The following is a 112,863-nucleotide window of genomic DNA, read 5'->3' as shown; positions in this document are numbered from 1 at the left end:
GCGTGGTCGAACTTCGAGCAGTCCCCCGTGGTCGGGACGATCACGCTGGCGTCGGTGATCCTGTTCAGCGTGCTGTTCCGCGGGTTCCTGGGTCGGATCTCGATCTTCCTCGGCGTCATCGTCGGCTACCTCGCCGCGCTGCTGTTCGGCGAGATCGACTTCACCGCCGTCGGCGAGGCCGCGTGGGTCGGCCTGCCCGAGTTCCAGCTCGCCGACTTCGCCTCGCCCGGCACATGGAGCGCGATCGCGATGTTCCTGCCGGTCGTCCTGGTGCTCATCGCGGAGAACGTCGGTCACGTCCGCGGCGTCGCCGCCATGACCGACTCGTCCGTGAACGCCTACACCGGCCGGGCGCTCATCGCCGACGGCGCCGCGACGACCCTCGCCGGCTTCTTCGGAGGCTCGGGAACCACCACGTACGGCGAGAACATCGGCGTCATGGCGGCGACTCGCGTGTACTCCACCGCGGCCTACTGGGTCGCGGGAACGGTCGCGATCCTGCTGGCGATGTCGCCGAAGATCGGCGCGATCTTCAACTCGATCCCCGCGGGCGTGCTCGGCGGGGTGACGACGGCGCTCTACGGGCTCATCGGGATCATCGGGATCAAGATCTGGGTCGACAACCGCGTGGACTTCTCGCGTCCGGTCAACCAGTACACCGGAGCCGTCGCCCTCGTGATCGCCATCGCCGGCTTCACCATGCAGTGGGGCGACTTCCAGCTGGGCGCGATCGTGCTGGGCGCGGCCGCGGCGCTCGTGATCTATCACCTCGGGAACGCCATCGCCCGCTGGCGGCAGACCGGCGCGGACGACGGCGGCCCGATCCCGGCGGTCGGTCCGCTCGGCGGCGACCCCGCCGACGCCAAGCCGGGCGACGCCCGCCGCGGCTGACCGGCACGCCCACCGCGGCTGACGGGGCCGGGCCGGCGCGGGCGCGTCAGACGGAGTCCCGCACCACCAGCTCGGTCTCGAGGATCGTGACGTGCTGCGGGTTCCGACCGGCGAGAAGGTCGACCAGCACGCCGGCCATCGTCTCGCCCTGCACGAGGGACGGCTGCTTCATCGTGGTGAGGGCCGGCGTGACGCTCGTCGCGACGGGTGAATCGTCGAAGCCGATGATCGCCATGTCGTCGGGCACCCGGATGCCGGCCCCGGCCAACACGGCGAGAACACCGCGCGCCATGAGATCACTCGCGACGAAGATCGCGTCGGGGCGCTCGCCTGCGGCGAGCAGTCGCCGCATCGCGGCCGCTCCCCCGTCGGCGGTGAAGTTGCCGTCCTCGACGCCGGCCGGGGTCAGCCCGTGCGCGGCGACCGCCTGACGGTAGCCATCGAGGCGGTCGACGGCGGCGGGCATGTCGGAGGGCCCGGTGATCGTCGCGATACGGGTGTGACCGCGGTCGATCAGGAACTCGGTGGCCTCGCGCCCCCCGCGGATGTTGTCCACGTCGACGTAGTAGTCGCGCTCGCGCTCGCGCACGGGCCGGCCGCCGTAGACGACCGGCACGACGGCGGCGATCCGGTCGATGAAGGTGTCGCTGGTGTGGTGCGACACGACGATCGCGCCGTCCACCGCGCCCGAGCGCAGGTAGCTCGTGGTCTTGTCGCCCGGGTCGTCGCTGGCGATGAAGAGGTTGAGCACGTAATCGGTGCGCCCCAGTCGCGCGTTGATGCCCGAGACGATCGCGGCGAAGAAGGGGTCGCCGAAGAAGCGAGTCGTGTCCTCGGGCACGACCAGGGCGATCGCGTGGGTCTGCTTGCTCGCCAGCGAACGCGCCGCCCGGTTGGGCACGTAGTTCAGCTCGGCGATCGCCTTGCGCACCGCGTCGAGCGCTTCGGGGCTGACCGCCGTCGACCCGTTGACCACGCGCGACACCGTCGACCTCGAGACCCCTGCGGCGGCGGCGACCTCTTCGATCGTCACCGACGCGCGGACGGAGTCAATGCTCATGGATCACGTGCCTTCCTCTGCCTGCGGGCGCTGCGGCCGCAGGCTCTCAGTCGAGCGCGCGGCGGCCGATGATGCGACGGTACTCCAGGCCCGAGTCCTTCACCGCACGCTCCTGGGTGGCGTAGTCCACCCGCACGATGCCGAAGCGCTTCTCGTAGCCCCAGGCCCACTCGAAGTTGTCGAGCAGAGACCAGTAGAAGTAGCCGCGGACGTCGACCCCGGCATCCTGCGCATCGAGGATCGCCCCCAGGTGCGAGCGGACGAAGTCGACCCGGTCCGCGTCGTGCACGCGGGTCTCGCCGTCCTCGACCACGGCGACGTCGTCGTAGGCGGCGCCGTTCTCGGTGACGTACAGCACGGTCCCGGCAGGCTGGGCGTACTCGTCCCACACGCGTCCGAGCAGGCGTGTGAGCCCCTCGGGCTGCACCTCCCACTGCATCGGCGTGCGCGGAAGGCCGCGGTCGTGCCAGAAGATGCCCTCGTGCGACGGGAACGGCGATCCGCCCACGCGCACGGTCGGCGCGTCGCCGGGGATCGGGGGCACCTCGGGGGCGTGACCACCGACGAACTCGCCGTGGTAGTAGTTCACCCCGAGCGAGTCGATGGGGGTCGAGATCGCCTCGAGGTCACCCGGGCGCACCGCCTGCTCGAAGGCGGCGACCGCCCCGGCATCCACCGATCGGACGTCCTCGACGATGTCGGCGGGGTACGCGCCGCGGAAGAGGGGGTCCAGGAACCAGCGGTTGAACTGGCCGTCGATGCGACGGGCGGCGTCGGCATCCGCCGGGTCGGCGGCGTCGACCGGGTCGGCGACGGTCAGGTTGAGGGTGATGCCGAGGTTGAGCGTGCTGTCGCGCGCCCGCAGCTCGCGGATCACCTGACCGTGCCCGAGCATGAGGTGGTGCGAGGCGAGGAGACCCTCTTGGATGCTGTAATGCCCGGGGGCGTGGATGCCGGCGGTGTAGCTGAGGAACGACGAGCACCACGGCTCGTTGAGCGTCGTCCACACGCCGACCCGGTCGCCGAGCGCGTCGTGCATCGACATCGCGTACTCGGTGAAGCGCTCCGCGGTGTCGCGGTTCGCCCAGCCCCCGGCATCCTGCAGCGCCTGCGGCAGGTCCCAGTGATACAGGGTGAGCCAGGGCAGGATGCCGGCCCCCAGCAGCTCGTCGACCAGACGGCTGTAGAAATCGATACCCGCCGGGTTCACGACGCCGCCGTCGGGGCGCACGCGCGCCCACGACGTCGAGAAGCGGTAGGTCTGGAGGCCCATCGACTTCATGAGCGCGACGTCGTCGCGGTAGCGGTGGTAGTGGTCGCACGCGACGTCGCCGTTGTCGCCGTTGATGACCGCGTCGGGCACCCGGCAGAACGCGTCCCAGATGGAGTCGCGGCGCCCGTCCTCGTGGGCGGCGCCCTCGATCTGGAAGGCGGCGGTGGCGGCGCCGAACAGGAAGTTCGACGGGAATCCGCGTTCGGGGGTCGAGGTCATGGGGACCACGTCCTCTCTCGGAGTCGTCAGCATGTCCATCCTGGCCTTCTTGCTCGCTGTTGTCGTACTCGATGACATCGGCGCGGTCATCCCTTCACCGCGCCGGCCATGATGCCGCTCACCAGCTGTTTGCCCGCGAAGACGAACAGGATCAGCAGCGGGATGGTCGCCAGCAGCACACCGGCCAGCACGACGGAGTAGTCGACGAAGTAGTTCGACTGCAGCAGCGACAGCGCCACGGGCAGGGTGGGGTCGCGGCGGTCGAGCACGATGAACGGCCAGAAGAAGTTGTTCCACGCGGTGACGAAGGTGAACAGCCCCAGCATCGCGGCGGCGGGTCGTGCCGCGACGAGACCGATCGTGGTGAAGGTGCGGAACGAGTTCGCGCCGTCGACCCGCGCCGCCTCGATGAGTTCGTCCGGAACGGCCTGGCGAAGATACTGCGTCATCCAGAACACCCCGAAGGCGCTCGTGAGCGACGGGATGATGATGGCGCCGATGTTGCCGGTCCAGCCGAGGTCGCTGAAGAGGATGTACAGCGGCACGACGCCCAGCTGCATCGGCACGGCCATGGTCGCCACGACGAACACCAGCAGGGGTCCCGAACCGCGGAAGCGCAGCTTCGCGAACGCCCAGCCGGCCAGCGTCGAGAACACCACGACCGAGATGGCGATGACGGCCGAGCTGAAGATCGAGTTCCACAGCGCCCGCCAGAAGTTCACGGCGGGGTCGTTCAGCACCGAGGCGGCGTTGGCGAGGAAGTTACCGCCGGGCAGCCACGACATGTCGGGGTCGTTGATGGTCGAGGCGTCGCCCGAGCCGATGAGGAACGACCAGTAGAAGGGGAACACCGAGGCGACGAGGATGACGACCAGCCCGACGTAGACCCAGAAGCCTGCGCGCTGGCCCTTGATGCGGGTGGTGCGACCGGCGCGGATCGGAGCCGGCCGACCGGCCGTGGTGCGTGTGGCGGTGGACGTGCTCATGAGCGGCGTGCCTTCCTGCCGAGGTTCGGGTTGCGGGTGCCCTCGTCGCGGACGAGGGAGCGGGTGACCAGCAGGTTGATGAGACCGATGATCAGGATGATCACGAAGAGGATCCAGGCGAGCGCTGCGGCGCGACCGAAGTTCGACTCGCCCCAGCCGATGTTGTAGAGGAACAGGGTGATCGTCAGCCACTGCTGCGCGGGTCCGCCCTGACCGGTGTTGTCGAACATGCGGGGCTCGTCGAAGATCTGCAGACCGCCGATCGTCGAGGTGATGATGACGAAGATGAGCGTGGCCTTCAGCGACGGGATCGTGATGCTGAAGAACTGGCGCAGAGGTCCGGCGCCGTCGACGGTCGCCGCCTCGTAGTAGTCGCGGGGGATGGCCTGCATCGCCGCGAGGAGGATGAGGGTGTTGTAGCCGGTCCAGCGGAAGTTGACCATCGTGGCGATGGCGACGTGGCTCCAGAACGGGTCCTTGTGCCACGGGATCGCGATGCCGAACCAGTCGCGGAGCAGGTTGTTCACCAGGCCGAAGTTGTCGCCGAACATGTTGCTGAAGATCAGGGCGACGGCGACGGGCGCCATGACGAACGGGATGAGGACGCTCATCCGCCAGAAGGTCTTGGCGCGGATGTTGCGGTCGAGCAGGGCCGCGATGAACACGGCGGCGATCAGCTGCGGCACCGTGGACAGAAGGAAGATGCTGAAGGTGTTGCGCAGCGCGGTCCAGAACTGCGGGTTGGCGAGGATCCAGCTGTACTGGTCGAAGCCGACGAACTCGCCGGAGTTGCGGACGAGGTCCCACTCCTGGAACGAGATGATCGCCGTGAACACGATCGGGAACAGTCCGACGATCGCGAAGAGGATGAAGAACGGCGAGATGTAGAGGTAGGGCGAGAACTTCAGGTCCCACTTGCTCAGGCGCTGGCTGAAGGAAAGGACCCGGACGGGGCGCTCCGTCTTCGACGGCGCCGATGTCGCCGGCGGGCGCGTTTCGGTGGCGGTCACGATGACTCCGGTCGATCTGTGGTGTGGCAGGGGGGCGGCCGGAGCTGCCCGGGAGGGCGGGTGCGGGCTGTGGGCCCGCACCCGCCTGGGGATCAGAAGGCCTCGACCTCGGCGACCCACGTGTTCCATGAGGTCTCGGGGTCTTCGAGACCGTCGAACACGCGGTTCACCGCGTTCTGCAGGGCGTCGTGGTACTTGAAGTAGTCGGCGTCCTTGTAGGGCGTGACCGTGACGGCCGCGGCGCGGTTGGAGAGGATCTCACCGGTGGGCGCCTCGTTGAAGTACTCGTTCGTCGCGCTCGTGAGCTCTTCGCTCTCGAGGGCCTCGAGCTGGCTCGGGAACGTGCCCGCAGCCTCGAACGCCTTCATCTGCTGCTCGGGAGCCGTCAGCCAGTCGGCCAGCGCGAGTGCGGCATCCACGTTCTCGCCGTCGGCGGGGACGGTCAGGTACGACCCGCCCCAGTTGCCGCCGCCGTTCGGGAAGACATCCGCGATGTCCCAGCCGGTGACGTCGGGCGCGGTGCCCGAGATCACGCCGAGCATCCAGCCCGGGCACAGCATGGTGGCGAACTCGCCGTTGGCCATCGAGGCGAACCAGTCGTCGGACCACTGGCCCGAGTAGGCCGAGTTCGGCACGGCGCGCTCGATGACGAGCTCGTAGGCATCGGCGATCTCGGGGTTCGAGGTGGCGATGGACGTGCCGTCGGCCTCGGAGTAGGTGTACTCGATCTGGTTCACGATGCCCTGGAGCACCGAGTTGGCGGAGTCGATCATCGGCTTGCCGGTGGCCTCGCGGTACTGGTCGGCGACGTCGAGGAAGTTCTCCCAGTCGCCGTCGAACAGCTCGGCGACACCCTCGCGGTCGCTGGGCAGGCCGGCGGCCTCGAACAGGTCGGCGCGGTAGCAGATGCTCTGCGGGCCGATGTCGGTGCCGAAGCCCACGAGGCGGCCGTCTGCGTCGGTCGCGGCGGCTTCCTTCCAGTCGAGCCAGCGGCCCTTGACGCTGTCGGGAGCCTCCGCGAGCAGGTCGGAGTACTGCATGGCCTCGGCGAACCAGTCGATCTCGACGGCCTCGATGTCGGCCAGACCGCCCTTGCCGAGCTTCTGGAAGTAGTTCGCACGCGCATCGCCGGACTCGGCGGCGCGATTGTGGACGATCGTGACGTCGGGGTTCTCGTCCATGTACTCCTGGAAGAGCTCGTCCGTGTAGCCGAAGTCGTTGAACGTCGCGACGGTGAGGGTGATCTCCTCACCCTCGCTCGAGCCCTCGCCGGCGGTGTCGCCGGTCGAGCAGCCCGCGAGGACGATTGCTGTGGCCGAGAACGCGGCGACGGCCGCTGCGCTCCTGCGGAAGGCGCGTGATTTCACTGTCACTCCTTTGTGGTGTGGGTGGTGTCGTGTGAGGTGACGGGATGCGGCCGATTCCCTATCGGCCGATCGAACGCGAGTGCGTTTGGGAGCGCTCTCACGATGTGCGGGTTACGTTACGGGAGCGCTCTCAAGTCTGTCAAGGGAGCGCTCCCACGAGGTGGTCACGGTTTGATCACGACACCGTTTCGTCGCGGCATCGCCTCGCGCCGTAGACTTGTCGGCGTTCCCTGCCCGCGACATCCGGCGTTCGGCTTCTGGCTGCGCTCGTCGCTCAACGACCGATAGCTGCGGCCTGCGGCCGCCAGGAGAATTCAGATGCCCACCATCGTCGTCGACGTCATGCCCAAGGCCGAGCTCCTGGACCCCCAGGGCAAGGCGGTCGCCGGGGCTCTGTCCCGGCTCGGAATCGAGGACTTCAGCTCGGTCCGCATCGGCAAGCGCTTCGAGCTCGCCGTCGAGGGCGAGGTCACCGAGGACGTGCTCGCGGCGGCCCGCAAGGTAGCCGACGAGATCCTCTCGAACGCGGTGATCGAGGACGTGGTCGGCGTCGAGGTGGTCGAGTGACCGTCCGCATCGGGGTCATCACCTTCCCCGGTTCGCTCGACGACCGCGATGCGCAGCGCGCCGTGCGACTCGCCGGCGCAGAGCCGGTCGCCCTGTGGCACGGTTCGCACGACCTCGAGGGCGTCGACGCGCTCGTGCTGCCCGGCGGCTTCAGCTACGGCGACTATCTGCGCGCCGGGGCGATCGCCGCGCTCGCGCCGATCATGTCGGAGGTCAAGGACGCCGCGGCCAAGGGCATGCCCATCCTCGGCATCTGCAACGGATTCCAGATGCTGGTCGAGGCGCACCTGCTGCCGGGCGGTCTGATCCGCAACGCGCATCAGCAGTTCATCCGCCGCGACCAGCGCCTGCGCGTGGAGAACTCCGACACCGCCTGGACGAACCACTTCTCGCGCGGCCAGGAGATCGTCATCCCGCTGAAGAACGCCGACGGCGGCTACATCTGCAGCGCCGAGACGCTGGAGCGGGTCGAAGGCGAAGGCCTCGTGGCCTTCCGCTATGTCGGTGTGAACCCGAACGGCTCGCTCGACGACATCGCAGGCCTCACGAACGAGCACGGCAACGTCGTCGGCCTCATGCCGCACCCCGAGCACGCGGTCGAGCCCGGCTTCGGTCCCGACACGGCCGCCGCGACCCGTTCCGGAGTCGACGGCCTGAGCTTCTTCACCGCCGCCGTGCGCGCGGTGGTGGGCGCCGCCGCCTAGGTTCTCGCGGGTCAGACGGTTCCGGCGGGCGGCCAGAGCCCGATGATGAGCGCCATCACCACGAACGTCACGACCTCGTGGCCGATGTTCATCACGGTCAGCGACGTCGGGCGCCCCTCGAAGGCGTCGTGGGTGATGAAGCGCGCGGCGGTGAAGCCCGCCCACAGGATCACGGCGGTGCCGAGCGCCGCCAGCAGGTATCCACCGCCGTAGAAGTGCCATGCGATCGAGGTGGAGCCGGCCAGCACCCAGGCGGAGATGAAGCTGACGATGACCGTGGTGATGATCGGCCACAGCGCGGAGGCTCCGGGGCGGTCCATGTCGACCTTCGCCAGCGCCGCCCAGCGCGTGCCGAACACCTTCGGCGAGTACCAGACGGTGCCGACGACGAGGGTGGAGAGCGTCGCGAGGATGACCGCCCAGTAGTTGATCTCGGGAACCTGCATGGCGCCTCCAGCCTCTCGGTTGCCGTCGCGCCGAGCGTAGCGCCGGGTAGCGTGGAACGGTGAGCACCGGCATCCGAAATCTCATCGTGTCCGTCCCGAGCGCCAAACTGGCCACCGACCTCGAACCGCTCCCCGAGGGCGTCGAGGTCATCCAGTGGCGAATGGATGCCGCGGCACCCCGTGAGCGGATCGACATCGTCGTGCCCCCGTACATGAGTGCGAGCGTCATGCTCCCCCACCTCGCGGGCGTCGAGACGCGCCTCGTGCAGAGCCAGTCGATCGGCTACGAGGGGATCGCCGATCACCTGCCTCCTGGGCACGTGTTCGCGAACGCCGCGTCGGTGCACGAGACCTCGACGGCCGAGCTCGCCGTCGCGCTCGCCCTGGCTGCGCAGCGCCGGATCCCCGCGTACGTCCGCGCCCAGACCGACGGGCGGTGGGCACCGGAGTTCGCCGAGAGCCTGGCCGACCGGCGCGTGCTGCTGCTCGGATACGGCGGCGTCGGCAAGGCGATCGCCGCGCGCCTCGCCGGTTTCGAGGTCGAGATCACCGCCGTCGCCTCGAACGCACGAACTGAGGACGGGATGCCGGTGCACGGCGTGGACGAGCTGCCCGACCTGCTGCCGCGCGCCGAGATCGTCATCGTGTCGCTGCCAGGCGGTGAGTCCACTCGGCACATCGTCGACGACGCCTTCCTCTCCGCCCTGCCCGACGGCGCGCTGCTGGTGAACGTGGGACGCGGGTCGCTCGTCGACACCGGCGCGCTGGTCGATCATCTGGGGCGCGGGCGGGTGCGGGCGGCGCTGGACGTCACGGATCCCGAACCCCTTCCCGAGGGCCATCCGCTGTGGTCGATGCCCGGGGCGCTCGTGGTGCCGCACGTCGGCGGCGCGTCGACGGCCATGCGCCCGCGCATCGCCCGGCTGGTGCGCCGGCAGATCGACCGGATGCTGGCCGGCGACGATCCGCTCAACGTCGTCATCGAAAGCTGACGCCGGGCCCGGTTGCCGCAAGGGCGACCGGTGCGTGCGGTCACGCGCGGGCGTCGACATCCTCGCCCGACCAGAGGTCGCCGCACTCGACCTCGATCACGTCGTGTGAGGCGAGGTAGGGTCGCGCTCCGCGGTCTCCGGACACCGCGGCGCCGAGCGCGGCCAGATGCGCTCGGCCAATGGCGACCGGGTGCCCGGGCCGGCCCCGGTAGACCGCCTGCGCCAGTCCCGCCGCGGGGTCGTCGCCGAGGACGGCGAGGACCCGGCTGACGGCGTCGGCGGGAGCGTCGGGGGTGTCCACGGGGGTCACGACGACGACGTCGGCCGATCGTTCGGATGCCGCGACCGAACCCGCTCGCAGGGTGGCCGAGACGCCGGCCCGCCATTCCGGCACGCGGACGACGCTCGCCTCGGACGGAACCAGGGCGGCCACCGCGTCGCCCGCGGCTCCCACCGCCACGAGCACCTCGTCGCAGCCGCCGGCGCGCAGCATCCGGACCGCTCGGGCCACCCACGGCTCGCCGTCGGCGTCGCGGGCCAGTCCCTTGGGCCCGCCGAAGCGGGTGCCCGCTCCGGCGGCGAGGACCAGCCCGCATACCCGCATGGCTTTCCTTCTTCCGCACGACGTCCGAGCCCCGACCCCGCCGCGAGAAGGGCCGATCCCGAGCGTAGTGCGCACGTAACACAGGGCGGGTTAGCGTTGCCACATGCTCGAACTGGCCCGTGACCTGCTGCCGCTGCTGCGTGCGGGGGTCTCCGTCGCGGCGGTGACGGTGACGAACGTGGCCCGCAGCGCCCCGAGAGGGGTGGGCGCCACCATGGCGGTCACCGCCGACGGCGCCGTGCTGGGCTCGATCTCGGGCGGCTGCGTCGAAAGCGACGCCATCCTGCTCGCCCACACGGCGCTGGCCACGGGCACGGCCCCTCGCGCCCGGTTCGGGTTCTCGGACGAGACCGCGCACGCCGCCGGGCTGGCATGCGGCGGGCAGGTCGACGTCATCGCCTACCGGATCGATCCGGCCGACACGGCCACCGTGGCCGCACTCGAGAGCGCAGCCGACGACCGCGGTACGTCGGTGGCCGTGGTGGCATCGGGCGCCGCCGCCGGCCGTGTGATCTCCATCCCCGGCGTCGCGCCGGCCGGAACCGCATTCGACGACGTCGCACTCGTCGGGGCCCCAATCACCCGAGCGGCCCCCGACGTGACCATCGGCGACGGCGACCCGTCGGCGACGCACCTCGCTGCACGGGCCATCGCGATGCGCGACAGCATCATGCTTCCTGCGGCATATCAGGGCGCCGACATCCTGCTGCTCTCCCACGCGCCACGCGCTCGGCTCATCGTCCTCGGGGCCGGCGAGCATGCGGCGGCGCTCTGCCGCGTCGGCGCCGCCGCCGGATTCGCCGTCACCGTCTGCGACCCGTGGCAGACACTCGTGACACCCGAGCGCTTCCCCGACGCCGAGGGGCTCATCACGGCACTCCCCCACGAGTACCTCGCTTCGCTGGGCGACGACGAGGTCGACGCCCGCACCGCCGTGTGCGTCCTCACCCACGACGAACGTCTCGACGTCCCCGCGCTGCACCAGGCGCTGACGATGCCGATCGGCTTCGTCGGCGCGATGGGTGCGCGGCGCACCGTCGATCACCGCGCCGCTCTGCTGCGCGAGGCCGGCGTGAGCGAGGTCGACCTGGCCCGGCTGCACTCGCCGCTCGGGCTCGACCTCGGCGGCGCTGAGCCCGTCGAGACGGCGTTGTCGGTCCTCGCCGAGATCGTCGCCTCCCGCCACGGTGGCTCGGGCGTGCCGCTGCGGGAGCGCACCGGTCCGCTGCACCGCCGGCCCGCTTCGACGGGCACGAAGGCCGCAGACCCGGATGCCGCCGTCGCAGCATCCGCCGCGTGCGCATCCCCCGACGACAGTCTTCCGACAGGAGCCCCGGCATGACCCGCACCATCATCGAGAACGGCTATGTCGCCACCGTCGACGCCTCGGGCGCGGAGTTCGACGGCGGGCATGTCGTGATCGACGACGGCGTGATCACGGCGGTCGGTGCGGGCCCGGCGGACCGGATGCTGCGCGACGGCGCCGAGGTGATCGACGCGACCGGGTGCCTGGTGACCCCGGGACTGATCAACACCCACCACCACCTGTACCAGTGGCTGACCCGCGGGTACGCGCAGGACGCGATCCTGTTCGACTGGCTGACCGAGCTGTACCCGCTGTGGTCGCGCATCGACGCCGGACTCACCGGCACCGGTGCGGCCGGGGCGATGGCCGTGCTCGCGCGATCGGGCTGCACCACGGTCGGCGACCACCATTACATCTTCCCGCAGGGTTCGGGCGACATCGTCGGAGCCCTGGTCGAGTCGGCGTCGCGGGTCGGCGTGCGCCTTCATGCCACGCGCGGCTCGATGGATCTCGGAGCGTCGCAGGGCGGTCTGCCGCCGGACTTCGCCGTCGAGGCGACCGACGCCGCCCTCGCCGCGTCGCAGGAGGCGGTCGAGCGCTACCACGACCGCGCGCGCGACGCGATGGTGCGGGTGGCCATCGCGCCGTGCTCACCGTTCTCGGTGACCGCCGACCTGCTGCGCGAGGCCGCGGTGCTGGCCCGGTCCCTCGATGTGCGGCTGCACACGCACGCCTCCGAGACCGTCGAAGAGGACGCCTACTGCCTCGAGCACTTCGGCAAGAGCCCCACCCAGTACCTCGAAGACCTCGGGTGGCTCGGCGACGACGTCTGGATGGCGCATGCCGTGCACCTCGACGATCGCGCGATCGCAAGATATGCCGCGACCGGCACGGGCGTCGCGCACTGCCCGTCGTCGAACGCGCGGCTGGCCGCCGGCATCGCTCCGGTGCGGGCGATGCTCGACGCAGGGGTGCCCGTGGGCCTCGGGGTGGACGGCGCGGCGTCGAACGAGTCGGGGCAGCTGGGCGTCGAGGTGCGCGAGGCGGTGCTGATGAATCGGCTCCGCACCGGGTCGGACTCGATGAGCGTGCGCGACGCGCTGCGCATGGGCACGATCGGCGGGGCCCGCGTGCTCGGTCGCCACGACGAGCTCGGCTCGCTCGAGGCGGGAAAGCTCGCCGACATCGCCGTCTGGCGCGTCGACGGCGTCGAGCACGCCGGCATCCTCGACCCGGTCGCCGCGCTCGGGCTGGGCGCGCTGCCGCCCCTCGAGCGTCTGCTCGTGGGGGGCCGCCCGGTCGTCGAGAAGACCCGGCTCGTCACCACCGACGAGGACACCCTCGCCCGCGAGGTCGCCCGCGCCTCGCGCGAACTGGCCGAGAGACTCTGAGGCGCAGCGCATGGACATCACCGGCGTCGCATCCTTCCGACGCGCCCGCTCGCGCGAGGATCTCACCCTCGCCCCCGGCGAGGTGGTGCTCGGCGGCGGCACGTGGCTGATGAGCGAGCCACAGCCCGGCACGACCGGGTTCGTGGACCTCACCACCCTGGGCTGGCCCCACCTCGAGATCACCGACGCGGGGCTCCGGATCGGAGCCACCTGCACGATCGCGACCCTGCGCGCGTGGGCGGAGGGCCGTGGCACGCAGCCCGTGCCGCCCTCGTGGCGCGCGATCCGCATGATCCCGGATGCCGCGGACGCGCTGCTTGCCTCGTACAAGATCTGGCACACCGCCACCGTCGGCGGGAACCTGTGCCGCGCCTTCCCCGCCGGGTCGATGATCTCGTTCGCCGTGGCGCTCGACGCCGTCGCCGAGATCTGGACGCCGTACGGCGGAACCGTGAATATGCCGGTCTCGGAATTCGTGACGGGCAACGCCACCAACGCGCTCGCGCCCGGCGAGGTGCTGCGGGCGATCGTGATCCCCGCCGGCGCGCTGCGTGCGCGCGCCGCCCTCCGCAAGATCGCCCTCGCCGAGCTCGGCCGCTCCGGCGCCGTCGTCACCGGGCGCACCGCTGACGACGGCGAGACGGTGATCGCGGTCACCGCCGCCGTGGAGCGGCCCGTGGTGCTGCGATTCGACCGGATGCCGGACGAGGCCACCCTGGCAGAGGCGGTGGGGGCGGCATCCGGCTGGTTCACCGACTCGCTCGGGGCCGCGGACTGGCGCCGCGGCGTGAGCATCGTGCTGGCCGAGCGCGTCCGCGCGGAGCTGGCAGAGGGGGCGCACCGATGAGGATCGAGGTCAATGGGACGCCGCTGGAGACCGAGCCGCGCGCGGGTCAGTGCCTGCGGACGCTCCTTCGCGAGCACGGCCACACCGAAGTCAAGAAAGGCTGCGACGCCGGGGACTGCGGCGCATGCGGCGTCATCCTCGACGGCGTTCCCGTGCACTCGTGCATCATCCCCGCCCAGCGGGCCGAAGGCGCGGTCATCACGACAGCCGCCGGTCTCGCCCCCGGCGACGCACTGCACCCGGTGCAGGAGGCGCTCGTCGAGCACTTCGGGTTCCAGTGCGGGTTCTGCACCCCCGGCATGAGCGTCACCGCGTCGACCTTCACCCCCGACGACCTCGACGACCTCGACCGACGCCTCAAGGGCAACCTGTGCCGCTGCACCGGGTACCGCCCCATCCGCGAGGCGATCCGGGAGTCCGTGCTGGGCCCCGTGCGCGACACCGGCCCGGCACGCGACGCCGCGCCTGAAAGCCGCCCCACACCCGGCTCCCTCGACGTCGGCGTCGGTCGCTCGGTGTCGCCCGAGCCGGCCCGACGCATCGTGCAGGGGCTCGAGCCGTTCACGTTCGACGGTCCCGAGGCCCCGGACGCCCTCGTGCTCCGCGTGCTCGGCTCGCCGCACGCCCACGCGCGCATCACGGCGATCGACGCTGCCGCCGCACGGGCGCTCCCGGGCGTCGTCGCCGTGCTGACCCACGTCGACGCGCCCGCCACGCGCTACTCGTCCGGCCGTCACGAGCACCGCACCGACGACCCCGACGACACGCGCGTGCTCGACGACGTCGTCCGCTTCGTCGGCCAGCGGGTGGCGGCGGTGGTCGCCGAGACCGCCGAGATCGCCGACGCCGCGCTCGCGCTCATCGACGTCGTGTACGACGTGCTCCCCGCGGTGTTCGACCCCGAGGACGCCCGCCGACCGGGTGCGCCGCTGCTGCACCCCGACCGCACGCCGGCCGAGCGGGTCGCCGAAGCCCACCGGAACGTCGTGGCGACCCTGCACGCCGGGCGCGGCGGCGACCCCGAGACCGTCCTCGCGGCGAGCGCGGTCCGCGTGAGCGGCACGTGGCGCACCGGACGCGTGTCGCACGCGCAGCTCGAGACCCACGGGGCCATCGGGTGGCTCGACGACGGCGGCCGTCTCGTCATCCGCTCCAGCACCCAGGTGCCGTTCCTCGCGCGCGACGAACTCGCACACATCTTCGGCCTGCCTCCCGAGCGCGTGCGCGTCTTCGCGCCGCGGGTGGGCGGCGGCTTCGGCGGCAAGCAGGAGATCTTCGCCGAAGACATCGTCGCCCTCGCCGTGCTCGCCACGGGACGCCCTGTCGCGTACGAGCTCTCGCGCACCGACGAGTTCCGACGCACGTCCGTGCGGCATCCCTTCCGGGTCTCGGTGTCGCTGGGCGCGGATGCCGACGGCACGCTGACCGCGATGACCCTCGACGTCCTCAGCGACACCGGCGCGTACGGCAACCACGCCATCGGCGTGCTCTTCCACAGCGTGTCGGAGTCGCTCAACGTCTACCGCACGCCTGTCATGCGCATCGACGCCGAGGCCGTCTACACGAACACGGTCCCCTCGGGGGCGTTCCGCGGATACGGGCTCGGCCAGGTGATCCTCGCGGTCGAGTCGGCGATGGACATGCTCGCCGACGAGCTCGACATAGACCCGTTCGACCTGCGCCGCATCAACGCCGTCCGCGAGGGAGACCCGCTGCTGACAGTGCACGAGCACCCCGAGCCCGACCTGGTGTGGGGTTCGTACGGCCTCGACCAGTGCCTCGACCTCGCCGAGTCCGCCCTCCGCCGCGGCAACGGCGTCGAGGCCCCTGCCGGGTGGGCGGTCGGCGAGGGCATGGCGATCTCGCTCATCGCGGGCGCCGCACCCGGCGGCCACTTCTCCGACACGACCGCGACGCTGCGCCCCGACGGCACGTTCGCCCTGGCGGTCGGGACCGCCGAGTTCGGCAACGGCACCAGCACCGTGCACCGGCAGATCGCGGCGTCGGTGCTCGCGGCATCCGCGGATCGGCTCGTGCTGCGGGCCAGCGACACCGATCTCGTGCGCCACGACACAGGAGCCTTCGCGTCGGCGGGCACGGTCATCGCCGGCCAGGCGCTGGCCTCTGCCTGCACGGCGCTGCGCGAGCGGATGCTGGCGCTGGCGGTCGGCATCGCCGGTGACGGCGCGGCCGAGCTGACCGCGGACGGCGTACGCGTCGGCGACCGCGTGGTGGGCTTCGCCGAGATCGTCGCCGCCGCGGATGCCGCGGAGTGCACCGACGAGGGACTGACCGCCCACGGATCCGAACCCGGGGCTCGGCGGAGCCTCGCGTTCAACGTGCACGCGGTGCGCGTGGCGGTCGAGCGCGAGACCGGTTCGGTGCGCGTGCTGCAGTCGGTGCAGTCCGCCGACGCCGGAGTCGCGCTCAACCCGGCCCAGCTGCGCGGGCAGATCGAGGGGGGCGCGGCGCAGGGACTCGGCAGCGCGCTCTACGAAGAGGTGCTGATCGACGAGAACGGCGCGGTGTCGAACCCCGTCTTCCGGCTGTACCGCGTGCCGCAGTCCGCCGACGTGCCCGACACCGAGGTGTACCTCGCCGACACCCACGACACCGTGGGCCCGTTCGGCGCGAAGTCGATGAGCGAGTCGCCGTACAACCCGGTGGCTCCCGCCGTCGGCAACGCCATCGCGCGCGCCCTCGGCGGGCGCCCGTTCGAGCTGCCGTTCACCCGCGAGCGCGTGTGGCGCGTCGCGCAGACCCCGGCATCCTGACCGGCTTCGCGTCACATCTCGGAAACACGGCGGGGCGGGGGCCGAAACGTGCCGGGACTAGCGTCATGCCGTTATCACCCACTTTTCAAGGGAGAGCCAGCCCGATGGCAGTTCACAGCAACCTGAAGCGGCGTGCCCGGCTGGGCACGGTCGCAGCGGCGGTCGCCGCATCCGCACTGATCCTCGGCGGCTGCGCCGGCAGCGAGACGTCGACCGGCGGAGCCGAGGGCACCGATGAGGCCTCGTACGGCGAGATCAGCGTGCAGTACTCGTGGATCAAGAACGAGGAGTTCGCGGGCGAGTTCTACGCCTACGAGAACGGCTACTACGACGAGGCGGGCTTCGACGAGGTCATCGGCATCTCGGGTCCCGACACCGGCGTGGCCAAGCTGCTCTCGGGATCGGTCCAGGTCGCCCTGAGCGACGCCGCCTCGATCGGCGCCGCGATCGCCGAGCAGGAAGCCCCGCTGAAGATCATCGGCGCGACCTTCCAGAAGAACCCGTTCACGATCCTGTCGCTCGCCGACGGCGGCGACATCCAGAGCCCTGAGGACCTCGTCGGCAAGACGATCGGTGTGCAGGACTCCAACGCCTCGGTCTTCGCCGCGCTCCTCAACGCCAACGGCATCGACGAGGGCGACGTCACCGTCGTGCCCGTGGACTTCGACCCGACCCCGCTGATGAACGGCGAGGTCGACGGCTTCATGGCCTACCTGACCAACGAGGCACTGACCGTCGAGCTGGCCGGCTACGACATCACCAACCTGTCGTACGCCGACAACGGCGTGCCCTACGTCGCTGAGACCTTCAGCGTCACCGACCAGTACCTGGCCGAGAACCCCGAGCTGCTGAAGGCGTTCCTGATCGCCGAGATCAAGGGCTGGACGGACGTCTTCCAGGAGTCGACCGAGGACACCGTGTCGCTGGTCGAGGAGTACTACAACGCCGCGGCCGCCGAGTCCGAGGAGGGCCTCGAGGCCATCTTCGGGGCGCTCGACCCCGAGAAGACGGCGCTCGGCCTCGAGGCCGAGAAGCTCCTCATCTCCACCGAGGAGACCGAGGCGAACGGCCTGTTCACCATCTCCGACGAGCTCAAGCAGCAGACCGTCGACTCCCTCGCCGCCGCCGGCTGGGAGGTGTCGGTCGAGGACCTCTTCGACACGACCATCATCGACGAGATCTACGCCGAGATGCCCGAGCTCAAGGACTACCTTCCCTAGGGACTCATGACCACGGACATCACATCGGATGCCGGTACCTCCAGCCCCTCGCGGGCCGGCGGTACCGGCATCCGGATCGACGGCCTCAGCAAGACCTTCCACACCGGGCGCGGGAAGACCGTCACCGCACTGCAGGACACCCACCTGCACACCGACAAGGGATCGTTCCTGGCGCTTCTCGGCCCCTCGGGCTGCGGCAAGTCGACGATCCTGCGCATCCTCGCCGACCTCGAGCACCCGAGCACGGGTGAGGTGTTCGTGGACGGCAAGACGCCGGCGCAGCTGCGCCGCGACAGCGAGCTGGGGATCGCCTTCCAGGACCACGCGCTGCTGCCGTGGCGGAGCGTGCTGACCAACATCCGTCTGGTCTTCGAGATCGCCGGCCGCAGACCCGACAAGGCGTACATCGACGAGCTCATCCAACTGGTCGGGCTCACCGGGTTCGAGAAGGCCAAGCCCGCCCAGCTGTCGGGCGGCATGCGCCAGCGCGTCTCGATCGCGCGCGCCCTGGCACTGAAGCCCTCGGTGCTGCTGCTCGACGAGCCCTTCGGCGCGCTCGACGACATGACCCGGCAGAACCTCAACCTCGAGCTGCTGCGGATCTGGACCGAGAAGCCCGCCACGACGCTGCTGGTCACCCACGGCATCTCCGAGGCGATCTTCCTGTCGGACCGCGTCGCCGTCATGAGCCCGCGCCCCGGCCGCATCAAGGAGATCATCGAGGTCGACCTGCCCCGCCCCCGCACCCCCGACATGATGCGCACGCCCGAGTTCCACGCGCTCGTGGACCGCGCGTCGGAGCTGCTCTTCGGCTCGGACGGCCGGGCCGCGGCGGAAGCCTGATGACCCGCCGTCGCATCCCGGGCTGGCTCGCGGGAGTCATCGGGGCCGTCGCCATCCTGCTGGGCTGGTGGGTCTTCTCGGCGACGATCTTCCAGCCCCCGCCGGGCACCACGTTCACTCCGGTGCCGTCGCCCTTCACGGTGTTCCAGACGATCTGGCAGGACGGTCTCGCGCCCTACTGGAGCGTCTTCCAGGTGACCATCACCGAAGCCCTCATCGGCTACGCGTGGGGGAACGCGATCGCGCTGCTGCTGGCGGCGACCGTGCTGCTGATCCCCCGCATCGAGCCGATCGTCACCCAGATCGCCGTCGTCAGCTACTGCCTGCCGGTGGTCGCGGTCGGTGGCATCGCGATCGTCGTGCTCGGCGGCGCCAAGCGCCCGGGCGACCCCAGCTCGACGGCGATCTTCCTCGCCGCGCTGGCGGTCTTCTTCACCACCGTCGTCGGCGCCCTCCTCGGCTTCAAGGCCGCCGACAAGGCGAGCCTGGACGTCGTGCACGTGTACGGCGGATCCCGCTTCACGGCGCTGCGCAAGGTGCGGCTCATCGCGGCCCTCCCGGCGATCCTCAACGCCCTGCAGATCGCGGTGCCGTCGGCGTTCCTCGGAGCCGTCCTCGGCGAATACATGGGGGGAATCGACCGCGGCGTCGGCATCACCCTCATCAAGCTGCAGGGCGACCTGGACTCCGCGCGCGTATGGGCGGTGTTCCTGCTCTCGGCCGTCGTCGCCCTCATCGGGTACGCCCTCGTCGGACTGCTGTCACGAGCCGTCACCCCGTGGGTGTCGGGGAGGGCCGTCGCATGATGAACGCCATGGGCCGCGCCGTCGGGCGTTCGCTGCTCAACGCGCTGCTGACCCTCGTGATCATCGTCGCGCTGTGGTGGGCGGTGGTGAACCTCACCGGCATCTCTCCGTTCGTCGCCAAGGGTCCCGCGCAGGTGTGGGAGTTCCTCTTCATCGACCCGGATGCCGCGGCGCACCGCGCCGACCTGCTGCCGCTCCTGTGGCAGACACTGCAGGACGCCGCCCTGGGCTTCGCCGTCGGCATGCTCGTCGCGACCGCCCTGGCCGTCGTCTTCTCGCTCTCGCGCGCCGTCGAGGCCGGTGTCATGCCGCTCGCCCTACTGCTGCGGTCGGTGCCGCTGGTCGCGATCGCGCCGGTCATCATCCTCATCACCGGCCGCGGCACACCGGCCTCGGTCGCCGTCATCGGGTCGATCGTGGTTCTCTTCCCCGCGCTCGCCTCGATCATGTTCGGCCTCAGTCGCGCCTCCAAGGAGAGCCTCGACCTCGTCCACGTGTACGGCGGCGGACGCGCCACGCAGCTGCGCAAGGTGAGCGTCCCCGGCGCCCTGCCGTCGCTGTTCGCCGCGGCGCGCGTGTCGGTGCCCGGAGCGGTCACCGGCGCACTGCTGGCCGAGTGGCTCTCGACCGGGACGGGCATCGGCGGCATGATCGTCAAATTCACGGCATCCGCCCGGTTCGACGATCTGTGGGCATCGGTCGCCCTCATCACGATCGTGACGCTGCTGCTCTACAACATCGTGCAGGTCGTCGAGAACATCGTGCTCGCGCGCATGGGGATGGCCGGCGCGCAGCGCTGACAGCGGGCGCCGACCGCCCCGAGGGGCGGGGCATCGAGTACCGTCGATGGGGACGGCGCGTCGAGGACGGCGACGCCGGAACGGAAGGTGCACGGGTGCGACGCCAGACCCGGACGATGCCGCGCGCCGCGGGCGCGGCGCTCATCGGCGCGCTCGCGCTGGCACCCGTGCTGGCGCTCGCGGGATGCGCGGGCGGCACGACGAGCACGCCGACCCCGTCGGGCACGCCCGAGTCGCTCGCGCAGCTGTGCGAGGACCCGCTCGTGGCCGACTGCGCCACGCAGGGTCGCGAGTCGGTCGCCGTGACGATCATCGGCTCGGCCACCGACGAGGAGACCCTCGCCCTGGCCGGCCGGGTGCGGGATGCCGCGGCGGCCGAGTCGCTGCCGGGTGAGGCGATCCTGCAGCGGGAACCCGTCGAGGTGCCGCAGCTGGACGCCGAGATCACCCCGCCTCCGGCGTGGACCCTGCAGGTCTACCCGGCGGACGCCGCCGAGATCGAGCAGACCCTGACCGACGTCCTCGAGGTGGCGGGCACTCCGGGGACGACCGGAATCAGCATCGCGGACGGCTGGCCGACGGTGACCATCATCGACATGGCCGAATTCGAGTGGACCTTCACGTCGATCAAGGACCTCGACCTGTTCGCCGACGGCGGCACGTACACCCTGCAGTCCGTCGATGAGCGCCTGCGCATCGTCCACGTGCCCGCCCGCACCGCCGACGCCGCCATCCACGAGGTGGTGCGCATCGCGCAGGAGTACCCTCACGCCGAAGTCGTGCTCGAGGCCGAGCCGCGCCCCGATGCCTCACCGACCCTCTACGTGTCGGGACTCGAACCCGACGAGGTCGAGCAGATCTCCGACCGGCTCACCGACCCGGCTCTGGCCGACGTGGCCCCGGAGGGCGCGCTGTCGTTCGTGCTCGGCACCACGGGCGAAGACGGGGTCACCTACACCGGCGGGACATTCGGCGGCGTTCCGATCGACTGACGCCCGGACTGAGGCGTCAGCCGCGTTCGGCGGCGAGCAGCAGCACGGCCTCGCTCAGGGCCTGGATGCCGCGCGCGACGTCGCCCGCCGACACCGACTCGTCGGGGTGATGACTGATGCCGTCCGGGTTGCGGAGGAACAGCATCCCGACATCGGCCACCGCGCCGATCGCCATGCCGTCGTGACCGGCGCGGCTGAAGATGACCGCCGGATCCGCCGGACCGTTCGGGGTGGCAGCGCGGATGCCGGCCCGCATGACGTCCTGCAGCAGGGGTGCGCAGTACACCGCGGGGGCGTTGTGGATCTCGCGGGAATGCCAGCGCAGGCCGCGCCGGCCCATGATGTCGTCGAACTCGCGCTCGATCCGCTGCCACACCCGGTCCCGCTCGCCGTCGAACTCGCCGCGCAGGTCGAGAGAGAGGTGGGCCTCGCCGGGCACGATGTTCACCGCGCCGGGGTAGGCCTCGAGCTGACCCACGGTGCCGACGATGTGATGCTCGGACCGGCATACCCGCTCGACGGCCAGCGCCGCCTCGGAGGCCCCGAGGAGCGCATCGCGGCGACGGTCGTACGGGGTCCCCCCGGCGTGCCGCGCCTCCCCTTCGACGACGAGCTGGAACCGGCGCGCACTCGCGATCGACGACACGACGGCGAGCGACTCGCCCCGCTCGTCGAGCTCCGGCCCCTGCTCGATGTGGGCCTCGAGGTAGCCGACGAGTTCGTCCGGGTGCCTCGCGGCCTCGCGGATGCGGCCGGGATCGAGGCCGAACTCCAGGAAGGCCTCGCGCAGGGTCGTTCCGTCGGCATCCGCGAGCGCCCACCAGGCGTCGTCCCAGGTTCCGGCGACCGCGGACGAACCGAGCAGCGCCTTCCCGAATCGCGTGCCCTCTTCGTCCGAGAACGCGATCACCTCGAGCGCGAACGGCAGCGGCGACCCGGCACCGTCCTCGTGGCCGCCGGACCCGCGCAGCAGGCGGACGACCTCGAGGGCCATGAGCACGCCGACGATCCCGTCGAACCGTCCCGCGTCGGGAACCGTGTCGAGGTGCGACCCGATCATGAGGGCGGGACGATCGGGGTCACCGAGACGCCCGAGCTGGTTGCCCGCGGCATCCTGCCTCGTCGTCATGCCGATCTCGCGCATCCATTCGGCGGCCAGGCGGTTCACACGGGCATGCTCGGGCGAGAGGTAGACCCGCTCGATGGCGCCGGCGGTCGCCGACACGCGCGCGAGCTCGTCGCAGCGGGCCATCACGCGCCGGGCGGCGGTGGCGATCCGGTCGCGGTCGACGTCGAGGAGGGGTGCCGGCACGTCACGCGCTCCGGTATATGTCGCTGGCGGCATCCACTCCCCCGCCGGGAGCCACGTGTGCGCCGAACCGCCGCAGCACCGCCTCCAGGGCGACGAGCGTCGTGAACACGGCATCCTTGCGGGCGTTATAGCCCATGGTGCCGATGCGCCACACCCGACCGTGCAGCGGGCCGAACGACGTGCCGATCTCGATGCCGAAGTCCTCGAGCATGGCCTGGCGCGCGACATCGCCGGGAACCCCGTCGGGGATCTCGACCGCGACGACGTTCGACATCTTGTGCGCGACATCGCCGAAGACGGTGAGCCCGAGACCCTCGACGCCGGCGAGCATGGCGGCCCCGGCGAGGCGGTGGCGCTCGACGACGGCGTCGCGCCCTTCGGCCAGCAGAACCCGGGCGCACTCGCGTGCGCCGTAGAGCATCGAGGTGGCTTCGGTGTGGTGGTTGAGGCGGCGAGGGCCCCAGTAGTCGAGGATCATGCCGAGGTCGAAGTAGTTCGAGCGCACGAAGTCGTCCGCATCGGGGTCGCCGTCCTCGCGGATGCCCGCCTCGACCCTCGCCCGCGACCGGACGACCGCGACCGCACGGTCCGAGAGGGTCAGCGGGGCCGATCCGGACGGACCGCCCAGGCATTTCTGCAGGCCGGCGGTTGCGGCATCCAGACCCCAGGCGTCGGCCTCGAAGTCGTTGCCGCCGAGCGACGCGGTCGCGTCGGTGTAGAACAGCGCGCCGTGGGCGGCGCAGACGGCGCCGATCTCGTCGAGGGGCTGCAGCATCGTGGTCGAGGTGTCGCCCTGCACGACGGCGACGAGGTGCGGTCGCACGCGGGCGACGGCCTCTTCGATCGCCGACACGGGGAAGACCTGCCCCCACGGCACCTCGATGGTGTGCACTTCGGCCAGCGCCCGCTCGGCGATCTCGGCGAGCAGGTGCCCGAATCGCCCGAACACCGGGACGAGCACGCGGTCTCCCGGGCGCACGAGCGAGATCATCGCGGCCTCGATCCCCGCCCGCGACGTGCCGTCGATGAGCACGGTCGCGTCGTTGGCGGTGCCCCACACCTCGCGGTAGAGCTGCTGGGTCTCGGTCATCGTGGCCGTCATGAAGGGGTCGTACTGGCCGACCAGCGGCGCCGACATCGCCTGCAGCACGCTCGGGTACGCCGAGATCGGCCCGGGCCCCATGAGCAGGCGCGCGGGCGGGTCGATGGGGCCGGGGATGTGGCTCACGGGGTCTCCTGGAACGAGCGGCGGGGCGTGGGGTGGTCGTCGGGCGCGAGGCGGGGCGGGCGTCGGGGCGCACGGCGCAGGTCGCGGGGTTCATCGCGCCGAGATCACGTGTTGTCACCGAGACCACCCGTCCGGTGCGCGCGCGACGTGTGCGTTCGGCGGAAACACGTGATCTGGGCACCGGAGGAGGGCGCGTTCGCCGCGAACACGTGATCTGGCCGCTCGTCGGGGGCGCGGTGGGGGACGGTCACGAGGCGATCCCGGATGCCGGGACGGCAGCCGCGGCGAGCCGCCGGCCGAGGCGGACCAGAGCGATGTCGGTGCCGGCACGCGCGATCGCGCACACCCCGACCGGGGCGGGACCGGTCTGCGCGGCGACGGTGAGCAACGGCATCGACAGGGCGGGAAGCCCGGCGACGGCCGCCGGGGTGGTGAGCCGGAGCGTGGCGGCGCGGACGGCATCCACCCGCTCCCCCGCGCTCGTGCGCATCGGCGCCGGGCCGGGAACCGTCGGCAGCAGCAGGACGGCGTCGTCGACGAGCCCGGCGAGACGCTCGGCCAGCGGTTCGAGCGCGCGGCGGGCGGCGGCTTCGTCTTCTGCGGTGATGGCGGCCGCGGCACGGAAGCGCTCGGCGACGGCGGAACCGACGGCGCCGGGGTGCTCGCGCAGCCAGTCGCCGTTGTTGCGCCAGGCCTCCGCGCCCTGCACGGTGCGGAACGGGGCGACGTATGCGTCGAGGTCGCCGATCGACACGGTGTCGACGGGCGGGGCGTCGGGACTCGCGGCGAGCGCCGTCAGGAAGGCCTCGAACGCCGCCCGGGTGGCCGGCTCGACCGTCTCGAGCATCTCGGTCGGCACCAGGAACCGCCACGGCAGGTCGGTCCCCGATTCGCCGTAGACGCTCTCGGTGCTCTCGGATCCGCCGTAGCTCAGGCACCAGTCGGCGACGCGCTGCAGCGTCTCGCCGTCCCGCGTGAGCCAGCCGACGGTGTCGAAGGACTGCGCGAGAGGCAGCAGACCCTGCCGCGGCACGAGCCCGTGCGTCGTCCGCAGTCCCCACAGGCCCTGATACGAGGCCGGCACCCGTATGGATCCGGCGGTGTCGGTGGCGAGCCCGATCTCGGCCTGCCCGGTCGCGACGGCGGACGCCGGCCCGCTCGACGAGCCGCCCGGCAGTGCGCCCGGCAGGGCCCCGTTGGGTGGCGTGCCGTAGTGGACGTTGTCGCCAGCGATGGAGTACGCGAACTCGTCGGTGCGCGCGATGCCCCGCAGCGACGCCCCGCCACGCAGCAGGTCGCTCACCGCCGCGGCCGTGGCGGTCTCGGGTGTGACGCTGTCGAGGAACGCGGGGTTGCCGGCGCCGATGCGGTAGCCCTTGATGGCGAAGAGGTCCTTCACCGCGACGGTGAGCCCGGCCAGGGGACCCTCCCACGCGCCCTGGAACAGCGGGTCGCCGACCGTCCGCCAGATCGCACGGTTCAGCGCCTGCGCGCGCGGCGTGACGTGCGCGGCGGTGATCCGCCACGCTCCGTCGGTCCGCTGCCACACCTGGGTCTGCAGTCCGGTCCCGCCCGACGCATAACGCGACACCGAGACGACGAGTGCGGCATCCTCACCCAGCTCGCGATGCTCGATGCGCTCGATGACCCGCGCCGGGACGCCGCCGCGGGTGCCGCGGAAGGCCGAGATCGCGTCGTGCCCCACGAGCAGCCCCGCCGCGTCGCCGCGCATCGTGCGCTCGCCGGGCGCGAAAGCCGCGTCGAGGTGTGCGAGATCGTCCGCGAGGATCGCCTCTTCGTAGCGCACGAAGGCTGCGAGAAGATCATCGGGCAGGGACTCCGCCCCCGGGATGCCGCTCCCCGGCGCCTCCGCCGAGCGGGCGTCCGCACCCTCACTCATCGCCCACCTCCGCGAAATCGGTCTCGCGGATGCGGGCGTGCACGCCGCACACGATGTCGACCACCTGCGAGATGTCGAAGTCGGTCGCCGCACTGAGGTAGGCGTAGGCCAGATGCTCGTCGAGTCCCCAGCGCGCCCGGATGAGGGCGATCGCCGCGCGGACGCACGCGCGCATCGCCTCGTCGAGGTCGGGGTGCATGCCGGTGGGGACGAGGTATCCGCCCGCGCGGACGAGCGGACCGAGAACCTCGCCGAACTCCGCCAGCGCCTCCTTGCGCGGCACCACGTCGAAGCGCAAGGTGGCGCGCAGGGACGCCTCGAGCGCGGTGAGCGCGACCTCCCCGTCGCCCTGCGCGAAATGGGGGTCGCCGACGTAGGCCAGCGCGCCCTCGACCTGCACCGGCAGGTAGAGGACGGCGCCCTCTGTCAGCAGGTTGATGTCGATGTTGCCGCCGTGACGGCCGGGCGGGACGGAGTGCGGCCGCTCGCCGCCGGCGACGGCCACCCCCATCGTGCCGAGGAAGGGCGCCAGCGGGAACGCCACCACCCGCGGGCCGCCCTCGACGACCGGCAGCGTCCCGACCAGGCGACCGTCGCGCTCGGCGACCGGGCAGAAGACGCTCACGCTCCCCGGGCCGCGCGGCAGCTCGCCCGCGAGGGCGCCCTTGCCGTGGCGGTTGGAGATGACGCCGTACGGCACGCGCGGCTGCAGCCGGTCGACGGTGATCCGCAGCAGGTCGCCGGGCATCGCCCCCTCGACTCGGATCGGTCCGGTGATCACGTGAGGACCGTCCTGGTCCGGGTTGCGGGAGAGGGTCGCGGCGATCTCGATCGCGTCGTCGAGGATCTGCTCCCGCGGCACGCCGTGGCCGGTGAAGTAGGCGACCGGGTCCTTGCCCTGGTCTTCGAGCACGCCCTCATGGCTGACGGTGTCGACGGTGACCGTGTCACCCGGGCCGATGGTGAGGGCCGCGGCATCCTGCGAGCAGGGAAGCCGTCCCCACATCACGGTGGCCGGCGTCGCCGGGAGATAGTGGTCGCCGGCGATCTCGCCGTGTCCGGGCTGGAGCACATCGGTGGGCATGGGCCCATCCAATCCCATCCCCGGGCTCGGCGCGTGAGCGGCGGTCGTGCGCGGCCGCGTCCCGGCGCTTACGTGCACGGTCATGTCGTCACCCCCGTGCGCGCCGACAGCAGCCGGCCGGCCGGTGCGGCGCGAAAGCGCGGCGCGTGCCCGGGCGCACCCTCGGTCGCGTCGTAGATCGTCCTCCCGTGCAGCCAGGTGCGCCGCACCCGCCCGGTGAGGAGGCGATGGTCGTACGCGGTGATCGGGTTCTTGTGCAGGAGCTCGCGGGCCTCGATGGGGAACGCGTCATCGGTGCCGAAGACCGCCAGGTGCGCCGGCGCTCCCGGCTCGATCACGCCGAGTCCGTCGAGTCCGGCGACCCGCGTCGGGCCGGTCGTGTACAGCGGGAGCACGCGTTCGAGCGGGATGCCGCGTGCTCGCGCCTCGGTCCACACCGCCGACAAGCCCACCTGGAGCCCGGCGATGCCGCCCCACGCGAGACCGAAGTCGCCGCCGCCGGAGCGCTTGAGGTCGACGGTCGACGGCGAATGATCGCTGACGATCGCGTCGATCGTGCCGTCGAGCACGCCCCGCCACAGCAGGTCGCGATTGGCCGACTCGCGGATCGGCGGGCAGCACTTGAACTCCGCCGCGCCGTCGGGGATCTCCTCGGCGGCGATCGTCAGGTAGTGCGGGCACGTCTCGACGGTCAGCCGCACGCCGTCGGCCTTGGCCGCCCGGATGGCCGGCAACGATCCCGCGTCGCTGAGATGCAGGATGTGGGCGCCGGCGCCGGTGCGCCGCGCCTCGGCGATGACGGACGCGATCGCCGACGCCTCGCTCGCCGGCGGCCGCGACGCCAGGAACGCGTCGTACCCCCGGCCGAGCGCGCCGTCACGGCCGAGCAGGTCGGGGTCTTCGGCGTGGACGATGAGGCGCGACCCGATCGCGGCGATCTCCTCCATGGCTGCGGCGAGCTGCGACCGGTCGAGGTGGCCGAACTCCTCGACGCCCGACGGCGCCAGGAAGCACTTGAAGCCGAAGACGCCGGCGTCGTGCAGCGGGGCGAGCCGACCGAGGTTCTCGGGGACCGCGCCGCCCCAGAATCCGATGTCGATGAAGGCGGATGCCGCGGCGGCGGCCTTCTTCACGTCGAGAGCCTCGGGGCTGATGGTCGGCGGGATGGAGTTGAGCGGCATGTCGACGATCGTGGTGACGCCGCCCGCGGCCGCGGCGAGCGTGGCGGACCGGAACCCCTCCCACTCGGTGCGGCCCGGCTCGTTGACGTGCACGTGCGAGTCGACCAGACCGGGGAGGAGGACGGCGTCGTCGGGGACGACGACGGCCGCGGCTCCGGGGATGCGGGCCCCGACGGCGGTCACGTCGACGATGACGCCGTCCTCGACGACGACCGCCGCGGGCTGGAACGCACCGTCGAGGAAGGTCCCGCTCGCCCGGATGACGCGGCGATCGCCCATCACGCTCCCGTCTCGACTGCGGTCTCGACCGCGGGTGCGGTGTCGCCGGCTTCGGCGCGCAGGTTCCACATCGCGGCAAGGTACAGCAGACCGCCGAGGACGGCGCCGATCACCCACGCGAAGCCGCTCAGCGCCTGCAGCGCCGGCATCCACACCGCGGCGATCGAGAACACCGCCGCGACGCCGACGACGACGATCGCCCGCAGGTTCCAGCCCTTCTGGTAGTGATAGCGGCCCGCCGGGTCCATCGAGTAAAGGTCGGCCACCTTCAGGCGCCGGCGCTGGATGATGTAGAAGTCGGCCACCAGCACACCGTAGAGCGGTGCGAGGATCGCGCCAAGGGTGTCGACGAAGGCGGGCAGCCCGATCCGACTGATCGTGGCGACCCACAGCGCGCCGACGACGAAGCCGAACGCGGCCGTGATGTACCCGCCGGCGCGGAAGCTGATCCGCTGCGGCGCGAGGTTCGACAGGTCGTAGGCCGGCGGGATGAAGTTCGCGACGAGGTTGATCCCGATCGTCGCGATCACGAAGGTCACTGCGGCGACGATCGTGAGGAACACGTTGCCGACGAGGCCGACGATCTCGGCGGGGTTCGTGAGGGGCTCGCCCTCGCCGCCCTGCAGCACGATGTAGGCGCCGGCGGTGATGAACAGCGACAGGAACGTGAAGAAGGCCAGGCTCACCGGCAGCCCGAGGAAGTTGCCGCGGCGCATGGCACCCTCGCTGCGCGAGAAGCGCGCGAAGTCGCCGAAGTTGATCACGACCGCCGAGAAGTAGGCGATCATCGTGCCGATGACGCCGACGAAGGCGAGGACCGCGTCCCATCCGACCCGATCGTCGCCTGCGAAGAGCGAGCCGACGGCGGGCAGCAGGCGGTCGCCCGCCTGGATCCAGATCACCACGAGGAGGATGACCATGACCGCGTAGACGGCGGGTCCGGCGACGTTGAGGAACCTCTCGATCCACGCGATGCCGCCCACGAACAGCGCGACCTGGAGCACCGCGACGAAGACGTACGCGACCCAGTCGATCGCGTCCATCCCCAGGAACACGGGCAGCTCGGGGTTGCCGAAGACGGCGTTGAGCGCCATGGCCACCGCGGTCGAGGCGAAGTAGGTCTGCGCGCCGTACCAGAACATCGCGACGATGCCGCGGATGAGTGCGGGGAACTGCGCCCCCTGCACGCCCATGCTCGACCGCGCCATCACCGCGTACGGGATGCCGTACTTCACGCTCGGCTTGCCGGTCAGGTTCACGAGCCAGTTCACGAAGAAGCCGGCGAGGATGATCGCCGCGAAGACCCACCAGCCGTTGATCCCGGCGGTGACGAACAGGCCCGCGGCCAGGGTGTAGCCCGCCAGGCTCTGCACGTCGTTGGTCCACACGTTGAAGATCTCGAACGCTCCCCACCGGCGCTTCTCGGAGGGGAGCGGCGCGAGGTCGTCGTTGTGCAGAGAAGGATGCCGGTCGTCACCGATGGCGGTGTCGAACTCGGAGGTGGGGATGGTCGAGGTCATGGCTGCTCCCGTCACGGACGTGGGGGTGGTGCTCGGCGGGCGGAGATGCCCGCGGGACCGCCGGTCGTGCCGGCGGCACGCGGGCGGCGCCCCGTGGCACGAAGCTATGCCGCCCGGGGCTCGGCCCGGTTTCCCTCGTGTAACGCTCGCGTTAAGTCGGGGCTTAAGCCCCGGCATCCGTTCGGGGGCTGCCCGCCCTCACCTGGCGTCCAGAACACGTGATCTCACCGAGACCACCCGGCACGAGCGCACGCAACGGGTGCGCTCGGCGACACCACGTGATCCGAACCCCGGATGCCGCACCCCACCCACCGCACGCGTCCAGCTCACGTGATCCGAACCCCGGATGCCGCGCCCCACCCGCCGCACGCGTCCAGCTCACGTGATCTGAACCCCGGATGCCGCACCCACCCACCGCACGCGTCCAGTTCACGTGATCCGAACGGCGGGCGTGGGCTGCGCTACGAGGACTCCGCGGTGGTGAGGGTCAGCCAGATCGCGACCGCGGTCTCGGCGGTGTCGTTGACGACGCGATGCGGACGCGACGCCGCGAACGACAGTGAGCCGCCGCGGCCGAGCCGCACGGCGCCGTCGGCGAACTCGAAGGTGAGCTCGCCCTGCACCACGTGCCCGCTCTCGTAGCCGGCGTGGACGAGCATCGCGCCGTCGATCGACGACGACGACCCGGGCGGATACGTCGACTCGAACCAGTCGACACCGGGCAGCGCGGCTGGGGAGAGTCGACGGTAGGTGACGCCCTGCCCGAGGTGCGCCGCCTCGACCGCGTCGGGCTGCGACACGAGCACGCCCTCGAGCGGCTCGGTGACGTCTGCGGCCCCGTCGCCCAGACGGGGGGCGAAGACCGCGAGGTCGTCGAAGATCGCCGACACGGGCACGCCCAGCACCGTCACGAACTCGATGAGCCGGTTGACGGACGGCTGCATCGCGCCGGTCTCGATCTGCGACAGCGCGCTGGAGGAGATCCCCATCTGCTGGGCGACCGAGGCCAGCGAGCGTCCCGACGATTGCCGGATGCTGCGCAGGCGCGCTCCGATCTGCATCGGCAGTGCCGTCTCGCTCATGGGGCCTCCGTGAACCGCTCTGCCGCCATCGTAGGGCGGAGCGAAATCCTCGCGCACCCGCGCCGCGCGCGGCTTAAGTCCCGACTTAACGCGCTCGTTACACGCGCTTCACACCGCGAGCGAACAGCGGGTCTTGAATGAGGCCAGCCCCACCACCCCCTTCCGCCTGCCGGTATGCCCCACGCCGGAAACCGCCCCTGGAGCGTCCACCCATGTCCTCACCCCGCACCCGCCTCCTCGCGGTCGCCGCGACCGCCGCGTCCGCCGCCCTGCTCCTCGCGGGCTGCAGCAGCAGCCCCGCCGCCGGCGGCTCGGACGACGAGACCGTGACCGTCACGATCGGCACCCTGCGCGGCCAGCCGCACTTCTACCAGCCGTTCCTCTACAACGACTACGCCGTGGACGGCGTGGAGTTCGAGGTCGTGACCCTCGACACCACCCCGGCCCTCTCGGACGCCCTCGCCTCCGGGTCGATCGACTTCGCCATCTCGGGCGTCACGCCCACCATCTCCTCCGTCTCGCAGGACCGCGACCTCACCATCGTCGCCAGCGCCGCCGACGGCGGCTCCGGCTTCATCGGCAACGGCGAGACGTCGCTCGACGACCTGGTCGGCGAGCGCATCGGCATCGTGCAGGGCTCGGCGCAGGAGGTGGCGCTGCGCCTCCTGATCGACGACGCCGGTCTCACGCCCGAGGACTTCGACCTCGCCGTGATCCCGGTCCCCGAGATGGCGTCGGCGTTCATGGCCGGCGACATCGCGGCGTTCATGGGCGTCGAGATCGGCGTCTCGATCGCGAAGGCCGCCGGCGGCACCGAGGTGCTCGACCCGTACTCGACCGACATCGGGCGGGTGAACATCGGCCTGGTCACCACCGGCGCGCTCGTCGAGGAGGACCCCGAGCTCGTGCAGCGGGTCGTCGACACCCATGCCGCCACGACCGCGTACATGGCCGACAACATCGACGAGTGGCTGCCCGGCATGGTCGAGGAGTTCGGCGGCGACGAAGAGGTCTTCACCTCGGCGCTCGAGAACTTCTGGCTGCGTTCCGACCTGTCGGACGAGTACGTCGCACAGCTCGAGGCTCTGGCAACGGCGATGACCGACATCGGCCTGATCGACGAGGCGCCCGCCGCCGAAGACATCGTCGACACCACGTTCGCGCCATGACCGCGACCCCGGTGACGGCAACGGCCGCGGCGGGCTCGACCGAGCCCCGCCGTCGGCCACCGGCCCGGCGCCCGAATCGGCGCGCGCTGCTGCGCCGCAGCCTGCTCGCCCTTCCGGTCCCCCTGCTGTTCCTCGTCGTCTGGCAGGTCGGTCGGGATCAGGCGTGGGAGATCCCCGTCATCGGCATCCGCATGGGGTTCCTGCCCGCGCCGGGCGATGTCGTGCTGTCGCTGTGGGACTACGCGTTCGGCGGCATCCACGACGACGCGTTCTCGGGCGACCTGTGGGTCAACCTCGCGGCGTCGTCGCTGCGGGTGCTGGTCGGGTTCGGCATCGCCGCGGCGATCGCGATCCCGCTCGGCATCCTGATGGGCCGCTATTACACGATGGACTCGCTGTTCGACCCGTTCATCAACCTGTTCCGGCCCATCCCCGCCACCGCGTGGGTGCCGCTCGTCGGCCTCCTGATCGGCTGGGGAGACCAGGCGACGATCTTCCTGATCGCCCTGTCGGCGTTCTTCCCGATCGTGCTGGGCGCCATCAGCGGTTCCAAAGAGGTGCCCCCGCGTCTGATCGAAGCGGGCCGGATGCTGGGCGCCCGACCGTGGGAGATCCTGGCGCAGGTGGTCGTTCCGGCATCCGCTGCGGCCGTCGTCAACGGACTGCGCGTCGGCCTCGGCATCGCGTGGGTGGTGCTCGTCCTCGGCGAGAGCGTGGGCGTGAGCGTCGGGCTCGGGTCCGCGATCATCCTCGCCCGCGACGTGGTGCGCACCGACATGGTCGTGGTCGGGATGATCGTCATCGGCCTGGCCGGGTTCCTGTCGGACCGCCTTCTGATCGGCGCCTTCCGCGTGTTCACGCGCGGCCGCCCCCTCATCAAATGACCCTCTCACCGAACGGAGCAGCCGTGAACGAGCACTCGTCCGCCGACGTCGTCATCGACCGGCTCGGCAAGCGCTACGGCCCGGAGTGGGCGGGCGTGCAAGCGGTCGCCGACGTCGACCTGACGATCGCGTCGGGCGAGTTCGTCGCGGTGGTCGGCGCGTCCGGGTGCGGCAAGAGCACGGTGCTGCGCATCCTCGCCGGTTTCGAGCCGGCCACGAGCGGCTCGATCAGCGTCGGCGGGCGTCCGGTCACCGGGCCCGCGCCCGAGCGCGGCGTGGTCTTCCAGGACTACGGCCTGTTCCCGTGGCTGACCGTCCGCGAGAACGTCGCGTACGGTCCGCGCCGGCGGCGGCTGCCGAAGGCGCGCGCGGCGGAACTCGCCGACCGCTTCATCGAGACCGTCGGCCTCTCGCGCTTCGCCGAGAAGTACCCCGGCCAGCTCTCGGGCGGTATGCAGCAGCGCGTCGCGATCGCCCGCGTGCTGGCCAACGAGCCTCAGGTGCTGCTGATGGACGAGCCGTTCGGGGCGCTCGACGCCCTCACCCGCTCGGATCTGCAGACCGAGCTCAAGCGCATCCACGTCGAGACGAAGACGACCGTGGTGTTCGTCACGCACTCCATCGAAGAGGCCGTGTTCCTCGCCGACCGCGTCGTGGTGATGACCGGCGGCGCCTCGCACGGCGTGCCCGGCCACATCAGCCGCATCGTGACGATCGACCTCCCCGGCGAGCGCGACATCACCGGTCCCGAGTTCAACGAGTACAAGCGCGAGATCTCCGACCTCGTGCACGCCGTCGCCGGGCACGTCTGACCGGGCCCGATAGCGTCGCACCCACATCGAGATCGGACCCCGCATGCACATCGACGAGTTCAACAGCCTGGATACCGCCCCCGCCCGCGAGGCCGTGGCGCTGTGGGCGGCGATCCCCGCCTGGGTCGACGCGGTCGTCGCTCGGCGGCCCTACGCCTCGGTGCGCGATCTCGCCGACGCGGCGGCGGGACTGTCCTCGTCGTGGGGTCGCGCCGAGCTGGACGCCGCGCTCGCGCACCATCCGCGTATCGGCGAGAGACCGGCCGGGACCGGGGCCGAGGCTGCGGCATCCCGTCGGGAGCAGGCGAGCATGTCGGATGCCGCAGCCGACGTCGCCGACCGGATCGCCGCGGGCAACCGCGACTACGAGGAGCGGTTCGGCCGGGTGTTCCTGATCCGGGCGGCCGGACGCTCGCCCCAGGAGATGCTCGCCGAGCTGGAGCGCCGGCTGGGCAACGATGACGACGCCGAGGTCGCCGAAGCGGTCGGGCAGCTCGCCGAGATCGCCCTCTTGCGCCTGCGCCGGAGCGTGACGGCAGGATGAGGGCATGACCGCGCATCTCACCACCCACGTCCTCGACGCCGCAACCGGCCTGCCGGCGCAGGAGGTCCGCATCGCCCTCGCCCGGCTCGATGACGCCGGCCGTGCGACCCCCGTCGCCGAGGGAGCCACCGATGCCGACGGACGCGCCGCGCTCGGTCCCGCGCGTCTCGACGACGGCGCGTACACGCTGACGTTCTCGACGGGGCCGTACTTCGCCGCGCGCGGTGTCGAGACCTTCTATCCCGCCGTGATCGTGACGTTCACGGTGTCGGGCGAGCCGCATCTGCACGTGCCGCTGCTGCTGAGCCCGTTCGCCTATTCGACCTATCGAGGGAGCTGATCCATGACCGACGTGTCCGTGAGCCTGGGCGCCAACAAGTACGGCAAGGCCGAGAACCGGATCGTGCGCATCTACCGCGATGCCGCCCGCCACGAGATCGTCGACCTCAACGTCTCGTCGCAGCTGCGCGGGGCGGCTCTCGCCCAGTCGTACCTCTCGGGCGACAACGCCCTGATCGTGGCCACCGACACGCAGAAGAACACCGCGTTCGCGTTCGCGAAAGAGCACGGGATCCGCTCGCCCGAGGACTACCTGGTCGCCCTCGGCCGGCACTTCGTGTCGAGCTTCGAGTGGATCGACGGCGGCCTGTGGCAGGCCGAGCAGTACGAGTGGGAGCGCATCGTCGTCGACGGCGCCGAGCACGACCACGCCTTCGTGCGGCCCGGGCGGGCGACGCGGCTCGCGGCGGTGCAGACCATCGACGGCGGCACGCACGTGCTCGGTGGCGTGAAGGACCTCACCGTTCTGAAGTCCACCGGATCGGAGTTCCACGGCTTCCCCCGCGACCGCTACACGACGCTCGGAGAGACGGACGACCGCATCATGGCGACCTCGGTGACCGGGCGGTGGCGCTTCCTGCCCGACGCCGTCGCCGCGGGCATCGACTACAACGCGCTGTACGCCGAGGTGCTCGACGTGCTGCTGTCGACGTTCGCCGCCGTGCACTCGCTGGCGCTGCAGCAGACCCTGTTCGAGATGGGGCGGGCCGCCATCGAGGCGCGACCCGAGATCGCCGAGATGCGCTTCGCGATGCCCAACAAGCACCACTTCGCCTACGACCTGTCGGCGTTCGGCCTCGATAACCCCAACGAGGTCTTCTACGCCGCCGACCGTCCGTACGGCCTCATCGAGGGCACGGTCACCCGCGACGGCGCGCCCGCCGCCCCCGAGGCCTGGACCGACCTGCCCGCCTTCGTCTGATCCCTGCGGGGGGCGTATGGCTCGAAGGCGTCAGCCGGCGGGGGCGACGTCGACGGCGACGCGCAGGGTGGAGCTCTTCGCCTTCGACCAGATGATGCCGCGCACGGGCGACACGTCGCCGTAGTCGCGACCCCACGCGACCGTGATGTAGCGCTCGTTCGCCCACTGATCGTTGGTGGGGTCGATCGCGAGCCATTCCCCGGATGCCGGAACCCACACCGCGAGCCACGCGTGGGACGCATCCGCTCCCACCACCCGCTCCTTGCCCGGCGGCGGCTGGGTGGCGAGGTACCCGCTGACGTAGCGGGCGGCGACGCCGTGACTGCGCAGACACGCGAGGGCGACGTGGGCGAAGTCCTGGCACACGCCCGCGCGCTTACGCATCGCGTCGGCCACGGTGCTCGTGACGGTGGTCGCCTTGGTGTCGTAGTCGAAGTCGCGGTGGATGCGCTGCATGAGATCGGTGACCGCCTCGCCCAGCGGGCGTCCGGGCGCGAGCGAGACGGCGCCGTACTCCGCGGCCTCGGGGATGTGGGCCACCCGCGGGGACTCCAGCGCGAACTCCGTCGCCGCCCACGCGTCGGGCGAGAGGCCGACGAGGGGACGGGCGGTCTCCCACGGCTGGGCGAGGGCGGCGTCGTCGTATCGCGGGCGCTCGACCGTGACCTCGCTGGACGAGTCGATGACGAGGTGCCGGTGCGGCTCGGTGACGTGGAAGTACGTCACCGAGTTGCCGTAGTAGTCCACATCGGGCGCGTGGTCGCCGGGCAGCGGATCGATCGTGACGCTGTGCGCGGCGACGTTCTGCCACGGCAGCTCGCGCGGACGCAGGTGGTGGACGCCCAGGCTGTTGCGGACGGGTTTGTCGTAGGAGTACTCGGTGCGATGCGACAGCTGGTACCTCATGCGCGGCCGATCTCCTCGATGAGGGCGAGGGACGACAGCTGGACCGCGGGCGGACCGCCGGCGAAGTGCACGTCGGCGATCGCGTCCGACAGCTGACGCAGCCCCGCGGCCGTCTCGTCGAGGAGGTCGGCCAGCGCCCTCCGGCGCCCGTCGGTCTCGACCGCCAGCACGGCGGGGTCGACGGCGGCGAGTCGGTCGGCGAGCTCGTGGCGCAGCCGCTCGGGCCGCGTGGAGCCGGTGGAATCGGGCAGCGCCGCGAGGTGCGCGCGCAGGTGCTCGAGCGAGAACGCCATCGACCGCGGGTTGTCCGGGTCAAGCAGGAGCAGCTCGACCACGCTGCGGATCCGCCCGTAGCCGCGGTACCGCCGACGGTGGGTGACGAGGCTCTCGGCCGCGAGCAGCACGCCGTCGAGGACTTCGCGGTCGATCGCCCCGGCGTGCGAACGCGTCGTGGCCGACAGCAGCGTGCACAGCTGCGCGGCGCGCTCGAGGTAGCGTCCGGCCTGGATCATGTGCCAGCCCGGGTCGCGGATCATGTTCGCGGTGACGCCGTGCAGCGACAGCACGCCGCTGAGCATGCGGCCGGCGGATTCGGCGATCTGCGGAACGTGCGTCGAGGTCGTGGCCGCCTTCTTGGCGCGGTCGGCGATGGCGAAGACCCGCCACGTGTCGCCCGAGAGCTGATCGCGCACGCCCTCCAGCGCGTCCCGCATCCCGGAGAGGGCGTGCGCGGCCGAGCCGGCGCGCGCGTCGTCGACCAGCAGCGACCGCAGCTCGTCGGCGGGATCGTCGAAGCGGTGACCGGCGAGTCGTCGGAGCACGCCGAAGAGCACCGGCGCGGCATCCGCTGTCCTGGTCCGTCCGCGCTCGAGGTGCGCCCGGGTGGCGAGCACCAGTCGCAGCAGATCCTCGGTGCGCTCGGCGTAGCGGCCGGCCCAGTACATGTCCTCGAGGGCTCGGGGGGCCAGGGCCGGGATGGAGGGGATCATCGTCAGACGCGGGGCGCCCGCGAGCCCCTGGTCGGGCTCGGCCGGGTCGGCCTTCAGCACCCACACGTCCTTCGTGAGCGGGGCCCCGTCGACGTCGCGCGCCGTAGCCATCCCGCCGGCGAGCGTGCGATAAGCGGGCCCGTACCGGACGGTGAAGGCCCGCAGCACGAGGGGGTGGGCGGCGGCGGCTCCGGCGGTGAAGACCGGGGCCTGCGACAGGGGCAGGCGGTCCACGCCGACGTAGCGGTAGGGATGCGCCAGGATGCGGGCCACGAGGGCGTCCGCGGATTCGGCCGTCCCGGCATCCCGCGCGCCTCCGACCGGCGCGCCGCCGGCCGGAGTGTCGCCCGCGACGGCGGTCGCGCCGAACCCGACGGCCGTGCCGTCGAGGTGTCGCAGCAGGATGCCGTCGGGGTCGGTGCGCAGACGTTCCAGGACGCGGTCGCGGCCTACGGGGTCGCCGCACCACCAGGCGGGCGCCGAGGGCAGTCGCAGCTGCTCGCCGAGGAGCCGCTCGCACGCGGCGGCCATGTAGGGCAGCAGCGCGGGGTTCTCCAGGACACCGGCGCCGAGGCCGTTCACGACGTGGACGCGGCCGCGCCGCACCGCCTCGACGAGCCCGGCGACGCCCAGCTGCGAGTCGCCGCGCAGCTCGAGCGGATCGCACCACGTCGAGTCGACGCGACGGAGGATCACGTCGACCCGGTCGATCGGCGCCGTATGCGGCCAGCGGGCCGGCTTGATCCACACGTAGCCGTCGCTGACGACGAGGTCGCTTCCCTGCACGAGCGGGAAGCCGAGCGTGTTGGCGATGAAGGCCTGGTCGTACGCGGTCTCGGAGTGCGTGCCGGGTGAGAGCACCACGACGCGCGGGTCGGGGTCGTCGGTGGGCGCGCACTGCAGCAGCGCGTCGCGCAGCACCGCGAAGTAGGGGTCCATGCGGTGGAGGTCGGCGTCGCCGTAGAGGTCGGGAAGGGTGCGCGAGAGCACCAGCCGGTTCTCCATCGCGTAGCCGAGCCCCGAGGGCGCCTGGACCCGGTCGGCGAGCACGCGCCATTCGCCGTCCTCGTCGCGGCCGAGGTCGGTGGCCGACATCAGCAGCGAGGGGTCCGTCGCGACGCTCGGCCGCGCGATGGCCCGCACGAATCCGGGGTGCGCCACCACCGCGGCCGCGGGGATGACGCCCTCGGCGAGCAGACGCTGGTCGCCGTACACGTCGGCCATGATCGCGTTGAGGAGTTCGGCCCGCTGGGCCAGGCCCAGTTCCAGGCGCGACCACGTCGCGGCATCCAGCACGAGCGGCAGCGGGTCCAGTCGCCACGGTCGCGGGCCGTGCACGGGGTGCCCGTAGGTGACGCCGTCATCGGCGAGCGTCCGGGCGATCTCGGCATCCACCCGGGCGATCTCGTCGCCGGTGAGGCCCACCGTGGCGGCCGCGAGGGTCTTCCACGCCGGGCGGAGTCCGCCGCCCGGGGCGATCACCTCGTCGTAGCGGACCGCCGACGAGTCCGCGTCCAGTGGGAGCGTCGCCCGGCTGAGACCGGCGGCGTACTCCTGCAGGAGACTCATCACTCGGTCCGCACGACGCTGTGGACCTCGCCGACCACGGCGCGTCCGCCCAGGGTCTCGAGCTCCATCAGCACCGTGGTGCCGACGACGACGCCGCCGAGCGCCTCGACCAGCTCTCGTGCCGCGACCAGCGTGCCGCCCGTGGCCAGCACGTCGTCCACGAGGAGCACGCGTGCGCCGGCGGGCAGGTCGTCGTGGGCCTCGATCGTGGCCGTGCCGTATTCGAGGGCGTACGAGACGGACGCCGCGGGCCGCGGCAGCTTGCCCGCCTTGCGGATCGGCACGAGACCGACATCGGCCGTCAGCGCGATGGCGCCCGCGAGGAGGAAGCCGCGCGCCTCGACGCCGGCGACGATGTCGAACTCTCCGGCGAACGGAGCGATGAGGGCCTCGGTGACGGCGCGCAGTGCGGCCGCGTCCGCGAGAAGCGGCGTGATGTCGCGGAACAGGATCCCGGGCTCGGGATAGTCGGGGATCGTCCGGATGAGCGACTCGGCACGGGCGAGGGCGTCTTCAGGCACGCGCCCACCCTAGTCCCGCCGGGCGCACAGGCTCCGATCACGTGACATGTAAGCGCTTGCAGTATCCTGTTCCGCATGCCTTCGACCGAGACCGCCCCCCGCACCGGCGCCCTCCCCTCCGCTCCCGGTTCCGAGTGGTGGCGCACCGCCGTCATCTACCAGATCTACCCGCGCTCCTTCGCGGACGCCTCGGGCGACGGCATCGGCGACCTGCCGGGCATCACGGCCAAGCTCGACGACCTGGCCGAGCTCGGCGTCGACGCCATCTGGCTGAGCCCGTTCCAGCGCTCCCCGCAGAAGGATGCCGGGTACGACGTGTCGGACTACTGCGACGTCGACCCGCTGTTCGGCACGCTCGAGGACTTCGACGCCATGCTCGACGGAGCTCACGGTCGCAGCATCCGGGTCATCGTCGACCTCGTCCCGAACCACTCCTCCGACCAGCACGAGTGGTTCCAGCAGGCCCTGGCCGCTGGCCCGGGCAGCCGCGAGCGCGCGCGCTACATGTTCCGCGACGGGCAGGGCGCGCACGGCGAGCTGCCCCCGAACAACTGGGAGTCCGTCTTCGGCGGGCCGGCGTGGACCCGCGTGGTCGAGGAGGACGGGGCGCCCGGCCAGTGGTACCTGCACCTGTTCGACTCGACGCAGCCGGACTTCGACTGGACCAACGACGAGGTGCGCGAAGAGTTCCGTCGCATCCTGCGCTTCTGGCTCGACCGCGGGGTCGACGGCTTCCGCGTGGACGTCGCCCACGGCATGATCAAGGCCGACGGACTGCCGGACTACACGCCCGACCCCGACGCGGGGTCGATGGGCGGCGAAGAGGCCGGCGTGCCCTACTGGGGCCAGGACGGCGTTCACGAGATCTACCGCGACTGGCACACGCTGCTGGCCGAGTACGACGGCGACCGCGCGCTGTGCGCCGAGGCCTGGCTTCCCACGCCCGAGCAGACGGCGCTGTGGGTACGCCCCGACGAGATGCACCAGGCGTTCAACTTCGCCTACCTCGAGACCGGCTGGGACGCCGCGGCGCTCCGCGACGTCGTCGACGAGTCGATCCGCGCCTATGCCGCCGTCGGCGCGCCGAGCACGTGGGTGCTGTCGAACCACGACGTCGTCCGCCACGCCTCGCGTCTCGCGCTCACCGCCGAGAACCCGCAGGGTCACGGCATCGGCCCGGACTCCCCCGGCAAGCCCATCCCCGAGGTCGGCCTGCGTCGCGCACGTGCCGCGACCGCCCTCATGCTCGCGCTCCCGGGCTCGGCCTACCTGTACCAGGGCGAGGAGCTCGGCCTTCCCGAGGTCATCGACATCCCCGGAGAAGCCCGTCAGGACCCGACGTGGTTCCGCACCGGCGGCGAGCGCTACGGACGCGACGGCTGCCGCGTGCCCCTGCCGTGGACCTCGACCGGCGACGCCTACGGGTTCAACGACACCGGCGCCTCGTGGCTGCCGCAGCCCGCGGAGTGGGCGACGCTCGCCCGCGACCAGCAGGTCGACGACCCCGCCTCGACCCTGTCCCTGTACCGGGCGCTCCTCGAGGCCCGCCGCGCCCACGGTCTGGGCAGCGGCGCACTCGAGTGGATCGACGGGCTCGGACCGGATGCGGTGGCCTTCCGCAACGGCGAGGTCACCGTCGTCGCGAACGCCGGGACGACGCCGATCGCGCTGCCCGAGGGCGTGGTCATCGTCGCCAGCGGTCCGATCGACGGCGACCGGCTCCCCGCCGACACGACCGTGTGGATGGCGCAGGGCTGACGGATCGGGCCGTCCGGCCCGGAGAGAACGAGGTGACGGCGTGGTCAGCATCGACGAGGTCGCCCGCAAGGCGGGCGTATCGACGGCGACCGTCTCGCGCGCCCTGAGCGGGCGCGGCCATGTGTCCACCGCGACCCGGGCACGCGTAGAGATCGCCGCGCAGGCGCTCGGCTACGTCGTCTCGGCGTCGGCGTCGAGCCTGGCGTCCGGGCGCACGCGCAACATCGGCGTGCTGGTGCCGTTCCTCGACCGCTGGTTCTTCAGCACCGTGCTCAGCGGCATCGCGAACGCGCTCATGCGGCAGGGGTACGACATCACGCTGTACAACCTCACCGCCGATCGCGCGCAGCGTCACAGCATCTTCGAGACGTTCCTGCGCCGTCAGCGCGTGGACGGTGTGATCGCCATCTCGCTCGAGCTCGGACACGACGAGATCGAGCGGCTGCGCGCGCTGGATCTGCCCGTCATCGCCATCGGCGGACCGAACCCGGGCCTTGCCACGCTCACCGTCGACGACCTGGCCGTGGCGCGCCTGGCCACCGAGCACCTGATCGCACTGGGCCACCGCGACATCGCCCACATCGGCGCGAGCCCCGAGTTCGATGTGGACTTCCACGTGCCCACCCAGCGTCGGCAGGGCTTCGAATCCGCACTGACGAACGCGGGGATCCCCGTGCATCCGGCGCTGTACGAGCCGGCGGACTTCACGATCGAGGGCGGATTCCGCGCCGCGAAGCAGCTGCTGGGCAGGCCCGGTGAACGCCCGACGGCCATCTTCGCGGCATCCGACGAAATGGCGATCGGCGCGCTCCTGGCGGCCCGTGAGCTCGGCTATCGCGTGCCCGAGGATCTGTCGGTCGTGGGCATCGACGGTCACGAGCTGGGCGACTTCTTCCGCCTCACCACCGTCGACCAGTTCCCCCTCGGACAGGGCGAGCGGGCCGCCGAGGCGATCCTCCAACTGCTGGCCGCCGGAGACAAGGCCGAGAGCCACGTGCCCGGGGCGCTGCCCTACGACCTCGTCGTGCGCGGGTCGACCGCGCGACGCGTGGAGTGACCGCCGGGCCTCAGGGCACCCGCAGGACCGCCTCCGCGTAGGCTCGGACCCATGACGATCGACCTCGACGCCCTCTACATCGATCTGCACCGCCACCCCGAGCTGTCGTTCCAAGAGACGCGCACGGCCGGCGTGATCGCGGCCAGACTCAGCGAACTCGGCATCGAGTTCGAGGAGGGCATCGGCAAGACCGGCATCGCCGCGATCATCCGCAACCCCAAGGCGGACGCGGGGGCGGCCGAAGAGGGACCGGTCGTGTGGCTCCGCGCCGACACCGACGGCCTGCCGGTCGAGGAGCGCACCGGCCTCGCCTACGCCAGCACGGCGCGCGGCGTCGATCCCGCCGGCGCCGACGTCCCCGTCATGCACGCGTGCGGCCACGACATGCACGTGAGCGCGATGATCGGTGCCCTCGAGCAGCTCGTCGCGACGACGTCCGAGTGGCACGGCACCGTCGTGGCGGTCTTCCAGCCCGCCGAGGAGTACGGCGCCGGCGCCCAGGCGATGATCGCCGACGGCGTGCTCGAGAGGTTCCCGAAGCCCGACGTCGTGCTCGGCCAGCACGTCACCCCGCTGCCCGCCGGCACCATCGGGGTGCGCAGCGGCACCCAGATGGCCGCCTCCGACGGCCTGCGCGTGGTGCTGCACGGCCGCGGTGGGCACGGCTCGCGTCCGCACTCCACGATCGACCCGGTCGTCATGGCCGCCGCCACCGTCATGCGCCTGCAGACGATCGTCTCGCGCGAGGTCGATCCCCGCGACGTCGCCGTCGTCACCGTCGGCTCCATCCACGCCGGCCTGAAGAACAACATCATCCCCGCCGAGGCGGTCCTCGAGCTGAGCCTGCGCTACCCCGACGACGCCGCCCGGGAGCGCGTCATGCAGAAGGTCGAGCGCATCGTGCGGGCCGAGGCCGCGGCATCCGGAGCAGAAGTCGAGCCGGTCATCAGCGTCGACCACTCGCTGCCGCCCACCATCAACGACGTCGATGCCACCGACCGCCTGCGCGCCGCGTTCGCACGGCACTTCGGCGAGGACGCCGTCGTCGACCCGGGCATGTTCACCGGCAGCGAGGACGTGTCGTGGTTCGCCCGCGAGTCCGGCGCCCCGCTGGTGTACTGGTTCTGGGGCGGGGTCGATCCGCACGCGTACGCCGAGGCGCACCGGCGCGGCACGATCGAGCGCGACATCCCCACCAACCACTCGCCGTTCTTCGCACCGGTGCTGCAGCCGACGCTCGACAACGGCGTGCAGAACATCGTCGTGGCCGCGCGCGAATTCCTGGGCTGAGCCGACCCCGAGACCGGATGCCGCGACGCGGCGTAGCCTGGAGGGGTGACCCCCGCTCCCCCTTCCACCTCCGCTGACGCGCCCGCGCTCGACGCCGCGGCCCTGCGCGCGGACTTCCCGCTGCTCGACGAGCGCGTGAACGACCAGCCCCTGGTCTACCTCGACTCGGCCGCGACGAGCCAGAAGCCCCGCGCCGTGATCGATGCCGAGGTCGACTTCCTCTCGCGCACGAACGCCGCCGTCCACCGCGGGGCCCACACGCTCGCCGCCGAGGCGACCGACGCCTTCGAGGACGCCCGCGAGACCGTCGCCGGCTTCGTCGGCGCCGCCCCCGAGCAGCTCGTGTGGACCAGCGGCGCCACCGCGGGCATCAACCTCGTCGCGTACGCGCTCGGCAACGCCGCGATCGGCCGCGGCGCCCCGGCGAGCGCGCCGTACGCGCTGCGCGCGGGCGACGAGATCGTCATCACCGAGAGCGAGCACCACGCCAACCTCATCCCGTGGCAGGAGCTCGCCGCCCGCATGGGCGCGGTCCTCCGCCACATCCCCGTGCACGAGGACGGCACGCTCGACATGGCGGCCGCCGCCGACCTCATCGGCGAGCGGACCCGCGTGGTGTCGTTCCCGCACGTGTCGAACGTGCTCGGCATCGTGAATCCCGTCGACGAGCTGATCGCGCGGGCGAAGGATGCCGGTGCCCTCACCGTCATGGACGCGTGCCAGTCCGCGCCGCACCTGCCGCTGGATCTGCCCGCCCTGGGCGTCGACCTGGCGGTGTTCTCGGGCCACAAGATGCTCGGCCCCTACGCCATCGGCGGCCTGTACGGGCGGGCCGAGGTGCTCGAGGCCCTGCCGCCGTTCCTCACCGGCGGATCGATGATCACCACAGTGACCCTCGACGAGGCCGACTACCTGCCACCGCCGCAGAAGTTCGAGGCGGGCACGCAGCCGGTGTCGCAGGCCGTGGCCCTCGCCGAGGCCGTCCGTTACCTGGAGGGCGTGGGCATGCCCGCGGTGCACGCGCATGAGACGCGGCTCGAGGCGCACATGCGCGAAGGGCTTCGGCAGATCCCCGGCATCCGCCTGCTCGGCGACGCCGAAGGGGTCGACCGGGTCGCGCTGTGCGCGTTCGACGTCGACGGCGTCCACGCGCACGACGCCGGTCAGTTCCTCGACGCACGCGGCATCGCCGTCCGCGTCGGGCACCACTGCGCCCAGCCGCTGCACCGCCGCTTCGGGATGACCGCGTCGGTGCGCGCCAGCGCAGCCCTGTACAACACCGCCGACGACGTCGACGTCTTCCTGGACGCCGTGTCCGGCATCCGCTCGTTCTTCGGAGTCGCCTCGTGAGCCTCGAATCCCTCTACCAGGAGCTCATCCTCGACCACTCCAAGCGGCCCAAGGGGTTCGGGCTGGCCGACGAAGAGGGTGCCACGGCGACCTCGCACCAGAAGAACCCGGTGTGCGGCGACGAGATCACCCTCCGGGTGCGGATGGACGGCGACCACGTGCGCGATGTGACGTGGGAGGGTGCCGGCTGCTCGATCTCGCAGGCGTCCGCGTCGATGCTCGTCGCCCTTCTCGAGGAGGACGGCGGCGACGACGGCCTCACGCGCGCCGAGGTGACGACGCTCATCGACGGCTTCCGCGAGGCGCTGCGCTCGCGCGGCAAGATCCCGCTCGATGAGGAGACGTTCTCGGACGCCGCCGCCCTGTCGGGGGTCTCGAAGTACTCGGCCCGCGTCAAGTGCGCGATGCTGGCGTGGGTCGCCCTCGAGGACGCCCTCGCCCGCGCCTGACGCCGCGACCGCCTCAGCCGGCCCGCCGGCTGGCCCCTGCCGGCGCGCCCCCGCCGGCGGCCTCGCCGCTCGGGGACGCCGCTCGGGGACGCCGCTCGGGGACGCGTGCGCACGACGCCCCGGCGTGCGGGGGAATCACGCACGCGAGTGACGCGTGCGCACGCGTCCCGCGGGTCGGTTGAGCCCGGCGGCCTCCGGCCTGGGGGCGCGTGCGCACGACGCCCCGGCGTGCGGGGGAATCACGCACGCGAGGGGCACGTGCGCACGCGTCCCCGCCCGCACCTCCGCCCGCCCGGCCGACCCCGGCCGTCGCCCGGCCAGCCGCCCGGCCGGCGGGGCGGGTCAGCCGAGGCCGGCGCGCTCGTCGGACGACGGGGCGTCGCCGGCGACCGGGCGCCGCGACAGGCCCACGGCTCCGGAGGTGCGGTCCTTGGACAGCGCCGCCGCGACGGCCACCGACTCGTCGACGTCCGGATACTGCGGGCGCAGCTTGACCGCGTGCGCACGCTTCTGCTCGCGCTTGGCCTTGCGCGCCGCGTAGGTGAGGTTCAGCGCCTCGACCAGGATCGCGAACGCCATCGGTCCGTAGATGAACGCCTTCTCGATGTGGAAGCCGAAGCCCTCGGCCACGAGGAACGCACCGATCAGCAGCAGGAACGCCAGCGCCAGCATCTTCACCGTCGGGTGGTTGTTGACGAAGGCGAAGATGAAGCGCGCGGCGAACAGCATGATGCCGAACGAGAGCACGACCACCGTGATGATCACGACGACGTTCTCGGTCATGCCCACGGCCGTGATCACCGAGTCGAGCGAGAACACGAGGTCGAGCACGAGGATCTGCGCGATCACCGACCCGAAGGTGATGGCCTTGCCGCCCCCGGCGCCGTGCTCCTCTTCGGCACCCTCGAGCTTGTGGTGGATCTCGGTCGTGGCCTTGTAGATGAGGAACAGTCCACCCGCGATGAGGATGAAGTCCTTCCACGAGAAGCCCATGCCGAACAGTTCGACGACGTCGTCCTTCAGCGTGATGATCCAGCCGGCGGCCAGCACCAGCAGCACGCGCATGACCATCGCCAGCGTGAGGCCGAGGTTCCGCGCCTTGGCCTGCTGCTCCTTGGGGAGCTTGGAGGCCAGGATCGAGATGAAGATCACGTTGTCGACGCCGAGGACCACCTCGAGCACGAACAGCGTGAGGAAGACCGCGATCAGGTCGGGCGTGAAGGCAAAGGAGAAGTCCACGCGCTCAGCGTAGGCGAGCGGATGCCGCGCCCCACACCGACACGGGATCAGGCCGACACGAGAGTGCGCTCCAATCGGGCGTAGCTGGTCTCCATGCCGTCGGTCATCCCGGTGGCCAGCACCATGTCGCGCGTAGCCTTGTCGGGATACTCGATCAGCACCGTGATGAGCGTCGCGCCGTCCTCTTCGTCGAGGGTGAGGTCGTTGAGGGTGGAGGGGAAGTCGGTGCCGGTCATGTGCTCGGTGGTGACCGACCGGCGCGGCGCGTCGATCAGCAGCGTCTCGCCGTCGAATCCGAACGCCTCGCCCTCGGTGTCGCCGACCGGCTCCCACTGGTAGCGGTAGCGTCCGCCGACCACGGGGTCCACCTCGCACACCGACATGCGCCATCCGTCGGGGCCCAGCAGCCACTGCGTGAGCAGCTCCGGGTCGTGGTGCGCACGCCAGACCAGGTCGCGGGGCCCTTCGATGAGGCGGGTGATGCGCACGTGCGTGTCGTCGAGCAGCTCGGTCTGCGTGCCCTTCCCGGCGGCGTAGGCGCGCAGGCCATCGAGCACCCGGTCGAGCTGGTTCATCGCCATCGTCGAACCCTCGACGGCGCCCATCGCCACGACCTGCTCGAGCGCGTCGGCGGAGTCGAAGTAGGTGGTGTTGCGCAGCCGCGCGCCCGTCTCGGTGGGCTCGAACACGAACACCATCCGCGACGTCGGCATGTCGGCCAGCACCTGGCCGTCGGCGTCGGCGAACGAGTCCAGCGCGGTGAACGACCGCGGCCCGTCGATCTCGAGGAACTCCCACAGACCGTGGAACTGCTCGCCGCGCGGGCTGGTCATGACGTACCGCGCCCGTCCGCCGACTTCGAGGTCGAACTGGGTGAAGGTGGCGGGGTATCCGGGCGGGCCCCAGAACCGCTCCAGCTGGCGCGGGTCGGTGAAGGCGTCCCACAGCCGGTCGACGGATGCCGCGACGTCCGCGGTCAGCGTCATGGTGAGTGCCTCGGGATCGGTGGTGACCTCGGTGACAGGCATGTCAATCTCCTTCGTGTGCGATCGGTTCCGGGGAGGGGTCTTCGGAGAGCAGGGCGTCGAGGCGGTCGATGCGGGCGCGCCACATCTCCTCGTAACGGGCGAGGAGCGCGCGGGCGCGGGCGATCATTGCCGGATCCGCGCGGACGAGCCGCTCGCGCCCTTCGGCGCGCTTGATGATGAGGCCCGCGGCCTCGAGGACGGCGACGTGCTTCTGCACGGCCGCGAACGACATGTCGTACGCGCGGGCCAGCGCCGACACGGAGTGCTCCGCCTCGATCGCGCGCCGCAGGATGTCGCGCCGTGTCGCCGCGGCGAGCGCGTGGAACACACGGTCGATCTCGTCATCGCTGAGCCTCGTTTGTACAACCATTTGGTTGCACGTTACGCCGACCCCCGGCATCCGTCAAGAGGTCCTCAGCGGCGCGCCCCTAGAATGGAGCGGTCCGGCGCCCGCGATTTCTGGAGCTCAGCCGCATGACCACTCCCACCGATTCCCCCGCCACGGCGCGCCCCGCCGCCGACACCGTCGAGATCGCCGCGGCGACGCCCGAGAAGGAGCAGCCGTACGGCGCCCTCGGGCTCAAGCCGGACGAGTACGACCGCATCCGCGAGATCCTGGGCCGCCGCCCCACGTCGGGCGAGCTGGCGATGTACTCGGTGATGTGGAGCGAGCACTGCTCGTACAAGTCCTCGAAGATCTACCTGCGCCAGTTCGGGCAGAAGGTCTCGGACGAGATGAAGACCCGCCTCATGGTGGGCATGGGGCAGAACGCCGGCGTCGTCGACATCGGCGAGGGCTGGGCGGTGACGTTCAAGGTCGAATCGCACAACCACCCCAGCTACATCGAGCCGTTCCAGGGCGCCGCTACGGGCGTCGGCGGCATCGTGCGCGACATCATCTCGATGGGCGCGCGCCCGGTCGCCGTCATGGACCAGCTGCGCTTCGGCGCGATCGACCACCCCGACACCGCACGCGTCGTGCACGGCGTCGTCAGCGGCATCTCGTTCTACGGCAACTGCCTCGGGCTGCCGAACATCGGCGGCGAGACCGTCTTCGACGCCGTCTACCAGGGCAACCCGCTCGTGAACGCCCTCGCGGTGGGCGTCCTGCGCCACGAGGACCTCAAGCTCGCGAACGCCTCGGGTGCCGGCAACAAGGTCGTGCTGTTCGGAGCCCGCACCGGCGGCGACGGCATCGGCGGCGCGTCGATCCTCGCCTCCGACACGTTCGCCGACGGCGGTCCCACCAAGCGCCCCGCCGTCCAGGTCGGCGACCCGTTCGCCGAGAAGGTGCTCATCGAGTGCTGCCTGGAGCTCTACCGCGGCGAGCTCGTCGAGGCGATCCAGGACCTCGGTGCCGCCGGCATCTCGTGCGCGACCAGCGAGCTGGCCGCCAACGGCGGTTCGGGCATGCGCGTCGACCTCGAGAACGTGCTGCTGCGCGACCCTTCGCTCACGCCCGAGGAGATCCTCATGAGCGAGAGCCAGGAGCGCATGATGGCGATCGTCGCGCCCGAGAAGCTCGAGGCGTTCCTGGCCGTGACCGGCAAGTGGGACGTCGAGACGAGCGTGCTCGGCGAGGTGACCGGCGACGGCCGCCTGCAGATCTTCTGGCACGGCGAGGAGATCGTCAACGTCGACCCGTCCACGGTCGCCGTCGACGGCCCCGTGTACGAGCGTCCGGTCGCCTACCCGACGTGGATCGACGCGCTCCGCGACGACACCGCCGCCGCACTCCCCCGCCCCGACTCCGGCGACGAGCTGCGGGCGCAGTTCACGCGCCTGGTGTCGAGCCCGAACCTCGCCGACACGTCGTGGGTGACCAACCAGTACGACTACTACGTCATGGGCAACACCGCGCTGTCGTTCCCCGATGACGCCGGCATGATCCGCGTCGACGAGGAGTCCGGGCTCGGCTTCGCGATCGCCACCGACTGCAACGGCCGCTACTGCCAGCTCGACCCGTACGCGGGTGCGCAGCTCGCGCTGGCTGAGGCGTACCGCAACGTCGCCGTCTCAGGCGCGGTGCCGACCGCGGTCACCGACTGCCTGAACTTCGGCAGCCCCGAGAACCCCGAGGTGATGTGGCAGTTCTCGCAGGCCGTCGAGGGCCTGTCGGACGCGTGCCTCGAGCTCGGAGTCCCCGTCACCGGCGGCAACGTGTCGTTCTACAACCAGACCGGCGACCAGCCGATCTTCCCGACCCCGGTGGTCGGCGTCATGGGCATCATCGACGACGTCGCCCGCCGCATCCCGTCGGGCTGGCAGGATGCCGGCGAGAACATCTACCTCCTCGGCACCACCGCCGCCGAGCTCGACGGGTCGCAGTGGGCCGGCACGATCCACGGGCACCTCGGCGGTCGTCCGCCGGCGGTCGACCTCGCCGGCGAGAAGCGTCTGGCCGAGCTCATCCACGCCGCCTCGCTGCAGTCGCTCGTCTCGAGCGCGCACGACCTGTCGTCGGGGGGCCTCGCCCAGGCGCTCGCCGAGGCGGTGCTGCGCTTCGGCGTCGGCGCTCGGGTGTGGCTCGACGAGCTGCTCGAGCGCGATGGGGTGGATGCCGCGACCGCTCTGTTCTCGGAGTCCACCGGTCGTGTCATCGTGAGCGTGCCCCGCGAGGACGACGTGAAGTTCCGCGGCCTCTGCGAGGGACGCGGCTATCCGGTGCTGCGCATCGGCGTCACCGACGTCGTCGAGGACGGCGAGCCCGCCGCGCTCGAGGTGCAGGGCCTGTTCACGGTGCCGCTGGCCGAGCTGCGCGGGCTGTCGACCGCCACTCTCCCGGCAGCGTTCGGCGCGACGGTGAGCGAGCCCGTCGCCTGATCGGACGACACGGTCACCCGCCTACACTGGAGCGCATGAGCGACGACGACTACGCCGAGTACGGTCAGGCACGCCAGCGACGGATGAAGGTCGTGGCGTGGGTCGTCATCATCTCGCTCATCCTCGTCGGCGGCGGCGCCACGGTCATCGCCCTGCTGTTCGGCTGAGCGTCCCCCGAGGACTCTCGGCGCGGCGCGCGGGCCGGGTTAGCATGGCCGGGTGGACCCCTGGTTCGAGCTTCTCGGCGCCTGGTGGTGGGTCGCGCCCACCGGCGTCGGCGCAGCCGCTGCCGGATACGGAGCGGTCACGTCCCGAGGACGACGTGCGCGCCGGCTGGAGCTCGACGCCGCACGGTACGACGAGGGCCTCGCGTACCAGGCACTGCAGGCGGCCCGGGTGGACGTGCGGACGGCTCGAGCCGAGGTGCTCACGGCCAGAGCGCGGTCCGGCGTGCCGTCGATCGGTGGGCGCGCGGCGATCGAGGCCCGACAGGTTCTGCTGTCCGCCAAACAGGCCGAGCGCGCCGCTTCGCTGAGACTTCGCGCGAGCCGGGGCCGGGTGAAGGCGTCGCGAGCGCGCTATCGTGCCGTGTTCACCGGCTCACCCCTCCCCCTCGAAGCCCTGATGAGTCGGCATGACGCCGTGACGTCGCGCTGGCTCGAGTACGAGACGGATGCGGCGAAGGCACTGTCCTTCCCGCAGATGCTCGATGCGCAGCATCCGTCGACTCTCGCCTTCCTGCGCGCTCAGCGCGAGGCGCACGGTCTGCGCCCGGCATCGGCGCGGGACCGGATCTCGCCCGCACAGTTCGCGGCCTACCGCGACGCCGTGTCCGCAGTTGAGCGGACATTCGCCGAGGCGGAGCGCAGTGCGCAGGGCACCGCCCGGGCGGATCTGCCGACGGCGGGGTGGCGCGACGCGGTGCTGCCCCTCGTCGAACGGCTGCCCGGCCTGCTGGCCGCGGCGATGCCCCCCACTGCGGCCGCCGAGACCCGTGCGCCGGCTCCCGGCAGGCGGAACCCCCGAAGGCCACCGCCGCGACCACCGACCCCCGCCCGCCCGTCTGGCCTGTCCCCGCGCGCCGTTCGAGCCCGACCCCGCGCACGGGAGACGACGAAGGGGCCCGGCCGTAGCCGAGCCCCTCACCGATCGGATGCTGCTCAGTCGGTGATGATGGTGTCGAAGGCGTCGGGGTTCGCCTCGAGCCAGGCCTCGACCGCCTCGGGCTCGTTGCCCTCGCCGTACTCGTTCACGACCATGTCCTCGAGCGACGCGTACTCGGCGTCGTCGAGCGCGATGCCGGCGATGAGCTCAGCGGCCTCGGGGAAGCGCTCCGAGAAGTCGCTCGTTCCCAGGAAGTGCAGGCCTTCGGGGTCGCCCATGGCGCCCATCGGGTCCTCGAGGTCACGCAGGTCGTACGCGTCGTTCGCCCAGAAGGGCCGCCACGACGTCACGACGATGTCCTCCTCGCTGGCGATCGCATTCTCGAGCTCGGTGAGCATCGCCGCGGTCGAAGAGGTGACGAGCTCGTACTCGTCGCCCAGCTCGTAGGCGGGGATCATCGAGTCCTGCGTCACGCCGGTGAGACCCGCGCCCGGCTCGATGCCGATGATCCGGCCACCGAACATGTCGGCATTGCCCTTGAGGTCTTCGATCGACTCGATGTCGACGTAATCGGGGACCGCGATCGTCAGCACCGCATTCTCGTAATAGGTGCCGATGTCCTCGATGTCGTCGCCGTACTCCTCCATGTACGAGGCGTGGGTCAGCTCGGGCCAGGCCGACGGATACATGTCGACATCGCCCTGCGCGAGTCCCGCGTACAGCGGTCCCGCTTCGGTGAGCTCCTGCATCTCGACGGTGTAGCCGAGCTTCTCGAGCTGGTTCTCGAGCAAGTAGGCGGTGCTCAGGCCGTCGGTCCACGAGGGGAGGTACCCGAGCGTGATCGTGCCCATCTCGTCCGAACCGCTGCCACCGTTCCCGGTGTCATCGGAACCTCCGGCGCAGCCCGCGAGCGTGAGCGTCGCGGCGGCGCCGAGGGCGAGGATTCCTGTCAGCTGTCGATTTCTCATGGTGCTTCCCTTCATCGTTCTGTGTGATTGCGTTCGTTCCGTACAGATATTCAGTTGTGGGTTCCAGCCCGAGCAGGCTCGGGTGCGCGACGGCTGCCGATGACGCGTCGCAGCGAGGTGGGGTAGTCGGCGGGGTCGCCGAGAGCGGCGGTCACGCGGTCCAGGAAGACGGCGAGGATCACCACGCCCAGGCCCGCTTCGACGCCCTGCGCGAGGTTGACCGTCGACACCGACTGCACCACGATCTTCCCGAGGCCGTCGGCACCGACGATGCCCGCCAGGACGGCCATCGACAGCGCGAGCATGATGACCTGGTTGACGCCGGCCATGATGGTCGGCATCGCCAGGGGCAGCTGGATGCCACGGAGGATCTGCCCCGGAGTCGCGCCGAACGCGTGCCCGGCTTCGACCGTCTCGGAATCGACGCCGCGGATGCCGAGCTCGGTCAGGCGCACCCCCGGAGGCAGCGCGAAGATGACCGTCGCGACGAGTCCGGGCACGACGCCGATGCTGAAGAAGGTGATCGCCGGAATCAGGTAGACGAAGGCGGGCATCGTCTGCATGAAGTCCAGGACCGGCTTGAGGATCGCGCGCACCGTGTCGTTGCGTGCCGACCAGATGCCGAGGGGGATCGCGATGACCAGCGCGACGAGGGTGGCGACCAGGACGAGCGAGAGCGTCTGCATCGCCGCGACCCACAGATCCATCGCCACGATCAGGATGAACGAGATCGCGGTGCCGAGCGCCATCTGCCATGACCGGAAGAACCAGCCCAGCAGCGCGAAGAGAGCGATCGCGACCGCCACCGGGATGGCCGTCAGGCCGTCGGTGAGTCCGTCGACGAGGAACCGCACGACGACCGCGATGACATCGAAGAGCCCCGCCAGGTTGTCGCGCACCCAGTCCACGCCGGTGTCGACCCACTCGCCGACCGGAATCCGGAACCCGTCCATCAGCGCACCCCCTCGTTGTCGGCCGCCGGGCCGTGGTCGGCGGATGCCGCCAGGAGCGCGTCGATCTCGGTCGTCGGCATCGGCTGCGGCAGCACGGTGATCTCGGACGTGTCGCTCGGCCCGGGTCCGAGCGCGGCCAACAGGGTCACGCGGGGGATCACACCCACGAGCCGGCCGTCGTCGTCGGTGACCGCCAGGGGCAGCTGCGACTCGACGGCGGGCACGAACAGGTCCATCAGGACCGAGTCCTGCGAGACGCTCTGCGGCACGGGACGCAGCACCGACGTGAGCGAGTTCTCACCGCGGCGCACCAGCTTGACGGCGTCCCGGTCGGTGACGATGCCGAGCAGTCGGCGGTCGCGTCCGGTCACGTACGCGGCCGACGAGTAGGCGTCGCGCATCTCCCGCAACGCGGTGCGCGGACCGCCGCTCTCGCTGACGACCGGGCGCGGAAGCTCCATGACGTTGGCGGCCGTGAGCACGCGCGCGCGGTCGACGTCCTGCACGAACTGCTCGACGTAGTCGTTGGCGGGGTCGGTGAGGATGTCTTCGGGGGTCCCGATCTGCACGATGCGCCCGTCGCGCATGACCGCGATCCGGTCGCCGAGGAACATCGCCTCGTTCAGATCGTGGGTGATGAAGACGATGGTCTTCTGCAGCTTCTGCTGCAGCGACAGCAGCTGCTCCTGCATCTCGCGGCGGATGAGCGGATCGAGCGCGCTGAACGCCTCGTCCATCAGGAGGATGTCGGTGTCGGCGGCGAGCGCGCGTGCGATGCCGACGCGCTGCTTCATGCCGCCCGAGAGCGCGGCGGGAAGCTTGTCGCCCCATCCGTCGAGGCCCACCAACGCCAGGATCTCGTCCGCCTTGGCGCGACGCTCGGCACGGCCGACACCTCGCAGCTCCAGCGGATAGGCGACGTTCTCGGCGACCGTGCGGTGCGGCAGGAGCGCGAAGTGCTGGAACACCATCGAGACGCGGTCGCGGCGCGTGGCACGCAGCGACGACCCGGAAACGCCCGTGATCGGCTCGCCGTGGATGACCACCTCGCCGGCGGTGGCGTCGTGGAGACCGTTCAGCATCCGGATGATCGTCGACTTGCCGGATCCCGACAGGCCCATGATGACGAAGATCTCGCCCCGCTCGACGGTGAAGCTCGCGTCGATGACGGCCGCCGTCCCGGTGTCGGCGATGTCGTCGCGGGAGTGACCGGCTTCGAGTCTGCGGACGGCGTCCTTCGGACTCCGGCCGAAGACCTTGTTCAGATTTCGCGCTTCCAGCGCAGGGACGACGGTCATGTGCTCACCTCGGCGGCGCGCGGGGGGCGCGCTCAGCATCGGTTACGCCCGGGTGGCGGTCATCGGCGCCGGACCCGCGTCGAACCGGGCGACGCAGCGGCACAGCCGACGGTTCGCATCGGGCGAACCGTCAAGACCACCGACCATACGCTCGCGACGCGGGATCCCCAGGATCACGCACCTCGTCGCAACCGCGGACTGGTCGTTCGGGCGCTATCGCCCTCGATCGACCGTATCGAGGATCGACGGGGAGGGCAAAACCGAGCCCCGCTCGACAACCGCGGATCAGCGCCCGTCGGCTGCGGCGGTGTGGTGACGGATGACTTCTGCGACGACGAAGTTGAACCACTTCTCGGCGAACGCCGGGTCGAGGTCGGCGTCCTCGGCGAGCTGACGCAGTCGCGCGATCTGCTGCTCCTCACGGGCGGGATCCGAGGGCGCGAGACCGTGCTCGGCCTTGAGCTCGCCGACCTGCTTGGTGCACTTGAAGCGCTCGGCGAGCAGATACATCAGGGCCGCGTCGACGTTGTCGATGCTGCTGCGCAGACGCCGCAGCGTCGCGAGGGTCTCGTCGGCGTCCTCCTCGGCGGGGGCGGGCGCGGAGCTCTCGGATCCGATGTCTGTCATGGCGTCCTCCTCGTCGACGACGATACCGCCGGATCCTCCGCCAGCCGGTGCCGCCCGCCCTAGAGTGAGCACATGACCGACGGATCGTCCTCGCCCGTTCCTTCCGCACCGTCACCCAGAGATCGCGCGGAGTCCCACCGCTTCGTCTGGGCGGGGCTCTCGCAGCCGTTCGCCGTGGGCTTCACGGTGACCCTGGGCGCGCTGGTCGCCCTGCTGCTGGGACTCGCACTCGGCAGCCTCTCGACCGTCCTGATCTACATCCTGTTCGCGCTCTTCGCCGCGCTCGGCCTCGACCCCGCGGTCCGCTGGCTGCAGAGCCGCAACGTCTCTCGCACGTGGTCGATCGTGATCGTCTTCACCGCCTTCGCACTGGTGCTCGTCGGCGTGCTGCTGCTGGTCATCCCGACGCTGGTGCGTCAGGTCGCGAGCTTCATCACCGACCTGCCGCAGTCCATCGCGAACTTCATGCGCACCGACTTCTTCATCTGGCTCGAGAGCACCTTCGGCGACAGTGTCGGCACCATCCTCGACGAGGTCCAGAACTTCCTGCTCAACCCCTCCAACATCGCCGCGATCGGCGGCGGCGTGCTGCAGGTGGGGGTCGGCATCGCGACGGGGATCTCGGGCGTCATCATCGTGATCGTGCTGACGCTGTACTTCATCGCGACGCTGCCGTCGATGAAGCAGTCGCTCTACCGCCTGTCGCCGGCGCGCAATCGCGCGAAGCTGGCCGACATCACCGAGCAGATCACCGACTCGGTCGGCGGCTACCTGATGGGCATGGTCGTGCTCGCGTTCTTCAACGCGATGTTCACCCTGGTGCTGCACCTGCTGATCGGGCTGCCCTTCCCGGCACTCATGGCGGTCGTAGCCTTCTGCATCACGATCATCCCGCTGGTGGGTCCGGTGCTCTTCTGGATCATCGGCACCTTCGTGGCGCTGTTCGACAGTCCCCTGTCCGCACTGATCTTCGCCGCGGCCTACCTCGTGTACATGCAGATCGAGGCATACGTTGTGACGCCCCGCGTGATGAACCGCACGGTATCGGTGCCCGGCTCGCTCGTCGTCATCGGCGCGCTCGTCGGCGGCACCCTGCTCGGCCTGCTCGGCGCGCTCATCGCCATCCCCGTCACCGCCTCGATCCTGCTCATCATCAAGCAGGTCGTCATCCCTCGTCAGGACGCCAAGGTCTGAGCCGCGGCGGTCAGGCCAGGGCGACGAGGCAGGTCGGCGTCGGCACCGTCGCGCGTGAGCGCACCCGCCCCGGGACACCCGTCCTCGGGTCGAGTGTCATCGACACCACGTCATCCGAGCGCTGACCGGCGACCAGCAGCGTGTCTCGCACCACGAGGTGGTGCCGCGGCCAGTCGACGCCCGCCTCGATGAGGGCCGTCGGCCGCAGATCGGATCCATCGCCGTGCACGCGCAGCACAGCCAGGGTGTTGCTGCCGCGAAGACCGGCGTACAGCGTCTCGCCGTCACGCGAGACCGCGAGCTCGGCCGCCGTGTCGCCGGGAAGCGCCCCGAGCATCGCCCCCGCGACGATCCGCCATCTGCCCGTGCGGTCCGCCGCCAGCGCGAACACCTCGCCGGACAGCTCGGTCACGACGTACAGGTGACCGCTGGGGTGCATGACGGTGTGGCGGGGACCGCTCCCCTGCGGCAGCACGACCTGCTGCTCCTCACGCAGCTCTCCAGCCGCAATGCGCCAGAACCGAACGAGATCGAGTCCCATATCGGTCGTGGCGATCAGCCCGCCGTCCAAGAATCGCGCCTGGTGCGCGCGAGACGGGCGCGGCTCGGCGAGGTCGCCGATGCCGTAGGGGTCCTCCGCCCCGGCGGCGATGACCGGGCGGGAGGGCCGGCCGTCGGCATCCACCGTCATCCGCACGACTCGCCCGTCGCTCCAGCACGACGCCACGAGCGAGCCCCCGTCGGGCGCGACGGCGACGTGGCAGACGGACTCGCCCGCCGGGACCGCTGCTCCGAGCGGGGCGTACGCGTCCTCGCCGGTGCGGCGATACGCCTGCACGGTCCCGTTCGCCTCGAGCGCCGCGTAGACGACGTCGAGCGAAGGATGCCGGGTCAGCCACGACGGGGAGTCGACGACCGCCCGCACCCCCGCGAAGGCCAGCGGCCCACCGGCTGAAGGCTCGTCCGGGGCGCCGGCCAGCAGCATCCCGAAGCCCTCGGCGCGCCCGTCCATGTCGGCGGTGTACCCGCCTGCGAGCAGGCGCATGTCAGTCGACGAGGTCGCGGCGCACGATGACGGCGTCGCGCGAGGCGCCCACGCCGATCACCGAGATGTGCGTGCCGCTGAGCTTCTCGAGCGCCAGGACGTAGTCCTGCGCGGCCGCCGGGAGGTCTTCGAAGCGGCGCGCGCCCGAGATGTCTTCGCTCCAGCCCGGGAAGTACTCGAGCACCGGGGTGGCGTGGTGGAAGTCGGTCTGGTTGACCGGCACCTCGTCGAAGCGCCGACCGTCCACATCGTAGGCGACGCACACCGGGATCTGCTCGAGACCGGTGAGGATGTCGAGCTTGGTGAGCACGAGGTCGGTGATGCCGTTGATGCGCGTCGCGTAGCGGGTGATCGGCGCGTCGTACCAGCCGACGCGGCGGGGCCGCCCGGTGGTGGTGCCGAACTCGAAACCGCGCGAGCGGAGCCAGTCGCCCTGCTCGTCGAACAGCTCGGTCGGGAACGGGCCCGACCCGACCCGCGTGGTGTACGCCTTCACGATTCCGACGATGCGGTCGAGGCGGTTCGGGCCGACGCCGGATCCGGTCGAGGCGCCGCCGGCGGTCGCCGACGACGACGTCACGAACGGGTAGGTGCCGTGATCGACGTCGAGCATGGTCGCCTGCCCGCCCTCGAAGACGACGACGTCGCCGCGGTCGAGCGCGTCGTTGAGCAGCAGGCCGGTGTCGGCCACCATCGGGCGCAGGCGTTCGGCGTACGACAGCAGATCTTCCACGATCTCGTCGCACGTGATCGACCGGCGGTTGAAGACCTTGACCAGCAGGTGGTTCTTCTGCTCGAGGGCGCCCTCGACCTTCTGGCGCAGGATGTTCTCGTCGAAGAGATCCTGGACGCGGATGCCGACGCGGTTGATCTTGTCGGCGTACGCCGGCCCGATCCCGCGCCCGGTGGTGCCGATCTGACGCTTGCCGAGGAAGCGCTCGGTGACCTTGTCGAGGGTGCGGTGGTACTGCGTGATGATGTGGGCGCTGGCGCTCACCCGCAGCCTCGAGGTGTCGACGCCCCGGGCGGTCAGCGCCTTCAGCTCGTTGAAGAGCACCTCGAGATCGATCACGACGCCGTTGCCGATCACGGCGTTCACCCCGGGCGAGAGGATGCCGGAAGGCAGCAGGTGAAGCGCGTACTTCTCGTCGCCGATCACGACCGTGTGTCCGGCGTTGTTGCCGCCGTTGAACTTGACGACCCAGTCGGTGCGGTCACCGAGAAGGTCGGTGGCCTTGCCCTTGCCCTCGTCTCCCCACTGGACTCCGACGATCACGATGCCTGGCATGGGCTACTCCCCCGTTATCGGACGGTTACACCCCATCCTATCGACCCGGGCTTCGGCGTCAGTCGTCGGAGGCGGTCCGCGCGTCGCCGCGGGCCTCGCCGTCACCAGGCGTCTCGTCGGGACCCGAGTGCTCGGCAGGCTCTTCCTCCGCTGCTCCGCCGGACCCGTCCTCGGCGTTCGCGTCCTCGGTGCTCGCGTCGATGGTCGCGTCCTCGATGGTCGCGTCCTCGGCGGTCGCGTCCATGGCGACGCCATCCTCCTGGGCCGCGTCCTCCTGGGCCGCATCCTCCTGGGCCGCATCCTCCTGGGCCGGCGTCGGGGATGCCGGGCTCTCCAGTCGCACGAGGTCGGGGACCTCCCAGCCGCCCTCGAAGAACTCCGGGCGCGGCCGGTAGAGCCGCACCAGATAGTTCCACCCTTCGGGCACGGGGATGTCGTTCGGACCCGTGGCCTCGCCAGGAGGCGTGAAGCGGACGGTGATGGCGCCGTCCTCGTCGGGGACACCGGTGATGCTGTTCACGGTGTAGCGTCCGTCGTCGTTCGGCTCGAAGTAGCCCTGCGCGTTGTAGACCGAGACGGACCAGAACGCATCGACGGGCACGTCGTGCATCGTCAGCTCGTAGTGACCCACGCCCACACCGGGCGAGACCCCCAGGTACGAGGCTTCGCTGAGCGGCAGACCGCCCCACCCCGCGGCCGTCCCGATCAGGTGGCGGACGGGGTCGACCTCATCGGGCCCGCCGAAGGTGCGGTCGAAGGCGCGCAGGCCGCGAGCCAGCCGGAGCAGGCCGTTGCGCGTCTCTTCGAGCGATTCGGCGTCGTACTCGGGGCTCTCGAACGGCTCGCCCGAGGCCACCTCGAGACGGAACTCGTCCTGCAGCGAAGCCACCGCGGCGATGTCGGCCGCGTCGCTCGGATCGACGAGGGTGCGCACCGCCACCAGCGCGTAGCGCGTGCCCGGTGCGACCGCGGCGAGGTCGTGGTGTCCGGGCTCGTGCAGCACCGCGCGGACGTAGTGGTCGTTGTCGACCACCATCACCGACACGTACCGATCGCCGTGCTCGGGGATCTCGATGCTCGCACCGTCGACGAGGTCGACGATCGCGAAGCTGTAGAGGGTGTCGCGATTGAGCCGGATGACGGTCTGCTCGTCGATCGCCGCGGGCTCGCGATTGTGACGGAAGACGTTCACGCCGCCGGCGTCCCGCTGGATGTCGGCGAACATGCGGTCGGTCTCGGCGCGGACGAAGTTGTCCACATTGACGTGGCGTGCCATCGTCACACTCTCGCTCATGGACCCGGTTCCCGCCAAGCCCGCGCGCGGGCCCGTGGACCGTCAGGCGTCATCGACGCCGTGGCTCGGCATCCGGATCGGTAGGCTGGAGGCCATGTCGAAGGTCCTCCAGTCCCTGCCCGTCGGCGAGCGCGTCGGCATCGCCTTCTCGGGAGGCCTTGACACCTCCGTCGCCGTGGCCTGGATGCGCGACAAGGGCGCCGTCCCCTGCACCTACACCGGTGACCTCGGTCAGCCCGACGAGGACGACATCGCCGCGATCCCGGGTCGCGCGCTCGAGTACGGCGCCGAGGTCTCGCGCCTCATCGACTGCAGGACCGCGCTGGTCGAAGAGGGCTTCGGCGCCCTCGCCTGCGGCGCGTTCCACATCCGCTCCGGCGGTCGCACGTACTTCAACACCACTCCGATCGGACGCGCGGTGACCGGCACCCTGCTGGTGCGCGCCATGAAGGAGGACGGCGTCGACATCTGGGGCGACGGGTCAACCTACAAGGGCAACGACATCGAGCGGTTCTACCGCTACGGACTGCTCGCCAACCCGTCGCTGCGCATCTACAAGCCGTGGCTGGACGCCGACTTCGTCTCGGAGCTCGGCGGTCGCCAGGAGATGAGCGAATGGCTCGTGGCCCACGGCTTCCCGTACCGCGACTCGGCCGAGAAGGCGTACTCCACCGATGCGAACATCTGGGGCGCGACCCACGAGGCCAAGACCCTGGAGCACCTGGACGTCTCGCTCGAGACGGTGGAGCCCATCATGGGCGTGCGCTTCTGGGATCCGGCCGTCGAAATCGCCCCCGAGGACGTCACGATCACGTTCGACGAGGGCCGCCCGGTCGCCCTCAACGGCGTCGAGTACTCCGACCCCGTCGAGCTGGTCTTCGAGGCCAACCGCATCGGCGGCCGTCACGGGCTCGGGATGAGCGACCAGATCGAGAACCGCATCATCGAGGCGAAGTCGCGCGGCATCTACGAGGCTCCCGGGATGGCGCTGCTGTTCATCGCGTACGAGCGTCTGGTCAACGGCATCCTCAACGAGGACACCCTGGCGACCTACCACGAGCAGGGTCGTCGGCTCGGGCGCCTCATGTACGAGGGCCGCTGGCTCGAGCCGCAGTCGCTCATGCTGCGCGAGTCGATCCAGAAGTGGGTGGGCTCGACCATCACCGGCTCGGTCACGCTGCGCCTGCGGCGCGGCGAGGACTACACGATCCTCGACACCACCGGGCCCGGCCTGTCGTACGCGGCCGAGAAGCTCTCGATGGAGCGCGTCGGCGACGCCGCGTTCGGCCCGATCGACCGCATCGGGCAGCTGACGATGCGCAACCTCGACATCGCGGACTCGCGCTCGCGCCTCGAGCACTACGCCGCGGCGGGCATCATCGGCGGGGCGACGGCCGAGCTGGTCGGATCGCTCGAGCGGGGTGGCGCGGAGGAGATCACCGAGCACGCCGCGGGCTATTCGGCAGAGCGCGAGCACCTCGCCGAGGCGACGGATGCCGTGAGCGAAGCCGCCGCATTCGACAGCGGCACCGACTGACGCCCGGCTCCGGCGGTTCAGCCGCCTGCGGCGGGCGGCGTCTCTTTCGACAGGCGGAGCTCGTCGACCACGAGGTCGGCCTCGTCGATCGTGCCGTTGCGGTACGCCTGACGGCCGATCATGTGAGCTGACAGCGGCGCCGTCGCCAGCTGGATGAGGATCACCGGCAGCAGGAAGGCGGCCACCGGCCACGACCGCAGCGACAGCGCCACGGCGACGCAGATGAGCATCATGCCGAGCACCTGCGGCTTGGTGGCCGCGTGCAGGCGCGTCGGCACATCGCGGAACCGCAGCAGGCCGATGGCGGCGGTGAGGCACAGCAGTGCGCCGATCAGGATCAGCACGAGGGCGATGATGTCGATGGGGTCGGTCATCCGTCGGCCCGGTCCCTTCTGGCCACGAAGCGCGCGATCGCGATCGAGCCGAACACGCCGACGGCGGCGATGATGAGCATGGCCGGCAGCGATCGGGTGTGCTGGTTGATGGCCATATCGGCGCCGAGGACGCACATGATCTCGGTCAGCAGCACGTCGCTGGCCACCGCGCGGTCGAGGATCGACGGACCCATGACGACGCGCCACAGCGTGATCAGCGCGGCGACGGCGAAGACGACGTAGATCACCACCAGGAGCGGGCTCATCGTGCCTCCTTCCCCTGCCGCGGCGTCTCGATCGTCGCGCGGCGGATGATCTCGAGCTGCTCGGGCGACCCCACGGCCCGGACGATGCGGGCCTCCCAGCCGAGGACCGAGCGGCGGTGCAGCTCGGCATCCTCGCGGCGGTCGACACCCAGCACGTGCAGGTAGACGATGCGCCGGTCGCGGTCGGTCTCGACGACGAAGGAGCCCGGGATCAGCGAGGCGGTGATGGCGGTGTGGGTCATGATGAGGTCGTCGTCGACGCGGAGCGGAATCGCGACGATCGCGGTGCCGGGGTAGCGGCGCGGATCGATCACCTGCCAGGCCACGATCAGCGATCCGCGCACGAGCGCCCCGACGAACGTCACGACGAAGACGAGGCCGTACCAGAGGTTGAGCCGGCCGGACAGCTCAACGGGGGGCAGCCGGAACACGCGGGTGACGATGACCGCCGCCGCGATGCCCGTGAGGAGCGCGAGCCAGGTCAGCTGTCCCCACAGCAGCATCCACAGCAGGATGAGCCACACGAAGAAGGGCAGCTGCCGCCAGACGTGACGAAGGCCCGCGCGGATGCCGCCACGGGCGGTGGTGTCATCGCTTGCGGTCACGGCGTCACCTCCTCGCGCTTCTCATCGCCGCCCGTGCTCTGCTGGTGCTCCTGCTCGAGCTGTTCGAGGGTCACCGGCTGGAGCAGCGCGTCGCCGATGCGGGTGCAGATGTCGTACAGGGGTCCGGCGAAGATGGTCAGCGCAACGGTGAAGCCCACCATGCCGACCGTGGCCGCCGTCATCACCTTGGGGATCACGCGTCGCTCGGTCTCGACCGCTGCGGCCGGCGAGGCGCCCAGGTACGAGATGCGCGCCTCGGTCTCGGCCGAGTCATCCTCTTCGCGCCAGAACGAGAGGTTCCAGGCGCGCATGAGCGCGTACAGGGTGAGGAGGCTGGTGAGGATGCCCGCGACGATCAGCACGATCATGAGCGGCGTGCCGACCTCGGCCGCCGCGTCGAAGAGGGCGAACTTGCCGATGAAGCCCGAGAACGGCGGCAGGCCGCCGAGGTTCACCGCCGGGATGAAGTAGAGCACGGCGATGACCGGCGCGGCGCGCATGAGCCCCTTCACACGCAGGATCGACGTGGAGCCGGCTCGCCGCTCCACGAGACCGACCGCGAGGAACAGAGTGGTCTGCACCACGATGTGGTGGACCATGTAGTAGATCGTCGCCCCGATCGCCGCCGGGGTCGCGATCGCCAGCCCGAAGATCATGTAGCCGATGTGGCTGACCAGGGTGAACGACAGGATGCGCTTGAGCTCCGCCTGGGCGAGGGCGCCCAGGACGCCCACGATCATCGTCGCGAGCGCGGCGATCATCAGCACGACGTTGACGTCGTTGTAGAGGAAGAGCTCCGTCTCGGTGCGGATGATGGCGTAGACGCCCACCTTGGTCAGCAGGCCCGCGAACACCGCCGTGACCGGTGCCGGCGCGGTCGGGTAGGAGTCGGGGAGCCAGAACGACAGCGGGAAGATGGCGGCCTTGATGGCGAACGCCAGAAGCAGCATGAGGTGCAGCACGAGCTGCGTCTCCTGCGGCAGGTCTCCCATCCGCTGGGAGATCTGCACGATGTTGACGGTGCCGAGCGCGCTGTAGATCATCGCGATCGCGGCGAGGAACAGGATGGACGACACGAGCGAGACCACGACGTAGACGACACCGGTGCGGATGCGGGACTCCGTCGACCCGAGGGTGATGAGCACGTACGAGGCCACCAGCAGGATCTCGAACCCGACGTAGAGGTTGAACAGGTCGCCGGCGATGAAGGCGTTGAAGATGCCGGCGGCGAGGATCAGATACGAGGGGTGGAAGATCGACACCGGGGTGTCGTCGTCGTTGTCGGCGGCACCCTGGCCGACCGAGAAGAGGAGGACCGCCAGGAGCACGACGCTCGAGACCATCACCAGCAGCGCCGCCAGTCGGTCGACGTACAGGATGATCCCGGTCGGAATGGGCCAGCCGCCCACCGACACGGCGATGGCCTGGTCGCCGATGTCGACGACCACCAGCAACACGGTGGCGATGATGCAGACGAGGGTGAGCGTCACCACAGAGACCGTGACCTGCGCGCGGCGATGCCGGCCGGCGATCAGCGCGATGGCGGCGCCGAGCAGCGGCAGCGTCACCAGCAGCGGCACGAGGGCGGGGGCGATCTCAGTCATCGCTGTCCTCCGTCCGGGCGTCTTCGCGGCGCTTCGCATCGCGTCGATCGGTGGGCGCGTCGTCGCGCAGCCCGGCGACATCGCGGCTGCCGAGCATCGTGATGGGTGCGGTCGAGACGTCGACGAAGTCGGAGGTTGCGTCGTCGTCCTCGTCCGAGATGATGTCGACGATGGAGTCCTCGACCTGCGCGCCGCGCTCACGCACGGCGATGTCGGCCTCGTCGTCGCTGACCGTATCGGCCTGGCCGAGCTGCCACGACCGGTAGATGAGCGCCAGCAGGAAGGCAGACACGGCGAAGGTGATGACGATCGCGGTGAGGGTCAAAGCCTGCGGCAGTGCGTCCGACATCTCGTCGGACTCCCCCGCTCCGTGGAACGGGGCGATGCCGGGGCGCCCCATCGCGATGAGCAGCAGCAGATTCGCGGCGTTGCCCAGCAGCAGGAAGCCGATGAGCACCCGCGTCAGGCTGCGTTCGAGCATCGCGTACACACCGCACGCGAAGAGCACCGCCATGATGACGATCAGCACGAGCGAGACGTCCATCAGGCGCTCACCCCCCGCATCCGGTTCTCCGCCGTCTGCCGATCGACTTCGGCGCCCAGGCTCCGCAGCACGTCGAGCACCAGCCCGATGACGACGAGGTACACCCCGATGTCGAACAGCGTGGAGGTGACGAACTCGATGTGGCCGAGGACCGGCACCTCGGCCTCGACGAACCAGCTCGTCAGCGGTGCCACGCCGAACAGCAGCGGCACGACGGCGCATCCGACGGCGATCGTCATGCCGACGCCGAGCAGTCGTCCGGCATCCGTCGGCGCAGCCACCCCGAGCTCGTAGCGACCGCCCGCGACGTAGCGCATGACCAGCGCCATGCCGGCGACGAGGCCGCCGGCGAAGCCGCCGCCGGGCAGATTGTGACCCGCGAACAGCAGGTACAGCGAGACGATGATGATCATGTGGAAGAGGATCCGCACGATCACCTCGAGGAGGATCGATCGGTTCTCCTCCCCCACGCGCTGCCCGCCGAGCAGCCATGCGGTACGCGTGTTGCCACTCCCCTCGCCGCGGGGCTTCACGCCGCCGGCGGTCTCGACCAGCGGTCGGCGGTCGCGGCGGTCGGCGAGCTCGATCGGGGTCGTGAGGCTCGAGAGGGTGTCGGCGCGGTGGGTGACGAAGACCAGTGAGGCGACCCCGGTGGCGGCGAGGACGAGCACCGAGAGCTCGCCCATGGTGTCCCAGCCTCGGATGTCGACGAGCGCGACGTTCACGACGTTCTTGCCGTGGCCGAGCTCGTACGCGAGGTCGGGGAAGTCGGTCGAGACCGGGGCGTGGACCCGCGCCGACGTCGCCACCAGCGCGACCCCCGCCATCGTGACCCCGACCGCGATGCCCAGCAGCGCGCGGCCGATCGGCCACACCGAGGCGTTGTGCTCACCGAGACGCGAGGGGATGCGCCGGAGCACGAGTGCGAAGGCGACGAGCGTCACCGTCTCGACGAGGATCTGGGTGAGGGCGAGGTCGGGCGCGCCGCTCGTGGCGAAGAGGACGACCATTCCGAGGCCCGTCACCGAGACCAGGACGACCCCCGTGTAGCGCTTCCGCGCCCGGACGGCGATGATGCCGGCGGCGATCATGATGGGCGCGGCGATGAGCTGCATGGGCGACCAGTAGGTCGCGATCGCGGACGTGAGCTGGCCGCCCATCACCAGGGCGGTGCCCTCGGCGGCCACCAGCACCACGAAGATCGTGCCGACGTAAACCGGCAGCGAGCCCCGCTGGGTGAACGTCGTGGTGGCCACCGAGAGCCTCGCCACCGTTCGCAGCGCCAGGTTGTAGACGTCGGGCGCCGCGAACGGCAGCACGCGACGGCTGAGGTCGACGCGGGCGGTGAGGGCGAACAGGCCCGCCCCGATGACGAGGGTCCCGAGCGAGAGGAAGAGGGCGGGCTCCAACCCGTGCCACAGGGCGAGGTAGCCGGGGTGATCGGGGGCCGGGATGCCGGGGCTCGACGCCGGAGCCAGATCGGCGTAGGGCGCCAGCGCCGTGTCGAGGAGCGGGGCGGCGAAGCCTCCGGCGAGCGTGAGTACGGCGAGGATCGCGGGGACCGACAGGAACCCGAGACGCGGCCGCGGCCACTCCGTCACCGGTCGCGCCGCGCCCGCTGCGTCCTTCTTGGTCCAGAACGCACCCCACACGAAGCGGATGCCGTACGCCACGGTGAGGGCGGAGCCCGCGGTCACGCCGACGAGGGCGATCCAGCCCCATGCCGAACCGGCCAGGGCCTCGTCGATGAGGCCCGCCAGCGCCCCCTCCTTGGCGACGAAGCCCAGGGTCGGCAGGATGCCCGCCATCGAGGCGATGGAGACGATCGCCGCCGTGGCCAGCAGGGGCGCTTGACGACCGACGCCGCTGAGCTCTCGCAGGTCACGGGTCGACAGCTGGTGGTCGATGACGCCGACGATGAGGAAGAGCGCGGATTTGAACAGCGCGTGGCCGAGCAGGAGCGCGAGGCCGGCGAGGGCGACGTCGCGGGTGCCGTAGCCCAGCACGACGGCGACAAAGCCCAGCTGACTCACCGTGCCGAACGCCAGCAGCCGTTTGAGGTCGGTCTCGCGCAGCGCCTGGAACCCGCCGAGCAGCATCGTGAACACGCCCAGCGAGATGACGATCGGCCGCCAGGCCGGAGCGAGGGCGAAGACGGGCGCGAGCCGTGCGATGAGGTAGACGCCCGCCTTCACCATGGCGGCGGCGTGCAGATAGGCACTGACCGGAGTCGGCGCCGTCATGGCGCCGGGCAGCCAGAAGTGGAACGGGAAGATCGCGGACTTGCTGAGCGCGCCCACCAGCAGCAGCACGAGCGCCGCGTCCACGACAGGGCCGGTGGGAGCGTCGGCCAGGATCGTCGAGAGGCTCGACGTGCCGGCATCCACCACGAGCAGCACGACGCCGATCAGCATCACCAGTCCGCCGAGGGTGGTGACCAGGAGCGCCTGCAGCGCCGCGCGGCGGCTGGCGGCGCGGCGGTTGTAGTAGCCGATCAGCAGATACGACAGGACGCTGGTGATCTCCCAGAACATCACCAGCACGACGAGGTCGTCGGTCAGCACGAGGCCGTACATGGCTCCGGCGAAGCCGAGGAGGACGGCAGCGAACTGGCCGAGGCCCGTCTCGCCGTCGGCGAAGTACGAGCGGCAGTAGAGCAGCACGAGCGCCCCGACGCCTGTGACGATGAGCGCCATGACCCAGCCCAGGACGTCCATGCGCATCGACAGCTCGATGCCGAGCGGCGGGATCCAGTCGAATGCCTCGAACGGAATGCGACCGTCGAGCACGGCGGGAGCCTGCCACGCGGTGTGGACGAACGCCGCAACCGGAAGAAGGGCGGCGAGCGCGAAAGCACGAGAGCCCAGGCGGCCGATCAGCCACGGCAGGATGAGGGGGGCGAGTGCGAACGCACCGAGGACGAGGAGCATGCGGCCTCCTCGGAGTCGTCGGCGCGTGCGGGCGCGCTCAGGCGATCAGGTCGTTTCGCCCCAGTCTACCCGGGCGCGCCCGTCCGCCGGACCGCGGGAGCGGTCGTATTGCCCTCGTGGAACATGCAGGTGAACGAGATGGATGCCGGTTCCCCGCCGTCGAGCATGGCGGCGACCACGCGGCCGGCCGCACGCCCCTTCTCGGTGGCCGGCTGCACCAGGGTCGTGAGGTCGTACGGGGTCAGGCCGTCCACGACGATCCCGTCGAACCCGGTGACGCTGACGTCCTCGGGCACCCGGAGCCCGAGTTCCTCCGCCGCGCGGATGACTCCGGCCGCCAGCAGGTCGCTCTGGGCGATGACCGCGGTCGGCCGGCGGGCCGGATCGGCGAGGACGACGCGCCCGGCCGCCAGCCCCTCGTCGATGAAGCTGCCGCCGGCACCGTAGACCGCGGCATCCGGGAACACGTCGCGCCCGCCGCGCAGCCGTTCGCGCGTCACGTCGACGGTGAGCGGGGTGTCGTCGGCGATCCAGCCCGGCTGCCATCCGGCGTGGGCGGGCAGGGCGACGATCGCGACGTCGGTGTGTCCGAGCGAGCGCAGGTGGCTGGCCGCCTGGCGCTGGGCTTCCCGGTTGTCGAGCACGATGCGCGGAACGTCGTCTCCGGCATCCCCCTCGATGACGACGACCGGGATCCCCCGAGCGCGAACGGCGTCGAGGGACTCGCGCAGCAGTCCACTGCAGCCCACGAGCACGGCCGCATCGATCGGTGCGGTGGTGAGGGTCGGCCCGGTGCCCACCGGGTCGTGGTCGCGCAGCAGCAGCAGCCCGGCGCCGACGGGTGAGACGGCATCGGCGAGGCCGTCCATCATCAGGGTCTTGACCGGATCGAGGAAGGCGGATCCCGGGTGCTCCTCGAAGACGACGCCGACGATCCCCGATCGGCCGGTGCGCAGCGAGGCGGCGCGCGGGTCGGGGCCGGTGTAGCCGAGCTCTTCCGCGGCCGCGCGGACCCGCTCCCGCGTCGCGTCCGAGACGGGCGTCTTGCCGCTGAACACCACCGACGCGGTCGAGGGCGAGACGCCCGCGAGGCGCGCGACGTCGGAGATGGTGGCGCGTCGGGTACCCATGTCGGCGATGGTAGCCGCGTCGCGCGACAGGATCGAATCGATTCGGAGTATCGAAACGATTCGATGTACGCTGTTCGCCATGGAACGGGAACTGACGCGTCCGCAGCTCGTACGCTGGCGCACCGCCGTCTTCGCGATCTTCCTCGCGAGCGGTCTGAGTATCGCGACGTGGGCGTCGCGGGTGCCGGCGATCAAGATCGCCCTCGATGTCGACAACATCCAGATCGGGCTCATGCTGCTCGGCGCCGGCATCGCCTCGATCGTCGGCCTGTCGCTCGCCAACGTGGTGCTGGCCCGCTTCGGCGCCCGCTCCGGGATGCTGGTGGCGATGCTCGTCTTCGCGGCCGGCGTCGGCATCATCGGGGTCGGCACCGACGTCCTGCAGAACTACCTCGTCGTGGTGGCGGGCCTGGTCCTCTTCGGGCTCGGCAACGGCGCGGTCGACGTGATGATGAACGTCGAGGGTGCGGCCATCGAGAAGCAGACGGGCAAGACGATCCTGCCGCTGTTCCACGCGTTCTTCAGCTTCGGCACGGTGATCGGCGCCGGTGTCGGCGCTGCGGCGGCCGGGTGGGGGATCAACGTCCTGATCCACACCGTCGTCATGATGGTCGTCATCGCGGTGATCGCCTTCGCCGCGCACGCGAACGTGCCTGCGCGGGAGTTCACCGGCGATACCGCGGCCGCCGCCGACCCGCCGCACTGGCGCGAGCGCCTCCACACGGCCCTGTCGGCCTGGCGCGAGCCGCGCACGTACGCGCTCGGCGTCATCATGCTCGGCATGGCGTTCGCCGAGGGCGGCGCGAACGACTGGCTGGCGCTCGGCATGGTCGAGGGCCACGGCGCCGACCAGGCGCTCGGAGCGCTCGGACTCACGGTGTTCTCGGTCAGCATGACCGTGGTGCGGGTCTTCGGGGGCCCGCTCGTCGACCGCTTCGGCCGGGTCGCGACCCTGCGCGTGCTGTCGGCGGCCTCAGCCGGGGGCCTGCTGCTGTTCATACTCGCGCCCAACCTCCCGCTGGTGTTCGTGGGCGCGGCGCTGTGGGGCGCGGGCACATCGCTCGGGTTTCCGCTGGGCATGTCCGCCGCGGCCGACGATCCGGCCAAGGCGGCGGCCCGAGTCAGCGCGGCGGCGACGATCGGGTACATCTCTTTCCTCTGCGGCCCGCCGATCCTCGGCTTCATCAGCGAGAACATCGGCCTGCTCAACACGCTGTACATCCTGGTGGTGCTCGCCATCGCATCCGGCCTCGCCTCGGGTGCCGCTCGTCCGCTGGCCGGGTCGAAGGTCGGTGCCGGCGCCGAGCGCTGACCCCGGCATCCACACCGACGCCGCACGGCTAGGCTCTTCGGGTGCGTCTTGTCATCGCCCGCTGCTCGGTCGACTACACCGGCCGTCTCACCGCGCACCTCCCCCTCGCAACCAGGCTGCTCGTCCACAAGGGCGACGGCAGCCTTCTCGTGCACTCCGACGGCGGCTCGTACAAGCCGCTCAACTGGATGAGTCCGCCCTGCCGGCTCGACGTCGAGGCTCCGGATGCCGCCTCCGCCGACGCGGGTGTGCTCGAGCACTGGCGGGTCACACACGCAAAGTCCGGCGACGCGCTGCTCGTGCGCATCTATGAGGTGCTGCACGACTCGTCTCACGAGCTCGGCATCGATCCGGGACTGCAGAAGGACGGCGTCGAATCCGACCTGCAGCGACTCCTGGCCGAGCAGGTCGACGTGATCGGGGAGGGCCTCACGCTGGTGCGCCGGGAGTTCCCCACCGCGATCGGCCCCGTGGATCTGCTGCTGCGCGACGAGGCCGGAGGCGGCACGATCGCCGTCGAGGTCAAGAGACGTGGCGACATCGATGGCGTCGAGCAGCTGACCCGCTACCTGGAGCTGCTCGGCCGCGATCCGCACCTCGCCCCGGTGACCGGGGTGTTCGCCGCGCAGGAGATCAAGCCGCAGGCCAAGGTGCTGGCGGCCGATCGGGGCATCCGCTGCGTGACGCTCGACTACGAAGGCATGAAGGGCATCGAATCCGGCGCTCCGCGCCTGTTCTGACCCCCGGTAGCGTAAGGGTCATGCCGATGCGCTCACCCTGGACCTGCATCCTGTGGGATGTCGACGGCACCCTCGTCGATGCCTCAGTTGGGATCCTCCGCCGACTCACGATCACCCTCGAGCACTTCGGCAAGCGCGCGCCGACCCGCGCCGAGCTCGTGCACTGGATCGGTCCGCCGATGTACGACTCCTTCCAGGTCAACGTCGGCATGACCCCCGACGAGTCCGCCGAGGCCGTGCGCTTCTACCGCACGCTCGGAAAGGCCGACGGCTACACCAAGGACGCCCGCCTGTTCGACGGCGTCGCCGAACTCATCGGCGACCTCGCCGCGGCCGGCATCCCCCAGGCCACCGCGAGTTCGAAGCCCGAGGTGCAGGTGGTCGCCCTCATGGACCACTTCGATCTCTCGTCCGCGCTCACCGCCACGGTGGGGGCGACCAGCGACGAGCGCACCCTCAGCGCCAAGGCCGACATCGTCGCCGAAGCGCTGCGCCGCCTCGCCGCAGCCGGCGTCGACACGTCCCGGCCGGTGCTCGTCGGCGACCGCCACCACGACGTCGAGGGCGGGGCCGAGCACGGCGTGCCGGTGATCTTCGTGCGGTGGGGCTTCAGCTGGCCCCACGAATCCGCCGGCGCCCAGGCCGCCGTCGACGACGTCGACCAGCTGCGCGCGCTGCTGATGTTCGAGGATGCCGGTGACTGACACCGACGGGGGGATCCTCGACTGGCTGATCCCCGCGGCCGTCGTCTTCGGCTCCGCCGCGCTCCTGGTGCTCGTGGCGGTGTGGGCGGTCAAGCGCGCGCGTCGGTCGCCAAGGGCCCGCGCGGCCGCAGAGCAGGTGCGCGCTCGAGCGGGAGTGCAGCTGGTGCGCCTGGACGACGCCGTCGACGAACTGAACCTCGAGGTGGCACTGTCCGGGGCGCTGTACGGCGGCACCGCGCCGGCGTCCCTGCGCCGCGCGCGCATGACCGCGCAGCACGTGCGCGACGAGTCCTTCGACGAGTACCGCGGGCTGAGCCGGCCGGGCCTGCACCCCGCCGAGCTGCGACGCGGGGCGGTGCGCATCGAGCGGCGCACCGACGAGGCGCTCGGGCGGATCGCCGCCGCCCGCGAGGAGCACGCGGCGTGGGTCGCCGCCAACATCTCGGCGGTCGATCAGGTCGCCGCCGCGAGAGGGCACCTGGAACGCCTCCGCGCCGAGATGGGCGACCCGGCCGCTCTGATCGCGGATCTGTCGGCGCGCTTCGACGAGGCGGAGTGGGCGGATGCCGCGCGTGCGGCCCGCGGCGCACGGGACGCCGCGGCATCCGCGGAGGACATCCTGTCCCAGGCGGCCGCGCATGCCGGCAACCCCACACGGTCGGTGCTGACCGAACTGGCCGAGGCCGAGCGGGCGCTGCGTCGCGCCGAGGCGGACGCACGGATCCTCGAAGAGACGCACCGCCTCGTCACACAGGCGGCTCAGGCGCTGCCGGGCGAATTCGATGCGGCGAGGGCGGCCCTCCGCCACGCGCAGACCGTCCGGTCGCATCTGCCACCAGCCGAGGCCGAGCGGCTCGGCGGCGAGCTGCGCGCGCTGTCGGCGGACCTCGACGGTCTCGAGCCTCGCGCCGCACGTCGGCCGACGAAGACGATCGACGAGATCGCCCGGGTGCGCGATCGGCTGGACATGGCCCTCGGGGACGCGCACACCGCTCAGCAGCGTCTGCGTGGCGCCCGCACGGCGCTCCCGGGAACGCTCGCGGCTGCGCGCGCGGCCGTCGCCCAGGCCGAAGGCGCCATCGCCCACTCCGGCGGGGGCGCGGATGCCCGCGCCCGACTCCTGTCCGCGCAGCGCGAGCTGGCGGACGCGCGTCAGGCGCAGGACCCGGTCGACGCTCTCGACGCGGCCCGCCGCGCCATGCGCGAGGCCGAGGACGCGAAGGCCCTCGCCGACTACAGCAGACTCGCGCGCTGACCGCGATCGCGATCAGCGCGCGCGACTGATGATCAGATCGGGCGGATGTTCTCCGCCTGGAGGCCCTTCGGGCCCTGCGCGATCTCGAACTCCACGCGCTGGTTCTCTTCGAGCGAGCGGTAGCCGCCCGCCTGGATGGCGGTGTAGTGGGCGAAGACGTCCGCGCCGCCTTCATCGGGTGCGATGAAGCCGAAGCCCTTCTCCGAGTTGAACCACTTGACCGTGCCCTGCGTACTCATCAATCGCCGTTCTTTCGCGCTGCCCGGCGCCGACGGCGCTGGATCGCCTTCCACGCTAACGAAGGCGGTCGGGCGAAATCGAGGCTCTTCGGCGATGTGACGAAAATGTTGCACACCCGCCGGGCACCATCGAACGCCCGGGCTGAGCGGTGCTCGAAGCCCGGACGTCGACGGATCCCCCCGGATCGGCCACGCCGAGCGTGACCACTCACACTGTACCGATATACCGGTGGTGGGGCGAGATCGATGACCGTTCCGTACACTTAGGGCGCCATGATCGACACGGAAGGCTTCACGCCACTCACGCCCCGCGAGGGCACGGCGCTCGGCGACGACGTCTACTCCGTCCTCGGAGAGGCGATCATCCGCGGCACTTTGCGGCCCGGCGACCGACTGCGCGACGTCGAGCTCGCCAGCCGTCTCGGAGTGTCGCGCACGCCCGTCCGCGAGGCGCTGCAGCGTCTGGAGCGCCTGGGCCTCGTCGAAGTCGCCGCCAACCGCTACACCCGGGTGAGCGAGCTGCACCCCCGCGCCAACGCCGACACCATCGAGTTCATGACGTACGTCGCGGGCGACGCGATGATCCTCGGCCTCGCGCGGTGCACCGATGAGCAGCTGGTCGATCTGATCGGCTCAGTGGACGCCCTCGTCGAGGCCTCGTCGCGCGACGATCACCTCGCGATCCTCGGCGCGACCGTCGGTCTGTACCAACTCGTCATCCGCGCCACCGGCAACCACGTCTTCGTGACGATCATGCGCGAGGCGGGCCTGGCACTCCAGCGCAATCTGCAGGCGTGGACCCCGCCGGTCGAAGACACCGACGCCCGCACCGAGCGCTACCGGGCCCTGCGGCAGGCGGTCGCAGACCGGGACGGCCGGCGGGCCGAGGCGCTGCTGTTCGAGATCAACCACATCGTCACACCGGCGTGAGAGGGTGAGTCGCGTGGGACACATCGAACTGCGCGCCGTGGACGAAGACGATCTGGATGCGATCTTCGAGATGATGCGCGACCCCGACGCGATCGCCCAGGCCGCCTTCACCGCCGAGGACCCCGATGACCGCGGGGCGTTCGACGCGTGGATCCGCCGCCAGCTGGAGTCGCCGGGCGTGCAGTCCTGGGTGGTGACCGAGGACGGCGGCTTCGCCGGCACCGCCGCCGCCTTCACCGTCGACGACGACCGCGAGGTCAGCTTCTGGATCGCCCGGCACGCCCGCGGTCGCGGCGTCGCCACCGAGGCGCTGCGGCAGCTCGTCGCGCGCGAGCCGATCCGCCCGCTCTTCGCCCGGGCCGCGACCCACAACGCGGGCTCCATCGCCGTGCTCGAGCGGAACGGCTTCACCGAGGTCTCGCGGAACGTCGCGTTCGCACCGGGTGTGGGGCGCGAGGTGGAGGAGATCGTCTTCACCCTGGTGCCGGCCCTCGACGGTGTCTGAGGACCGAGGCCGCAGCCGGAAACGATGAAGGGCCCCCTCTCGGGAGCCCTTCATCTCGCTGTGCGCGAGGGGGGAGTTGAACCCCCACGCCCTTTCGGGCACTGGCACCTGAAGCCAGCGCGTCTGCCTATTCCGCCACTCGCGCGAGTCGGTGCACCGGGGCGCTCCGAACTCGACTCCCGATCGTATCACGGGGTCGGAGGTGCCCCGATCCCGCGCGGAGCCGCACCGCGTCCACACCCCGTACAGACTGTGCAATTAGCATGTAGCGATCCGGCACCGCCCTCCGAGGAGCCCCGTGGGACTACTTGACAGCTTCGAGAAAGGTCTTGAGCGCGCCGTCAACAGCGCGTTCGCCAAGACCTTCCGCAGCGGCATCCAGCCCGTAGAAATCGCTTCCGCGCTGCGGAGCGAGCTCGACAAGAAGGCCGCCGTGGTCAGTCGCGAGCGCATCCTCGCTCCACACACGTTCGTGGTGCTGCTGTCGGCCGACGACCACGAGAAGATGTCCGCGCTCGGCAACGCGCTGCCCGAGGAGCTCGACTCCCTCGTCCACGCGCACGCCCGGGCGCAGGGGTACTCCTTCGCCGGTCCGGTGACGATCGAGCTGCGCCGCGACGAGCAGGTCGCCACCGGCACCCTGCGCGTGGAGAGCTCGGCCGCCCAGGGTCGGGTGGCGTGGCGCGGTGTGGTCGAGATCGCCGGCAAGCGGCATCCGCTTGTCAAATCCCGCACGGTCATCGGGCGCGGCAGCGACGCCGACATCACGATCCCGGACTCCGGAACGAGCCGCCGCCACGTCGAGATCCTGTGGGACGGCGAGCGCGCCATGGTGCGCGACATGAAGTCCACCAACGGCACGAAGCTCGACGGACGCCCGGTCACCGAAGCGCCCCTGTCACCGGATTCCACCGTCACCATAGGCCGCACCGATATCGTGTTCCGCGTGATAGCGCAGGCGACCCCACCGAAGCCCCCGTTGCCCGACGACGTCACCCGCGCCTACGACGTCCGAGAGCAGGGGCCGCTGACGTGAGCGAACTGACCTTCCTGCTGCTGCGCATCGGCTTCCTGCTGGTGCTGTGGTTCTTCGTGTTCGCCGTCATCTACTCGCTGCGCGCGGATCTGTTCGGCGTGAAGGTGCGCAAGATGCCGGATGCCGCACCCGCGGCCGCGGCGCCGGTCGGCCAGACCGCTGCGCGACCTTCGTCGCCCTCGACCCCGCCGCGCGCGATGCCCGCGGCCTCGAAGGGCGGCAAGGCCACCGTGGACGCGGTCGCCCGCATCGTCATCACGTCGGGCCCGAAAGCCGGACTGGAGCTGCCGCTGGGGTCCGAGCCCCTCACGATCGGGCGCTCGAGCGAATCGGGACTGGTCATCCGCGACGACTACACCTCGAGCCACCACGCGCGCCTGCTGCTGTGGGGCGATCAGTGGATGATCCAGGACCTCGACTCCACGAACGGCACGTGGCACGACGGCGCCCGGGTCTCGACGCCGGTGCCCGTCGTCGTGGGCGCCCCGATCAAGGTCGGCGCGACGACCTTCGAGCTGCGGAAGTAGACGGGCGGACCTCTCTTCATGGTCTTCCAGGGCTCGAGCGCCGCGATCTCGCACACCGGCAAGGTGCGCTCCAACAACCAGGACTCCGGTTACGCCGGATCGAACCTGTTCGTGGTCGCCGACGGCATGGGCGGTCACGCCGGAGGCGACGTCGCCTCGAGCCTCGCCGTCAACCGCCTGCAGCGCATCGACGTGCCGTACGACTCCACCTCGACCGCCGAGCGGGTCCTCCGCGAGGCGATCACCGACACCGCCGCCGACCTGATCGACACCGTCCACCAGCGCCCCGAGCTCGCCGGCATGGGCACCACCGTCAGCGCGCTGCTCATGGTCGACGAGTACGCCGTGATCGCCCACATCGGCGACTCGCGGATCTACCTCTTCCGCGACGAGGCGCTCACCCAGATCACGACCGACCACACGTTCGTGCAGCGTCTGGTCGACTCCGGTCGCATCACGCCCGAAGAGGCGCGCTTCCACCCGCGCCGCTCGGTCCTCATGCGGGTGCTCGGCGACATGGATCCCGACCCCGAGGTCGACACGTTCATTATGCCCACCCAGCCGGGGGATCGCTGGCTGCTGTGCTCGGACGGTCTTTCGGGCGTCGTCGACGACCCGCACACCGCCAAGGCGATGGCCGCGGGCCTCGCCCCGGGCCGGACCGCCGACAACCTGCTGCGTCAGGCGCTCGACGGCGGCGCCCCCGACAACGTCACGATCGTGATCATCGACGTCGGGGGAGCGCATCCGGTCTTCTCGGGCACACCCACGATCGTCGGATCGGCGTCGAACCCGATCGGGGTCGAGGTGCCCGCCGCCCGTCCCGGGCGCACGAGCTGGCTGCACCCGAACCGCCAGGCCGCCAACGAGCCGACCCACTTCGAGCCGGCCGCGGAGTTCCTCGAGGAGCTGATCGAGGAGGACCGCCGTCGTGCGCGTCGCCGTCGCTGGGGATGGATCGCCGGCCTCGTGCTCGTCCTCGCGCTCCTGGCCGCCGGCATGTTCGGCGTATACCAGTTCACGCAGACGCGGTATTACGTAGGGGCCGACACCGACTCGGTCGTCATCTTCCGCGGCATCCAGCAGGACATCGGGCCGATCTCGCTGTCGACCACATACGAGGAGACCGGCATCGAACTCGACGATCTCTCGCCGTTCACCAGGGCCACCGTCGAGCGCACCATCAGCGCGTCGTCGCTGGACGACGCCCGCGCGATCGTCGACCGGCTCCGTGCCGTCTCGGGAGGTGACTGATGTCCGCACCGGCCGCTGACCAGCTGTCGACCGACACGGCGGTGATCCGCGCGCTCAAGCGCATCCGCGTGCCGCAGACCCAGCGGAACCGCGAGCTCTTCCTGCTCGTATTCGCCTTCGCCATCAACGCCGGCGCCCTCGTGCTGGTGCAGCTGGGCGAACTGGGCGCCGTCGACTGGACGTTCGTCGTCTACTGCGGCGGCCCGACGGCGCTCATCGTGGCGCTGCACATCGTGCTGCGGTTGAAGGCGCGTGCGGCCGACCCCTTCGTCGTCCCCATCGCGACGCTCCTGACCGGCCTCGGCATCGCGATGATCTACCGCATCGATCTGGCGCGCGACCGCAACGGCTGGGAGGCCTTCTCGACCCGGCAGCTCGCGTGGGCGGGGATCGCCCTCGTGCTGGCCATCGTCGTGGTCATCCTCCTACGCAACTACCGCGTGCTGTTCCGCTACACCTACATCTTCGGATTCGCCGGCATCGGCCTGCTGATCCTCCCCGTGATCCCCGGCCTCAGCGGCGGCGGCAACGCCGACGTGTGGGTCGACGTCGGGTTCTTCACCTTCCAGCCCGGTGAGCTGGCGAAGCTGGCGCTGGCCGTCTTTTTCGCCGGCTATCTGGTCCGCACCCGCGAAAGCCTCACCTCGGTCGGCACCCGCTTCCTCGGCATGACCTGGCCGCGCGCGCGCGAACTCGGCCCGCTGCTGGTGATCTGGCTCGTCTCGCTCGGCATCATCGTCATGCAGCGCGACCTCGGAACCGGCCTGCTGATCTTCGGCATGTTCGTCGCCATGCTCTACGTCGCCACCGGCAAGACCAGCTGGGTGCTCCTCGGCGTGATCCTCGCCGCCGCGGGCGCGCTGCTCGCCTCGCGCGTGCTGCCGTACGTGCAGGGCCGCTTCACCAACTGGCTCGACGCGTTCAACCCGGCGCTCATGGACAACAGCAGCTTCCAGCTCGTGCAGGGCATCTTCGGCCTCGCGCAGGGGGGCCTGATCGGCACCGGCCTGGGACTCGGGCGTCCCTACCTGACGCCCGTCGCCGAGAGCGACTACATCTTCCCCAGCCTCGGCGAGGAGCTCGGCCTCGTGGGCCTGTTCGCGATCCTGTGCCTGTACATGGTGTTCACCAGTCGCGGCATCCGCATCGGCCTGGCCGGCCAGGACGACTTCGGGAAGCTGCTGGCCACGGGGCTGTCGTTCACCATCGCGCTGCAGGTGTTCATCATGGTCGGCGGCGTGACCCGGGTCATCCCCCTGACCGGACTGACCACCCCCTTCCTGGCGGCGGGCGGTTCCTCGCTCATCGCGAACTGGATCATCGTCGCCCTGCTGCTGCGGATCTCGGATGCCGTGCGTTCACGCCCGCGGGTGGTGATCGGATGACCAAGGAACTGCGCCGGCTCAGCGTCATCATGATGCTGATGTTCTTCGCGCTCTTCGCCTCGACGAGCGTGATCCAGGTCGTCCAGGCCGACACCCTGGCCGACCACCCCGCCAACACGCGGGCGCTGTACGACTCGTACGAGGTGCAGCGCGGCTCGATCATCGCGGGCGGTGCCGCGATCGCGTCCTCGGTGCCCTCCGACGACATCTACAGCTGGCAGCGGCAATACGCCGACGCCCCCATGTGGGCTCCCGTCACCGGCTACCTGCCCCCGCTCGGCGAAGCGACGGGCATCGAGCTGGCGTTGAACCAGATGCTCAGCGGCACCGACGACTCGCAGTTCCTGACGCGAATGGAGCGGATCTTCACCGGCCAGCCGCCGCGCGGCTCGAACGTCGAGGTCTCGGTCGACCCCGACGTGCAGCGCGCGGCGTTCGAAGCGCTCGGCGACCTCGAGGGCGCCGTCGTGGCGATCGAGCCCGACACCGGCCGCATCCTGGCGATGGTGACCAGCCCGAGCTTCGACACGAACCTGCTGGCATCGCACGACACCGCCGAGGTCAATCGCGTCTTCGACGAACTGGTCGCCGACCCGGCGGACCCGCTGTCGAACCGGGCCATCGCCGGCGATCTGAATCCCCCGGGCTCGACGTTCAAGCTGGTCGTCGCCTCGGCCGCCCTGGCCTCGGGGGAGTACACGCCCGAGTCCGAGCTGCCGAACCCCGCCTCGTACACCCTCCCGCAGTCGAGCGCGGTGGTCTACAACGCCAGTGGCGGCCGATGCGGCTCGGGTGACGAGGTCACGATCGCCGACGCCCTGCGGCTGAGCTGCAACATCCCGTTCGCAGAACTCGCAGTCGAACTCGGCGATGAGGCCATCCGCGCCGAGGCCGAGAAGTACGGATTCAACCTCTCGTTCGAGGTGCCGCAGTCGTCCACCGCCTCGAGCTACCCCACCGGCCTCGACGACGCCCAGACCGCGCTCTCGGGGTTCGGGCAGGGTCAGGTGACCGCGACGCCGCTGCAGATCGCGATGGTCTCGGCCGGGATCGCCAACGGAGGTGTCGTGATGAGCCCGCGCCTCGTCGATCAGGTGATCGCCCCCGACCTCTCGGTGCAGCAGACGTTCGACGACGTGGAGTTCGGCCGGGCGCTGGAAGAGGACCTCGCCGAGGAGATGGTGCAGATGATGGTCGCCAATGTCAGTGACGGCGCGGCGTCGGGTGCAAGAATAGACGGGGTCGAAGTAGCCGGTAAGACCGGCACCGCCGAGAACGGATCCGACGCACCGTACACCTTGTGGTTCACCGGATTCGCCCCGGCGGAAGACCCCCAGGTGGCCGTTGCGGTGGTCGTCGAGAACGGCGGAGGCCAAGGACAATCGGGCAGCGGCAACACGATCGCCGCGCCTATCGCGAAGACGGTCATGGAGGCGGTGCTGGGCAGATGAGACCGACGCAGGGAGTGACCTTCGGCGGCCGCTACGAGCTGGAATCGCGGATCGCCATCGGCGGCATGGGCGAAGTCTGGGAGGCGACCGATCACGTGATCGGCCGCACCGTCGCCATCAAGATCCTCAAAGACGAGTACATGGGGGATCCGGGCTTCCTCGAGCGCTTCCGCGCCGAGGCCCGTCACGCCGCGCTCGTCAACCACGAAGGCATCGCCAGCGTGTTCGACTACGGCGAGGAGGCCGGCAGTGCGTTCCTGGTCATGGAGCTCGTGCCCGGCGAGGCCCTGTCGACCATCCTCGAACGCGACGGCACGCTGTCGACCGACAAGACCCTCGATGTCGTCGCGCAGACGTCGGCGGCGCTGCAGGCCGCACATGCGGCCGGCCTGGTCCACCGGGACATCAAGCCCGGCAACCTCCTCATCACCCCGGACGGCCGGGTCAAGATCACCGACTTCGGCATCGCCCGTATCGCCGACCAGGTGCCGCTGACGGCGACCGGCCAGGTCATGGGCACGGTGCAGTACCTGTCGCCCGAGCAGGCCTCCGGACACCCGGCATCCCCGGCCACCGACATCTATTCGCTCGGCATCGTCGCCTACGAGTCGCTCGCCGGCAAGCGCCCCTTCACGGGCGAGTCGCAGGTGGCGATCGCCATGGCGCAGATCAACGAGCAGCCGCCGCCCCTGCCGCCGACGGTGGCCGAGCCGGTGCAGAACCTCGTCATGGCGATGATCGCCAAGAAGCCCGACGAGCGTCCCGCCTCGACCGCGGCCGTCGCGCGGGCCGCCACCGCTCTGCGCCGCGGCGACCTCGCCGCCGCCGCGGCCGCTGTGCCCGCCGTCGCCGGGGGCGCCGTGCTCGCCGATGAGGCCACGCAGCTGCTCACCGCCGCCGGCGGAACGGCTGCGACCACGCAGCTGCTGCCCGGTGCGGTCCCGATGGGTGCCACGACGGTCACCGAGACGGCCGAGGACGCCGAGCCCGAGAAGAAGAAGCGCAGCCCGTGGACGTGGCCGCTCATCGCGCTCATCCTGCTGCTGCTGCTGATCCTCGGTGGCACGATCTGGGCGCTGCTCGCGAACCAGGGCGACGAGCCGACGTCGAGTCCCACCGCATCGTCGACGACACCGCGGTCGACGCCGAGCCAGACCCCGACGCCGACCGAGCCCGCCGAGGAGCTCGTGGACGTGCGCTCGCTCGCACTCACCGACATCTCGTGCGACGACGCCCGCGTCGTCGTGGAAGACGCCGGTCTGGTCGCCAACTGCGTCGAAGGCAACTCCGCGCCGACCGAGGCCCAGCAGGGACTCGTGTACGAGGTGAACCCGACCGGCCGCGTGCCCGAGGGCACGACCATCGACCTGACGTTCTACGGCGCGCAGGTGCCGCTCGAGGCGCCGGGCGCAGCGACCCTCACCCCGTCGACCACCCCGGCGGGCGGCGTCATCACGGTGAACTGGTCGCAGTACTCCTGCCCGTCGGGCGAGGGATCGCCGAGCGCCTACAACTTCACGGCCACCAACGGCACCTTCCCGAACGGCGGCACGGAGTCCTCGTTCGGCGCGGGCGACCGCACGACCCAGCTCACCGTCCCCGCCGACGCCACCGGCCAGGTGACGGTGTCGTACACCGTCACCTGCACCGGAGGCCCGTCCGGCGAGCGCACCTCTCCGGCGTCGCCGGAGGCGGCCGCGACGATCGAGGCGGTGCCGACGACGGATCCCGGTGACGGAAACGGCAACGGAAACGGCGAGGGCGAAGGCTCGGGCGAGGGCGGGACGACCCCCTGAGAGTGGGGGCGGTGCGATGACCGACGTGGCATGGACCGAGGGTCGCTGGACGACGGAGCCCGAACAGACGCGCGTCGCCGAGAACGGCCTCTTCGTGACCGCGAAGGAAGGCAGCGATGCGTGGCGGACGACGTCGTACGGGTTCATCCACGACACCGAGCACGCGCTTCTGACACCCCTGAACGAAGGCCGGGCCGTCGAGGTGACCTTCCGCGCTGACTTCTCCTCGCAGTTCGACCAAGCCGGGGTGTTCCTCAAGATCGACGACGAGAACTGGATCAAGGCCGGAATCGAGCACAGCGACGGCCAGGACAGCCTCGGAGCCGTGGTCACCCGCGGCGAGTCCGACTGGTCGCTCTCGCCCGTGCCCGAGTGGGCCGGAAGGATCGTCACGACGCGAGCGAGCTGGTCCGCGGGGGCGGTGACGATCCGGGCCCGGGCGGATGACGAGCCGTGGCGGCTCGTGCGCGTCGCACCCTTGCGCTCGGGCGCAGCCGTTCACGCCGGACCGTTCTGCTGCGCACCGACTCGCGCCGGGCTGACGGTGCACTTCCTCGGATGGCGCACCACGGCAGCCGACGAGTCGCTCCACCCCGGGTGATCCGGCTCGAACCGTCACCGCCGGCAGGCGGCCCCCGGGGAGTCCGGCATCCAGGACCTGGACCCTCGGATAGTCTGGCTGATGTTCCATCAGGGGGGTTTTCGTGACTGCTGAGCCGCGCGTACTCGGCGGGCGTTACCGCGTCGACGAGCCCATCGGCCGAGGTGGCATGGCCCGGGTGTTCCGCGGCTACGACCTCACGCTGGGCCGCGAGGTGGCCATCAAGGTCCTCGACCGCGAGCTCGCCGGCGACAACGCCTTCCGCACCCGGTTCCGTCTCGAAGCGCAGGCCGCGTCCCGCATGTCGCATCCCACGATCGTGCGGGTCTACGACGCCGGAGAGGACTCCGAAACCCTCCCCGACGGTACCGTGCGCGCCGTTCCGTACATCGTCATGGAGCTCGTTCGCGGCAGGCTGCTGAAGGAGATCATCGCCGAGGGACCGGTGCCGGTCACGGATGCCGCGCGCTACGTCGACGGCATCCTGGAGGCCCTCGAGTATTCGCACCGGGCCGGCGTCGTGCACCGCGACATCAAGCCCGGCAACGTCATGGTCACCCCCGCGGGCCAGGTCAAGGTCATGGACTTCGGCATCGCCCGCGCGGTGTCGGACAGCTCGTCCACCGTCGCCGAGACGACGACCATCCTCGGCACCGCCGCCTACTTCTCACCCGAGCAGGCCAAGGGCGAGCCCGTCGACGGGCGCGCCGACCTGTATTCCACCGGCGTCGTACTCTACGAGTTGCTCGCCGGCCGCACCCCCTTCCGCGGTGAGTCGCCGGTCGCGGTGGCGTACCAGCACGTCAGCGAAGCGCCCCTGCCGCCCTCCGAGATCAACGAGTCGGTGCCCCGCGCCATGGACGCCGTGGCGCTTCGCGCGCTGGCGAAGGATCCGTTCCAGCGCTATCAGGACGCTGCGGGGTTCCGCGAGTCGCTCGACGCGGCCATCGACGGCAAGGCTCCGTCGAAGCGGCAGCTCGGCGCGCTGACCAGTGAGCTGTACGGTCCGAACCCGCGACAGGCGGCCGAGACGGCTCGGTCGCTGCGGCAGCTGACCACCGACACGACCATGAAGCGGACGCAGCCCGGACCCCCGGTCGCGTGGATCTGGACCGGCGTCGCACTGCTGGCGGTCCTCCTGGTGTCGATGCTCTTCTGGGTGCTCTCCATCCAGCCGCGCGCCGAGGTGCCGAGCATCGCCCGCATCGTCCCCGACGTCACGGGCATGACGTACGAGCGCGCCAGCAGCGAGCTGGGTGGCGAGGATCTGGTGTCGTTCCGGATCGACGAGGCCAACACCGAGGTCGCCGCCGGCAATGTCATCCGCACCGACCCCGCAGCGGGGGAGTCGGTGAATCCCGGCCAGCAGGTCCGCGTCTTCGTGTCGGAGGGGCAGGAGATGGCCACGGTTCCCGCGCTCGAGGGCCTGGGTCAGGAGGCCGCCGAACAGGCGATCGCCGACGCGGGGCTGTCGCTGGGCTCGGTGCGCCGGCAGAACGACGCCGATCTCACCGAGGGCACCGTCATCTCGGCCGACCAGAGCCCGGGCATCTCGGTCCCGGCAGGCACGACCGTCAACCTCATCGTCGCGTCCGGCCGCATCGCGATCAACGACGTCCGCGGCTACACCGTCGACGCCGCGCAGCGCGAGCTCGAGGCGCTGGGGCTCGAGGTCCTGACCGAAGAAGACACCGCGTGCCCGGCGTCGGCGCCGCCGACCGTGTCGGGCCAGTCGCTGGCTCCCGGAGACGTGCCGGTGCGCTCGACGATCACGCTGACCTTCTGCTCGGGAGAGTAGGCCTCACCGTCGCGGATGAAGCCGGGCGCCGCGCGCGGCGGCATCCGGATAGCCCGCCTGGCTCAGCCAGTTGCCGAGCAGCAGATGTCCGCCCTCGGTGAGCACGCTCTCGGGGTGGAACTGCACGCCCACGATGGGCAGGGTGCGGTGCGCGAGGCCCATGATGACACCGCTGCCGGTGCGGCCGGTGACGATCAGATCGTGGGGCACGGTCTCGGGCACGACCGCCAGCGAGTGGTACCGCGTCGCCGTGAACGGATCGGGGAGTCCTGCATAGAGCGCAGACCCGTCGTGGTGCACGGCCGAGGTGATGCCGTGCATGAGTTCCGGGGCGTGGTCGACGCGGGCGCCGAAGGCCTCGGCGATGGCCTGGTGCCCGAGACAGACACCGAGCAGGGGGATGCCGCGCCGCGCGGCCGCGCGGACGACGGCGATCGACGCACCGGCCGCCGCGGGGGTTCCGGGCCCGGGAGAGATGAGGATGCCGCGGCGACCGTCGAGAGCGGCATCCGGATCGAGGATGCTGTCGGCCTCGACCATCTCGGTGTCGGCACCGAGCTCGTGCAGGTAGCCGACGAGCGTGTGGACGAAGCTGTCGTGGTTGTCGACGACCAGCACCGGCGGGACAATCACTCGACGGTGACCTCTTGCGGGTTGACGAACTCGCTCACCCAGGGGAAGGCGTAGAAGAACAGTCCGTACAGCACGGCCGCGATGAGCACGAGCAGGATGAGGACCCGCACCCACCAGGGTCCGGGGAGCACCCGCCACAGCGCCGCGTACATCAGGCGCCCGCCGCGTCGATGAGCGAGGAGGGTGGTCCGTCCGAGCGGGGTGTGAAGGACTCGAACACGCTGTACGCGACGATCCGCTCGGCGAGGGAGTAGAGAGGACTGCAGCTGGTCATGGTCAGGTACCTGGTGCCCGCGGGGGCGTCCATCTCTTGCGGGACGGGGAGGAGGACCTCCACCTCGTCGGGTGTGACGTACTCGAGCGTGCGGAAGCGGTAGGTGTACCAGCCGGCCTCGGTCTCGACGACGATCGCGTCACCGACGCGAAGCTCCGCGATGCGGTTGAACGGTGCGCCGTACGTGGTGCGGTGGGCGGCGACGGCGAAGTTGCCGACCTCGCCGGGCATCTTCGAGCCCGGGTAGTGGCCGATCCGCGCGCGGTCGAGGGTGCCCGCGCGGGTGACACCGCCGGCCATCGTCACGGCGTAGTCGTCGCCGAAGCGGGGGACGCGCATGACCGCGAAGTCCTCGGTGCCCTGCGGCTCGGGCAGCACGACAGGCTCGACCGCCGCGGGCTCGGCCTCGGCCTCGGCCTCGGCGGTGTCGTCGGGCGTCGCGCTCGGCGCCGGCTCGGTCGGCTCGTACTGCTCGGCCCACGTCTCGCTGAGCTCAGCACCTTCGGCGTTGGCCTGCGCGCCGTAGATGACATCGCCCAGCCACAGCTGCCATCCGACGTAGAGGAACACCAGCACGCCCGCGGTGATGAGCAGCTCGCCGAAGACGCCCACGACCGAGACCCGGCGACGCGGCGGCGACCCGTCGGCGCGTCGAGCGGACCGGCGGCGGGCCGTGTGGTCACTCGTGGCGTGGGACACAGGGGGATTCTAGTCAGCACATGTTTCGCGCTTGCTGGCAGTTAGACTGTTCGGCATGGCACGACCAGGCAATGACGACGAGCTCGTGGAGCGCGCAGAGGGCGAAGCCGCCCCCAACCCGGTGTGGTTCAAGCCGATCATGATCGGGCTCATGCTCGTCGGGCTGGTGTGGGTGCTGGTCTTCTACCTGAGCGGCATGCAGTATCCGATCCCCGGCATCGACGCCTGGAACCTCGTGATCGGCTTCGGCATCGCCTTCATCGGCTTCCTCATGACCACGCGCTGGCGGTAGTCCAGCGGTACGAGCGACGAGAGCGCAGGGCTTTCGGGTCCTGCGCTCTCGTCATTGGTGCGCGCTGCGGAGTTATCCACAGGTTCATCCACACCTGGGGATGAATCACACGCGTGTAATTCCTGTCAGAAGAACAGCAGCGGGGGCACGAGAAGCAACCCCACGAGCGCTGCACCCAGCGCGGCGAGCAGCGCGATCTGCAGGCGGCGACGGCGCACCGAGCGGGTGCGGGCGAAGATGAGGCCCACGAGCGCGCCGGTGACGAGTCCGCCGATGTGCGCCTGCCACGACACGTTGAAGCCCGGGATGAATCCGATCACCAGGTTGATGCCGAGGATGATGGCGATGCCGGTGATGTTCGCGCCGAGGTGCCGGCCGATCACCAGCATCGCGCCGAAGAGGGCGAAGATCGCACCGGAGGCCCCCACGACCTGCGTGGTGAACGACAGCAGCGCGACGGCGACCGAACCGCCCAGCGCACCCATCAGGTAGAGGGTGAGGAAACGCCATCTGCCCAGCAGCGGTTCGAGGCTGCGTCCGAGCAGCCACAGCGCCAGCATGTTGAGGCCGACGTGCCAGAACCCGGAGTGCACGAGCGCGACGGTGAGAAGCCGCCACGGCTGGAAGGCTCCGGTGAGATCCGGGTAGAGCGCCGGCGCCCAGAAGAGAAGGGCGCCCTGCACGACCGGCCCGGCGCCGGGGACCAGGCCGATGAGGAACGCCAGCGCCGTGATCGCGATGATCGCGTAACTGACGACCGGCCGTCCATCCGACGTCGCGGCCAGTACGCGGGGGCGTGACCACCGACGCTCCGCCTTACGCTGCGCGGGAGACTGGTTCTTCTGCTGCGCCTGCAGGCACTCGGGGCAGATCACGCCGACGGCCGCCGGGGTCTGGCACTCGGGGCAGATCGTACGGAGGCACCGCTGGCAGAGCACGAAGCTCTGACGGTCGGGATGCCGGTAGCAGAAGTTCTCTCGGTTGCGACGGAAATCGTCGGTGGTCACGCGCCCCGGTCCTGTCAGACCGTGGCGATGTCGATGGACTCGATGACCACCGGCTCGAGGGGGCGGTCGCCGGCGGCGGTGGGAACCTCGGCGATCGCGTCGACGACGGCCTTCGAGGCGTCGTCGGCGACCTCGCCGAAGATCGTGTGCTTGCCCTGCAGCCACTCGGGTCCGCGGCCGCCCTGGCCGGGAACGGTGATGAAGAACTGCGAGCCGTTGGTGCCCTCGGCCTTGCCGGTGATCGAATTGCGGCGGAGCCCCGCGTTGGCCATGGCCAGCTTGTAAGGCTCGGTGAAGGTCAGCTCGGGGCTGATCTCGTCGTTGAAGTTGTAGCCCGGTCCGCCGGTGCCCTGGCCGAGCGGGTCGCCGCCCTGGATCATGAAGCCGCTGATGATGCGGTGGAAGATGACGTCCTTGTAGAGCGGACCCTCGCCGGGCTTGCCCGTCGCGGGGTGCGTCCACGAGCCCGAACCGTCGGCGAGGCCGATGAAGTTCTGGACGGTTCGGGGGGCGTGGTCTCCGAAGAGGTTGACGACGATGTCGCCGTGATTGGTGTGGAACGTGGCGACAGCAGTGTGAATCGGCATGCGTACATTGTCTCAGAGTTCGTCGCAACCCCTCCCGCGACAGAGATGGTCTGGCAAGATGGGGAATCCGACATCCCCACACCCTGGGAGGGCATTGTGAGCCTGAGCCGCAAGCGCAAGAAGCAACTCCGTAAGCTGCAGAAGCAGGCCAACAATCTTTGGGAGTCGCAGCAGATCCTGGTCGGCGAGGCCGGAGCCGTCGCCCGCGAGGCGGGACGCCAGCTGGGCACCTACGGTCGCGAGGACCTGGGTCCGACCGTCAAGCACGGCTACGACAAGTACGCCGCACCCTACGTCGACCGCAGCGTCGCCTTCTCCAAGCACGTCCTCGCCGACAAGGTCGTCCCCACCGCGGGCACCGTCGTCGGCAGCGCGATGTCGGTCTGGGATGCCGCGAACGACACCCGCGCCCGCCTGGCCAAGGGCAAGGGCTTCGAACTCGACCGCGGCAAGTACGCCAAGAAGGCCGACAAGTACTCCAAGCAGGCGACGAAGAACCTGTCGCGCAAGCTGCACACCGACTCGGGACGTGACGGGATCGGCGCCGGTGGCGTGATCGCGATCATCCTCGGCGTCGCCGCCGCAGCCGGGGTCCTCTACGCCGCGTGGCAGACACTGCGCGCCGACGACGAGCTGTGGGTGGCGGACGACCCGCTGCGCGCACCGGATGCCTGATCCGCTTCATCGGGTCAACGAAGCCGCCGCCGCCCGGGGACTGGCGATCGAGGTGCGAGAGCGCCCGGTCGCGGACAGTCTTCCCGAGGCGGCGGCGCTTCTCGGCGTCCACCCCTCGGGCATCGTGAAGACGCTCGTGGTCAAGCGCAGCGACGACACCTACCTCTTCGCCCTCGTCCCCGGAGATCGCGCCATCTCGTGGCCGAAGTTGCGGGCGGTCGTCGGCGTCAACAAGCTGCGACTGCCCGAACCCGAGCGGGCCCTCGAGGCCACCGGCTACGAGCGCGGAACGATCGTGCCGATCGGCAGCACCCACGACTGGCCGGTCTACGCCGACGAGCGGATCGTCGGCGAGCGGATCGCGATGGGAGCCGGAGCCCACGGCTTCAGTCTCTTCGTCGACGCGGACGCGCTCATCGCGGCGTACGGCGCGACCGTGGCCGACATCTCGCAAGAGGCCTCCTGAGCGGAGGCGGGGAGTGGAGCCTAGGAGATTCGAACTCCTGACATCCTGCTTGCAAAGCAGGCGCTCTACCAACTGAGCTAAGGCCCCGGGGCTTACGTGTGGGGCTACCAGGACTTGAACCTGGGACCTCTTCATTATCAGTGAAGCGCTCTAACCGCCTGAGCTATAGCCCCGTCTGCTGCGACGCGGGGGCGTCGGCAACCTCCAAGACTTTACCCGAATCGGCGCGGATTCTCGAATCGTGGCGCCGGGCCGGAGCCGCGGTGGTTGACTGAGCGCATGAGGGAGCCCACCCACGCCGGAGAGACGCATCTCGGCGGCATCGGTCAGCGTCTGAACTGGCTGCGCGCGGGCGTCCTCGGCGCCAACGACGGCATCGTCTCGGTGGCCGCGTTGGTGGTCGGTGTCGCGGGGGCCACGACCGAGATCTCCGCGATCCTGGCCGCCGGTGTCGCCGGCGTCGTCGGTGGGGCGATCTCGATGGCCCTCGGCGAGTACGTCTCGGTGAGCAGCCAGCGCGACACCGAGCGGGCGCTCATCGCGAAGGAGGAGCGCGAGCTGCGCGAGCAGCCGGACGAAGAGCTCGCCGAACTCGCCGAGTTCTACCGCCAGCGGGGTCTGAGCGAGGCGACGGCGCGGGTCGTGGCAGAGGAGCTCACCGCGCACGATGCCCTCGCCGCACACCTCGAGGTGGAGCTGCACATCGATCGCGACGACCTGGTCAGCCCATGGCAGGCGGCCCTGTCTTCGGCGGTCGCCTTCACGCTGGGAGCGCTTCTTCCCCTGCTGGCGATCCTGCTCCCGCCGCCCGGGCTGCGGGTGCCGATCACGTTCGTCGCGGTGGTGGTGGCGCTGGCCGTGACGGGCACCGTCTCGGCACGTCTGGGCGACGCTCCGGTCGGCCGCGCGGTGATGCGGCTGGTGGTCGGCGGGGCGCTCGCCCTCGCCGTGACCTGGGCGATCGGAACCCTGCTGGGAACGACCGTGGTGTGAGCGGATGCCGGAAACCCCGGCATCCGTTCAGTTGGAGGTGAAGCCGACCAGCAGTCCGCCGGTCACCTTGACCGCGAGGTTGTAGATGCCCGCGATCACGGCGCCGAGCACCGTGATCACGATCAGGTTCAGGATCGCCACGATCGCCGAGAACGCGAGGACCTGCGGCAGGCTCACGAACTGCGAGACCAGCAGGCTGCCGTCCGAGAAGCTGCCGAGGAAGTCATCGGCCTGGGCGATGAGTCCCGTCGTCTGCACCACGAGGTAGATCATGACCAGCGACACCACGGTGACGATCGCGATCGCGATCGCCGCGAGGAACGAGAGCTTGACCGCGGACCAGAAGTCCACATACACCAGACGCAGGCGGACCTGCTTGGCGCTGGTGCGCCCACTGGACTTCTTCGCGAGCTTGTCGGCTACCGTGCTCATGCGTCAGTACCTTCTTCGGGGATCGGGGATGCGGCGTCAGGGGTGCCAGAGGTGGAATCCTCAGACTCCGCCGTCTCGGCCAGGCGCCGCTCGCCGTTGCGCGCGATCGCGATGATGCGATCCTCGTCGCCGGCACGGGCGAACACGACACCCATGGTGTCGCGACCCTTGGCAGGCACCTCGGCCACGGCAGAGCGTACCACCTTGCCGCTGGCAAGAACCACCAAGACCTCGTCGTCGGTTCCGACGATCAGACCGCCTGCGAGATTTCCTCGATCGTCGCTCAGACGCGCCACCTTGATGCCGAGTCCGCCTCGGCTCTGGGTGCGGTACTGGTCGACCGCGGTGCGCTTGGCGTACCCGCCCTCGGTGACGACGAACACGAATCCGTCGTCCCGGGCGACCGATGCCGAGAGCAGACTGTCGCGCTCGCGGAACGACATGCCCTTGACGCCTTCGGTGGAGCGGCCCATCGGACGCAGGGCCTCGTCGGTGGCGGTGAAGCGCAGCGACATGCCCTGCCGGCTGATGAGGAGGATCTCGTCGCCCTCGTCGACGAGCATCGCGCTGACGACCTCGTCGCCCTCGCGCAGACGGATCGCGATCACGCCGCCCTGGCGGTTGGTGTCGTACTCGGTCAGACGGGTCTTCTTGACCAGTCCGCTGCGGGTCGCGAGCACCAGGTAGGTGCTCACGGAGTAGTCGCGGATGTCGAGGATCTGCGCGATCTCTTCATCGGGCTGCAGGGCGAGGAGATTCGCCACATGCTGGCCCTTGGCGTCGCGGCCGGCCTCGGGGACCTCGTACGCCTTCGTCCGGTAGACGCGCCCCTTCGTGGTGAAGTACAGCAGCCAGTGGTGGGTCGTCGTGACGAAGAAGTGCTCGACGACGTCGTCGGCGCGCAGCTGGGCACCCTTGACACCCTTACCGCCGCGGTGCTGCTGCCGATAGTTGTCGCTGCGCGTGCGCTTGATGTAGCCGTCGCGCGTGACGGTGACCACCATCTCTTCCTCGGGGATGAGGTCTTCCATCGACATGTCGCCGTCGAACCCGTGGAGGATGTGGGTGCGGCGGTCGTCGCCGAAGCGCTCGACGATGCCGGTCAGCTCGTCGCGGATGATGATCCGCTGCCGGGCCGGGTCACCGAGGATGTCGTTGTAGTCGGCGATCCGGGCCTCGAGCTCGGTCGCCTCGTCGACGATCTTCTGCCGTTCAAGCGCGGCCAGGCGGCGCAGCTGCATGTCGAGGATCGCCTGCGCCTGGATGTCGTCGATGTCGAGGAGCTTCTGCAGGCCCTCGTTGGCATCCTGCACGGTCGGCGACCGGCGGATGAGCGCGATGACCTCGTCCAGCGCATCCAGCGCCTTGAGGTAGCCGCGCAGGATGTGCATGCGCTCCTCCGCCTTGCGCAGGCGGTATCGCGTGCGGCGGACGATGACCTCGACCTGGTGGTCGATCCACAGCGAGATGAACCCGTCCAGCGGGAGGGTCCGCGGCACGCCGTCGACGATCGCCAGCATGTTGGCGCCGAAGTTCTCCTGCAGCTGCGTGTGCTTGTACAGGTTGTTGAGCACGACCTTCGCGACGGCATCCCGCTTGAGCACGATGACCAGGCGCTGTCCGGTGCGACCCGACGTCTCGTCGCGGATGTCGGCGATACCGGTGATCTTCCCCTCACGGGCGAGGTCGCTGATCTTCACCGCGACGTTGTCGGGGTTGACCTGGTACGGCAGCTCGGTGATGACCAGGCAGGTGCGGCCCTGGATCTCTTCGACGTTGACGACGGCGCGCATCGTGATCGACCCGCGCCCGGTGCGGTAGGCCTCTCGGATGCCGCGGGTGCCGAGGATCTGCGCCGCCGTGGGGAAGTCGGGGCCGGGGATGCGCTCCATCAGCGCCTCGAGCAGTTCCTCGCGCGTGGCCTCGGGGTGTTCGAGGGCCCACAGCGCACCGGACGAGACCTCGCGGAGGTTGTGCGGGGGGATGTTGGTGGCCATGCCGACGGCGATGCCGACCGAGCCGTTGACGAGCAGGTTGGGGAAGCGGGCCGGCAGGACCGTCGGCTCCTGCGTCTGGCCGTCGTAGTTGTCCTGGAAGTCGACCGTCTCCTCTTCGATGTCGCGCACCATCTCGAGGGCGAGCTGCGACATCTTGGTCTCGGTGTACCGGGGGGCGGCCGCACCCTGGTTTCCGGGCGATCCGAAGTTGCCCTGCCCCTGCGCGAGGGGGTAGCGCAGCGACCACGGCTGGACCAGGCGCACCAGGGCGTCGTAGATCGCGGTGTCGCCGTGCGGGTGGTACTGACCCATCACCTCGCCGACGACGCGGGAGCACTTCGAGAACGACTTGTCGGGACGGAACCCGCCGTCGTACATGCCGTACAGCACACGGCGGTGCACGGGCTTGAGGCCGTCGCGCACGTCGGGCAGCGCGCGCCCGATGATGACGCTCATCGCGTAGTCGAGGTAGCTGCGCTGCATCTCGAGCTGCAGATCGACCTGATCGATCTTGCCGTGATCGTGCGGGGTTACGGGGCGTTCTTCGTCAGCCATGTCTTCGGACTTTCTGTCGGCCCTTCGTCTCGATTCTCCCGCTCAGGGACCGGTTGCTGAGCGAGGCGGCATCGCCGCCGAGACGAAGCATCAGATGTCGAGGAAGCGAACGTCCTTGGCGTTGCGCTGAATGAAGCCGCGGCGGGACTCGACGTCCTCACCCATGAGGATGGTGAAGATCTCGTCGGCGGCGGCCGCATCGTCGATCGTCACCTGACGCAGAGTCCGCGACTGCGGATTCATGGTCGTCTCCCACAGCTCGTGGTCGTTCATCTCACCGAGACCCTTGTAGCGCTGGATCGCGTTGTCCTTGGGGATTCGGCGGCCCTGGGCCTGACCCTCGACGATCAGCGCGTCGCGCTCACGGTCGCTGTAGGCGTACTCGTGCGCGGCGTTGGACCACTTGATGCGATACAGCGGCGGCTGGGCGAGGTACACGAATCCGGCTTCGATGAGGCCGCGCATGTAGCGGAAGAGCAGCGTCAGGAGCAGGGTCGTGATGTGCTGGCCGTCGACGTCGGCATCGGCCATCAGCACGATCTTGTGATACCGCGCCTTGTCGATGTCGAAGTCCTCGCCGATGCCCGTGCCGAAGGCCTGGATCATCGCCTGGACCTCTTTGTTGGCGAGGGCCTTGTCGAGCCTGGCGCGCTCGACGTTGAGGATCTTTCCGCGCAGGGCCAGGATCGCCTGCGTGTGCGGATCGCGGCCCTGGACGGCCGAGCCACCGGCCGAGTCTCCCTCGACGAGGAAGATCTCGCTGATCGACGGGTCCTTGCTCGTGCAGTCCTTGAGCTTGTCGGGCATCGCCGCCGACTCGAAGACGCTCTTGCGGCGGGCCGTCTCGCGGGCCTTGCGCGCGGCCAGGCGCGCGGTCGCGGCATCGATCGCCTTGCGGATCACGTTCTTCGCCTGGGCGGGGTTGCGGTCGAACCAGTCGCCCAGCTGATCGCCCACGACCTTCTGCACGAACGCCTTGGCCTCGGTGTTGCCGAGCTTGGTCTTGGTCTGCCCCTCGAACTGCGGCTCGGACAGCTTCACCGAGATGACCGCGGTGAGACCCTCGCGGATGTCTTCGCCGGTGAGGTTCTCTTCCTTCTCCTTGAGGATGTTGTTCGCCCGCGCGTACCGGTTCACCAGCGCGGTGAGTGCCGCACGGAAACCCTCTTCGTGCGTGCCGCCCTCGTGGGTGTTGATGGTGTTGGCGAAGGTGAAGACGTTCTCGGTGTAGTTGGTCGTCCACTGCATGGCCATCTCCATGGCGATGCGACGGTCCGTGTCCTCGGACTCCACTTCGATGATCTCGTCGTTCACGACGTCGGCGTGGCGCACGCGGTTGAGGTACTCGACATAGTCGACGAGGCCCCGCTCGTACAGGAAGCTGTCGTGCCGCGCCTGCGGCTCGGCGTCGACGGCATCCACATCGTCGACGACCTCTTCGGCCCGTTCGTCGCGCAGGTCGATGCGCAGACCCTTGTTCAGGAACGCCATCTGCTGGAAGCGCGTGCGCAGCGTGTCGTAGTCGAAGTCGACCGTGTCGAAGATGGACTCATCCGGCCAGAACGTGATCGTCGTGCCGGTCTCGCTGCTCTCTTCGCCCTGGGCCAGCGGTGCCTGGGGCACTCCGCCGTCGCGGTACGACTGCCGCCACACGTGACCCTGTCGGCGGACCTCGACGTCGAGCCGGCTCGACAGCGCGTTCACGACGGAGGATCCGACGCCGTGGAGACCGCCCGAGACCGCGTATCCGCCGCCGCCGAACTTGCCGCCGGCATGGAGGACGGTGAGGACGACCTCGACGGTCGACTTGCCCTCGGTGCGGTGCATGTCGACGGGGATGCCGCGGCCGTTGTCGACCACGCGGACTGCGCCGTCGGCGAGGATCGTCACCTGGATCGCGTCGCAGTAGCCCGCGAGGGCCTCGTCGACGGAATTGTCGACGATCTCGTACACGAGGTGGTGCAGCCCGCGCTCACCGGTCGAACCGATGTACATGCCCGGGCGCTTGCGGACGGCCTCGAGACCCTCGAGCACCTGGATCTCGTCTGCCCCGTATGCGTTGGGAGCCTTCTCGGTGGGAGGCGTTTCGGGTTCCTCGGGAACGCTGTCGGGGTTAACGGACGTCATACGATCAGGCGCTCCACATCTTCGAGAGGGATTCCCCCACAGTCTAACAAGCGGGACCCGCTAATCCACGCTCTGAGGCCCTCTGGAGCGAGGAAATCCGCCGGAACGATCCCGGACGTACGTCACCCGTAGGTATCGCGCGGGCCCCTGCCTGGAATCGTTCTGGGACCCCATTTCCAAGAGGGGACGTCCGGGCCCAGGAATCTGATCGAGTCCACCCCGGCCTCGGGGTACCGGCGGACGATCTCGGAGAGGATCTGCGCGCGCATGAGCTGGAGCTGCTTGGCCCATGCCGTCGAGTCCGCCTGAACCGTGAGCACACCGTCGGCGAAAGCGACCGGGCGGGTGCGCTTGGCGGTGTCGGCACCGGCAACCTCGTCCCACGCCCGGACGACGTCCTCCCTCGCGAGCTGCGGTTCCCAGCCGGACTCGCGCGTGAGGGCCGAGAGCACGTCGCCGATCCCGTGCGGGTCGCGGCCCGGCGTGAACGGCTGGTTCTCGTCGTCTTCCCCCCTGCGGCGCCGGCGCTTGCGGTACGCGCGCGGTGAGGGATCGAGTCCGCGCAGGCGGAGGTACGTCGCGACCGTCTCGGGAATGCGATCGGGGACGGATGCCGGAAGCACCGGAGGCTCGACGCCGTCACTCATCGCCGACTCCACCACCCTGGATCGTGCCGGCCTCGACACGCACCATCCGGGCACGCAGCGGGTCGGGCACGTCCGCCTCGACGGCCGCGGTCACGATGACCTGTTCGAATCCGGCGACCAGCTGCGACAGCCGCAGGCGACGATCGGCATCCAGTTCGGCGAACACGTCGTCGAGGATGAGCACGGGGTCACCGAGCCGCGACTCGGCGCGCAGCAGCTCCGCCGAGGCCAGGCGGAGGGAGAGCGCGACCGACCACGACTCGCCGTGCGAGGCGTATCCCTTGACGGGCAGTCCGCGCACCGAGAGCCGCAGGTCGTCGCGATGGGGGCCGACCAGGGTGATGCCGCGATCGAACTCCGCGGCCCGGCGGTCGGCGAGCGCGCGCCGGAAGAGCTCCTCGATGCGCGCAGGGTCCAGGGGCGAGGATGCCGGACCGGACGTTTCGTCGGCTGCGTCGAGCGGGTCGCCGGGGTCTCCGGCACCGGCGACTGACAGTGACCAGTCCAGCTCGGGCCGGTGATCGGCCCCGGCGATCGCGGTGTACGCGTGCGAGACCGGGTCGGCGAGCTCGGCGGTCAGCGACAGGCGGGCGCGGATCACCTCGGTGCCGAGGGCGATGAGCTTGTCGTCCCACACGTCGAGCGTGGGCAGCGCGTCGCCGCGGAGCCCACGCGCCCGCGCGGACTTCAGCAGCGCGGTGCGCTGTTTGAGCACCCGGTCGTAGTCGGCGAGGACGCCGGCCAGGCGCGGTGCGCGCTGGATCAGCAGCTGGTCGATGAACCGGCGACGGGCGGACGGGTCCCCGCGGACGATCTGCAGGTCCTCCGGTGCGAAGAGCACCACCTGCGCATAGCGCGGAAGCTCCGCGGGCTTCACCGGCGCGCCGTTGACCCGCGCCTTGTTCGCACCCTGCCGGTTGAGCTGCATCTCGAGGAGCACCCGTCGCTCGCCGTGTGCGAGTCGGGCACGGATGATCGCGGCATCCGCACCGTCTCGCACCATCGGGGCGTCATTGGTGACCCGGTGCGAACCCAGAGTCGCGAAGTAGGCGATCGCCTCGGCCAGATTGGTCTTTCCCTGGCCGTTGCTTCCGACGAAGATGTTGGGCCCGGGGTGGAGCGCGACATCGGCCACCGCGTAGTTGCGGAAGTCGACGAGGCTGAGCTGCTCCACGATCACCGGAACACCTTACGTGGCGGCTGCGACCTTGTGCCGCCCGGGCTCGGGCGGGGGCCGCAGCGCCCGGTCACCGCAGCAGCAGGTTGGGCTGCAACAGGTACTTGAACGACTGCTCGCCGGAGGTGTCCACCGACGTCTGCGGCGTGATGAGCACCGGGCTCAGCTTGTTCGCGTTGTCGCTCGAGGTGAAGGTGATGCGGGCGAACTCGCTCTTGACCGCACCCAGCGACTCGAGCAGGTACTGCGGGTTCAGACCGAGGGTGACGTCGTCGCCGACCAGGTGAGCGTCGACGGACTCGGTCGCCCGCGCCTGCTCGGTGCCCGAGGCGTCCATCGAGACGCTGTCGGTCGTGAACGTGAAGCGCAGAGGTGCCGAACGGTCGAGAACCAGCGACACACGACGCACCGCCTCGGCGAGCTCTGCCGTGTTGACCACCGCGTGGTGCTCGTTCTGCTCGGGGAAGAGCCGCCGCACCGGCGGGAAGTTGCCCTTGATGAGCAGCGACGTCACGGTCTTGTTGCCGGCGGTGAAGGCGATGATCTCGCGGTCACCCGAACCCGAGAAGGCGATCGAGATGTCACCGGAGTGGGCGAAGGTCTTGCCCACCTCGGTCAGCGTCCGCGCCGGCACGAGAGCGGTCGTCGGCTCATCCTGCGCATCCGCGCCGCCGTCCCACGGGATCTCGCGGAGCGCGACGCGGTAACGGTCGGTCGCGACCAGGCTGAGCTGGGTTCCGGATGCTTCGAGCTGCACGCCGGTCAGGACCGGGGTCACGTCGTCCCGCGAAGCTGCGAAGGCGACCTGCGCGATGGCCGTGGCGAAATCCTCTGCGGGAACAACGCCCGAACCGCCGCTGACCTCGGGGATCGCGGGATACTCCTGCACCGGCATCGACGCGAGTGTGAAGCGTGCGGAACCGCAGGAGAGCAGGATGCCGCCGTCGGCATCCACCTCGATCTGGATCGGCGCGTTGGGAAGCCGGCTCGCGATGTCGGAGAGCAGTCGCCCATGGACGAGGATCGTGCCGGGCTCGTCGACCGTCGCCTCGATGGTCGTACGCGCCGATGCTTCGTAGTCGAAGGCGGCCAGCGACAGACCGACCTGCGAAGCCTCGATCAGGACGCCGGCCAGGATCGGCTGCGGATTGCGCTGAGGCAGCAGCTTGACGACGAACGACACGGCTTCGCTGAACACATCGCGATTGACGTGGAACTTCACAGATGCTCCCTCGGCAGCGGGTTGGGCCCTCTCATGCTAGTGGTACGAACCCGCGACGCCAGAGCCGCGGCATCCGAAGTCCTCCACCGCAGTCAAGGTGATCGGATCTCTCTCTTCATGTTTCTCTCTGTCATCTTGTTAACAGGTGTGGAAACTGTGGATAAGTCGGTGGATCCCAGCGCGGACACGGGAACTACAAAGTTGTGAGTTGTGGAACGGCTGCGGATTCACCCGGGGAGGACGTCGACGCGATCGGCGTCCGTCCCCGGCTCGTCCACAGGTTGTCCGCCGGCCGCTCACATCTTGTCCGCATGCGCGGCAAGTTATCCACAGGTTTTCCACACTGTGTAGAACCGCGCATGATGGCCTCGGCGACGAGGACTGTCAAGTGCCGGTTCCGGAATGCCGGCGCGTCGTCAGCGCCCGTTGCGGCCGAGCTGCGTGGTGATCTCGGAGACCTGGTTGTAGATCGAGCGGCGCTCTTTCATGAGGTCGCTGATCTTCTTGTAGGCGTACATCACCGTGGTGTGGTCGCGGTTGCCGAAGAGCTGCCCGATCTTGGGCAGCGAAAGGCTCGTGCGTTCGCGGCACAGGTACATGGCGATCTGCCGCGCGGTGGCGACGGATTGCGAACGGCTCGAGCCGTAGAGGTCGTCGACGGTGAGTTTGAAGTACTGCGCGGTCGCGCTGATGATGTCGGTCGGTGAGATCACGTTGGCGTCGTCCTGGTCGACGATGTCGCGCAGGACGGTCTGAGCCAGCGACATGTCCAGCGTGGAGCGGTTGAGGCTCGCGAAGGCCGACACGCGGATGAGCGCGCCCTCGAGCTCGCGGATGTTCGACGAGACCACGGTGGCGATGTATTCGAGCACCTCGTCGGGGATGTGGAGGCGCTCGCTCTGCGCCTTCTTGCGCAGGATCGCGATGCGCGTCTCGAGGTCCGGCGCCTGCACATCGGTGATGAGGCCCCATTCGAACCGGCTGCGCATGCGGTCTTCGAAGCCGGTGAGGTGCTTCGGGGGGACATCGCTGGTGATCACGACCTGCTTGTCATGATCGTGGAGCGTGTTGAAGGTGTGGAAGAACGCCTCCTGCGTCTCGGCGCGCCCCTGCAGGAACTGGATGTCGTCGATCAGGAGGATGTCCACGTCGCGATACCGGGCCTGGAACGCCGAGCCGCGGTTGTTGGCGATCGAGTTGATGAAGTCGTTCGTGAACTCCTCGCTCGAGACGTACCTCACGCGGATGCCGGAGTAGAGACTCATCGCGTAATCGCCGATGGCGTGCAGGAGGTGTGTCTTGCCGAGGCCGGAGTCGCCGTAGATGAACAGCGGGTTATACGCCTTGGCCGGCGCTTCGGCGACGGCCACCGCAGCGGCGTGGGCGAAGCGGTTGGACTGGCCGATGACGAAGTTGTCGAAGGTGTACTTGGGATTCAGGCGCGTATCGCTGCGTGAACCGGAGGGAGCGGCATCCGGGGCGTCGTCGAGGCCGACGCGGCCGATCGTCTGGCCGATCGAGGGAACCGAGGCCGCCGCGGGCGAGGCGTCGACTGTGGATGAAGCTGTGGATGACGTTGTGGATGCCGGATGCAGCTGCGCGTCGACGAGCTCGGGATTCACGACCACGCGGAACGTGCTCGCGGGTTCTGCGACCTGGTCCTCGACCTGCGACAGGGCCTCCATGATGGAGTTCCGCATGCGCTTGGTGAACTGCGCGGCCGTGAGGTCGTTGGGCACGTCGAGGTAGAGGGTTCCGCCCATGACCCCTTGCGGGACGGCGAGATTGAGGAATCCCTGCAACTGCGGGCTGATGCGGTCATCGCCGTCGAGCTCGCGCAGCACGGCCGTCCAGACGGGTACATCTGGAATCTCGTGCGATGACATGGGCCCCCCGGTGAATGTGTGCGTCACAGGCGAGGCGGAGTGTTCACGCGACCTGTGGATAACTGCCGGAGCAACGCTAGTCAGCGGGCCTGTCCGGAGCAAACTCCACTGTAGAACCGCCCCGCGTGTCATTGCCAGGGCCAATGCTCGGGATGCGGATAATGCCGCGGGCCGTTCTCGGTTTGAGTTATCGGCCGACTCGACGTAGCCTTAATCGGTTGACTTATGCCCTCGTGGCAGTCCCCTGTGTACGTCGTCCCCGGTCTGAGCGTCCCGGTGACACCTGATCCGGAAGTGATCCCTAATGAGCAAGCGCACTTTCCAGCCCAACAACCGCCGTCGCGCCAAGAAGCACGGCTTCCGTGCCCGCATGCGCACCCGCGCCGGCCGTTCGATCCTGGCGGCCCGCCGTTCCAAGGGTCGCACCGAGCTCTCGGCCTGAGCCGAGCGGTGCTCGCGAGGCCGAACCGAATCACCCGCGGATCGGATTACAAGGCCGTCGTCCGCCGGGGTCGTCGTTGCGCGGGCGCACACACGGTGACCTACGTCGTCTCCTCGGATGAGGGGACGACGTCGCGTTTCGGATTCATCGTGAGCCGTCAGGTCGGATCCGCCGTCGTACGCAACACCGTGCGCCGGCGGCTCAAAGCCGTCTGTGCACAGTCGCTTCCGGGAGTTCGGCCCGGCAGCGACGTCGTCATCCGCGCACTGCCGAGCGCGGCATCCGCTTCTTTCGGTGATCTGCGCGACGAGGTCGTTCGCTGTCTTGCCCGGAGGGCCGCATGAGCGTGCTCCCCGCGTACGCCTTCGGTGAGGGACACCTCGAGCCGGCGGATGTCGTCCGCGCGCTGCCGCTCATGCCGAGGAACGCCGGGCTCGCGCTCCTGCACGGTTACCGCGCCACCATCTCGCACACCTACGGCGACGTCTGCAAGTACTATCCGTCGTGCTCCGCCTACGCCGTCGGCGCGGTGCAGCAGCACGGTCTCGCGAAGGGCGTGGTGCTGACCGCGGCCCGGCTTGCTCGCTGCCACCCCTGGGCGAAGGGCGGCGTCGACGATGTTCCGCTCCACCCTCGCTTCCGCCATGAACTCACCCGTCACGGGTTCGTCGTGCCGGGTACCACCGGAAAGGACTGATCCACCCCATGGATCTCATCGGCATCATCCTCTGGCCGCTCAAATGGGCGGTCGAGGCCGTGCTCGTCGCGTGGCACTGGTTCTTCACGGCCGTCGGCCTTCCGCCGGCTGACGGGTTCACCTGGGTCTTCGCCATCGTCGGTCTGGTGATCGTGGTGCGCGCGGCGCTGATCCCGCTGTTCGTGCGGCAGATCAAGAGCCAGCGAAAGATGATGGAAATCGCCCCTGAACTGCGAAAAGTTCAGGAGAAGTACAAGGGCAAGCGCGACCAGCTGTCGCGCGAGGCGATGAGTCGCGAGACCATGGCGCTGTACAAGAAGCACGGCACCACGCCGGTCTCGAGCTGCCTACCGCTGCTCGTGCAGATGCCTATCTTCTTCGCGCTCTTCAGCGTGCTGAACGACGTACAGAAGATCGGCGCCGATCCGAACTTCAGTGGTGTGGGGCTTCTCAACAATGAACTCACCCAGCAGTTCTACGACGCCAAACTGTTCGGTGTCGCCTCGCTCCACGAGACCCTGATCAATGCGATCGAGAGCAACAACACCGTTGCGATCGTCATCCTGCTCATCCTCGTCGTGCTCATGATCGCGTCGCAGTTCTTTACGCAGCTGCAGATCATCTCCAAGAACCTGTCCCCCGAGGCCAAGACCGGCCAGGCGTACCAGATGCAGAAGATCATGCTGTACATCCTGCCTTTCGCGTTCGTCTTCTCGGGTGTCTTCTTCCCGCTCGGTGTCGTCATCTACTGGTTCGTGTCGAACCTGTGGACCATGGGCCAGCAGTTCCTCGTCATCCGCGAGATGCCCACTCCCGGGTCGGATGCGGCGAAGGCGCGCGAGGAGCGCCTCGCTCGCAAGGGCAAGGCGATCGACGCGCAGGGCAAGGTCGTCCCCATGGACAAGTACGTGGCCGAGCAGCAGCGACTGTTCGAAGAGGCCGAGAAGGCACGCCTCGCCGCTCCGAAGCGCCAGCAGCCGGTGAGCAAGCAGCGCGCCAAGAAGCAGGCGCAGAAGAAGCCCGGGTCCACGCCGCGGCCGGCCGACGCCGCCGAGGGCTCGCCCGGCTCGGCATCCTGATTTCCGTCACTTGACCCGGTTTGGAACCTCAATGACCGCTACCCCTGAGTACGCCTCCGACGACTCGGCCCGCCACGACCGCACTCCGGCGACGGTGGAGCAGCTCGAAGAAGAAGGCGACATCGCCGCGGACTTCATCGAGGGACTGCTCGACATCGCAGACATCGACGGTGACCTGGCGCTCGACGTACGCGCCGGTCGCGCGTACGTGTCCGTCGAAGCCGACGACGCGGCCGCGGTCGCTCACATCGCAGATCCCGACACCGTGCAGGCTCTGCAGGAGATCACGCGCATCGCGGTGCAGAACAAGACAGGCCGCTTCTCGCGGTTGATCCTCGACATCGGTGGTTCGCGGGATGCCCGGCAGCAGGAGCTTGCCGACCTGGTGGACCGTGCGATCGTGAAGCTGGACGAGGGTGCTTCGCAGGCCTCGCTGCCGGCTATGTCGAGCTATGAGCGCAAGCTGGTGCACGACATCGTGAGCGAGCGGGGCTTCATTTCCGAGTCGTACGGTGAAGGTGCGGCACGTCACACCGTCGTGCGCCGCGGCTGAACCGTTTCACGTGAAACATCGATGACCGAACTCGAGCAGGAACCGGCCGTAGCGGCATCCATCTTCGGCGACAGGATCGACCTCGCGCGTCGATTCACCGCGACATTGGGGGCGCAGGGTGAGGAGCGCGGTCTCATCGGCCCGCTCGAGCCGCCGCGCCTGTGGAGCCGGCACATCCTGAACAGCGCGATCGCCGCGCCCCTCTTCTCCGGCGTGGTGGGGGACGTCGGGTCAGGTGCGGGGCTGCCGGGGCTCGTGCTCGCGATTGCTCGGCCTGACGTTCAGTGGGTCCTGATCGAGCCCATGGAGCGTCGGGTCACCTGGCTGAACGAGCAGGTCGCTGAGCTCGGTCTCGACAACGTGGAGGTACTGCGCGCACGCGCGGAGGACTGGCGGCGAGGTCCGGTACTGGATGCTGTGACCGCACGCGCGGTGAGCGCCTTGCGCACCCTGGTGCCGATCACCGCTCCCCTGGTGCGTGACGGCGGTGAGCTCATTCTGCTCAAGGGGGCTTCGGTGTCGAACGAGATCGAAGCGGCTGAGAAGCAACTCCGCAAGTTCAAGATCAGCAACGCACGTGTCGAGGTACTCGGTGAGGGTGTCCTCGACGAGCCGACCAGGATCCTCCGGGCGACCGTGCGCTGATTGGCGCGGTGATCGAGTACCGCTGGCGCGCGAAGGTTACGTCGCTGCACCGGTGGGCTTCCGATGGAGCTCGCCGCTGTGTTTCACGTGAAACGAAGCGCTTCAGTGCGTTTCCTGGACAGATGGGCCTCTGGTGAGCGCCGCCGCCAGCGTCCCGTGTGTGCGATCAAGCTGACGGCGACGCACGAGGGCGGATGCGGTGAGCGTCTGTTAGGACGTTTCACGTGAAACAACGCTCCACGCCTATTGTGATGACCGGCAGGACCGCGTGCACCGTACAGTACGCGTGGAGTCTCTGCGCGTAAGTCCTGTCATGGTTGTCGCTGATGACATAGCCATGCCCGCGCGACGGACTCGGGTGCTCACGGGGTTTACGCGTGGGGGTGATGGCCATATCGCGTCGGCCTCCGGGATCCTTCGGGCTGCGCGTGGCAGCCAGACAGGTTTGGTCATCGCTCGAGTAGCCCCGCCTCGAGCGTCGGGTCTGTCGCCACGATGAGTTCTCTGCCTCGAGTTCCCGCCAGCGTGAGAGTGTCAAACGTCCGTCTCGGAACTGCCGTGGCTCAGTGGTGCGGAAGCGTTGGCACCGCTGACGGATGGTGTCGGCCCACGCTCGGAATCTTGCAGCGCCGCGGACGCTATCGCTGGGGTGGATCACGCGATAACGGCGCGCGGCAGGCAGGTCAGTTGATCCCTTAAAATGGCGTTTCACGTGAAACACCGCGCATTGTGTACGACAGGTGCATCTGCGGACCCGACATTGGGGTCGGTACGGGAGGACCACCATGTTCGTCCTCCCAGGGGTGGCCACCAGGGCGCGTGTTCCCAGCTCTAAAACGTGAGCGCTGTTCGCGCCCTAGTCGTCAGGCGGGCAAAAGACGCATTTCGGTGGCTACTCGTACGCCACCTGCGACGTTTAGCGGGCTGGGATGCTTGATATCCGATCCCCTGTGTACCTGGTGTTTCACGTGAAACAGAGCGCTGGTTGCTCCTTAGAGCCGAGTGGGTGCAGGCCTCTCTTGGCGCACCGCGCCGACCGACGTGATTATTGCGCCGACGTGCGCGGCCCACGTACGGCCATCTCCGCGCGCTGTCGGGTACGCCTGACGTGAGACCGGCCGTTGCGCGTGCGTGAAGGAACCAACGGTGCATAACGGTGCTGCATGCAGCGTGTGGGACGCGACCCGCTCCGGCGGGTGCGGTCGTCCGGAAGGCCTACTGCTTGCGACAGCACGAATGTTTCACGTGAAACCGGATCGCGGGAGCCTCAGACGCAAGTTTGATGGGCTCTTGCGGTGTTCAGAGGGCCACTGTCTTGTGGACGTGCGCGCTCCTAGCGTGTCGGGCAGGGCAAGTGCTGACGTGGTCGCTCGCGCATGGCGTGGATGTTTCACGTGAAACGGAGGCCGTGGCTGCGACGTAAGTCGTGGACCATGAGCAGTGCTTCAGGAAGCGCTGTGCCACGAACACAGCGGCTTCTGGCGCGTGCAGCTCGAAGAGGCAGGCCGCACCACAGACCGGCGGGCGCGGATGTTTCACGTGAAACGGATCGTACCAGCCGAACTCAGCCCGCGGACTGTTGCTTATGTGCTTGGCCTCCCCGCGTCGCGGCCGGCAACATGGCGGTCGCGTGCGTAACCGAAGCTCCTCCGTACGACGACGTCGGTTGCTGGCACGGCCGCACGGCTGTGCCTACTTCGTGGCGCGTCATGAACGGCACACGCATGCCTCATGGGCGCATGTACATCTTCCAGCCGGAAGACCGGTCTCCGCGCGTGGTGGGTAGAGGGCCCTTGAACGCTGGCACCGGTGCGCCACCATGGCGCAGATGCCCGATACGCGGGGTTCGGTCCCGCAATGAAGCGTGCTCTCCATTGGGAAGTTCGACGCCTTGAACGGACTCTCAGTGCGAGATACCAAACCAGGAGCACGCGCGGCGGGTCTCGGGTAGCCCTACGAGGCCATGCCGCAATCCAGCTCCATGTCGACGGTCAGCGAGGACCCCCCCGACGGCACGCTTGAGGCAGCGCGAGAATCCTGGCGTGAACGGACTGAACTCCGCGAGCGTACCCGGCACGCTGGCTAGAGCAAGAGGTGCACGTTCGCACGACCGCCGAACCGCCGATCCCCGCGCCGTTTCACGTGAAACACCCGCGGTTTCGCCCGAGACCCCTGGGACACAGCACTAGGTCTGTCGTTTCACGCGAACATTCGTGTGGTCGTGAGGGTCCTCTCTGTTTAGAACAGCCCCACATAACGCGTCGCCGGTTCGCGGGAAGCTGCCTCCGCAGTTTCACGTGAAACATCGTGCTTTACCGCGCCGCTGCATCCGCTCGCGAACAACGGCGAAGGACGGGTCGCCAGCTCGGGCCCACGCTCCTCGCGCAGATCGACAAACGCGTGTCACCTGCTGGGGCGCCCGCCGTCGCGGGACGCGAGAGTCCGGCGCGAACATGCCCTGCGCAGTGGGCGAGGCGGGAAGGGGGAGTCGAATGCGGCGACTAGAGTGGAGGACGTTGTTGTTCGCCGGCAAAGGGAGAGCGTTTCACGTGAAACAATCCGACGAGACCGGCTCCGGCGGCGCATTCTCGTTCGAAGACACACCTCTTGCCCGCGAACTGGCCGACCTTTCCGCCCGACGCCGCGCGCTCGACAAGGTGGACGTCGAACTCACCGGCCGCACCCGCATCCTGACGGTGTCGAACCAGAAGGGCGGCGTCGGAAAGACCACGAGTGCGGTCAATCTGGCCGCGGCGCTGGTCGCCGTGGGTGCTCGGGTTCTCGTCATCGACCTGGATCCGCAGGGAAATGCCTCGACGGCGCTCGGGGTGCCCCATACGGCGGAGACGCCGAGCGTCTACGACGTGCTCATCGACGAGTTCCCTCTGGCTGAGGTCATCCAGACCAGCCCCGAGTCGCCGAATCTGCTGTGTGCACCGAGCACCATCCACCTCGCGGGCGCTGAGATCGAGCTGGTTTCGCAGGTGGCTCGCGAACATCGCCTGCGCACCGCGCTCGAGGACTGGGTGGGGCGGGAAGATGCCGAGCACGTGGACTTCGTGATCATCGATTGCCCTCCGTCCCTGGGCCTGCTCACGATCAACGCCTTCACCGCTGCCGACGAGCTGCTCATCCCTATCCAGTGCGAGTACTACGCGCTCGAGGGGCTCAGCCAGTTGCTCGGAACAGTGCGCATGATCCAGAAGCACCTCAACCCGGGCCTGCGTCTGTCGACGATCATGCTCACCATGTACGACGGGCGCACCCGACTCGCCCAGCAGGTGGCCGACGAAGTGCGCCAGCACTTTCCGAAGGAAGTCCTGCGCACCGTCATCCCGCGCTCGGTCCGGGTGTCGGAGGCGCCGAGCTTCGGGCAGACCGTCATCGCATACGACGGGCAGTCAGCCGGTGCGATCGCATACAAAGAAGCAGCAGTAGAGATCATCCAGCGCGACCACGCGCACACCACCACCACAGAGGAGTCCTGATGGCCAAGCGCACAGGCCTGGGCCGGGGAATCGGGGCGCTCATCCCCACGAGCGAGCCGACGGAATCCCGTCCGGCCGATGTCTTCTTCCCCCGTTCGACCGAGACGGACCGCGCCGGCGACGGGGTCTCGACGACGGCGACCGCCGCCGACGACTCGGCCGCCGACCAGAAGGCCGCTGACGACAGTGCTGCGGACGGTTCGACATCGAAGGACCAGGACGATAACCCCGGGTCAGCGGAGACTTCGGTGGAAGAGGACGCAACCGAGACCGAACTGCTGGCTGTCCCGGGAGCCCGGCTCGAGCACATCGACCCGCACGCGATCGTCCCCAACCCCCGTCAGCCGCGAACCCACTTCGACCAGGACGACCTCGCCGAGCTCATCCACAGTGTTCGCGAGTTCGGCGTCCTGCAGCCTGTGGTCGTCCGCGCGAACGACGACGGCGAGTACGAGCTCATCATGGGGGAGCGTCGCACGCGAGCCGCCCGCGAAGCGGGCCTGACGTCGATACCGGCGATCATCCGCGAGACTGCCGACGAGCACCTGCTGCGCGATGCACTGCTCGAGAATCTCCACCGCTCCGAGCTGAACCCGCTCGAAGAGGCGTCCGCCTACCAGCAGCTGCTCGAGGACTTCGGCATCACGCAGGAGGAGCTGGCGACGCGCATCGGACGATCCCGGCCGCAGATCAGCAACACCATCCGCCTGCTGAAGCTCCCCGTGCCGGTGCAGCAGCGCGTCGCCGCCGGTGTGCTGAGCGCGGGTCACGCGCGCGCCATCTTGTCGTTGACCGAGGCCGAGGACATGCAGCGCCTGGCCGACAAGATCGTCAACGAAGACCTTTCGGTGCGAGCGGCCGAGGCGGCCGCCAAGATGTCGGATGCCGGGACGCAGCGCTCCCCGAAACCGCAGGCCGGGGCTCGCCGCGCTTACCTGAACGAGGTGGCCGACAGGCTCGGTGACCGCCTCAACACGCGGGTGCGAGTCGCATTGGGTGCACGAAAAGGCCAGGTCAGCATCGAATTCGCGAGCATCCAGGATCTCAACCGGATCCTCGAGGAGATCGGCGAATCAGGGTACGGCTCCGCCTGACCCCGCCCGGATCCTCCACAGGCGAACAGTCGTCGCGCCTCATCGCGACGACCCGTCGTACCCTGGATTGGTGGCGAATTCGGACCAGACCCCCGCGCGACGCGCGAGTCTCGAGCTCCTGCGTGCGGAGGCGGGTGACGAGCTTTCGGCGCTCATCGCCGAACGGCTCCGGGGCGGCGAGGATCCGTGGGACTTCATGGAGGACCTGCCCAGCGTCGACGAACTCGTCGTCTTCATGCTGCGGGCAGAGAACATCGCCGCGAACGGCGGGGTCCGCCCGGGTGCGTCCCGGCACTACCGGGTGCTCAGGCAGATCGCCCTGGATTACCCGGCGCTGACCCCGGCGGTCTGGCGCCTGCTGGGGGACGCCAACACGCATCGCCGATGGGACGCGACGGTCCGCGCGGACGTTCCCTGACCCCGGCCCGCACGCCCGAACCCACGCACGACCGAACCCACGCACGACCGATGCCCCACGCAACCGGGGGCCCGCACGACGAAGCCCCGGCGACCGCCCTCACGGGCAGCCACCGGGGCTCGAAGATGTCTGATCAGCCGATGTAGGCGGCGAGGTCCTGCTCGAGAGCGAACTTCGGCTTGGCGCCGATGATGGTCGTCTCGACCTGGCCCTTGTTGAAGACCTTCATCGCCGGGATCGACGTGATCTGGTACTTCATCGCGAGGTCGGGGTTCTCGTCGACGTTGAGCTTGAGCACCGTGATCTTGTCAGGGTGCTCCTTCTGGATCTCGTCGAGGACGGGCGCGACCATGCGGCACGGACCGCACCACGCTGCCCAGAAGTCGACGAGCACGGGCCCGTCGGCGTTCAGGACGTCCTGGTCCCAAGTGGAGGAAGACGTTGCCTTGGCGGTCATGGGTTACTCCTTCGTGAGGAACGATTCTCGGTGGATGGAACGCACCGCCGAGCCCGATTGTTCCGCGACCCTCGGCGGGCCCGGATGCCGGGTCAGACGGTGGTGACCTCGGGGAGGCCTTCGATGGGGTCGGCGTGGGGTGCCGGCTCGCCCGCCTCGCCGAGTCCGGCGAGGTAGTGCTCGAGGTCGAGTGCCGCAACGGTGCCGCTGCCGGCCGCGGTGACGGCCTGACGGTACGTGGGGTCGATGACGTCGCCGGCGGCGAAGACACCGGGCACCGAGGTGCGCGAGGAGCGTCCTTCGACGGCGATGGTGCCCTCGGGGGTCAGGTCGAGCTTGCCGTGCACGAGGTGGGTGCGCGGGTCGTAGCCGATCGCGACGAAGACACCGTCGAGGGCCAGCTCGCGACGCGTGCCGTCGACGGTGTTCTCGAGCACGAGACCGCTGACGGCGTCCTCTCCGAGGATGTCGACGACCTCGCTGTTCCACACGAACTCGATCTTGTCGTTCTTGAACGCCCGCTCCTGCATGATCTTGGATGCGCGCAGCTCGTCGCGGCGGTGGATGACGTACACCTTCGACGCGAACTTGGTCAGGAACGTCGCCTCTTCCATGGCCGAATCCCCGCCACCGACGACGGCGATGACGCGCTCGCGGAAGAAGAAGCCGTCGCACGTGGCGCAGTACGACACGCCACGCCCGGAGAGGCGGGTCTCGCCCTCGATGCCGATCTTGCGGGGCGCTGAGCCGGTGGCGAAGACGATCGCGTCGGCTTCGTGCGACGCGCCGCTGCCGAGTGAGACCTTCTTGACGGGTCCGTCGATGTCGAGCGAGACGACATCGTCGTAGAGCACCTCGGCGCCGAACTTCTCGGCCTGCTCCTGCATCTTGGCCATGAGGTCCGGTCCCTGGATGCCCTCGGGGAAGCCGGGGAAGTTCTCGACCTCGGTGGTGTTCATCAGCTCACCGCCGGCTTCGACCGAGCTGGCCACGACGAGCGGCGACAGATTGGCGCGCGCCGCGTAGATCGCCGCGGTGTAGCCCGCGGGGCCTGATCCGATGATGATGACCTGACGCACGTGCGCCCCTTTCGCTTGGTACCCAGTGCTCAACACATGGTAACGGCGGGGCATTCCGCATCCCCTGTGCGTCGCCGGATGGTCAGCCGCGCGTAACCTCAGCCCGCCGTGCCCGTCGCGCGCGCACGCGCAGCACCGTGCGGATGGCGCCGAGCACCAGCATCACTCCGACGATGACGCTCAGCGCGACGATCCCGACGCCCTCCCACTCGGCGCGCACATCGACGTTCACGCGTTCGGCCGAGCCGACGGCGATGGCCGACGGGCTCCGCAGCTGCAGGTCGAGCGCGACGTCACCGCTGCCCAGCCGGGCCTGCACCGGCACCACGACGCGGGTGTTGCTCTGCGCGGTCGCGATGATCGGCGTCGCGCGCTGCACATTCAGGCGCAGGTCGTCGGGCGAGGCGTACAGCACCAGCTCGACCGGATAGGGCAGGTCGTTGCGCACCCAGAACCGCAGGTCGGCGGTCGAGCCGGCGAGGGTGATGTCGCTCGTGGGCAGCAGCTCGACCGATCCGATCGTCGCCCGGGTGGCGAGGCGGTGCTCGGCGACGGCGACGTCGAACGCGAACGGCTGGCTCAGCCACGCGGTGCCCAGCAGCTGCAGGATCTCGGCCCGTTCGGGGCCGGTCAGCAGGCTCGAGTCGTCGAGGATGGTCGCGAAGCGGGCGAGGTCCTCTTCCGCGGCGAAGAGAGCGGATGCCGCAGCGCGGCGTTCCTCGTCGGTGTCGCTGTCGGCGATCGCAACCGGACGGGGTGCAGCGTCCGTGAGCGTGTCGAGGTCGACGGCGCGCACGCCGGGCGCATCCGTCACCGCGGTGATGGCGGTGCCGAGCCCCACACGCGACCTCTCGGTGGACCTGTCGAGCGCGATGGCCACAGGTCGCCCGCCCGCCTCGTCGGCGGCGAACGCCAGGTGGGCCGTGGCGGCCGTGAGGGCGGCGCCGCGCGGCAGGGTCTCGTCGAGCGCCGCAGCCTCGGTGAGCGCGGCAGAGATGTCGGCGTCGTAGACGATCACGGCGGCGTCGCCCGCCGAACCCCGAGCGGGGACGGTTCGGCCATCGGCGCCCTGACGGGTTGCACGGGAGTTCAGCAGCGTGAGCGAAGCGGTCTCGTCGTCGCCCAGACCACCGAGCTCGGCCACGACGCCGTCGGGGGCCGTGCCGCGCGCCGGCCAATACACGTCGGCTCGGGCCTCGCCGACGGCGAGGAGGGCGTCCAGATCGGGAACCGCCGGCGTCTCGGGGTCGGACGTCGGCGTGGGGGTGGGCGTCGGAAGGGCCGTCGGCTCGGGCACGCCGACGAAGTTCTCGGGGTCGATGTAGGCGGTGAGCGCGCGGGGCTGCAGGGGGGTGCCGGTTCCGGCCGCGAGCTGCACCGCGACATCGGCATCGCCGAACTGCAGCGCGAAGCGGGGGTTCGGGAGCGCCTCGAGTCGGGCGAGCCACTCGCGGGCGGTCTCGGGAGCGGCGATGCCGAGGACGCGGACGGCCGCGGCGATCGCCGGGTCGACCGCGAGGATGGCGTCCGATCCGTCGACCGCGTCGAGCTGGTCGGTGAGTGCGCCACCGGGAGCGGTGAGGGTCTCGAGCTCTTCGGCGGTCAGCATCCCCTCGGTGAGGGCGCCGGCGGTCAGGGGCACGACAAGGCCGACGTCGACGGTCTCGGCCTCGGGGTCGGGAACGGTGATGACGCTCGTCGACGACACGACGTCGTCGCCGGCGGTGAACGAGGCGACGAGCGGGTACACGCCGGGATCGAGGCCTCGCAGCGCGGGGTCGTCTGCCTCGACGGTGAGCCCCCGCACCACGGCCTCGCCGGCCAGGAGCGGCTCGAAGACGGTCTCGGCGACCTCGCGCGTGGCCACGCGGCTCGTCTCGCCGCCCAGCCACGATGCCAGGGCTGCGCGATTCGCCAGCGGGCGGGTGCCGAGGAACAGGGCGACGTCGGTTCCGGCGACGGCGACGCTCGCCTCGTTCGCGAGGCTCACCGACGCGGTGAGATTCTGCCCGGCCTCGAGGATGCCGTTGCCGACGGGGGCGAGCGTGAACGCGACGGCGTCGGCGGAGAGCACGGCGGTCGGTGTCGGCGTCGGAGTCGGGGTGGCGCCGGGAGTCGCGGCGATCGACGGTGTCGGGGCGGGAACCGGGGTCGCCGTGGCCGTGTCGGACAAGGTCGCCGCTCCGGCAGTGGCTGCGCCCCCCGCTGCAGTCCCAGACACCACAGACCCGGACACCGCAGCGCCCTCCGCCCCGGAAGCCGGCCCAGTGACGACGGGGGCCAGCACGAGAGCCGTCACCACCGCGACCGTCGCCAGAGCCCGGCGCGCGGCGCGGCGAGGAAGAGGGAGGGTGACGGTCATGACCAGGTTCGCTTCTGTGCGAAATCCGGACCGGACCGCACGATCAGGTGCGATTCTACGGAACGCTTCCTCTGAGCCTTCCGAGGCCCGGCGCGGTTGAATGGATTCGTGCTCCCCGAACCAGACGCCGACCTGTGCGCCGCGCTCGCCGCCGACCTCGCCGCCGCCGGCTACCACTCCGAAGCGGTGCGCACCGCGTGGGGGCCTCTCGCTGACGACGCCATCGCCCGCGGACTCCGCGAACCCGCCCTCC

At 70.1% G+C, this 112,863-nt stretch carries 106 protein-coding genes and 3 tRNA genes (2 of these 109 only partly in view); 56 read left to right on the top strand and 53 right to left on the bottom strand.

Going from position 1 to position 112,863, the window contains the following annotated elements:
• Window positions 1–891: the 3' portion of a uracil-xanthine permease family protein gene (locus NFR93_RS15370; protein ID WP_251455289.1), read on the top strand. The gene continues 459 nt to the left of window position 1, outside the view; only the last 891 of its 1,350 coding nucleotides appear in the window; its start codon lies off the left edge, out of view; it ends in the stop codon at window positions 889–891.
• Between the two features lie 46 nt (window positions 892–937).
• On the opposite strand, the gene NFR93_RS15365 is transcribed toward NFR93_RS15370, so the two are convergent.
• The 5 genes from NFR93_RS15365 to NFR93_RS15345 all read right to left on the bottom strand — a co-directional run bounded on the left by NFR93_RS15365 (window position 938) and on the right by NFR93_RS15345 (window position 6,806).
• A complete protein-coding gene (locus tag NFR93_RS15365) occupies window positions 938–1,951 on the bottom strand; it encodes a LacI family DNA-binding transcriptional regulator (RefSeq protein WP_251455288.1) in 1,014 nt (337 codons plus the stop codon).
• 46 nt (window positions 1,952–1,997) lie between these two features.
• A complete protein-coding gene (locus tag NFR93_RS15360; protein WP_251455287.1) occupies window positions 1,998–3,443 on the bottom strand; it encodes a glycoside hydrolase family 1 protein in 1,446 nt (481 codons plus the stop codon).
• Window positions 3,444–3,529: 86 nt separating this feature from the next.
• A complete protein-coding gene (locus NFR93_RS15355; RefSeq protein ID WP_251455285.1) occupies window positions 3,530–4,429 on the bottom strand; it encodes a carbohydrate ABC transporter permease in 900 nt (299 codons plus the stop codon).
• Window positions 4,426–5,439: a carbohydrate ABC transporter permease gene (locus NFR93_RS15350; protein WP_251455283.1), complete on the bottom strand. Its 1,014-nt coding sequence runs from the start codon at window positions 5,437–5,439 to the stop codon at window positions 4,426–4,428. The genes NFR93_RS15355 and NFR93_RS15350 overlap by 4 nt, the downstream gene beginning before the upstream one ends.
• Window positions 5,440–5,531: 92 nt before the next feature.
• On the bottom strand, window positions 5,532–6,806 hold the full coding sequence (locus tag NFR93_RS15345; protein WP_251455281.1) for an ABC transporter substrate-binding protein: 1,275 nt from the start codon (window positions 6,804–6,806) through the stop codon (window positions 5,532–5,534).
• A gap of 318 nt (window positions 6,807–7,124) precedes the next feature.
• On the opposite strand from NFR93_RS15345, the gene purS reads away from it, so the two are divergent.
• On the top strand, window positions 7,125–7,373 hold the full coding sequence (gene purS, locus NFR93_RS15340; protein ID WP_251455278.1) for a phosphoribosylformylglycinamidine synthase subunit PurS: 249 nt from the start codon (window positions 7,125–7,127) through the stop codon (window positions 7,371–7,373).
• Window positions 7,370–8,077: a phosphoribosylformylglycinamidine synthase subunit PurQ gene (gene purQ / locus NFR93_RS15335; RefSeq protein WP_251455275.1), complete on the top strand. Its 708-nt coding sequence runs from the start codon at window positions 7,370–7,372 to the stop codon at window positions 8,075–8,077. The genes purS and purQ overlap by 4 nt, the downstream gene beginning before the upstream one ends.
• An 11-nt stretch (window positions 8,078–8,088) precedes the next feature.
• On the opposite strand, the gene NFR93_RS15330 is transcribed toward purQ, so the two are convergent.
• Window positions 8,089–8,523 carry a DUF1761 domain-containing protein gene (locus NFR93_RS15330; protein ID WP_251455272.1) on the bottom strand — a complete coding sequence of 145 codons (435 nt, stop codon included), beginning with the start codon at window positions 8,521–8,523 and terminating at the stop codon, window positions 8,089–8,091.
• A 59-nt stretch (window positions 8,524–8,582) separates the two neighbouring features.
• Between NFR93_RS15330 and NFR93_RS15325 the strand changes: the two genes are divergently transcribed.
• Window positions 8,583–9,515, top strand: a complete 933-nt coding sequence (locus tag NFR93_RS15325; protein WP_251455270.1) for a 2-hydroxyacid dehydrogenase — start codon at window positions 8,583–8,585, stop codon at window positions 9,513–9,515.
• A 40-nt stretch (window positions 9,516–9,555) separates the two neighbouring features.
• Here the strand turns inward: NFR93_RS15325 and NFR93_RS15320 are convergent, their stop codons facing one another.
• Window positions 9,556–10,119, bottom strand: a complete 564-nt coding sequence (locus NFR93_RS15320; RefSeq protein ID WP_251455268.1) for a nucleotidyltransferase family protein — start codon at window positions 10,117–10,119, stop codon at window positions 9,556–9,558.
• Window positions 10,120–10,222: 103 nt separating this feature from the next.
• On the opposite strand from NFR93_RS15320, the gene NFR93_RS15315 reads away from it, so the two are divergent.
• From NFR93_RS15315 to NFR93_RS15275, 9 genes are all read left to right on the top strand, one after another.
• Window positions 10,223–11,461: an XdhC family protein gene (locus NFR93_RS15315; protein ID WP_251455265.1), complete on the top strand. Its 1,239-nt coding sequence runs from the start codon at window positions 10,223–10,225 to the stop codon at window positions 11,459–11,461.
• The gene (locus NFR93_RS15310) at window positions 11,458–12,816 is read left to right on the top strand and encodes an 8-oxoguanine deaminase (protein WP_251455262.1); all 1,359 of its coding nucleotides are present in this window, start codon (window positions 11,458–11,460) and stop codon (window positions 12,814–12,816) included. The genes NFR93_RS15315 and NFR93_RS15310 overlap by 4 nt, the downstream gene beginning before the upstream one ends.
• Window positions 12,817–12,826: 10 nt before the next feature.
• Window positions 12,827–13,663 carry an FAD binding domain-containing protein gene (locus NFR93_RS15305; RefSeq protein WP_251455259.1) on the top strand — a complete coding sequence of 279 codons (837 nt, stop codon included), beginning with the start codon at window positions 12,827–12,829 and terminating at the stop codon, window positions 13,661–13,663.
• Window positions 13,660–16,437 (top strand): molybdopterin-dependent oxidoreductase, encoded by a 2,778-nt coding sequence (locus NFR93_RS15300; RefSeq protein ID WP_251455256.1) that lies wholly within the window; start codon window positions 13,660–13,662, stop codon window positions 16,435–16,437. The genes NFR93_RS15305 and NFR93_RS15300 overlap by 4 nt, the downstream gene beginning before the upstream one ends.
• 104 nt (window positions 16,438–16,541) lie before the next feature.
• On the top strand, window positions 16,542–17,657 hold the full coding sequence (locus tag NFR93_RS15295; RefSeq protein WP_251455253.1) for an ABC transporter substrate-binding protein: 1,116 nt from the start codon (window positions 16,542–16,544) through the stop codon (window positions 17,655–17,657).
• A 6-nt stretch (window positions 17,658–17,663) separates the two neighbouring features.
• Window positions 17,664–18,500 carry an ABC transporter ATP-binding protein gene (locus NFR93_RS15290; protein ID WP_251455250.1) on the top strand — a complete coding sequence of 279 codons (837 nt, stop codon included), beginning with the start codon at window positions 17,664–17,666 and terminating at the stop codon, window positions 18,498–18,500.
• Window positions 18,500–19,306, top strand: coding sequence for an ABC transporter permease (locus NFR93_RS15285; protein WP_251455247.1), 807 nt, complete (start codon window positions 18,500–18,502; stop codon window positions 19,304–19,306). Before NFR93_RS15290 ends, NFR93_RS15285 begins: the two co-directional genes overlap by 1 nt.
• Window positions 19,303–20,106 carry an ABC transporter permease gene (locus NFR93_RS15280; protein WP_251455244.1) on the top strand — a complete coding sequence of 268 codons (804 nt, stop codon included), beginning with the start codon at window positions 19,303–19,305 and terminating at the stop codon, window positions 20,104–20,106. Before NFR93_RS15285 ends, NFR93_RS15280 begins: the two co-directional genes overlap by 4 nt.
• 95 nt (window positions 20,107–20,201) lie before the next feature.
• On the top strand, window positions 20,202–21,098 hold the full coding sequence (locus NFR93_RS15275; RefSeq protein ID WP_251455241.1) for a hypothetical protein: 897 nt from the start codon (window positions 20,202–20,204) through the stop codon (window positions 21,096–21,098).
• A gap of 16 nt (window positions 21,099–21,114) precedes the next feature.
• On the opposite strand, the gene NFR93_RS15270 is transcribed toward NFR93_RS15275, so the two are convergent.
• From NFR93_RS15270 to NFR93_RS15240, 7 genes are all read right to left on the bottom strand, one after another.
• Window positions 21,115–22,410: an allantoate amidohydrolase gene (locus NFR93_RS15270; protein ID WP_251455238.1), complete on the bottom strand. Its 1,296-nt coding sequence runs from the start codon at window positions 22,408–22,410 to the stop codon at window positions 21,115–21,117.
• Window position 22,411: 1 nt separating this feature from the next.
• The gene (locus tag NFR93_RS15265) at window positions 22,412–23,593 is read right to left on the bottom strand and encodes a pyridoxal-phosphate-dependent aminotransferase family protein (RefSeq protein WP_251455399.1); all 1,182 of its coding nucleotides are present in this window, start codon (window positions 23,591–23,593) and stop codon (window positions 22,412–22,414) included.
• Between the two features lie 292 nt (window positions 23,594–23,885).
• Window positions 23,886–25,538: an AtzH-like domain-containing protein gene (locus NFR93_RS15260; RefSeq protein WP_251455235.1), complete on the bottom strand. Its 1,653-nt coding sequence runs from the start codon at window positions 25,536–25,538 to the stop codon at window positions 23,886–23,888.
• Window positions 25,531–26,622 (bottom strand): acetamidase/formamidase family protein, encoded by a 1,092-nt coding sequence (locus NFR93_RS15255; RefSeq protein WP_251455232.1) that lies wholly within the window; start codon window positions 26,620–26,622, stop codon window positions 25,531–25,533. Before NFR93_RS15255 ends, NFR93_RS15260 begins: the two co-directional genes overlap by 8 nt.
• A gap of 80 nt (window positions 26,623–26,702) precedes the next feature.
• Window positions 26,703–28,082 carry an allantoinase AllB gene (allB, locus tag NFR93_RS15250; RefSeq protein WP_251455230.1) on the bottom strand — a complete coding sequence of 460 codons (1,380 nt, stop codon included), beginning with the start codon at window positions 28,080–28,082 and terminating at the stop codon, window positions 26,703–26,705.
• A complete protein-coding gene (locus NFR93_RS15245) occupies window positions 28,082–29,602 on the bottom strand; it encodes an NCS1 family nucleobase:cation symporter-1 (RefSeq protein WP_251455228.1) in 1,521 nt (506 codons plus the stop codon). The genes allB and NFR93_RS15245 overlap by 1 nt, the downstream gene beginning before the upstream one ends.
• Window positions 29,603–30,063: 461 nt before the next feature.
• Window positions 30,064–30,684, bottom strand: a complete 621-nt coding sequence (locus tag NFR93_RS15240) for a helix-turn-helix domain-containing protein (RefSeq protein ID WP_251455226.1) — start codon at window positions 30,682–30,684, stop codon at window positions 30,064–30,066.
• 212 nt (window positions 30,685–30,896) lie between these two features.
• On the opposite strand from NFR93_RS15240, the gene NFR93_RS15235 reads away from it, so the two are divergent.
• The 6 genes from NFR93_RS15235 to pucL are packed head-to-tail and all read left to right on the top strand — an operon-like array spanning window position 30,897 to window position 35,354.
• The gene (locus NFR93_RS15235) at window positions 30,897–31,853 is read left to right on the top strand and encodes an ABC transporter substrate-binding protein (protein WP_251455223.1); all 957 of its coding nucleotides are present in this window, start codon (window positions 30,897–30,899) and stop codon (window positions 31,851–31,853) included.
• Entirely contained in the window at window positions 31,850–32,737 is an 888-nt protein-coding gene (locus NFR93_RS15230) for an ABC transporter permease (RefSeq protein WP_251455220.1), read from the top strand. The genes NFR93_RS15235 and NFR93_RS15230 overlap by 4 nt, the downstream gene beginning before the upstream one ends.
• Window positions 32,734–33,549 (top strand): ABC transporter ATP-binding protein, encoded by an 816-nt coding sequence (locus NFR93_RS15225; RefSeq protein ID WP_251455217.1) that lies wholly within the window; start codon window positions 32,734–32,736, stop codon window positions 33,547–33,549. The genes NFR93_RS15230 and NFR93_RS15225 overlap by 4 nt, the downstream gene beginning before the upstream one ends.
• 43 nt (window positions 33,550–33,592) lie before the next feature.
• Entirely contained in the window at window positions 33,593–34,093 is a 501-nt protein-coding gene (gene uraD, locus NFR93_RS15220) for a 2-oxo-4-hydroxy-4-carboxy-5-ureidoimidazoline decarboxylase (RefSeq protein ID WP_251455214.1), read from the top strand.
• A gap of 4 nt (window positions 34,094–34,097) precedes the next feature.
• Window positions 34,098–34,433, top strand: coding sequence for a hydroxyisourate hydrolase (uraH, locus tag NFR93_RS15215; RefSeq protein WP_251455211.1), 336 nt, complete (start codon window positions 34,098–34,100; stop codon window positions 34,431–34,433).
• A 3-nt stretch (window positions 34,434–34,436) separates the two neighbouring features.
• Window positions 34,437–35,354 carry a factor-independent urate hydroxylase gene (gene pucL, locus NFR93_RS15210; protein WP_251455208.1) on the top strand — a complete coding sequence of 306 codons (918 nt, stop codon included), beginning with the start codon at window positions 34,437–34,439 and terminating at the stop codon, window positions 35,352–35,354.
• 30 nt (window positions 35,355–35,384) lie between these two features.
• Here pucL and NFR93_RS15205 read toward each other — a convergent pair whose 3' ends face one another.
• The 3 genes from NFR93_RS15205 to NFR93_RS15195 are packed head-to-tail and all read right to left on the bottom strand — an operon-like array spanning window position 35,385 to window position 39,339.
• Window positions 35,385–36,260: a transglutaminase family protein gene (locus NFR93_RS15205; protein WP_251455205.1), complete on the bottom strand. Its 876-nt coding sequence runs from the start codon at window positions 36,258–36,260 to the stop codon at window positions 35,385–35,387.
• A complete protein-coding gene (locus NFR93_RS15200) occupies window positions 36,257–38,818 on the bottom strand; it encodes a circularly permuted type 2 ATP-grasp protein (RefSeq protein WP_251455201.1) in 2,562 nt (853 codons plus the stop codon). The genes NFR93_RS15205 and NFR93_RS15200 overlap by 4 nt, the downstream gene beginning before the upstream one ends.
• Window positions 38,818–39,339 carry an adenine phosphoribosyltransferase gene (locus tag NFR93_RS15195; RefSeq protein ID WP_251455198.1) on the bottom strand — a complete coding sequence of 174 codons (522 nt, stop codon included), beginning with the start codon at window positions 39,337–39,339 and terminating at the stop codon, window positions 38,818–38,820. The genes NFR93_RS15200 and NFR93_RS15195 overlap by 1 nt, the downstream gene beginning before the upstream one ends.
• A gap of 75 nt (window positions 39,340–39,414) precedes the next feature.
• Between NFR93_RS15195 and NFR93_RS15190 the strand changes: the two genes are divergently transcribed.
• The 5 genes from NFR93_RS15190 to sufU are packed head-to-tail and all read left to right on the top strand — an operon-like array spanning window position 39,415 to window position 45,243.
• Window positions 39,415–41,097, top strand: coding sequence for a glycoside hydrolase family 13 protein (locus NFR93_RS15190; protein ID WP_251455195.1), 1,683 nt, complete (start codon window positions 39,415–39,417; stop codon window positions 41,095–41,097).
• A 40-nt stretch (window positions 41,098–41,137) separates the two neighbouring features.
• Window positions 41,138–42,154, top strand: coding sequence for a LacI family DNA-binding transcriptional regulator (locus NFR93_RS15185; RefSeq protein WP_251455192.1), 1,017 nt, complete (start codon window positions 41,138–41,140; stop codon window positions 42,152–42,154).
• A gap of 51 nt (window positions 42,155–42,205) precedes the next feature.
• On the top strand, window positions 42,206–43,444 hold the full coding sequence (locus tag NFR93_RS15180; RefSeq protein ID WP_251455189.1) for an amidohydrolase: 1,239 nt from the start codon (window positions 42,206–42,208) through the stop codon (window positions 43,442–43,444).
• A gap of 45 nt (window positions 43,445–43,489) precedes the next feature.
• A complete protein-coding gene (locus NFR93_RS15175) occupies window positions 43,490–44,794 on the top strand; it encodes a SufS family cysteine desulfurase (RefSeq protein ID WP_251455187.1) in 1,305 nt (434 codons plus the stop codon).
• Window positions 44,791–45,243, top strand: a complete 453-nt coding sequence (gene sufU / locus NFR93_RS15170) for a Fe-S cluster assembly sulfur transfer protein SufU (RefSeq protein WP_251455185.1) — start codon at window positions 44,791–44,793, stop codon at window positions 45,241–45,243. The genes NFR93_RS15175 and sufU overlap by 4 nt, the downstream gene beginning before the upstream one ends.
• A 342-nt stretch (window positions 45,244–45,585) precedes the next feature.
• Here sufU and NFR93_RS15165 read toward each other — a convergent pair whose 3' ends face one another.
• Genes NFR93_RS15165 through NFR93_RS15155 form a run of 3 tightly spaced genes read right to left on the bottom strand, consistent with a single transcriptional unit; the run spans window position 45,586 to window position 47,880 of the window.
• The gene (locus tag NFR93_RS15165) at window positions 45,586–46,482 is read right to left on the bottom strand and encodes a TerC family protein (RefSeq protein WP_251455183.1); all 897 of its coding nucleotides are present in this window, start codon (window positions 46,480–46,482) and stop codon (window positions 45,586–45,588) included.
• A gap of 47 nt (window positions 46,483–46,529) precedes the next feature.
• Window positions 46,530–47,510 (bottom strand): SRPBCC family protein, encoded by a 981-nt coding sequence (locus NFR93_RS15160; RefSeq protein WP_251455181.1) that lies wholly within the window; start codon window positions 47,508–47,510, stop codon window positions 46,530–46,532.
• A 1-nt stretch (window position 47,511) separates the two neighbouring features.
• Window positions 47,512–47,880 (bottom strand): ArsR/SmtB family transcription factor, encoded by a 369-nt coding sequence (locus NFR93_RS15155; protein ID WP_251455179.1) that lies wholly within the window; start codon window positions 47,878–47,880, stop codon window positions 47,512–47,514.
• Between the two features lie 104 nt (window positions 47,881–47,984).
• On the opposite strand from NFR93_RS15155, the gene purL reads away from it, so the two are divergent.
• A complete protein-coding gene (gene purL / locus NFR93_RS15150) occupies window positions 47,985–50,333 on the top strand; it encodes a phosphoribosylformylglycinamidine synthase subunit PurL (protein ID WP_251455176.1) in 2,349 nt (782 codons plus the stop codon).
• 35 nt (window positions 50,334–50,368) lie between these two features.
• Window positions 50,369–50,500 carry a hypothetical protein gene (locus NFR93_RS16015; RefSeq protein WP_285814612.1) on the top strand — a complete coding sequence of 44 codons (132 nt, stop codon included), beginning with the start codon at window positions 50,369–50,371 and terminating at the stop codon, window positions 50,498–50,500.
• Between the two features lie 993 nt (window positions 50,501–51,493).
• On the opposite strand, the gene NFR93_RS15145 is transcribed toward NFR93_RS16015, so the two are convergent.
• The 4 genes from NFR93_RS15145 to NFR93_RS15130 all read right to left on the bottom strand — a co-directional run bounded on the left by NFR93_RS15145 (window position 51,494) and on the right by NFR93_RS15130 (window position 55,283).
• Complete coding sequence (locus NFR93_RS15145; RefSeq protein WP_251455174.1) at window positions 51,494–52,405, bottom strand: glycine betaine ABC transporter substrate-binding protein; 912 nt, start codon at window positions 52,403–52,405, stop codon at window positions 51,494–51,496.
• A gap of 50 nt (window positions 52,406–52,455) precedes the next feature.
• Window positions 52,456–53,358 carry an ABC transporter permease gene (locus NFR93_RS15140; RefSeq protein WP_251455171.1) on the bottom strand — a complete coding sequence of 301 codons (903 nt, stop codon included), beginning with the start codon at window positions 53,356–53,358 and terminating at the stop codon, window positions 52,456–52,458.
• Window positions 53,358–54,656, bottom strand: a complete 1,299-nt coding sequence (locus tag NFR93_RS15135; RefSeq protein ID WP_251455168.1) for a quaternary amine ABC transporter ATP-binding protein — start codon at window positions 54,654–54,656, stop codon at window positions 53,358–53,360. Before NFR93_RS15135 ends, NFR93_RS15140 begins: the two co-directional genes overlap by 1 nt.
• Before the next feature lie 285 nt (window positions 54,657–54,941).
• On the bottom strand, window positions 54,942–55,283 hold the full coding sequence (locus NFR93_RS15130) for a chorismate mutase (RefSeq protein WP_251455164.1): 342 nt from the start codon (window positions 55,281–55,283) through the stop codon (window positions 54,942–54,944).
• A 72-nt stretch (window positions 55,284–55,355) separates the two neighbouring features.
• Here NFR93_RS15130 and NFR93_RS15125 point away from each other — a divergent pair, with 72 nt between their 5' ends.
• The gene (locus NFR93_RS15125; RefSeq protein ID WP_251455161.1) at window positions 55,356–56,477 is read left to right on the top strand and encodes an AI-2E family transporter; all 1,122 of its coding nucleotides are present in this window, start codon (window positions 55,356–55,358) and stop codon (window positions 56,475–56,477) included.
• Between the two features lie 10 nt (window positions 56,478–56,487).
• Here the strand turns inward: NFR93_RS15125 and NFR93_RS15120 are convergent, their stop codons facing one another.
• Genes NFR93_RS15120 through NFR93_RS15110 form a run of 3 tightly spaced genes read right to left on the bottom strand, consistent with a single transcriptional unit; the run spans window position 56,488 to window position 60,086 of the window.
• A complete protein-coding gene (locus tag NFR93_RS15120; RefSeq protein ID WP_251455158.1) occupies window positions 56,488–57,522 on the bottom strand; it encodes a lactonase family protein in 1,035 nt (344 codons plus the stop codon).
• 1 nt (window position 57,523) lies between these two features.
• Complete coding sequence (locus NFR93_RS15115) at window positions 57,524–58,810, bottom strand: adenylosuccinate synthase (protein ID WP_251455156.1); 1,287 nt, start codon at window positions 58,808–58,810, stop codon at window positions 57,524–57,526.
• 58 nt (window positions 58,811–58,868) lie between these two features.
• Entirely contained in the window at window positions 58,869–60,086 is a 1,218-nt protein-coding gene (locus NFR93_RS15110; RefSeq protein WP_251455154.1) for a DUF1254 domain-containing protein, read from the bottom strand.
• 112 nt (window positions 60,087–60,198) lie between these two features.
• Between NFR93_RS15110 and argG the strand changes: the two genes are divergently transcribed.
• The gene (gene argG, locus NFR93_RS15105) at window positions 60,199–61,641 is read left to right on the top strand and encodes an argininosuccinate synthase (RefSeq protein ID WP_251455397.1); all 1,443 of its coding nucleotides are present in this window, start codon (window positions 60,199–60,201) and stop codon (window positions 61,639–61,641) included.
• A gap of 17 nt (window positions 61,642–61,658) precedes the next feature.
• Here argG and mnhG read toward each other — a convergent pair whose 3' ends face one another.
• The 7 genes from mnhG to NFR93_RS15070 all read right to left on the bottom strand — a co-directional run bounded on the left by mnhG (window position 61,659) and on the right by NFR93_RS15070 (window position 69,094).
• Window positions 61,659–62,015: a monovalent cation/H(+) antiporter subunit G gene (gene mnhG, locus NFR93_RS15100; protein ID WP_251455151.1), complete on the bottom strand. Its 357-nt coding sequence runs from the start codon at window positions 62,013–62,015 to the stop codon at window positions 61,659–61,661.
• Entirely contained in the window at window positions 62,012–62,281 is a 270-nt protein-coding gene (locus tag NFR93_RS15095; protein ID WP_251455148.1) for an MrpF/PhaF family protein, read from the bottom strand. The genes mnhG and NFR93_RS15095 overlap by 4 nt, the downstream gene beginning before the upstream one ends.
• Entirely contained in the window at window positions 62,278–62,886 is a 609-nt protein-coding gene (locus NFR93_RS15090; RefSeq protein ID WP_251455145.1) for a Na+/H+ antiporter subunit E, read from the bottom strand. Before NFR93_RS15090 ends, NFR93_RS15095 begins: the two co-directional genes overlap by 4 nt.
• The gene (locus NFR93_RS15085; RefSeq protein WP_251455142.1) at window positions 62,883–64,490 is read right to left on the bottom strand and encodes a Na+/H+ antiporter subunit D; all 1,608 of its coding nucleotides are present in this window, start codon (window positions 64,488–64,490) and stop codon (window positions 62,883–62,885) included. The genes NFR93_RS15090 and NFR93_RS15085 overlap by 4 nt, the downstream gene beginning before the upstream one ends.
• A complete protein-coding gene (locus tag NFR93_RS15080; protein WP_251455140.1) occupies window positions 64,483–65,034 on the bottom strand; it encodes a Na(+)/H(+) antiporter subunit C in 552 nt (183 codons plus the stop codon). Before NFR93_RS15080 ends, NFR93_RS15085 begins: the two co-directional genes overlap by 8 nt.
• Window positions 65,034–67,964, bottom strand: coding sequence for a Na+/H+ antiporter subunit A (locus tag NFR93_RS15075; RefSeq protein WP_251455138.1), 2,931 nt, complete (start codon window positions 67,962–67,964; stop codon window positions 65,034–65,036). The genes NFR93_RS15080 and NFR93_RS15075 overlap by 1 nt, the downstream gene beginning before the upstream one ends.
• A gap of 65 nt (window positions 67,965–68,029) precedes the next feature.
• Window positions 68,030–69,094 carry a LacI family DNA-binding transcriptional regulator gene (locus NFR93_RS15070; protein WP_251455135.1) on the bottom strand — a complete coding sequence of 355 codons (1,065 nt, stop codon included), beginning with the start codon at window positions 69,092–69,094 and terminating at the stop codon, window positions 68,030–68,032.
• A gap of 79 nt (window positions 69,095–69,173) precedes the next feature.
• Here NFR93_RS15070 and NFR93_RS15065 point away from each other — a divergent pair, with 79 nt between their 5' ends.
• From NFR93_RS15065 to NFR93_RS15050, 4 genes are read left to right on the top strand one after another with little or no spacing between them, the layout of a single operon-like run.
• Entirely contained in the window at window positions 69,174–70,406 is a 1,233-nt protein-coding gene (locus tag NFR93_RS15065; protein ID WP_251455132.1) for an MFS transporter, read from the top strand.
• 41 nt (window positions 70,407–70,447) lie between these two features.
• On the top strand, window positions 70,448–71,146 hold the full coding sequence (gene nucS, locus NFR93_RS15060) for an endonuclease NucS (RefSeq protein ID WP_251455129.1): 699 nt from the start codon (window positions 70,448–70,450) through the stop codon (window positions 71,144–71,146).
• 20 nt (window positions 71,147–71,166) lie between these two features.
• The gene (locus tag NFR93_RS15055; RefSeq protein WP_251455126.1) at window positions 71,167–71,850 is read left to right on the top strand and encodes an HAD hydrolase-like protein; all 684 of its coding nucleotides are present in this window, start codon (window positions 71,167–71,169) and stop codon (window positions 71,848–71,850) included.
• Window positions 71,837–73,105 (top strand): hypothetical protein, encoded by a 1,269-nt coding sequence (locus NFR93_RS15050; RefSeq protein WP_502846309.1) that lies wholly within the window; start codon window positions 71,837–71,839, stop codon window positions 73,103–73,105. The genes NFR93_RS15055 and NFR93_RS15050 overlap by 14 nt, the downstream gene beginning before the upstream one ends.
• A 32-nt stretch (window positions 73,106–73,137) precedes the next feature.
• On the opposite strand, the gene NFR93_RS15045 is transcribed toward NFR93_RS15050, so the two are convergent.
• Window positions 73,138–73,344: a cold-shock protein gene (locus tag NFR93_RS15045; RefSeq protein ID WP_251455122.1), complete on the bottom strand. Its 207-nt coding sequence runs from the start codon at window positions 73,342–73,344 to the stop codon at window positions 73,138–73,140.
• Between the two features lie 273 nt (window positions 73,345–73,617).
• Here NFR93_RS15045 and NFR93_RS15040 point away from each other — a divergent pair, with 273 nt between their 5' ends.
• Both NFR93_RS15040 and NFR93_RS15035 read left to right on the top strand, forming a co-directional pair.
• Window positions 73,618–74,274, top strand: coding sequence for a GntR family transcriptional regulator (locus NFR93_RS15040; protein WP_251455120.1), 657 nt, complete (start codon window positions 73,618–73,620; stop codon window positions 74,272–74,274).
• Between the two features lie 13 nt (window positions 74,275–74,287).
• A complete protein-coding gene (locus tag NFR93_RS15035) occupies window positions 74,288–74,779 on the top strand; it encodes a GNAT family N-acetyltransferase (RefSeq protein WP_251455118.1) in 492 nt (163 codons plus the stop codon).
• Window positions 74,780–74,840: 61 nt separating this feature from the next.
• Here the strand turns inward: NFR93_RS15035 and NFR93_RS15030 are convergent.
• A tRNA-Leu gene (locus NFR93_RS15030) sits at window positions 74,841–74,924 on the bottom strand.
• Window positions 74,925–75,077: 153 nt separating this feature from the next.
• Between NFR93_RS15030 and NFR93_RS15025 the strand changes: the two genes are divergently transcribed.
• From NFR93_RS15025 to pknB, 8 genes are all read left to right on the top strand, one after another.
• Complete coding sequence (locus NFR93_RS15025) at window positions 75,078–75,815, top strand: FHA domain-containing protein (RefSeq protein ID WP_251455117.1); 738 nt, start codon at window positions 75,078–75,080, stop codon at window positions 75,813–75,815.
• Window positions 75,812–76,342, top strand: a complete 531-nt coding sequence (locus tag NFR93_RS15020) for an FHA domain-containing protein FhaB/FipA (protein WP_251455116.1) — start codon at window positions 75,812–75,814, stop codon at window positions 76,340–76,342. The genes NFR93_RS15025 and NFR93_RS15020 overlap by 4 nt, the downstream gene beginning before the upstream one ends.
• Before the next feature lie 18 nt (window positions 76,343–76,360).
• Window positions 76,361–77,596 (top strand): PP2C family protein-serine/threonine phosphatase, encoded by a 1,236-nt coding sequence (locus NFR93_RS15015; protein ID WP_251455115.1) that lies wholly within the window; start codon window positions 76,361–76,363, stop codon window positions 77,594–77,596.
• A complete protein-coding gene (locus tag NFR93_RS15010) occupies window positions 77,596–78,981 on the top strand; it encodes an FtsW/RodA/SpoVE family cell cycle protein (RefSeq protein WP_251455113.1) in 1,386 nt (461 codons plus the stop codon). Before NFR93_RS15015 ends, NFR93_RS15010 begins: the two co-directional genes overlap by 1 nt.
• Window positions 78,978–80,432: a peptidoglycan D,D-transpeptidase FtsI family protein gene (locus NFR93_RS15005; RefSeq protein ID WP_251455112.1), complete on the top strand. Its 1,455-nt coding sequence runs from the start codon at window positions 78,978–78,980 to the stop codon at window positions 80,430–80,432. Before NFR93_RS15010 ends, NFR93_RS15005 begins: the two co-directional genes overlap by 4 nt.
• Complete coding sequence (locus NFR93_RS15000; RefSeq protein WP_251455110.1) at window positions 80,429–82,228, top strand: serine/threonine-protein kinase; 1,800 nt, start codon at window positions 80,429–80,431, stop codon at window positions 82,226–82,228. The genes NFR93_RS15005 and NFR93_RS15000 overlap by 4 nt, the downstream gene beginning before the upstream one ends.
• 16 nt (window positions 82,229–82,244) lie before the next feature.
• Window positions 82,245–82,829: a DUF1349 domain-containing protein gene (locus tag NFR93_RS14995; RefSeq protein ID WP_251455109.1), complete on the top strand. Its 585-nt coding sequence runs from the start codon at window positions 82,245–82,247 to the stop codon at window positions 82,827–82,829.
• Between the two features lie 103 nt (window positions 82,830–82,932).
• Window positions 82,933–84,627, top strand: a complete 1,695-nt coding sequence (gene pknB / locus NFR93_RS14990) for a Stk1 family PASTA domain-containing Ser/Thr kinase (protein ID WP_285814611.1) — start codon at window positions 82,933–82,935, stop codon at window positions 84,625–84,627.
• A 3-nt stretch (window positions 84,628–84,630) separates the two neighbouring features.
• Here the strand turns inward: pknB and NFR93_RS14985 are convergent, their stop codons facing one another.
• From NFR93_RS14985 to NFR93_RS14975, 3 genes are read right to left on the bottom strand one after another with little or no spacing between them, the layout of a single operon-like run.
• Window positions 84,631–85,260, bottom strand: a complete 630-nt coding sequence (locus NFR93_RS14985) for an anthranilate synthase component II (RefSeq protein ID WP_251455107.1) — start codon at window positions 85,258–85,260, stop codon at window positions 84,631–84,633.
• Window positions 85,257–85,412 carry a hypothetical protein gene (locus NFR93_RS14980; RefSeq protein WP_251455105.1) on the bottom strand — a complete coding sequence of 52 codons (156 nt, stop codon included), beginning with the start codon at window positions 85,410–85,412 and terminating at the stop codon, window positions 85,257–85,259. The genes NFR93_RS14985 and NFR93_RS14980 overlap by 4 nt, the downstream gene beginning before the upstream one ends.
• Complete coding sequence (locus NFR93_RS14975) at window positions 85,412–86,233, bottom strand: class E sortase (protein WP_251455103.1); 822 nt, start codon at window positions 86,231–86,233, stop codon at window positions 85,412–85,414. The genes NFR93_RS14980 and NFR93_RS14975 overlap by 1 nt, the downstream gene beginning before the upstream one ends.
• A 55-nt stretch (window positions 86,234–86,288) precedes the next feature.
• Here NFR93_RS14975 and NFR93_RS14970 point away from each other — a divergent pair, with 55 nt between their 5' ends.
• Entirely contained in the window at window positions 86,289–86,525 is a 237-nt protein-coding gene (locus NFR93_RS14970) for a cell division protein CrgA (RefSeq protein WP_251455101.1), read from the top strand.
• A 125-nt stretch (window positions 86,526–86,650) separates the two neighbouring features.
• On the opposite strand, the gene NFR93_RS14965 is transcribed toward NFR93_RS14970, so the two are convergent.
• Together NFR93_RS14965 and NFR93_RS14960 are read right to left on the bottom strand one after the other, a co-directional pair.
• Window positions 86,651–87,532, bottom strand: a complete 882-nt coding sequence (locus tag NFR93_RS14965; RefSeq protein ID WP_251455099.1) for a rhomboid family intramembrane serine protease — start codon at window positions 87,530–87,532, stop codon at window positions 86,651–86,653.
• Between the two features lie 14 nt (window positions 87,533–87,546).
• Complete coding sequence (locus tag NFR93_RS14960; protein ID WP_251455097.1) at window positions 87,547–88,119, bottom strand: peptidylprolyl isomerase; 573 nt, start codon at window positions 88,117–88,119, stop codon at window positions 87,547–87,549.
• Between the two features lie 96 nt (window positions 88,120–88,215).
• On the opposite strand from NFR93_RS14960, the gene NFR93_RS14955 reads away from it, so the two are divergent.
• Together NFR93_RS14955 and NFR93_RS14950 are read left to right on the top strand one after the other, a co-directional pair.
• A complete protein-coding gene (locus NFR93_RS14955) occupies window positions 88,216–88,794 on the top strand; it encodes a DNA helicase (protein WP_251455095.1) in 579 nt (192 codons plus the stop codon).
• Window positions 88,787–89,260 (top strand): aminoacyl-tRNA deacylase, encoded by a 474-nt coding sequence (locus NFR93_RS14950; protein WP_251455093.1) that lies wholly within the window; start codon window positions 88,787–88,789, stop codon window positions 89,258–89,260. Before NFR93_RS14955 ends, NFR93_RS14950 begins: the two co-directional genes overlap by 8 nt.
• Before the next feature lie 14 nt (window positions 89,261–89,274).
• Here the strand turns inward: NFR93_RS14950 and NFR93_RS14945 are convergent.
• Both NFR93_RS14945 and NFR93_RS14940 read right to left on the bottom strand, forming a co-directional pair.
• Window positions 89,275–89,347 (bottom strand) — tRNA-Ala (locus NFR93_RS14945).
• A 12-nt stretch (window positions 89,348–89,359) separates the two neighbouring features.
• Window positions 89,360–89,433, bottom strand: a tRNA-Ile gene (locus NFR93_RS14940).
• A 106-nt stretch (window positions 89,434–89,539) separates the two neighbouring features.
• On the opposite strand from NFR93_RS14940, the gene NFR93_RS14935 reads away from it, so the two are divergent.
• A complete protein-coding gene (locus tag NFR93_RS14935; RefSeq protein ID WP_251455091.1) occupies window positions 89,540–90,253 on the top strand; it encodes a VIT1/CCC1 transporter family protein in 714 nt (237 codons plus the stop codon).
• 27 nt (window positions 90,254–90,280) lie between these two features.
• Here NFR93_RS14935 and NFR93_RS14930 read toward each other — a convergent pair whose 3' ends face one another.
• The 7 genes from NFR93_RS14930 to dnaA all read right to left on the bottom strand — a co-directional run bounded on the left by NFR93_RS14930 (window position 90,281) and on the right by dnaA (window position 100,173).
• Window positions 90,281–90,685 carry a DUF3566 domain-containing protein gene (locus tag NFR93_RS14930; protein ID WP_251455089.1) on the bottom strand — a complete coding sequence of 135 codons (405 nt, stop codon included), beginning with the start codon at window positions 90,683–90,685 and terminating at the stop codon, window positions 90,281–90,283.
• A complete protein-coding gene (gyrA, locus tag NFR93_RS14925) occupies window positions 90,682–93,237 on the bottom strand; it encodes a DNA gyrase subunit A (RefSeq protein ID WP_251455086.1) in 2,556 nt (851 codons plus the stop codon). Before gyrA ends, NFR93_RS14930 begins: the two co-directional genes overlap by 4 nt.
• A 90-nt stretch (window positions 93,238–93,327) precedes the next feature.
• Window positions 93,328–95,364, bottom strand: a complete 2,037-nt coding sequence (gene gyrB, locus NFR93_RS14920) for a DNA topoisomerase (ATP-hydrolyzing) subunit B (protein WP_251455083.1) — start codon at window positions 95,362–95,364, stop codon at window positions 93,328–93,330.
• 122 nt (window positions 95,365–95,486) lie between these two features.
• Window positions 95,487–96,011, bottom strand: a complete 525-nt coding sequence (locus NFR93_RS14915; RefSeq protein WP_251455080.1) for a DciA family protein — start codon at window positions 96,009–96,011, stop codon at window positions 95,487–95,489.
• The gene (gene recF / locus NFR93_RS14910) at window positions 96,004–97,191 is read right to left on the bottom strand and encodes a DNA replication/repair protein RecF (RefSeq protein ID WP_251455072.1); all 1,188 of its coding nucleotides are present in this window, start codon (window positions 97,189–97,191) and stop codon (window positions 96,004–96,006) included. The genes NFR93_RS14915 and recF overlap by 8 nt, the downstream gene beginning before the upstream one ends.
• A 67-nt stretch (window positions 97,192–97,258) precedes the next feature.
• Entirely contained in the window at window positions 97,259–98,410 is a 1,152-nt protein-coding gene (gene dnaN, locus NFR93_RS14905; protein ID WP_251455069.1) for a DNA polymerase III subunit beta, read from the bottom strand.
• A gap of 416 nt (window positions 98,411–98,826) precedes the next feature.
• The gene (gene dnaA, locus NFR93_RS14900) at window positions 98,827–100,173 is read right to left on the bottom strand and encodes a chromosomal replication initiator protein DnaA (protein ID WP_502846314.1); all 1,347 of its coding nucleotides are present in this window, start codon (window positions 100,171–100,173) and stop codon (window positions 98,827–98,829) included.
• 427 nt (window positions 100,174–100,600) lie between these two features.
• Here dnaA and rpmH point away from each other — a divergent pair, with 427 nt between their 5' ends.
• The 9 genes from rpmH to NFR93_RS14855 all read left to right on the top strand — a co-directional run bounded on the left by rpmH (window position 100,601) and on the right by NFR93_RS14855 (window position 108,712).
• Window positions 100,601–100,738, top strand: a complete 138-nt coding sequence (rpmH, locus tag NFR93_RS14895; protein WP_053546712.1) for a 50S ribosomal protein L34 — start codon at window positions 100,601–100,603, stop codon at window positions 100,736–100,738.
• An 8-nt stretch (window positions 100,739–100,746) separates the two neighbouring features.
• A complete protein-coding gene (gene rnpA / locus NFR93_RS14890; protein WP_251455063.1) occupies window positions 100,747–101,082 on the top strand; it encodes a ribonuclease P protein component in 336 nt (111 codons plus the stop codon).
• Window positions 101,079–101,435 carry a membrane protein insertion efficiency factor YidD gene (gene yidD, locus NFR93_RS14885; protein ID WP_251455060.1) on the top strand — a complete coding sequence of 119 codons (357 nt, stop codon included), beginning with the start codon at window positions 101,079–101,081 and terminating at the stop codon, window positions 101,433–101,435. The genes rnpA and yidD overlap by 4 nt, the downstream gene beginning before the upstream one ends.
• An 8-nt stretch (window positions 101,436–101,443) precedes the next feature.
• Window positions 101,444–102,514 carry a membrane protein insertase YidC gene (yidC, locus tag NFR93_RS14880; RefSeq protein ID WP_251455057.1) on the top strand — a complete coding sequence of 357 codons (1,071 nt, stop codon included), beginning with the start codon at window positions 101,444–101,446 and terminating at the stop codon, window positions 102,512–102,514.
• Between the two features lie 31 nt (window positions 102,515–102,545).
• Window positions 102,546–103,067, top strand: coding sequence for a Jag family protein (locus NFR93_RS14875; protein ID WP_251455054.1), 522 nt, complete (start codon window positions 102,546–102,548; stop codon window positions 103,065–103,067).
• Window positions 103,068–103,088: 21 nt separating this feature from the next.
• Window positions 103,089–103,712: a 16S rRNA (guanine(527)-N(7))-methyltransferase RsmG gene (gene rsmG, locus NFR93_RS14870; protein ID WP_251455051.1), complete on the top strand. Its 624-nt coding sequence runs from the start codon at window positions 103,089–103,091 to the stop codon at window positions 103,710–103,712.
• Window positions 103,713–106,204: 2,492 nt separating this feature from the next.
• Window positions 106,205–107,200, top strand: a complete 996-nt coding sequence (locus tag NFR93_RS14865; RefSeq protein ID WP_502846313.1) for a ParA family protein — start codon at window positions 106,205–106,207, stop codon at window positions 107,198–107,200.
• Window positions 107,200–108,294, top strand: a complete 1,095-nt coding sequence (locus tag NFR93_RS14860; RefSeq protein WP_251455046.1) for a ParB/RepB/Spo0J family partition protein — start codon at window positions 107,200–107,202, stop codon at window positions 108,292–108,294. The genes NFR93_RS14865 and NFR93_RS14860 overlap by 1 nt, the downstream gene beginning before the upstream one ends.
• A 70-nt stretch (window positions 108,295–108,364) precedes the next feature.
• Entirely contained in the window at window positions 108,365–108,712 is a 348-nt protein-coding gene (locus NFR93_RS14855) for a tryptophan synthase subunit alpha (RefSeq protein ID WP_251455044.1), read from the top strand.
• Between the two features lie 133 nt (window positions 108,713–108,845).
• Here NFR93_RS14855 and trxA read toward each other — a convergent pair whose 3' ends face one another.
• From trxA to NFR93_RS14840, 3 genes are all read right to left on the bottom strand, one after another.
• Entirely contained in the window at window positions 108,846–109,169 is a 324-nt protein-coding gene (gene trxA, locus NFR93_RS14850) for a thioredoxin (protein WP_251455042.1), read from the bottom strand.
• A gap of 92 nt (window positions 109,170–109,261) precedes the next feature.
• Entirely contained in the window at window positions 109,262–110,248 is a 987-nt protein-coding gene (trxB, locus tag NFR93_RS14845) for a thioredoxin-disulfide reductase (RefSeq protein ID WP_251455039.1), read from the bottom strand.
• A gap of 82 nt (window positions 110,249–110,330) precedes the next feature.
• The gene (locus NFR93_RS14840; protein WP_251455037.1) at window positions 110,331–112,610 is read right to left on the bottom strand and encodes a DUF6049 family protein; all 2,280 of its coding nucleotides are present in this window, start codon (window positions 112,608–112,610) and stop codon (window positions 110,331–110,333) included.
• Between the two features lie 108 nt (window positions 112,611–112,718).
• Between NFR93_RS14840 and NFR93_RS14835 the strand changes: the two genes are divergently transcribed.
• On the top strand, window positions 112,719–112,863 hold the 5' portion of the coding sequence (locus NFR93_RS14835) for a DUF7059 domain-containing protein (RefSeq protein ID WP_251455035.1). It continues 1,379 nt past the right edge of the window; 145 of the gene's 1,524 nt are visible here — the first part of the coding sequence; the start codon lies at window positions 112,719–112,721; its stop codon lies beyond the right edge, outside the window.

The sequence above is a fragment of the Microbacterium sp. Marseille-Q6648 genome (assembly GCF_943181415.1).
Taxonomy (GTDB): Bacteria; Actinomycetota; Actinomycetes; order Actinomycetales; family Microbacteriaceae; genus Microbacterium.
Note: the sequence above shows the minus strand (reverse complement) of the source record. Positions and strands in the feature narration are given on the sequence as shown.

Coding starts and splice junctions, on each gene's coding strand:
- NFR93_RS15365 (WP_251455288.1), bottom strand. CDS start 1,951: ATGAGCATTGACTCCGTCCGCGCGTCGGTGACGATCGAAGAGGTCGCC.
- NFR93_RS15360 (WP_251455287.1), bottom strand. CDS start 3,443: ATGACCTCGACCCCCGAACGCGGATTCCCGTCGAACTTCCTGTTCGGC.
- NFR93_RS15355 (WP_251455285.1), bottom strand. CDS start 4,429: ATGAGCACGTCCACCGCCACACGCACCACGGCCGGTCGGCCGGCTCCG.
- purS (WP_251455278.1), top strand. CDS start 7,125: ATGCCCACCATCGTCGTCGACGTCATGCCCAAGGCCGAGCTCCTGGAC.
- NFR93_RS15330 (WP_251455272.1), bottom strand. CDS start 8,523: ATGCAGGTTCCCGAGATCAACTACTGGGCGGTCATCCTCGCGACGCTC.
- NFR93_RS15320 (WP_251455268.1), bottom strand. CDS start 10,119: ATGCGGGTATGCGGGCTGGTCCTCGCCGCCGGAGCGGGCACCCGCTTC.
- NFR93_RS15315 (WP_251455265.1), top strand. CDS start 10,223: ATGCTCGAACTGGCCCGTGACCTGCTGCCGCTGCTGCGTGCGGGGGTC.
- NFR93_RS15310 (WP_251455262.1), top strand. CDS start 11,458: ATGACCCGCACCATCATCGAGAACGGCTATGTCGCCACCGTCGACGCC.
- NFR93_RS15305 (WP_251455259.1), top strand. CDS start 12,827: ATGGACATCACCGGCGTCGCATCCTTCCGACGCGCCCGCTCGCGCGAG.
- NFR93_RS15300 (WP_251455256.1), top strand. CDS start 13,660: ATGAGGATCGAGGTCAATGGGACGCCGCTGGAGACCGAGCCGCGCGCG.
- NFR93_RS15295 (WP_251455253.1), top strand. CDS start 16,542: ATGGCAGTTCACAGCAACCTGAAGCGGCGTGCCCGGCTGGGCACGGTC.
- NFR93_RS15290 (WP_251455250.1), top strand. CDS start 17,664: ATGACCACGGACATCACATCGGATGCCGGTACCTCCAGCCCCTCGCGG.
- NFR93_RS15285 (WP_251455247.1), top strand. CDS start 18,500: ATGACCCGCCGTCGCATCCCGGGCTGGCTCGCGGGAGTCATCGGGGCC.
- NFR93_RS15280 (WP_251455244.1), top strand. CDS start 19,303: ATGATGAACGCCATGGGCCGCGCCGTCGGGCGTTCGCTGCTCAACGCG.
- NFR93_RS15265 (WP_251455399.1), bottom strand. CDS start 23,593: ATGGGGCCCGGGCCGATCTCGGCGTACCCGAGCGTGCTGCAGGCGATG.
- NFR93_RS15260 (WP_251455235.1), bottom strand. CDS start 25,538: ATGAGTGAGGGTGCGGACGCCCGCTCGGCGGAGGCGCCGGGGAGCGGC.
- NFR93_RS15255 (WP_251455232.1), bottom strand. CDS start 26,622: ATGCCCACCGATGTGCTCCAGCCCGGACACGGCGAGATCGCCGGCGAC.
- allB (WP_251455230.1), bottom strand. CDS start 28,082: ATGGGCGATCGCCGCGTCATCCGGGCGAGCGGGACCTTCCTCGACGGT.
- NFR93_RS15245 (WP_251455228.1), bottom strand. CDS start 29,602: ATGACCTCGACCATCCCCACCTCCGAGTTCGACACCGCCATCGGTGAC.
- NFR93_RS15240 (WP_251455226.1), bottom strand. CDS start 30,684: ATGAGCGAGACGGCACTGCCGATGCAGATCGGAGCGCGCCTGCGCAGC.
- NFR93_RS15235 (WP_251455223.1), top strand. CDS start 30,897: ATGTCCTCACCCCGCACCCGCCTCCTCGCGGTCGCCGCGACCGCCGCG.
- NFR93_RS15230 (WP_251455220.1), top strand. CDS start 31,850: ATGACCGCGACCCCGGTGACGGCAACGGCCGCGGCGGGCTCGACCGAG.
- NFR93_RS15225 (WP_251455217.1), top strand. CDS start 32,734: ATGACCCTCTCACCGAACGGAGCAGCCGTGAACGAGCACTCGTCCGCC.
- uraD (WP_251455214.1), top strand. CDS start 33,593: ATGCACATCGACGAGTTCAACAGCCTGGATACCGCCCCCGCCCGCGAG.
- uraH (WP_251455211.1), top strand. CDS start 34,098: ATGACCGCGCATCTCACCACCCACGTCCTCGACGCCGCAACCGGCCTG.
- pucL (WP_251455208.1), top strand. CDS start 34,437: ATGACCGACGTGTCCGTGAGCCTGGGCGCCAACAAGTACGGCAAGGCC.
- NFR93_RS15205 (WP_251455205.1), bottom strand. CDS start 36,260: ATGAGGTACCAGCTGTCGCATCGCACCGAGTACTCCTACGACAAACCC.
- NFR93_RS15200 (WP_251455201.1), bottom strand. CDS start 38,818: ATGAGTCTCCTGCAGGAGTACGCCGCCGGTCTCAGCCGGGCGACGCTC.
- NFR93_RS15190 (WP_251455195.1), top strand. CDS start 39,415: ATGCCTTCGACCGAGACCGCCCCCCGCACCGGCGCCCTCCCCTCCGCT.
- NFR93_RS15180 (WP_251455189.1), top strand. CDS start 42,206: ATGACGATCGACCTCGACGCCCTCTACATCGATCTGCACCGCCACCCC.
- NFR93_RS15160 (WP_251455181.1), bottom strand. CDS start 47,510: ATGCCTGTCACCGAGGTCACCACCGATCCCGAGGCACTCACCATGACG.
- NFR93_RS15155 (WP_251455179.1), bottom strand. CDS start 47,880: ATGGTTGTACAAACGAGGCTCAGCGATGACGAGATCGACCGTGTGTTC.
- purL (WP_251455176.1), top strand. CDS start 47,985: ATGACCACTCCCACCGATTCCCCCGCCACGGCGCGCCCCGCCGCCGAC.
- NFR93_RS16015 (WP_285814612.1), top strand. CDS start 50,369: ATGAGCGACGACGACTACGCCGAGTACGGTCAGGCACGCCAGCGACGG.
- NFR93_RS15145 (WP_251455174.1), bottom strand. CDS start 52,405: ATGAGAAATCGACAGCTGACAGGAATCCTCGCCCTCGGCGCCGCCGCG.
- NFR93_RS15140 (WP_251455171.1), bottom strand. CDS start 53,358: ATGGACGGGTTCCGGATTCCGGTCGGCGAGTGGGTCGACACCGGCGTG.
- NFR93_RS15135 (WP_251455168.1), bottom strand. CDS start 54,656: ATGACCGTCGTCCCTGCGCTGGAAGCGCGAAATCTGAACAAGGTCTTC.
- NFR93_RS15130 (WP_251455164.1), bottom strand. CDS start 55,283: ATGACAGACATCGGATCCGAGAGCTCCGCGCCCGCCCCCGCCGAGGAG.
- NFR93_RS15125 (WP_251455161.1), top strand. CDS start 55,356: ATGACCGACGGATCGTCCTCGCCCGTTCCTTCCGCACCGTCACCCAGA.
- NFR93_RS15120 (WP_251455158.1), bottom strand. CDS start 57,522: ATGCGCCTGCTCGCAGGCGGGTACACCGCCGACATGGACGGGCGCGCC.
- NFR93_RS15115 (WP_251455156.1), bottom strand. CDS start 58,810: ATGCCAGGCATCGTGATCGTCGGAGTCCAGTGGGGAGACGAGGGCAAG.
- NFR93_RS15110 (WP_251455154.1), bottom strand. CDS start 60,086: ATGGCACGCCACGTCAATGTGGACAACTTCGTCCGCGCCGAGACCGAC.
- argG (WP_251455397.1), top strand. CDS start 60,199: ATGTCGAAGGTCCTCCAGTCCCTGCCCGTCGGCGAGCGCGTCGGCATC.
- mnhG (WP_251455151.1), bottom strand. CDS start 62,015: ATGACCGACCCCATCGACATCATCGCCCTCGTGCTGATCCTGATCGGC.
- NFR93_RS15095 (WP_251455148.1), bottom strand. CDS start 62,281: ATGAGCCCGCTCCTGGTGGTGATCTACGTCGTCTTCGCCGTCGCCGCG.
- NFR93_RS15085 (WP_251455142.1), bottom strand. CDS start 64,490: ATGACTGAGATCGCCCCCGCCCTCGTGCCGCTGCTGGTGACGCTGCCG.
- NFR93_RS15080 (WP_251455140.1), bottom strand. CDS start 65,034: ATGGACGTCTCGCTCGTGCTGATCGTCATCATGGCGGTGCTCTTCGCG.
- NFR93_RS15075 (WP_251455138.1), bottom strand. CDS start 67,964: ATGCTCCTCGTCCTCGGTGCGTTCGCACTCGCCCCCCTCATCCTGCCG.
- NFR93_RS15070 (WP_251455135.1), bottom strand. CDS start 69,094: ATGGGTACCCGACGCGCCACCATCTCCGACGTCGCGCGCCTCGCGGGC.
- NFR93_RS15065 (WP_251455132.1), top strand. CDS start 69,174: ATGGAACGGGAACTGACGCGTCCGCAGCTCGTACGCTGGCGCACCGCC.
- NFR93_RS15055 (WP_251455126.1), top strand. CDS start 71,167: ATGCCGATGCGCTCACCCTGGACCTGCATCCTGTGGGATGTCGACGGC.
- NFR93_RS15050 (WP_502846309.1), top strand. CDS start 71,837: ATGCCGGTGACTGACACCGACGGGGGGATCCTCGACTGGCTGATCCCC.
- NFR93_RS15045 (WP_251455122.1), bottom strand. CDS start 73,344: ATGAGTACGCAGGGCACGGTCAAGTGGTTCAACTCGGAGAAGGGCTTC.
- NFR93_RS15040 (WP_251455120.1), top strand. CDS start 73,618: ATGATCGACACGGAAGGCTTCACGCCACTCACGCCCCGCGAGGGCACG.
- NFR93_RS15015 (WP_251455115.1), top strand. CDS start 76,361: ATGGTCTTCCAGGGCTCGAGCGCCGCGATCTCGCACACCGGCAAGGTG.
- NFR93_RS15010 (WP_251455113.1), top strand. CDS start 77,596: ATGTCCGCACCGGCCGCTGACCAGCTGTCGACCGACACGGCGGTGATC.
- NFR93_RS15005 (WP_251455112.1), top strand. CDS start 78,978: ATGACCAAGGAACTGCGCCGGCTCAGCGTCATCATGATGCTGATGTTC.
- NFR93_RS15000 (WP_251455110.1), top strand. CDS start 80,429: ATGAGACCGACGCAGGGAGTGACCTTCGGCGGCCGCTACGAGCTGGAA.
- NFR93_RS14995 (WP_251455109.1), top strand. CDS start 82,245: ATGACCGACGTGGCATGGACCGAGGGTCGCTGGACGACGGAGCCCGAA.
- NFR93_RS14980 (WP_251455105.1), bottom strand. CDS start 85,412: ATGTACGCGGCGCTGTGGCGGGTGCTCCCCGGACCCTGGTGGGTGCGG.
- NFR93_RS14970 (WP_251455101.1), top strand. CDS start 86,289: ATGGCACGACCAGGCAATGACGACGAGCTCGTGGAGCGCGCAGAGGGC.
- NFR93_RS14960 (WP_251455097.1), bottom strand. CDS start 88,119: ATGCCGATTCACACTGCTGTCGCCACGTTCCACACCAATCACGGCGAC.
- NFR93_RS14950 (WP_251455093.1), top strand. CDS start 88,787: ATGCCTGATCCGCTTCATCGGGTCAACGAAGCCGCCGCCGCCCGGGGA.
- NFR93_RS14935 (WP_251455091.1), top strand. CDS start 89,540: ATGAGGGAGCCCACCCACGCCGGAGAGACGCATCTCGGCGGCATCGGT.
- NFR93_RS14930 (WP_251455089.1), bottom strand. CDS start 90,685: ATGAGCACGGTAGCCGACAAGCTCGCGAAGAAGTCCAGTGGGCGCACC.
- gyrA (WP_251455086.1), bottom strand. CDS start 93,237: ATGGCTGACGAAGAACGCCCCGTAACCCCGCACGATCACGGCAAGATC.
- gyrB (WP_251455083.1), bottom strand. CDS start 95,364: ATGACGTCCGTTAACCCCGACAGCGTTCCCGAGGAACCCGAAACGCCT.
- NFR93_RS14915 (WP_251455080.1), bottom strand. CDS start 96,011: ATGAGTGACGGCGTCGAGCCTCCGGTGCTTCCGGCATCCGTCCCCGAT.
- dnaA (WP_502846314.1), bottom strand. CDS start 100,173: ATGGGCGGAACCCTCTACCTCGACGTGCCCAACGACCTCACGGCCGCG.
- rpmH (WP_053546712.1), top strand. CDS start 100,601: ATGAGCAAGCGCACTTTCCAGCCCAACAACCGCCGTCGCGCCAAGAAG.
- yidD (WP_251455060.1), top strand. CDS start 101,079: ATGAGCGTGCTCCCCGCGTACGCCTTCGGTGAGGGACACCTCGAGCCG.
- yidC (WP_251455057.1), top strand. CDS start 101,444: ATGGATCTCATCGGCATCATCCTCTGGCCGCTCAAATGGGCGGTCGAG.
- NFR93_RS14875 (WP_251455054.1), top strand. CDS start 102,546: ATGACCGCTACCCCTGAGTACGCCTCCGACGACTCGGCCCGCCACGAC.
- rsmG (WP_251455051.1), top strand. CDS start 103,089: ATGACCGAACTCGAGCAGGAACCGGCCGTAGCGGCATCCATCTTCGGC.
- NFR93_RS14865 (WP_502846313.1), top strand. CDS start 106,205: ATGCGGCGACTAGAGTGGAGGACGTTGTTGTTCGCCGGCAAAGGGAGA.
- NFR93_RS14860 (WP_251455046.1), top strand. CDS start 107,200: ATGGCCAAGCGCACAGGCCTGGGCCGGGGAATCGGGGCGCTCATCCCC.
- trxA (WP_251455042.1), bottom strand. CDS start 109,169: ATGACCGCCAAGGCAACGTCTTCCTCCACTTGGGACCAGGACGTCCTG.
- NFR93_RS14840 (WP_251455037.1), bottom strand. CDS start 112,610: ATGACCGTCACCCTCCCTCTTCCTCGCCGCGCCGCGCGCCGGGCTCTG.